Below are 113,597 nucleotides of genomic sequence, written 5' to 3' on the forward strand. Positions count from 1 at the left end.
TACGACATCTATCTCTCGGCCCCGGACGCGGAGTGGGACACCTACCGTCCCGTCTTCGACACGGCCAGGGACGGGTTCGTGACGAGCGCGTCGTAACGCGCGGGCTCACGCCGGGTGTTCGGCGCAGAGGCAGCCGACTCCCTTCTCGATCCAGTCCCGTTCGGCCCACTCGGGATGCCGCTCGATCATGAGTGCCCTGACCTCCTCGACGATCGTCTCCTCGCTCAACGCCGAGTCGCGGCGGGCCCATGTCTCGTCCCGCAGCAGCCGCAGATAGTCACGGACGTCCGCGAGCAACTCCGGCCCGCCGACTGCCCCGTGGCCCGGTACGACGACCCGCGCCCCCTCGCCCGCGAGCCGCTCCATCACCGCGAGCCAGCGCGTACCGGAGACGTCCGTGTCGTACGGCGGGAACCACGGGAAGATGGCGAACTGCCCCGCCTCCACCAGGTCCCCCGTGAACAGCACGCCCGCGTCCGGCACCCGCACCACCTGGTCACCCTTGCTGTGTGCCCGGCCCGTAGCCCTCAACTGCACGACCCGGCCGCCCAGTTCGAGGTCGTACGCCTCGTCGTAGACAAGGTCGGGCTCCGGCAGGACGACACCTTCCAGCTGCCGGGCGACCGGCTCACCGAGACCCCGGAACATGTCGAGATAGCCCGCGCCCTTCACCTTCAGGTCCTCGGCCTGCGCGCGGTTCACGAGGAACGTCGCCTCGCCCGCGAACACCTGCGCCCCGAAGGCGTGTTCAGGGTGGAAGTGGGTCGTCGTGAGGTACAGCCTGCGTCCCCTGGCGTACTCGGTCGCGAACTCCAGCACCTTCTCGGCGTTCCGCGGACCCAGGCCCGTCTCCACGACGAGCACCGCGTCCCGGCCGCCGATGACACCGATGTTGGGCACCAACTGCACCCGCCCGTCGGGCACGACCACCAAGTCGCGGCCCAGTTCCCGGACTTCGGCGATGTGCACGACGGGGTCGTGCGACACCCGGTCGTGCGACACGTGGTCGGTCATGGCGGCTCCTCAGCAGTACGACGGTCTCGTTCGCCCACCACTCCACCGCCGGACCCCCAGGGGTGTCCAAGACCGATCCTGTACGGCCGATACCGCGTCGGTATCATCGCCGGTCATGGAGCTACGCATGCTGCGCTACTTCGTGGCGGTCGCCGAGGAACTCCACTTCGGCCGGGCCGCCGCGCGCCTGCGGATGACTCAGCCGCCGCTGAGCCGGGCGATCAAACAGCTGGAGACCGAGCTCGGCTGTGTCCTGCTGCTCCGCTCGCCCACGGGGGTGGCGCTCACCCCGGCCGGCGTCCTCCTCCACGAGGAGGCGCGCGCCCTGTTGGCGCAGGCCGACCGGGTGCGGGCCCGCGTCACCGAGCTGGCCGGACCGGTCACCCTGACCGTGGGCACCCTCGCCGACAGCGCGGAGCAGTTCGGCACCCGGCTCGCCGCCGCCTACCGGGAGCACCACCCCGCCGCACGCATCCTCATCCGCGAGTCGGACCTGACCGATCCGACCGCGGGACTACGGGCCGGACTCGTCGACGTGGCGCTGACCAGGGCACCCTTCGACGACACCGGCATCACCACCCGCACCCTGCGCTCGGGACGGGTCGGCGTGGTCCTCCGTACGGACGACCCGCTCGCCCACCGTGACGGCCTGCGCCTGGCCGACCTCGCCGAGCGCCGCTGGTTCCGCTTCCCGGACGGCACGGACCCGGTGTGGCACGCGTACTGGACGGGCGCGGCGGCCGGCGGCAGGCGTCGTGACGGGCCGGTCGTACGGACGGCCCGTGAGTGCCTGCAGTCCGTGCTGTGGAGCGGCACCGTGGGGCTGATGCCGCTCGGGCACGCCCTGCCGGAGGGCCTGACGGTGGTGCCGTTGACCGACATGCCGCCCAGCAGGTTCGTCATCGCCTGGCGGGCCGACGACACCACTCCGCTGATCCGGTCCTTCGTGCGGATCGCCGAGACCGTGCATCGCACCACTGATCCGGCTCGCGTGGAATGAGGGCCGGGCGTTCCTCGCAAGTCGACCCGACCCGACCCGATCCCACCGCACAACGGGTCGCTACCGTCCGAACGCCCGCGCGGGTGTTGGGATGGGGGGCGGCAGAAAGGGACGGCCATGGACGGCGACGGGGTTGGCGGGGCAGAGGCGGGCGCGACGGATCGGTTCGCGCTCGCGGAGCGGGCGGTGTCCGCGATCGGGTCGACGCTCGACGAGCGGAGGACGGCGGCGGAGTGCGCGAGGTTCCTGGTCGACGGACTGTGTGACGCCGCCGCCGTGGACCTGTTCGCGCAGGACGAGGCGCGCCCGGCACCGCACGCCATGCTGCACCCGATGGCGGCCGAGGGCCGCAAGGAACTGCTGGACAGCCTGCGGACCGCGCCGCGCGAGGACGTCATGGTCCGCGCCCTGGACGCCGGCCACCCGATCACCACGTCCTTCACCACGAACGACCACGGTGTACTCGCGGCCCTCTCCGTGCCGTTGACCGCCTGGGGCAAGGCCTACGGCGCCCTCCTCGCGATCCGCGCCGGCCGGACGTTCGGCGACGACGAGGCCGCCGCCGTGCACTACGCGGCCCGGCTCACCGCGGCCCATCTGCACCACGCCGTCGAGAACCACCGCCTGCGCACCACCGCCCTGAACCTGCAACAGGTCCTGCTCACCGAACCCAGCCGCCCCCACCCCAACGTCGAGATGGCCACCCGCTACCTGCCCGCGGGCAGCGGCACCCTCGTCGGCGGCGACTGGTTCGAGGCCGTACGACTGCACTACGGCCGCACCCTCCTCGTCATCGGCGACGTCATGGGCCACGGCCTGGACGCGGCCGTCGACATGAACGCGTACCGCTCGATGCTGCGCTACGTCGCCTCCACCGACCTGCCGCCCCACCGCATCCTGCGCCAGATGGACACCGCCATGTCCGAGGAGCACAACCGCCGCCCCGCGACCTGTCTGCTCGCCCTCCTCGACCCGGACCGGGGCACCGCCGCCTTCTCCAGCGCGGGGCATCTGTCGCCCGCCGTCTTCCACCGCGACGGCGCCGGCGAACTGATCCCCGTCCCCGTCGGCCCACCCCTCGGCACGGGCCTCGCCGACTACGAGATGACCACGCTCACCGTCACCCCCGAGGACACCCTCGTCATGTTCACCGACGGCCTGGTCGAGCGCCGCGGCGAGGACATCGACGTCTCCCTCGCCCGCCTGGCCCGCTTGCGACTCCACCCCGGCCAGGGCGTCTCCCGTCTCCTCGACGACATCGTGCTGCGCCTCCACGTCCAGGAGGCGGAGGACGACGTGGCCGCGATCGCCGCCCGGCTGCGCCCCAGAGGCCCCGCGTAGGCGCGACGCGCCCGACCTTTTCGTACGGCTCCGCACTCACCCGACCTTCTCGTGCGGCTCTGTGTACGCGCGCCCGGCGCTGTTCACGGTGAACTTCGCAAACGGGAAAAGAAGTTCGGCATCCGTGTCCGCGGTCGGGTCGGCTCTGTGACCGCCGGCCGTCCTTCAAGGTTTGGCAACACCTCGGCAACGCCCCGATGTCGCCGGTCACGGCTTGGCCAACCCCTTTCCGCACGTTGGCCGCAAATTCACCACACGCCCCTGACACCCCATACCGAATGGGGCGGAGAGTGATCCGAGGTCTGGTCCACGAGATCCCTCGAAGCTCTTCAAGAAGGGGCAATCATGGCCGAGTTGACACGTCGCAGACTCCTGGGTTCCGCCGCGGGCGCGGTGGGCGGCGCCGCGGCACTCTCCCTCCTCCCGCCGAGCGTCCAGAAAGCCGTCGCCGCCGAACCGCCGAAGAACGGCTCGCTGCGCGACATCGAACACGTCGTCATGCTGATGCAGGAGAACCGGTCGTTCGACCACTACTTCGGCACCCTGTCCGGCGTTCGCGGATTCGCCGATCCGCACGCACGCAAACTCGACACCGGGCGCAGCGTCTTCTACCAGCCGGACGCGGTGAACCCGAAGGGCTACCTCCTCCCGTTCCACCTCGACACCCACACCTCCAGCGCGCAGGCCATCCCGTCCACCAGCCACGCCTGGTCGGTCCAGCACCAGGCCTGGAACAACGGCAAGATGGACCAGTGGCTGCCGGCCCACCGCGCTGCCGACGGCGTCAACGGCCCCTACGTGATGGGCTATTACACGCGCGAGGACATCCCGTTCCAGTTCGCGCTCGCCGAGACCTTCACCATCTGCGACAACTACTTCTGTTCGGTGTTCGGGCCCACCTGGCCCAACCGGCTGATGTGGATGACCGGTTCGATCGACCCCGGCGGCACCCAGGGCGGCCCGATCATCAGCAACGTCGCGCCGACGCCCTACCGTTGGACGACGTACGCGGAGCGCCTCCAGAACGCCGGCGTGAGCTGGAAGGTGTACCAGGAGGAGGACGACTACGGCACCAACATGCTGGAGCAGTTCGCGTCGTTCAAGAACGCCCAGCCCGGCTCCGACCTGTACGAGCGGGGCGTACGCCCGCAGCCGCACGGCACGTTCGAGGACGACGCGCGCAACGACCGGCTGCCGACGGTGTCGTGGATCTGCCCCACGAGCTACCAGTCGGAGCACCCGGACTACCTCCCGGCCGCCGGCGCCGACTACGTCGCGTCGAAGATCGAGGCGATCGCGTCCAACCCGAAGGTGTGGCGCAAGACCGCGTTCATCCTCAACTACGACGAGAACGACGGCCTGTTCGACCACGTCGTCCCGCCGACCCCGCCCGCGGGTACGGCGAACGAGTTCATCCAGGGCCTACCGATCGGCGGTGGCTTCCGCGTCCCCGCCATCATCATCTCGCCCTGGACCGTGGGTGGTTGGGTCGCCTCGGAGGCCTTCGACCACACCTCGGCGCTGCAGTTCCTGGAGCGGTTCACCGGCGTCGAGGAACCGAACGTCACCGACTGGCGCCGTGACACCTTCGGCGACTTCACCTCCGCGTTCCGCTTCCGCGACGCCCGCCCGCGCTCGCCCCGGCTGCCCGACGACACGGCGGAGCAGCTGGAGAAGGCGAAGGAGGAAGTGGCGACACTGCCGAAGCCCACCCTGCCGGGCGCGGACCAGAAGTTCCCGCACCAGGAGCGGGGCCGCCGCCCACACGTCTGACCAGCAGCCTCTCGTGGCGAGCGGCCCTGCCGGTGTCATCCGGCCGGGGCCGCCCGCGCGACTGAGACGGTCCGTTCGGCGGAGGTGCGGGCTGTCGCCTACGCGTCTGGCCAAGGCCTCGTGGTGAGTGGTCCTGGCTGGTGTCATGCGGCCGGGGCTGTTTGTGCGGCTGAGACGGTCCGCTCGGCAGGGGTGCGGGCCGTCGCCTACGCGTTTGACCTGGCCCTCGTCGCGGGCGGCCCCGGCCGGTGTCATCCGGCCAGGGCCGCCCGCGCTACCGACAGTGCCTGCTCGGCGTAGCCGCGGCCGAACAACACCACATGCACCAGCAGCGGAAACAGCTGGTGCAGCCCGATGCGGTCGGCCCAGCCGGGGGCGAGCGGCGCGGCCTCCCCGTAGCTGTCCAGTACCTCGGACAGATGCGGGCAGCCGAAGAGGTGCAGCATCGCCAGGTCGGTCTCCCGGTGCCCGCCGTGCGCGGCCGGATCGATCAGCCAGACGTGTCTGTCGGCGTCCCAGAGCACGTTCCCGTTCCACAGGTCGCCGTGCAGGCGCGCGGGCGGCTCGGCGGGACCGGCGAGTTGGGGCAACCGCTCGCAGACCTGCTCCACGACCGTCGCCTCGGCGGGCCGCAGGGAGCCCGCGTCGACCGCGCGCCGCAGATACGGCAACACCCGTTGCTCGGCATACCAGTTGGGCCAGTCCGCGGCGGGCACGTTGCGCATCGGGGCGAGCCCGATGTACGCGTCTGCGGGGCCGCCGGGCGGTGGCGCGCCGAACGCGGGTGCGCCGGAGGCGTGCAGGGCGGCCAGGTCGCGGCCGAACCGGACGGCGGCTCGCGCACTCGGCGGGCCGGTGCGGACGAGATCGGTGACCAGCCAGCGCTCGTCCGACGCCCGCACCGCCGGGACACGGACCGTCCCGGCCTCCGCCAACCAGCGCAACCCCGCCGCCTCGGCCCGCACCGCGCCCGGCGCCTCATCTCCTTTGACCACTACCAACTGCCCACCGCCGAGGGCGACTTCGGTGACCGCCTCGGACAACGGACGTTCACCGGTCACCGCGCACCCGGTGAGCCGCGCCGCGGCGGCACCCGCACGCTCGTCTTCGATCACGGTGTCGGCGTACGGGCGGGAGAGCCGTGGTGCGCGCACGGCGAGGTGCAGAGCCCGGACTCGTGAAGCACCCGGTCGACCGTCCCGTCCAGCGGGCTCGTCGCCGGGATCACCGTCTCGACACCACCGGGCAGCAGGTCCAACGGCTGGTACCACTCCCGGAGTTGCTCCTCGGTGACCTCGTCGGCGATGGGCTTCGTGGCGTGCCGGGCCAGGGTCTCCTCGAACGGCACGTCGAGGTAGTAGCAGTGCGTGCGGCCCGCGTGGTCGGCGAGCAGGCCGGTCAGCATCTCGCCGTAGTGGGGGACGTAGAGGATGCCTTCCAGCACGGTGTGGAAGCCGTGCGCCAGCGCGTGCCGGACGGTCAGGTCGATCAGGCCGATGTTCGCACCGCCGGGGATGTCGCGCTCGCGCAGCACCTCACGCCGGAGGACGTCCTGGCGGACCAGGGCGATACCGCGGCCGTACCGCTCACGCAGGCCGGTGGCCACCGAGCTCTTGCCGGAGGCGCTGTTGCCGCGCAGCACGATCAGGCGGGTGGGGGAGGAGGGCGTTGTCACCGGGGCACCCTATCCACCGCGTGGCACTGAGTGACCGGGTGACCGCAAAGTGCCTCCTGAGGCGCACCCGGTCTGCTTATATCGTGGGAAAATGGTGTGATAGCGGCGATTGGTGGCAGGGCCATGACGGACGCGAAGATCGACTACGCGGCGGTGTTCCAGGGGCTGCCCGGCATGGTGGCCCTGCTGACCCCCGACCTGGTGTACGCGGACGCCAACGAGGAATTCCTGCGCATGTCCGGCCGCACCCGCGAACAGGTCGTCGGCCGCTTCCTCTTCGACGTCTTCCCCGACAACCCGAACGACCCCACCGCCACCGGCATGCGCAACCTGGAGACCTCCCTGCGCCGCGTCCTGTCCACCGGCGAACGCGACACCATGGCCCTCCAGCGCTACGACGTCGAGTCGACGCAGTGCCCCGGCCAGTGGGACCAGCGCTACTGGAGCCCGGTCAACGCCCCCGTACTCGACCCGGACGGCAAGGTCGTCCTCCTTGTCCACCGGGTCGAGGAGGTCACCGAACTGATCCGGGCCCGCGGCGACTCCGGCGGCAGCCGCACCCGCGTCCTGGAGGCCGAGCTGTACACCCGCGCCCGCGAACTGCAGGAGGTCAACGAACGCCTGCGCAGCGCCCACGCCCGCGAACGCGAGGTCGCCCTGGCCCTGCAGGAGGCGATGCTGCCCACCCGCCGCCAGGGCGCGGGGCACCAGATCGCCGTCCGCTACCGGCCGGCGGTCGGCTCCCTGAACGTCTGCGGCGACTGGTACGACGTCGTCGACCTGGTCGGCGGCAACCGTATCGGCGTCTCCGTCGGCGACATCGTCGGCCACGGCCTGGCCGCCGCCGGCGTCATGGGCCAGCTGCGCAGCGCCCTGAGCGCCACCTCCCGGGTCGCGGAGGGCCCCGCCGAGGCCCTCGACGTCCTGGGCCGCTACGCCAACGTGGTCGACGGCGCCGAGTCCGCCACGGTGGTCACGACCTTCGTCGACTTCGACCGCCACACCATCACCTACAGCAGCGCCGGACATCCACCGCCCGCCCTGGTCCACCCCGACGGCCGCGTGGAATTCCTGGACCGGGCCACCGACCCGCCGCTCGACGCCCGCCCCGACCCGATGCCCCGACCGCAGGCCAGCACCACGTTCTCCCGCGGCTCCACCCTGGTCCTCTATACGGACGGCCTGATCGAACGCCGCCGCGAGGACATCGACAAGGGCCTGGCCCGCCTTGCCGACTCCCTGGTCCACCACCGGAACACCGACCCCGAGGCCCTCGCGGACGCCGTCCTCCTCGAACTGCTCCCGCACGGAGGTGCCACCGACGACACGGCCCTGATCATCGTGCGGCTCTGACCCGTCACACCACGATGCAGGTCATGGCCGCCCACAACAAGGGCGAGTGCTCGATACGGCCGTCAGCGCGCCAGCGGTCGAGCTGCTCGCGCTGCCAGCCGCCGAGGCTCCGCACGGGGTCCTCGTCCTCGTGGGCCGTGTCTACGGCGACGATCGCCTCCGACAACGGGCGTATGGACTCGGGCAGTTGGGCCAGCCGGTGGAAAGCGAAGCTGGTCGGCAGGACCCAGCGGGTGGCGGTGACCAGTTCGGCGCCGTTGTGCAGCATCGCCGTCGCCAGGCCGAACGACTCGGCGAACCGCATATCGCCCCCGCTCTCGCAGCCGATGAGGGCGACACGGGGCGGCGCGGGCCAGATCCGCGCGCCCGGTTCGCCGTCAGCGCGCAGGGGGAGTGAGCCCAGCAGCAAGTCCTTGGCGGAGAGCGGCCGGTGGGTGCGGAGCGGCTCGGCCAGGCCGGAGGCGCCCGCGTCGCAGCACAGGTGCAGGGTGCCGTCCTCGCTCTGCCCGCCCTCGACCGGCGCACCGCTCACATGCCCGACGTACATCAGCCTGCGGGCGCCCTTGCGGAGCACACCGCTCAGCCAGTCCCGGTCCAGGTCCGTGCGGCGGAAGGCCTCCGCGGGGGACGCGACGGACGGTACGACGGCGCCCGCGTCGAGACGGTTCCGGACCAGCGACATCAACTCCGGGTCGGAGCCGGGCGGTCCCAGGACCGAGCCGAGCGGGGAGTCGGCGCGGAAGCCGGGGACACGGGGGTCGAGGACGAGAACGACCGGGCCGGTGTCCGTGCCCTGCGGCCTCGGGGCCGTCGGAGTGCGTGGCCGCAACGACGCCGGTGCGGTGGTCACGACGTCCGCCAGGTCGATGAGCCGTACGTCGGTCCCGTCGTCGACGGCGAGCAGCTCCCAGGGGACCTGGGCGACCCAGGGCGAGGGCTGGATCCGTACGAGGGGACGGCCCGCCCGGTCGGCCACCTGGCGTATCTGCGCGGTCAGTTGCTCCGGCCACAGGGCCTCGGCCAGCGTTCGCGCGAGCCGGCGCTCGCTTCCGTGCTCGGCCAGCGCGCCCGAGTCGAACGCCCGCCGCATGCCCTCCGCCCCGTCGCCCGCTCCCGGCAGTGCGTCGGTCAACTCCCTTACCGCCTGGTCGACTTCGGCACATGGCCCCTGACCGGTACCGAATCCCCGGGCCCCGCCCGCCCACGTCCAGGTCATGAAAAGGTCGCCTGCGTCAGCCAGTCGGACCTGGACGACCGGTCGGCTCGTCAGGTCGTCGGTGATCCAGAACGGCACCGCGTCCTCGTGCACGATCCGCCGGTGGTAGCGGAACTCGGCCGCCGCGATGTACTCCTGAAGCGCGACACGGCCCGGGCCCGACTGCGCCGACATCCGCACCTTCGGCGGCGGCCCGACCCGCAGGCCCACCGAGGCGGCGGCCTCCGCCGCGACACCGCCGAGCGTCATCGCGCCCTCGGCGTGCTCGTGGTGCGCGTACGACTTCATGGCCGCACTCGGGAAGACCGACGTGGGGTCTTCGACCGGCTCGGCGGCGGGCGGGGTGCGGTCCAGGGCCAACGAGGCGCCCGCGCAACGGTGTTCCGCCAGTTCGAAGAGCAGGCCCTGGTCCTGTCGGCGCATCGCGAGGCGGAACACCAACTGCATTGCCTCGTCCGCGAGTTCGAGCCACTGGCTGCGGGCGTGCGCGGTCGCGAAGTCGTAGCGCGCAGCCTCCAGGGCCAGCGCGGCGGGCAGGGCGAAGGAGAGCGCGGTGTCGATGGACTCCCGCTCGTGATCACCGTGGTCCGTCCGGTTGAGGTTGTCCTCAAGAGTGCGGGCGAGCATGAGGTCGACCTGCGCGCACCGCTCGTAGATCTCCCGCTCCTGGTACACGTCCCGGGCGCCTTGGGCCAGCCGCTTCATCTCGTCGATGTCGCCCCGGTCATACGCGTGTTGGGCGCCCAGCAGCATGGTGTCGGCGGCGGCGATCGAGGCGCCGAGCCGCTCGAACCGGGACAGGCTCGCCGCCAGCAGCTCCTCCGCGCCGATGGCGTCGCCGCGCCGACCGGCGAGAAAGGCGCGGGCCTGTTCGCAGACCGCGAGGTCGCCGAACCACCGCTGCTGCTCGAAGAACGCGGACGCCTCCGCGAACAGCCGCTCAGCGAGGTCGAGTTCACCCCGGTGCATCGCCGCGTACGCCCGGTGCGCGAGCAGCGTCCGCTGCCCACCGGTGTCGCCGATGGCCCGGAAGTGGTCCTCCGCGCGGGCGAAGTAGTCCTCGGCCGGGTCGAACCGCCCGGTCGAGGAGCAGATCAGCCCGAGGGCGACCAGGAGCCGCGGCACGGTCTCCACCGCGGTCGTCGGCGTGGTCGACAGCAGCGCCGAGGCCTGGTCCTCGGCCGCTCCCCACTCGCCCCGGTCCATCAGCAAGTGCACGCGGTTCAGGCCGAGTTCGGAGGTGCGCAGTCCGTCGGGGTCGTCGAAATCGGCCAGTCCGACCGCCGCTTCGTCGAGACAGGCCAGCGCCTCGTCCAGGCGCCCGGTCCTGCGCAGGAGGTCGGCTCCGGCGATCAGCGTCCGCAGCAGCATCTCCAGCCACAGTTGACGGCCGCGCGGCCCCATCGGTGCCGAGGCGATGTCGTCGAGCAGAGCACGGGACCGCTTGTTGGTGTCCTCCGCCCCGGCCAGATCGGTGGCGGCGAGGTGGACACTCGTCAAGTCCGCCAGCAGATGCGCCCGCAGGAACCGCACGTCGGGGGAGTCCTCGACGGACTCGGCCAGGGTGAGCAATTCCTCGTAGACAGCGACCGCTGCGGCGAGATCGGCGGCCAGGTGAAGGCGCTCGGCCTGGGCGAAGCCGCTGTCGAACGGTTCTCCGTAGAGTCGCGTCACCCCGTGGTCCGTGGTGGGGTTCACCTCGTCGTCCGTTGTGCGGTCCGCTCCGTCGCCCACCGTGTTGTCTTCCTCGTGCGGCATCCGTCAGTAGTCCTCATCGGTGGCTGCGGCGGCGATCTCGGCGAGGAACGGCCCGTAAGTGCCGTCGTGCGGGGGTGAGTTGCGCGCGTCGGGCTGTGCCGCTGCCGCGAGGCGTCGCCGGACCAGTGCGCGGATCGAGTCGCGGTCGGCGCCGCCTTCGGGGCCCGGCCCAGGGTCGAACCCCGGCAGCAGGACACCGAGTTCGATGCGCGGCTGCGTCTCCCCGGCGGGGAGGGACAGGTCAGCCCGGCCGGTCCACATGTCGACCCGCCTGGAGAGGGTCACTCGATTCCGGGGACCGTCGTTCACCCGGACCTCCGCCGCGAGGGGTACAGCGGTGACGGGCGCCGCGATGTGCGCGACGACCTCGACCTCGACCTGCCGCCGGGTGCCGAGTGCGCGGGCGGTCCAGGACACCGCGGTCTCGGAGGCGTCGACGAAGCCGGGCGGGTAACGGCGCCAGTCGTTGGTTCCCGAGCCCCGCGCGATCAACCGGCCGCCCGTGACGAGCGGTTCGCCCGCGGCAAGGGCGTAACCGTCGTGTCGCACGAACAGCGTGACGGGATCGACCGGGGTGCCGTGCGGACGACGGGGCTGGGCCAGAGACGATCGAAGGCGGCCCAGAGCCTCCCCGTCCAGCCCTGCGCTGTCCGCCGCGTCGTCGACCGACCGCAGAACGCTCTCCAGTTGACGTGCCGTGTCCGTCGACGGCGGTGTGGAGTGCCACCACTGGATCAGCGGGTCGAGGGCGGCTTGGTGATCCCCGATCAACTCGGTCACGCAGTCGTCGGGTTGATCGCCGCCATCGTCGAACAACTGCTGGCAGTCGTGTGTGAGTGCGGCCAACTCCAGCCCGAGCACGTCCGGTTGGAGCGAGGGAATCCCGTCCAGGTGCGACGCCGGCCACCACCGCGCCGCCCAGTGCCCGAAGCCGAGCCGGGCGGCGCGGTCCGCGAGAGGGGTCAGGTCCGCAGGCACCCGCACATCGGCCAACTCGCCTGCCGCACAGGCGTGCACGGCACCGGCGACGGGCTCGCCGTAGACCGCCCACAGCCACTGCTGCGCCCGTGTCGCGTCATGTATCTCCGCCACCGGCAGCACCGGGTCCCCGAGGACGGGCCAGGTCAGAACGGCGCCCGCGACGTCGAGAACCGCACGCGTGAAGTCGGGAGCGGCGGCAGGACCGGTGGCAGGATCAGCAGTGGTGGCAGGACCGGCGGAGATGCGGATCGTGCCGTCATCACCGCGCACGACATGGACGTCGACAGAGCCCCGCGCCATCACGCACTCCTCGCCTCGGCCGCCTCGGCCACGGCGGCAGGTGGTGCCGTCGATACCGTCAGCGTCCGCAGCGCGGACCGGACTCGGGCGCGGTGGTCCATCATCACCGAGCGGGCGACCCCGTCGAGGACCGCCCAGGCCGACGCGGCATCCCCGAGCGGCGCGTCGCGGACGTCCCGCCCGTGCAGCCGCACCCACAGCCGCCGCATGTAGGCGGTCCAGGGCGTACGGAGATCCTGGGCGAGGGCGTCCAGTACTCCGCCGTCCGGATCAGGGCGGGGCGAGACGGTCATCCGACGGGCGCGAAGGACCGAAGCCTCCCTGCGCCAACGGCTGTTGACGGCTCGGTGTGCCGCAGTTCGCCCCGACGCGGGCTCCTCGATGCCCAACGGGTCCAGGCCGACCGCGAGTTGCCCGCCGAGCAGGACGGCTACGCGCAGAGTCTCGTCGTACAGACCCAACGGAGCGCAACTGCGGCCGACCTCCCGCCCGACGAGTTCCGGCACCGTGGGCAACTCCTCGCGCCGCGCCGACGACTGGAGCACGACGAAGAGCCGCTCGAAGAGCGTGCGGTCCAGCGGCGCGGGCAGCGTGGCCGTCGAGGCGCCCCGGCCGACCCGCGGCCGAGGCGGCAACTCCCGTTCCGTCAGGCCGAGATGGGCCGGAAGATCGTCCCGCCCCCAGACACCGCTCGCGTGCGCCCACAGGGCCCGGCCGAGCAGCTCACCGTGTCCCGCCTCGACCATGGACATGTACGACGACGAGTTCCGCGGCCCCACCGCCCCACCGCAAGCCTCCAGAACCTCACTCGCCAGCGCGACCGCAGCGGCCGTATCGGCGTTCGGAGTCAGCTGGCGACCGTCCCACGCGACTCCCAACTCCACGTCCAGCCGGGCGTGTTGGGCGGCATCCGCCAGATACCGCTTCAGCGCGTCGACCGTACGACCGCCGTCCGCGTCCGCGATGTCCTCGACGACGGACCTGGCCAACGCGCCCGCGTCGGCGCCGAGTTCGCCATGCTCGGCGGCCAGTTCGAAGCAGCGCTGGAAGTACAGATCCTGGGGGTTGCCCGCCACGACGCCCAGCGCCCGGCGGGTCCGTTTGAGCAGGGTGAACCACCGTGCCGTAGCTGCGAGGCGCCCACCGGACTCCCGTATCAGCGCGTCGAGGCGCGCGGCCGGTTCCGGTGCGAGGAAGTCCGCCGCGAGTTCGGGGTGCAGGGCAGGCCTGACGATCAGCGGCAGGACGATCAGCTTGACCGTGCGGGTCAGCGGGGCGCCGCCGGGGCCGCTCAGCGATTCCAGCCCCGGTCCGAGGGCGCGCCACGCGCCGTCGATGACCATGGCGCGCGGTCGGCGCGCGCCGGTCGGCTGGCTGGGAAGCGGCATGTCAGGAGGGTACGTCGTCCGGGATCGGGCGGGCGAACCTGGGATCGGTAGGCGACCGGGGCCGCCTAGCGTCCACAGGGACAGCGGGAACCACGGGAATCCACCCCGACCAGAAGGAGCAGCCGTCATGGGAATCTTCGGGCGTCGCAAGAGCCGCGAGGAGCGGGCCGCCGAGATCGCGGGCCAGGTGGCCAGCGGCAAGGGCTTCTACGGCCGTACGACTCGCGCGTTCCTCGGCAACGAGGACTTCGCCAGGGTCCAGCAGTCGGTCGGCGCGTACAACTCGGGCCTCGGAGTACAGCAGTTGCTCGCCGCGGGAGCGCCGACCACGACCGCCGTCGTCGTGTCGATCGCCGACACCGGCCAACTGGTCAACCACGACCCGGTAGTCGACCTGGTCGTCCAGCCGACCGGGAGCACCGACCGGATCACCCTCCACACCATCGTCTCCAAGCTGCGGATACCCCGCGCAGGCGACCAGGTCCTGCTGGTGGCCGACCCCGCGCAGCCCGGGAGCTACCTCTACGCCGGGGACGGCGTCGCACCGTGACCCGGACACCGTTCTCCGCAGTGCCGCTGACCGATTCCACGATGCTCTCCTTCGACGGCAGCGTGCTGGAGGTCTTCGGCGAGATCGACGCCGGCCGGTACCACATCTGGGAAGAGCCCCGGCTGGAGTTCCGCCCCGGCCGCAGCCGCATGCTGGTGATCCGCACCCGGCCCAACAGACGACGCCAGAGCGTCTTCTACGACCCGTCCCGCCGCGCCGGCCTGCAAGCCCTGGCGGAGCAACTGGGGCGGAGCGGGCCCGGGGGCTCGGCGTCCTGACATGACCGACGACGGAGTCCGTCCCGAGCAGGTGCGGATGGCGCCGATCGATCAAGTCGGCCCGGGGGATGCCGCGTTCCTGTACGCCATCTCCGCCGTGATGGTCCTGTGCGGCCCGGTCATGCTCGGCCTCGCGGTCTTCACCGGCGCGGACCTCATGGTCATGGGCGCCGTGTTCACGGTGGTCTTCGTTCCCGTGGGCCTGGGGTTCTGGGGCAACACGGCCGTCGGCCGGGAGGAGAGCCGGCGGCTCGACGCTGTCGGGGTCCCGGCGATCGCCGAGATCACCGACCTGACCGACTTCGACTGGGACGGCGAGAGTTCCGGCGTCGAGGTCGGTCTGCGCGTCAGCGGGCCGGAGCTGCGGACTTTCGAGGCGACCTGGAGACGTACGTACCATCCCGGCCTGCGTGTCGGCCGTCGGCTCGCGGCCGTGGTGGACGCGTCGGGCGGGCGGTTCCGTGTCGAGTTGTGAGCGAGTACGGAGAGCCAGTGCATAGAGCGACCGCATGGAGGAGGAGTGACAAATGCGCAGTCATACGGGTGTGTTCGTGGGCAATCTGGTGTTCATCGCGGTCTGCTGCTCGGCGGCCCCGTTCTTCCTCCTCGTCGGGTACTCGGCCTGGAGCGAGTACCCCGGCTGGGACTGGCCGGCGATCATGTTCGCCGTGGGGCTGGTCGGCACGGTCATGATCCCCGTCCTGGCGATCACCGCCACCCGCCAGGAATTTCCCCGGATCACGCGCAGGAACCGGGTGAAGGGCGTGAGCCACCGATGCCCGGACGACACCTTCGTGATGTGGGCGCCCCGGTCCGAACAGGGCTCGGCGCAGGCGCAGTTGGTGCGGGCGGACGTACTGGAGGCGTCACTGGCCCGGTACAACCCCGACGGCGAGTCGACCTTCACGACCCACTACGGCAACTACACGCCCGACGAGTTCACGCCGCTGATCAGGCTCAGGCTGCGGGTGCACCACGCCGAGGGGACCGAAGAGGCCGATGGGACTGCCGGGTTCGAGGTGGAGGGGGAGTGGCGGGTGCCGTCCCTGTGCCTCTCGGCGATCACGGCGGGACGTCTGGTCGTCCTCGTCGGCGCCCCGGCCGCTCCGGGGGCTCAGCGGACGGTCACCCCCCACTGGCCGCGCAGCAACCTGCTCTCCGGCACGAGGACCTACCGGGTGATCGACCTCGAAGGGCGAACGTCCCACGTGACACGGCGAGTTGGCCGCCAGCTCCAGCAGATGCGGATATCCCGGGAGGTCGGAGGTATCGCCATGACCGGTGACACGGTCGACCTCCGGCGCCTGGACCCGCACACGGCCGCACGCTACGCCGCCCTGGCCGACCGGGACCGCGCCGTCCCCGAGGAGGAGGCACCGGTGAGCGAACCGGGTGAGGAGGCGCGCTGGCTCGCCGACCAACTCCCGGGCGAGAAGGCCGCGTTCGGATCGGTCGGCCGACGCTGGTCGCGTCGAGGCGGTGTTCTGGTGCGTGGCCGCTTCCTGGAGATGCGCGCACGGACCACCTTCCAGGACCACGGCCCCGTCCTCGACACGGTCCTGCGCATCCAACCGGCCGACGGCACACCCCCGTTCGACGCCGCCCGGCGACTGACGGTACCGATGGACTACCTCACGATCCTCCACCGCACCAAGGAGGTCGTCCTCACCGTCAGCCCCGACGGCCTCTCGTACGACGTGGACTGGGCCCGCACCAGCCTCCTCGCGGGGATCACCGCGGCCAAGGTCATCACCCCGGACGGCCGTGAACTCCCTCTGAGGGAACGCCCCGACACTGTCTGGGCCCTGATGAACCTGCTGGCCTCCCACGGCCTCTCGAACCCGAGCCCCGTCCTCGATCTGCGCAAGCCCCGGATGAGAGCGGCGGCGGGCATCGTGATGGACGCTTGTGCATGATGTGCGCTGTGGACGGTGAGAACGGACAGCGACAGACCAGGACGGGCCGACCGCCCGCGACCTCGCGGGCCGCACTGGAGCAGGTGGGCTTCGAGCTGTTCGCACGGCAGGGGTTCGACCGGACGACCGTCGATGACATCGCCACCGCGGCAGGCATCGGCCGCCGTACCTTCTTCCGCTACTTCGCCTCCAAGAACGACCTGGTGTGGGGCGACTTCGAGGCCGAACTGGTCAAGCTCGACGGCCTGTTGGCGGCGGCCGACGCGGCCGTCCCGATGATGGACGCGCTGCGTGGCGCGGTCGTCGAGTTCAATCGCTTCGACCCGGCGGCGGTGCCCTGGCACCGGCAGCGCATGGCGCTCATCCTGCGGGTCCCGACGCTGCAGGCCGACTCGACCGTGCGCTACGCCTCGTGGCGGACCCTGGTCACGGAGTTCGCCGCACGGCGCACGGGCAGGGCGTCCTCAGACCTGCTGCCCCGGTTGATCGGTCACACCGTCCTCGCCGCGTGCGTCGCCGCGTACGAACACTGGCTGGCGGACGAACAGGCGGTCCTGGGCGACCTGTTGGACCAGGGCCTGCGCCAGCTCGCGGCCGGCTTCGACGGCCCGGCCCCGCCCCTTCCCTGAACCGGGTCACGGCAGGTCACGTCGCATGGCGTCGGCGACGAGCTCGCCGACGAGGACGGCGGTGGCCGCCGGGCCGCGCAACGGCGGAGTCGGCAGGATCGACGTGTCCGCGACGCGCAGCCCGACGATGCCGTGCACGCGCCCGTAGTGGTCGACGGCCGCCCCCGGATCGCCGGCGGGGCCCATGGGCACCGTGCCGCAGGTGTGGTGCGAGGTGCCGAGGTGCGCCTCGACCCAGCGGTCGAGCATCCGGTCGTCCGCCAGCACCTCCGGTCCCGGCTCCACGAGCCCCCGGGACACCTCCTCGAACGCGTCGGTGGCGGTCAACGCGGCCGTGGCGCGGGCGACTTCGCGCAGGCGGCGGCGGTCCTCGGCGGTCTCCAGATAGCCGTAGTCGATCCTCGGAGGAGTGGCCGCGTCCACGGAACACGTGCGCAGCCGGCCGCTGAGCCGGGGCGACTGGACGGACGCCAGGAACGCGAGCGGTGCGCCGGGCACGGTCACCGTTCCGCCGACCAGGCCCGCCATGGGGACGAGCGACTGGAGGATCTCCAGATCGCCGGGGTGGCCGCCGTCCGACGAGGACAGGTGGAGGCAGCCGCCGAGCCAGGAGTCCACGGGTTCGGGCATCGGCCGCCGCGGCCGCCACTCCAGCACCAGCTGCGGATGGTCGCCGAACCGGGCACCTACGGCAGGGGAGTTCACGGCCACCGGAATGCCCAGGCGCTCCAACTCGTCGCCCGGTCCGATGCCCGACAGATGCAGCAGCTGGGGGGAGCGGAACGCCCCGGCGCACAGCACGACCTCACCGCACTCCAGAGTCGTACGGCACCCGCCACGCTCGACGACCACGCCGGTCGCCCGGCCTCGCTCGACGACGACTCCGGTCACCGAACTGCCGCCCTCCACGGTGAGGTTGGGGCGATCGAGTGCGCCCAGCAGATAGCTGACGCCGGTGTTGACGCGTATCCCGTCCACGGAGTTGGACGGCACCGGCCCGAACCCGGGAGCGCCCTGGGCGTTCTTGTCGGGCTCCTTGGGATACCCCAACTCCCGGGCGGCCGACCGGAATGCCACAGCGGCAGGGTGCCGTTCACCCGCCCGCCGGATCCGCACCGGGCCCCCGCCCCCGTGCACCTCGTCGGCGCCGTGGTCGAGATCGGACTCCAGCGAGCGCAGCAAAGGAAGCACCCCGTCGTACGACCAGGCGGTGCCCCCCACGGCCGACCAGCGCTCGAAGTCCTCGCGCCGAGCCCGCACGAAGTAGCCGCCGTTGACCGTGGTCGACCCACCGAGAATGCGCCCCCGGACGACCGTGTACGGCCGACGCGACGTGAGGCGGACCGCGTACGGCTGGACGGCGGGGTGCCCGGGCCGCGCGCCCGGGACCATGCGCGCGTCCAGCAACTCCCTCGTGAAGGCCGCCTGTTGACGTGGCGCGGGACCTGCCTCCAGCACCAGCACGCTGCGGTCGGAGTCCTCGCTGAGCCGTGCGGCCAGCGGCGCGCCGCTGCCTCCCGCACCGACGACGATGACGTCCGGGCGCCTCAATCGGGCCCCGGAACTGGCGTAGACCGATCGGTCGAAAGAATCATGGCGTCTCCCTCTTCACTTTCGGCACGGGGTGCCATTACTGTCGACCGCGCAGTCGCCCGGATACCCAGCCGGATGCCCAGGGAGAGTCGCATGAACGAGCTCCAGTCCCCACCGACCGTCCCGGCCAACGAGAACCAGGCCGAAGAGCCCGTCACGGAACAGCAGTTGATCGAGGCCGACGACCTCATCGAAGAGATCTCCATCGACGGCATGTGCGGTGTCTACTAGGCCGCCCGCGTGACCGCGCCGGCCCTCGACCGCGCCCTCGGTCTGCACCCCCAGGTCTCGGTGCGGCCGGAACCGTTCGGTGCGCTCCTCTACCACTTCGGGACCCGCAGACTGACGTTCCTCAAGGACCGCCGACTGCTCGCCGTCGTCGAGTCCCTCGCGGACGCCCCCACGGCCCGCGACGCCTGCCTGGCGGCCGGCGTCGAGGAGGCCGAACTGCCGCGCTACGGCAACGCGTTGGCCGCACTCGCCGAGTCGTCGATGCTCGTCGGAAGGACCCCATGACCGCCACAGCCGGCACCACACGGCTGGTCGACCTCTTCGAGTCCGGACTCGACGCGCCGATCTGCCTCACCTGGGAACTGACCTACGCCTGCAACCTGGCCTGCACCCACTGCCTCTCCAGCTCCGGCCGCCGCGACCCGCGCGAGCTGACCACCGCCGAAGCCAAGGCGGTCATCGACGAGTTGGAGGCCATGCAGGTCTTCTACGTCAACATCGGCGGCGGAGAGCCCACCGTCCGCGCCGACTTCTGGGAACTCCTCGACTACGCCACCGCCCATCACATCGGCGTGAAGTTCTCCACCAACGGCGTCCGCATCACGCCCGAGGCGGCTCGCCGACTCGCCGGCAACGACTACGTGGACGTCCAGATCTCCCTCGACGGCGCGACCGCCGACGTCAACGACGCGGTACGCGGCGCCGGTTCGTACGCGACGGCGCTGCGGGCGATGGAGAACCTCGCCGCCGCCGACATGCGGAACTTCAAGCTCTCCGTGGTCTGCACCCGCCACAACATCCCCCAACTGGACGAGTTCAAGGACCTCGCCGACCGCTACGGCGCCCAGCTCCGTCTGACCCGGCTGCGCCCCTCGGGCCGCGGAGCCGACGTCTGGGACGACCTCCACCCGACCGCGGCACAGCAACGCGAGCTGTACGACTGGCTGTTGGCCCACGGTGACAACGTCCTGACCGGAGACTCCTTCTTCCACCTCTCCGCCTACGGCGAATCGCTCCCCGGCCTCAACCTGTGCGGTGCCGGACGTGTCGTCTGCCTGATCGACCCGGTCGGCGACGTCTACGCCTGCCCCTTCGCCATCCACGACGAGTTCCTCGCCGGCACCGTCCGCGCACCCGGCGGCTTCACCGAGGTGTGGCGCGGCTCGGAACTGTTCGCGCGACTGCGCACCCCGCAGCACGGCGGAGCTTGCGCGTCCTGCGCGTTCTACGACACCTGCAAGGGCGGCTGCATGGCCGCCAAGTTCTTCACCGGACTGCCCTTGGACGGCCCCGACCCCGAGTGCGTGCAGGGGTACGGCGAACAGCAGCTCGCCAAGCGCGCCAAGGACGGTGCGGACCTCCCCAAGCCGTCCGCCGACCACTCCAGGCGACGACCTGTGGACCTCGTCCTCACCCGACGCCGGGACCTGGAACAGCCCCCGGTCAGCGAGTGCGCCGAGGACCCCTTGGCCGGACTGCGCCTCGGCCGGCCGTAGCGGAAGAGCTCAGACGAAGGGACGCGGCACATGGGCAGGAACCCCTGGTTCGAGACGGTCGCCGAAGCACAGCGCCGGGCGAGGAAACGCCTGCCGAGCACGGTGTACGGAGCGCTCGTCGCGGGCTCGGAGCGCGGCCGTACGATCGACGCCAATACGGCCGCGTTCGCCGAACTGGGCTTCGCACCCAGGGTTGTTGGCCACCACGCGGAGCGCGACCTGTCCACGACCGTGCTCGGGGTACCCACCTCGCTCCCGGTGCTCATCTCGCCGACAGGTGTGCAGGCCGTGGACCCCGAGGGCGAGGTCGCCGTCGCCCGGGCGGCGGCTAGCAGGGGTGTCGTCATGGGCCTGAGTTCCTTTGCCAGCAAGCCGGTTGAGGAAGTCGCCGCCGCTCAGCCGGACTTCTTCTACCAGCTGTACTGGAGCGGCACGCGGGCGACGATGACGCAGCGCATGGACCGGGCCAGGGCGGCCGGTGCGAAGGCGCTCATCGTCACCCTTGACTGGTCCTTCTCCCACGGCCGGGACTGGGGGAGCCCTGCCATCCCGGACAAGCTCGACCTGAAGACCATGCTGAGGTTCGCGCCCGACGTGCTGCCCCACCCCGGTTGGCTGCTCCGGTTCGCCAAGTCCCGCCGCCTGCCCGACCTTTCGGTCCCCAACCTGCGGCCCCCGGGCGGCGAGGCCCCCACCTTCTTCGGCGCCTACGGCGAGTGGATGCAGACCACACCCCCGACCTGGGAGGACGTGGCGTGGCTGCGCAAGGAGTGGGGAGGGCCCTTCCTGCTCAAGGGAGTCACCCGTGTCGACGACGCCAAGCGGGCCGTCGACGCCGGAGTGTCCGCCCTGTCCGTCTCCAACCACGGCGGCAACAACCTCGACACCACCCCCGCCACCATCCGGGTGCTCCCGGCGATAGCGGACGCGGTCGGCGCGCAGATCGAAGTCCTCCTCGACGGCGGTGTGCGGCGGGGCGGAGACGTGGCCAAGGCCCTCGCGCTGGGTGCCCGCGCCGTCCTGATCGGGCGCGCCTATCTGTGGGGCCTGGCGGCGAACGGACAGGCCGGCGTCGAGAACGTCCTGGACATCCTCCGCAGTGGTCTCGACTCGGCGGTGCTGGGCCTCGGGCACTCCTCCGTCCACGAGTTGACGCCCGACGACCTGGTCGTACCCCCAGGCTTCCCCCTCCTCCTGGGCCGCGACGCCCCGGCTGCCTGAGCACGGTGCGAAACGACCCGGCGACCGAACTCGCCCACACCGCCTGGCCGGACGTTCCGTCCGACGTGCTGGTCCTGCTGCCGATCGGGTCCACCGAACAGCACGGCCGGCACCTGCCGCTCGACACGGACAGTGTCATCGCCGAGGCCGTCGCGCGGCGAGCGGCAACTGCCGTCCCCGGGACGCTGGTTGCACCGCCCCTTCCCTACGGCGCCAGCGGCGAGCACGCGGGCTTCCCCGGAACCGTCTCGATCGGTCACGAAGCGCTGCGCATGGTGCTGGTGGAGGCCGTGCGCTCGCTGGCGCTGTGGGCCGGACGGATCGTCCTGGTCAACGGCCACGGCGGCAACACCGCCACCCTCGACACCGCCGTACGCCTGCTGCGCACCGAAGGCCACGACGTGGCCTGGACCGGCTGCACGGTCCCCAGAGGTGACGCGCACGCCGGGCGTACCGAGACCTCGGTGATGCTCCATCTCACCCCGGATCAGGTGCGGTTGGACGCGGCGGTCGCCGGTGACACCCGGCCGCTGGCCGCACTCCTCCCGGAGCTGATGACCCACGGGGTCCGCGCCGTCTCCCCCTCCGGCGTCCTCGGCGACCCGGCCGGCGCCTCGGCGGCGGAGGGACGCAGGGCGACGGACGCGATGGTGTCGGCCGCGGTCCGCCGGATCACCGCCTGGACCGTGGACGACCGGGGCCGCCTCACCGAGCCCGAACATCCGCCCATGTCAGAGGAGTTGGACCAGCAGGTGATGCGGCCATGACGCTGCCCGTCGGCTTCCTGGTCGAACTCGACCGGCACACCCGGATCGTCGACGGCGGCCGGGCCCTCGTCGGCGGCTTCCCGACCCGGCTGATCCGGCTGACCCCGCGGGCCCAACGGCTCCTCACCGGGCGGACGTTGCCGGTGCGGGACGCGGCGAGCTCGCTTCTCGCGGACCGGCTGCTGGACCTCGGCATGGCCCATCCGGTCGTCGCCTCGCTGCCCCCGCCCGCCGACCCCCGCTACACGGTCGTCGTACCGGTCCGTGACCGGCCACGCCAACTCGCCCGCCTGCTCGGCAGTGTTGGCGGCGACCACCCCGTGATCGTGGTCGACGACGCGTCACGGCACCCGAAGGCCGTCGCCGCTGTCGCAGCGGAACACGGAGCCACGCTGGTCGCCCTCACCAAGAACCTCGGACCGGCCGGCGCCCGCAACGCCGGACTCCGGCTCGTCACGACCCCCTTCGTGGTGTTCGCCGACTCCGACATCGTGCTCGCCCCCGACACCGTGCCCGCCCTCCTCCGGCACTTCGCCGACCCGGCCGTCGCCATGGCCGTACCCCGCATCACCGGGCTGCCCTCGCCCGCTCCGACCTGGGTCGAACGGTACGAGAACGCCCGCTCCTCCCTCGACCTGGGTGCTCATCCGGCCGGAGTACGACCCGGCAGCCCCGTCTCGTGGGCGTCCTCGGCCTGCGTCGTCGCGCGGGTGGACGCCCTGAAGGACGGCTTCGACGAGCGGATGCGGGTCGGCGAGGACGTCGACCTGTGCTGGCGGCTGATCGAACAGGGCAGGCGGCTGCGCTACGAGCCGACCGCCGAGGCGGCACACGAACACCGGGCGCGGCTCGCCGACTGGCTGCTGCGCAAGGCCGTCTACGGCACCGGCGCGCAGCCCCTCGCCGAACGCCACCCGCGGTTCATCGCCCCGGTCGTGTTCGCCCCCTGGAGCGTGGCACTCCTCACCGCGCTGCTCGCCCAGCGCAGGTGGTCGGTGCCCATCGCGGGGGCTGTCCTCGTGGGCGTCACCCTGAGGATCGGCCGGAAAATGGACGGCATCCAGCACCCGCGCCGGCTGGCCGCGCGGCTCACGGCCAACGGGGCGCTGGCCACTCTGGCCCAGACCTCGGCCCTGTTCAACCGCCACTGGTGGCCGCTCACGGTCATGGGCTGCGTGACGTCCCGCCGCGTGCGCAGGGCGGCGGCGGTGGCCGCGCTGGCCGACATCGCCCTTGAGTACCGGCATGACCGGGTCCCTCTCGACCCGGTCCGCTACGGCGTCGCGCGCCGCCTCGACGACCTCGCCTACGGGGCCGGCGTGTGGCTGTCCGCTCTCAAGGGCCGTTCCATCGCTGCCCTGCTGCCCCGTATCACCCGCTGATTCCTCGGTCCCGGTCAGCGGGAAGCGCTCAGCGGGTGGTCGGCGAGGAAATGACACTGGGATCATCCCGCCGCGCGTGTGCGGCACTTGCTCGGTATCGCTCAGCAGGAGGTGTCCGGCGTGACGCATGAAGTGGTCAACCGTGTCGAGGATCTCGGGTCCGAACTGGCCGCACTCGCCGAAGAGAACGAGAATCTGGGCAAGTTGAGCGACCGGACCGTCGAACTGCTCCGCACGGCAGGCGTGATCCGACTCCTGCAGCCCAAGGAGTTCGGCGGCCACAGCGCCCACCCCCGGGACTTCGCGGAAGCGGTGATGGCCGTAGCACGGCACGACGGGGCCGCGGGCTGGGTGTGCGGTGTGGTCGGCGTACACCCGTGGGAACTGGCCCAGTTGGACCCCCGGCTCGCGCACGAGGTGTGGGACGAGAACCCGGACACCTGGATCGCCTCGCCGTACATGCCGAACGGCATCGCCGACCCCGTGGACGGCGGATACGTCCTCAGCGGACGCTGGCCCTTCTCCTCCGGAAGCGACCACTGCGACTGGGACTTCCTCGGCGCGCTCGTCGGCGACGGCAAGGGCAGGCCGGCCGGGCCGATCTCCGTGCTCCATGTCGTACTGCCGCGCTCGGACTACGAGATCATCGACGGCACCTGGGACGTGATCGGCCTGGCGGGCACCGGCAGCAAGGACGTCGTCGTCGACAAGGCGTTCATCCCCGCCTACCGCACCATCAAGCAGGAGGCGGTCCAGGAGGGCAGCGCCGCCGAGGCGGTCGGACTCACCGACACCCTCTACAAGTTGCCCTTCAGTTCCATGTTCCCCCTCGGGATCACCGCCGCGGTCATCGGCATCTGCGAGGGCGCGCTGGCCCTCCATCTGTCCCAGCAGCGCGACCGGGTCGCCGTGACCGGGGTCCAGGTACGCGACGACCCCTATGTGCTGTACGCCGCCGGAGAGGCCGCCGCGGAGATCGCCGCCTCACGGGTCCAACTGATCGACGGCATCAGCCGGTTGTACGACCAGGTCGAGGCCGGAAAACCCGTGTCCATCGAGGATCGGTCGAACGTCCGCCGGAACCAGGTCCGTTGCGCGTGGCGCGCCGTCAACGCCCTGGACGAGATCTTCGTGCGGTCCGGCGGCAACGCGATCCGACGCGACAACCCGATGCAGCGGTTCTGGCGGGACGCACACGTGGGACTCCAGCACATGATCCACGTCCCCGGATCCGCGTACCACGCCAACGCGCTGGCTCAGATGGGACTTGAGCTGCCCGAGGCGATGCGCGTCCTGATCTGACGGCCCGTCAAGAATGAACACGGGAGAACAAGGAGGGACCGTGACGGACGCGGTCGAGGGGCGCTCTTTCCGTGAGGTGCTGGGGCACTTCCCCACGAGCGTGGTCGCCGTCACCACGACGGACGCCGACCGGCAACCCCGGGGAATGATCGTCGGAACCTTCATGTCCGTCTCCCTGGAACCGCCGCTGGTGTCCTTCCTGGTGGACGGTTCCTCCAGCACCCTGCCGACGATCCGGACGGCGGGGCGGTTCTGCGCCAACGCGCTCGCCGGCAATCAGGAACGCCTTTCCCGGCAGATGGCCGGCGGGCCGAATCGCTTCGAGGGCGCCGACTGGCAGGAATCCCCGCTCGGCAATCCCGTCCTGGACGGAATCGTCGCGTGGGTCGACTGCACGGTCGAGAAAATCGTCGGACTCGGCGACCACCAACTCGTCGTCGGCCGCGTCCGCACCCTCCGCGTCGAGTCGATGAAGACCCCACTGCTCTTCTTCCGCGGTGGTTACGGCGACTATCTGTCGAGCACGACGCTGCTGCTGGACAGGCTCGTCGGCTGGTAGCGGAACGAAGTGAGCCGCGCGATCGCGAGATCAAAGGAGATCCGTTGATGCGACAAGACCTGCACTTCAGATTGGAACGCATATCCGCATGGTGCGGATTTGTGCTGTTGCTGGGGTTCGCCGTCGCTTTCTCCGTCGGCCATCTCATCACGCCGATGGACCCGACGACGAATGCACAGGGCGTTGTCGAATTCCTCACCGACCACCAGACCGGGATCCTCGCCTGCGCCGCGATCATGGTCCTCGTGGTCCCGTTCGAGTACCCGTTCGTCGTCGTGACCAGCATGCAGATGCGCCGTATCGAGGGCGGGTGGGGTCTGCTGTCCATGGTCCAGCTCCTCACCGGCGTCGTCGCACCGATCGGCTTCTTCTTCCCGATCGCGATACTCGCCGCGGCGGCCTATCGACCGGAGAGCCACTCGCCCGACGTGCTCTACGCGATGTCGGACATCTACTGGCTGATGCTGGTGGGCAACGCCTGCATATTCGTCCTCCAGGTCTGGTCGATCGGTTACGCGGCACTCGTCGACAACCGTGCCAAGCCGGTTTTCCCCCGCTGGTTCGGCTATCTCAATCTGGTGCTCGGAGTTCTGCTCATCCCGGGTGCCTTCGTCTTCCTCACGAAGACCGGCCCGTTCGCCTGGAACGGACTTCTCGCGAACATGCTTCCCACGGCGGTGTACTTCATCTGGAAGATCGCCACGCCGATCGTGCTGCTGCGCGCCGTGAAATCCGAAGAGGAGGAGGCGGCGGAGGCAGCGGCACCCTCCGAACTGGCGAGCACCTAGCGGCCCGCCGTCAGCGGAGCCCGCGGGAGCCGACGATACGGAACGTGGGATGGCCGGTTGGGTCGAGGAGCCGGCGGCCCATTCAGGCAACTGCCGTGCCGCTTATGGGCATCGGCGTGGTTTCCGCGGTGCGGTAGGACGACAGCCCTGTCGGCGAGCCGTTGACCATCGCCCGGCGCCGCGACAGGTGCCGCTATGGGCAGGACTCCCCGAACTTCACCGCGGAGAACTCCACCGGCTGCCCACTCAGCTTAGTCCCGGCGGGCGGCTTCTCCGAGCACACCTGCCAGTTCGACTCCAGGAGTACGTAACGCCCTTTACCGGAGGCGTCCTTGACCGTGATCGACGTACTGGAGCGGAGCGCGTCGCGGGCGGTGTTCACCGACTTCCCCTTGAAGTCCGGCATGGTTCCGCCGGCCGACGCAGGCGCCGACTGGTCCTTCGCCGGGCAGGTCTCGTCCGACTTCACCGCGCCGAAGTCGAGTCGGGTGTCCGTGGACGTGGTCGTACCGGCCTTCACGTTCTGGGAGCAGACCTTCCAGTCCCGGTCGAGGATCTGGTGGCGGTCACGGCCGAGCGAGTCATGGGACTTGAGGCTGTAGAAACCCTGCTTCTGGGCGGTGTCCTGCGCGGACTGAAGACCCATGCCGACGAAGTCGGGAACGGTCTTGGTCCTGCCGCCGGTGTTGGCGTCGCTGCCCGTGTTGGTGGCGGTGGCGGTCGAACCACCGCCTGCACCAGTGGTGTTGTGGCAGGCGGTGCCGAGACCGCCGATGACGAGAATGCCCGCGGTGACTCCACCCAGGAGCTTCCAGTCACGCTTCCTCTGCGGATGTGATCCGGCGGCCCATGACGGCTGACCTGGTGGCGTAAATACGGAGTTGGACACGGTACGCCCCTGATGTGTGGATGAAGGGACACTGTGTCAGGCACGGAGGCCCGGCCGCACGCTGCGTGACGAACCGTGACCGGTTTCCGGACGGTATTCGGCAACGGCAGACTGGGCGGATGGACGCAGGACTCGCCGCGCTGCTGGGCGCCGCCGTCGGCTCTGTCGCCACTCTCGGTGCCGCGATCGTGAGCGGTCGGACACAGACACGGGCGCAGAATGATCAGTGGCGTCGTCAGCATCGCCGTGATGCCTACGCCAGTTACCTCAGCGCGCTCCATGACCGCGACATCGCCATGGACGCCGTACTCGACACATTGCGTCCGGACGAACCCGAACTGCTCGATGTCGATGAGAAGATACGTCGCTTCATCGCCCTTGCCCGCGAGGTCCATCGCGCCGCCGACGTCGTGATCCTCGAAGGACCGGTCTCCCTGGTGAAAGTCACTGAGCGAGTCGCCGACGCCTCCAGTGGGCTCTCCGAAGTCATGCGGCGGATGGCCGACAACGCTCGCGCCGGGGACGTCACTCGCAAAGCCGAGGACGTGACCCTTGCCGCCGAGCGGGAGCGGATCCTCTACCAGGAAGTCAGGGCCTTCCGGCTCGCGGCCCGCGCTGTCATCGGCAACGCCGCCTGAACCTCGGCTACTTGAGTTGCTGGCCCAGGAAGTCGACGATGTGGCCCATCGTCTCCTGGGTGGACCAGGGCAGGGAGGCCGAGGTGTCGCCGGTGAAGGACAGGTCGCCGTGGCCGGCGCCGGTGAGGACGTAGCGGGTGCTGTCGATGCCCTTGGCGCGCAGTGCCGTGTGGAGGTTCAGGGTTTCGCTGGGTGAGACCAGGTTGTCGGCGCTGCCGTGGAAGATGACGAAGGGCGCGGTCCTGGAGCTGATGTGGGTGGCCGGGTCGGCGGCCGCGACCTCGCTGGTGCGGTTCGCGACCGACTTCTTGGTGCCGGGGCCGTAGACCCACTGGGCGGCGCTGTTGCCCGCCGCGTAGTTGGCCTTCTGGGCCGCCGTGTCGTAGTCGGCCGCGAGCTCGGAGAGGTCCGCCGGGCCGAACTCGTCGACCACGCCCTGCACTTGACTGCTCTGGTCCAGGTTGTCACCGACGTCGAAGGACTTCTCCCCGTTGGTGGCGCCGGTCATCGCCGCCAGGTAGCCGCCCGCGGACTGCCCCCACACGGCGACCTGGTCGGCGTCGATGGAGTACTTGTCCGCGTTGGCGCGGAGGTACCGGATCGCGGACTTCACATCGGCGACGGCGTCCTTGTACGTAGCGCCGTCCTTGGTGGTGCGGTACTGGATGCTGGCCACGACGTAACCTTGGTCGGCCACATAGGTGCGCTGATTCAGGTTGGCGGTGCGGTCCGCCATGACGAAGCCGCCGCCGGTCAGGTAGATGACCAGGGGCTTCTTGCCCGATGTGGACGTGGGCACCTGGATGTCCAGCTTCAGGTCGCTCTTCCTGCCATCGGTGGTCGGCGAGGCGTACGTGATGTCGTGCGTGGTGGTGATCCCGGAGGTGGCACACCGGATCTGCGCACCCTTGGGATCGATCACCGTGCTGGTGCTGGTGTCCGACTTCTTGATGGTCTTGGCCACGGCGATGCCTCCCGCGTTGCCCGACGGCATCCCGGTGGGCGTCCCTGCGGGGGCTCCGGCACCGGCCCCGGTGGTGGTCGCGCCCGTGGGGCAGGCGGCCGTCTTCGCGCTGGGACTGGAGGTACCGCCGGCCGAGCTTGTGCCGCCCGAGGAGCAGGCGACCAGGGCCAGCCCCGCGGCGATGGTGACCGTGACGGCCGCGCCGCCCCTCCACCAGCCTGCCCGCGCCTTCCCTTGAGGCGTTGCCTTCTCTTCGTGCATGTCCATGTCTTCTTCTCCCGCTGACACGAGGTGGTAATCGGAGACCACATCTCCGGTTTGGCTCTGCCACCGTAACATCAAACGGAGATAGCGTCTCCGTTTAGGTTCTGGGGGTGATCACGCCGGGTCGAACCTGATCAAGGGGTGCCCAGCTCGCGCCGGTACGATGAGCTGGACGATTCGGCATCATCCGGAAGGCGTGACGACTGGTATGGCGGAGCTCGCTGAACCCGGCAGACCGCCGCTGCGGCGCGATGCCGAGCTGAACCGCCGCCGCCTGATGACCGCCGCCCGCGAGGTGTTCCGCGACCGGGGCCTGGCCGCGACCCTCGACGACGTCGCCCGCCACGCGGGACTCGGAGTGGGGACGGCCTACCGGCACTTCTCCAACAAGGAGGAGCTGGTCGACGCGGTCTTCGAGGACATGATCGACCAGGTCGAGGCGTCCGCCCGGGAGGCCGCCGCCGATCCCGACCCGTGGCACGGACTGGCGTCCAGCCTGGAGAAGGTGTGCGAACTCCAGGCGCACGACCGGGGGTTGCGCGAGGTCATGCTCGGCACCGGCAAGGCGGCCCAGCGGCACGCTCTCGTCGACCGGCGGATCAAGCCCCTGGTCGATCCGCTGATCGAGCGCGCCAAGGAGCAGGGAGCGCTGCGCCCCGACGTCGAGCCCCTGGATCTCCCGATGATCCAGCTGATGGTGGCCGCGGTCACCGACCAGACCGGAGAGCCCGACCTGTGGCGCCGCTACCTGCGCCTGCTGCTGGACGGCATGCGCACCCAGCCCGACGGGACGGAACTGCTGCCTCCCGTCCCGGAGTTCCGCGGTATCGGAGTGGCCGCGGATCCCGCAGGGGAGAAGCCGCCCCGTCCCTGAGGCCGGTCGGCGCGAACGCGTCCTATGGCGCTAGACCGAGAGCGCGAACCCGCCCGTCACCCGCAACGTCTCACCCGTGATGAACGAAGCCCTCGACGAGAGCAGATACAACAGCGCCTCGACGATGTCCCGTTCCTCGCCCTCCCGTTGGAGGATCTGCTCGCCCAGCACCCGCTGAGCCTCGGCCTCGGACAGTTCGGCCCGGACCGTGTCGGTGAAGATCAGGCCCGGGGCGATCGCGTTGACGCGGATGCCGTCGGCGGCGAACTCGCGCGCGAAGGACACGGTCAGTCCGCGTACGGCGAGTTTGGAGACGCCGTAGATGCTGCGGTTCGCGTAGGCCGCCGACGAGGAGATGTTGACGATGGCGGCACCGGCGCGGCCCTGCATGGCTTTGTGTGCCGCGAGGGAGCAGATGACGACGCCCATCACGTTCACGTCGAGCACGCGCCGTACGTTGGCGAGGCCGAGTTCTGTGAACGGCCGGTTGTAAGCGGCGTGCAGGCCCGCGTTGTTGACCAGGATGTCCAGGCCGCCGTGCCGTTCGGCGACCTCGCCGATGACCGCTTCGACCGCGGCCTCGTCGGCGACGTCACAGGCCACCCCCGTCACGCTGCCGCCCGCGGCGGTGAGTTCGGCGGCGGCCGCCTCCGCCGCGGCTCCGTCGATGTCCGCGAGCACGACGTGCGCACCCCGCGCCGACAGAGCCGCACCGAACGCCTTGCCGAACCCGCGCCCGCCCCCGGTGATGAACGCGACCTTGCCGTGGTGCTCGTCCTGTTCCGGCATTACGGATGCTCCCGTCGTCGTCCTGGTTCCAACCGGCGCCCCGCACCGGTCACTTGGGCCCGAACCGCTGTCCCGCGTCGAGCCGCAGGCACTGGCCGTTCAGCATCGGGTTGTCGACGATGGCGAGCGCGAGCTTCGCGTACTCCTCGGGGCGGCCCAGGCGTTTGGGGAACGCCGCGTCCCTGACCAGGACCGCCCGCGCCTCGTCCGGGATCTTCTCGACGGCGCCCGTGTCGAACAGACTGGGCGCGATGGCCAGGACGCGGATGCCGAGTGAGCCGAGATCGCGTGCCATGGTGAGACACATCCCGGCGATGGCGGCCTTGGCGGCCCCGTAGGCGACCTGGCCGACCTGCCCCTCGAAGGCGGCGATCGACGACGTGTTGATGATGACGCCGCGCTCGCCGTCCGGGTCCTCGGGCTCGTTGCGGCTCATGTGCGCGGCGGCGAGCCGGCTGACGTTGAAGGTCGCGACGGTGTTGAGGTCGAGGACCCGGCGGAAGGTGTCGAGGTCGTGCGGCCCGTTCCTGCCGAGCGTCCGCTTCGCCGTACCGCCGCCCGCAGTCGTGATCGAGACGTGCAGTCCGCCGAGCGATTCGACGGCGGTGGCCAGCGCGCTCTCCGTCGCCTCGAAGTCGGTGACGTCGACCGGCTCGAAACGCCCGCCCAACGCCGCCGCGACCTCGGCACCGGCCGACGCCGGACGATCGAGTACGACGACGTCGGCGCCGCGCGCCGCGAGCAACTCGGCGCTGGCGCGCCCCATTCCGGAAGCACCGCCGAACACCACGGCCTTCTTGCCCTTGATCTCCATCGGTCGATTCCCTTTCGCTCGGCTCAGGCGGACGCGGAAGACCGCTGGAGGAGGGTGCAGAGCCGGTCGCGGTGGACGGCCGTGTCCCCGTGGAGTACCCGGTCGGCCCTGGCCCGGCGCAGGTAGAGGTGGAGGTCGTGCTCCCAGGTGAAACCGATGCCGCCGTGCAACTGCAGTGCCCTGGCGGCGACTTCACCGGTACCGGCCGTGGCGTAGGAGGCGGCGGCACAGGCCGCGCGGGCGGCGTCTTCGGTGCCGGCATCGGCGGCCATCGCCGCGTGGTACGTCGCGGCACGGGTGCCGTGCACGAGCAGTGCCATGTCGGCGCAGGCGTGCTTGACGGCCTGGAAACTTCCGATCGGCCGCCCGAACTGCACCCGGCTCGTGGTGTGTTCCACGGTCAGTTCCAGCATGCGCTCCATCACGCCGAGCGCGTCGGCGCACCGCAGGACGGACGCCTCGTCGAGCAGGGCCTGGATGTCGGCCGGCCCGCCGTCGAGACGGGCGTCGAGCGGAACGCGTACGGCGTCCAGGCGGACCTCGTGGAACGCGCGGGTCGCATCCAGGACGCGCTGACGCCGGACGGTGACACCGCGGGCCGCGCGGTCGACGAGGAAGGATGCCGGTTCGCCCACGTGGCGTGCGGTGACCAGCAGCCAGCGGGCGCCGCCGGCATCCTGCACCACGGTCTTGACGCCGTCCAGGACGGCCTCGTCCCCGTCCGTACGGGCGGTCGCGTGGATCTCGTCGAGGGTCCAGGGTGCGTGCGGTTCGGCGAAGGCCCAGGTGGCCCAGCCGTCTCCGGCGGCGAGCGAGGGCAGCACCTCGCCGCGCAGCCGCTCGGAACCGCCGTAGGCGATCGCCCGGCCGACGAGCGCCGTCGGCAGGAACGGGCCCCGGCCGAGCGCGCGTCCGATCTCCTCGGCGACCAGGGCGAGTTCGACCAGCCCCTGGCCGGACCCGCCGTACTCCTCGGGCAGGGCGAGACCGGGCCAGCCGAGGTCGGAGGTCAGCCGCCAGAGTTCGGGGTCGATGTCCTCGGCGCCGTCCATCGACGCTCGGACGAGGGCGATCGGGGCCCGGTCGGACAGCAGGTCGCGCGAGGCCCCGCGCAGCATGGCCTGCTCCTCGCTGAGCTCGAAGTTCACCAGCCACCACCCGTTCCACGGCAGATCGACGGCAGATCCACGGCACGAAGAAGGTATCCTCTTTTAGGGGATCGGTCGAGATCCTGGGGCGCTTCTGGGCGTTCTTCCGTGCCATGCGGCGAGTTGAGTATCATCAATTACATGACTGATGCCGTTCTGCTCGCCGCCTGCCGCACCGCGATCGGTACCGCCCGGAGGGGAACGCTGCGTGACACCAGCGCCTTCGACCTCGCCACCGTCGTCGTACGCGAGGCGGTGCGACGCTCCGGGGTGCCACTCGACCTGATCGACGACGTCGTCCTCGGCGAGACCCTGGCCGGCGGCGGGGACATCGCCCGCTACGCGGCACTCGAAGCGGGGCTGACCCATGTGCCGGGCCTGGCACACAACCGGCACTGCGCCTCCGGACTGTCGAGCGTGGCGACCGCCGCTGCGGGCGTACGCGCCGGAATGGACCGCGTGGTCGTCGCGGGCGGAACGCAGTCCTCGTCGACCGCGCCGGTGGCCCGGCGCCGGATTCCGGGTACCGACGACTGGCAGGACCCCTGGATGTCGCCCTCGCACGTTCCGACCCGTGAGGCGCCCAACGACGACATGGCCACCCTCGTCGGCTGGAACGCGGCCCGGCTGACCGGCATCTCCCGGCAGGAGATGGACAGTTGGGCGCTGCGCTCGCACCAGCGGGCCGTGCGGGCGATCGACGGAGGACGGTTCGCCGACGAGATCGTCCCGGTCGAGGTCATCGACCGGGATGGGACGAAGTCCGTGTTCGACACCGACGAGCACCCTCGGCGCGACACCAGCATCGAGAAGCTCGCGGCACTGAAGGTGCTGCACCCCGAGATCGACGGCTACTCCATCACGGCGGGCAACTCCAGCGGGGTGAACGACGGTTCGGCCGCGGTCGTCGTCGCCTCCGCCGAGGTCGCCGCCGCGCACGGGCTCGCGCCGCTCGCCACCGTACGGTCGTGGGCTAGCGTCGGCGTCGATCCCGTCGAGACGGGACTGGCCCCGATCGCCGCCATCCGCAAGGCACTTGACCGCGCCGGGCTGCGGATCGAGGACGTCGACCTGTTCGAGGTCAACGAGGCGTTCGCCGCCGTGGCCGTCGCCGCCACCCGCGAACTGGACCTCGACCCGGAGCGGGTCAATCCCTTCGGCAGCGGATGCAGCCTCGGACACCCGATCGCCACCACCGGCGCGCGCATGATCGTCACGCTCGCGCACGAGCTGCGGCGGCGCGGGGGAGGGACGGCGGTCGCGGCCATGTGCGCGGGTGGCGGCATGGGATCGGCGATGGTGCTCACCGCGTGACACACGGGACATGCCTCAGCGCGCCGCCCAGCTCACCGTCTTCGTCTGCAGATACTCGTCGAGCCCGAACTCGCCCCACTCGCGGCCGAGTCCGCTCTGCTTGTAACCCCCGAAGGCGGCCCGGGGGTTCACCCCGGCGCTGCCGCCGTTGATCGTGACACCGCCGGTCCGCAGCCGGGTCGCCATGTCGTACGCGGCCACCGTGTCCGCGCTCCAGACGGCACCGCCCAGTCCGTACGGACTGTCGTTGGCGATGTGCACCGCCTCCTCGTCGGTGCGGAACGGGATGACGACGCCGACCGGTCCGAAGCACTCCGTCCGGGCGACGGTCATCGCGTTGTCCACCGCGGCGAGGAGCGTGGGTTCCAGGAAGTAGCCCTTGTCGAGACCGGCCGGGCGCCTGCCGCCGCAGACGATACGGGCGCCCTCCTCCTCGCCGACCTGGATCAGCTTCTCGACCTTGTCCCGCTGGGCCGCGCTGATCAGCGGACCCATCGTGGTGGCCGGGTCGGCGGGGTCGCCGACCCTGACACCGGCCAGGGCCGCGCTCAACCGGTCGACCAGCTCGTCGTGGACCGACTCGTGCACCAGCGTGCGCGTCAGCAGCGAACAACCCTGCCCCGCATGGGTGGTCATGCCCGCCAGCGCGGAACGGACGGCACCGTCGAGATCGCCGTCGGCGCGGACGATGTTGGCGGACTTGCCGCCGAGTTCCAGGACGACCTTCTTCATGGAGGCGGCGGCCTGGGCGTACACCATGCGGCCCACCGTGTCCGAGCCCGTGAAGCTGACGAGGTCCACCATCGGGTGGGTGGTCAGCTCCCGGCCGGCCTCGACGTCGCCGGTCACGATGTTCAGCACGCCCGCCGGCAGCCCGGCCGCGTCGGCGAAGTCGCCGAGCAGCAGCGAGTCGAGCGGCGTCTGGGGCGCCGCTTTGAGCACGGCGGTGCAGCCCGCGGCGAGCGCGGGGATCACCTTCATCATGCTGAGGAAGAAGGGGAAGTTGTACGCCGAGATCAGCGCGCACACCCCGAACGCCTCGCGCCGCAGCACCCCTTGGGAGATGCCGATGCCCGGCGCGATCGTAGGATCCATCGGACGCTCCCACGCGAAGGCCGGGATCACCCGCTCGGCCATGTCCCGCAGATGCGCCACCGGCACCCGGGTCTGCAGACTCTCCGCCAGCGCCCGCACCGAACCCGCCTCGGCCATGTTGACGGCGACGAGTTCGGGCAGCCGCCGCTCCAACTCCTCTGCCATGCGCAGCAGGACCGCGCCCCGCTCGGCGGGCCTCATCCGCGGCCACGGCCCCTCGTCGAAGGCCCGCCGCGCAGCCTCCACCGCTCGCCGCACATCCGCGAGCGAGGAGTCGGGAACCTCGGTGAGGATCTCCTCCGTCGCCGGATTGCGTACGACGATCCGCGCGTCCGACGTTCCGTCGGTGCGCCGTCCGTCGATGTAGAGCCGGGAAGAGAACGCGTACGTCGTCGTCATGTGTGCCGTCTCCTCATCGCCGTGTCCCAAGGTTGAGTGTACTGAATTAGGAGAGGCGGGTCAGGAGTGCGCGCCTTTTATTGACTCGACCGGTCGGTACAGCTAACTTCACAGATATCTGGGGGTTGGCCTTCTGGCTGCGGACGACGGAGTTCGAAGAGAGGTACCGCCTGTGTTCAAGGAATTTGTGGTGTCCGGCGATTCGCACATCATCGAGCCGGTCGATCTGTTCAAGACCCGCCTGCCCAGGCAGTTGCGTGAGCGTGCGCTGTGGGAGGAGGAGTTCACGCTGGACGAGCCGATCGTGCCGGGTGGGCACACGGAGTTCAAGAAGCTCCACACCATCGGGTTCGACGGCTGGACGATCTCGAAGTACCGCCAGACCGGTGGGGAGACGCCGGACGGTGATCCGGAGCACATCGTCCGGGACATGAACTTCGACGGCGTGGACGCCTCGGTGATGTTCCCGAATCTGTCGCTGTTCGTGCTGTTCACGGACGACCACGAGCTGTCGATGGCGCACGCGCGCGTGTGGAACGACTACCTCGTCGAGCGCTACCTCCCCTACAGGGAGCGGTTGCGGCCCACGGCGGCGATCCCGATCACGGATGTTCCCGCGGCGGTGGCGGAGATCGAGCGGATCGCGCGGCTGGGGCTGGGGGCGATCCTGTTGCCGGAGATCCCGCCGTTGCCGTACTACGCGCGGGAGTACGACCCGGTCTGGGCCGCGGCGCAGGCGCACGGCCTGCCGGTGTTCATCCACGTCGCGACCGGTGGGGTGAAGGTCAAGGAGCAGGTCTCGGGGACGGCGCAGACCGTGCGGGGGCTGATGACGTCCATGAACATGGGCAAGGGCAACCTGACCGACGACATGGTGGCCGGCCGGACGATGGGCTTCGCGGCCGGGGCCGGGGTGGCGGGTCCGCAGGGCATCATCGCCAGCCTGGTCGGCGGCGGGGTGTGTGAGCGTTTCCCGGACCTGCATTTCAACCTGATCGAGTACACGGCCGGCTGGCTGGTCTCCTTCATGGGCTATATGGACAAGGCGTGGAAGACGGGCACGGGTCAGGATCCGGACTGGTGGCTGGGTTTCTGGGACGACAACCACCCGGCGAGTGAACAGCCTTCCATGGGGCGGCTGTTCGCGATCAACGACAAGTGGCCCTACCCGCTGAAGCCCACCGAGTACGTGCGGCGGCAGATCCATGTGCAGTTCGCGGACGACCCCACGGCCGTCAAGGCGCGGCACATCACCGGTCTGTCGACGGTGATGTGGGGCAATGACTATCCGCATGCGGAGGGCACCTTCCGCAGCAGTGCGGAGTGCGTCGCGGAGAACTTCGAGGGCGTCAACGACGAGGACCGTGCGGCCATCCTGGGCGGCACTCTCGCTGACGTCGTGCACTTCGACAAGAGCCGGAAACTTGCCCCGGCCACCGAAAACGCCTGACCAGCGAAACGGCGTTTCAGGGTACTGAAACGCGATGGCAGCGGCGGGTGGCCCGAGGGTGCCGCCCGCCGCTTCTCTCACGGCTCGGGCAGTTCGCCGATCAGGGCGAGGCTCGCGCGGGAGTACGCGGCCCGGCGTCGGTGGCCCACGAGGAAGCTGGGCGGTGCGAAATAGCCAACGTCTCGGGGCAGCGAACCGGCGCGACGGGCGAGCATGTCCTTCGCGTCGGCCGTCGTGCCGCACACGGCGATCCCGGTCAGCATGTCGTCGGTGACGGCGGTGGCCATCGCGTCGGTGTCACCGGCCCGGAACGCCTTGCGCAGCTGTGCCACCGGGCCGTCCCAGCCGTGGTGGGCCACGAACGGGTCGTACGTCTTCACCGTGAGATAGAAGGCGATCATGCGCCGGGCGTCGGCCACGGCGCGTTCGGGGGCGGTGTCGTCGACCGCCGTGATGACCCAGCCGTGCTCCAGCGGCGCCTCGGTGCGGCCCGCGGCGACTGTGCCGCGCTCCACCGACGGGCGTACGACGTCGTTCCACCAGGAGGCGGTGAACAGCCCGTGCCCGATGACGCCGTCGGCGACCTGGCCCGCCGTGGCGGCCATGCGGGTGTTGAACGCGGCGAGCAGGACGGGGATGTCGAGCCGGCCGAGCACGGGGGCGCGGACATCGGCGTCGATCGAGTGGAACTCGCCCGAGTAGTGGACCTTCTCGCCGTTCTCCGCGTGCAGCCAGGCGCGCACGGCGCCGACGGTCTCCGCGATCCGGGCCACGGGCCGGTCGGCCGGCACGTCGAGCCAGTCGCGGTTGATGCGGAACGCGGCGCTGCCCAGACCGAGGAAGAGCCGCCCCGGCGCCTGGGCGTGCAGCTGGCGCAGCGCGGTGGCGTGCGCGTACGGGGTGCGGGCGAAGGCGTAGGCGATGGCGGGCCCCGCCAGGGCGCGCTCGGAGTTCGCGACGATCTCGGCGAGGGTGAGGTAGGCGTCGTGGTCGACGAACTCGCCGGCGCAGAAGGCGCCCGCACCGGCCTCCTCGGCCTCACGTGCCACCTCACGGCCCGGCCAGGGCATGCCAAAGCGCATCGGAGCCAGCCCTCCATGGGACGTCATAATAAAGGATACTGTTTTATGGAGCGTAGGGGAGTGTCAGCGCAGTGTCCACCGCCCGCGGGGCACAGCTGCGCGATCCACCTCCGCCTTCCCGATCGGGTTGCCGATCTGGGTGTACGACAGTCCGGTGCGCAGCGCCTGGGTGCGGGTCGCGTCCAGGGACTCCCAGATCGCGCGGACCGTGCCCTGGATCGCGGCCGGTGGCTTGGCGGCGATGGCGCGCGCGATCTCGTCCGCGCGGTCCCAGAGTTGTTCGCCGGGCAACACCTCGCTGACCAGGCCGATCTGGAGCGCGCGTGCGGCCGACAGACGTTCGTCCAGACCGAGCAGCGCGATGCGCAGGGCCTCGCCGAGCGGGATGCGGCGGGCCAGCCCGATCGGTTCGAGGGCCGCGGTGAGTCCGTAGCTGACGTGCGGATCGAAGAAGGCCGCGTCCTCCGAACAGATCAGGATGTCGGCCTCGTTGAGCCAGTAGAACGCGCCACCGGCGGCCATCCCGTGCACCGCGCAGACCAGGGGTTTCCACACCTGGTTCAGCTTCGGCGACAGGAACTCCCCGGGGTCGGTCTGCGACCACACATTGGGATGCCGGTCGATTCCCTTCCTCACGTCCATGCCGGTGCTGAACGCGCGCTCGCCCGATCCGCGCAACACGACGACGTGCACGTCGTCATCGGCCTTCACCCTGTCCCAGAGCGCGGAGAAGTCGTCCAGCATCTGCTGGTTGAAGCTGTTCATGGCCTGCGGCCGGTTCAGCGTGACCGTGGCGACATGGTCGGTCACCTCGAACAGGACGGTCTTGAGATCCATCCGGCGACTCCGTTCGTCAGCTCGGTAGGTCGGCTCGGTTCGTCATCTCGACGCGATCGAGGTAAGTAGTATACTTTTTTCTGGTCTTCGGGCGCCCGGAACGGAACAAGATCCGCGGAGGAAGCTGCGATGAGGCCACGAGTGGGACAGATGCTCGCCAGTACGGTGGACACGACGGCGGTGATCGTCGTGCGCTGCCCTGACAGCGAGCTGGACGTCACCTGCGGCGGTGCCGCGATGATCGAGGGGACCGCGCCGGGGGCCGTCACCGGCACGGCGGACCCGGACCTGATGGGCGGTTCGCTGCTCGGCAAGCGCTATGCCGACGAGGACCTCGGCCTCGAACTGCTCTGCACGAAACAGGGGCAGGGCACGCTCGCGGTCAACGGCGTGCCCCTGCCTGTGAAGAGCGCCAAGCCGCTCCCGGCCTCGGACTGACAAACGGGAAGACTGAGAAACGGGAAGCGGGAAGTGCGCCGATGAACGTCTCGATGATCCTGGACATGGCCGCCGAGGGCTTCGGCGACCGGGTGGTGATCGGCCGCGCACAGGACGGGCTCACCCCCGTCCGACTGCGCGAACTGGCCGTCGGCGGGGCCCGGTCGGTCCGCGCCGCCGATGCCGACGCGATCGTGTACCTGGCGACGAACGGCCCGGCCTTCGCCGTCGCCCAGTTCGCCGCGGCCCACGCCGGGGTTCCACTGGTCCCGGTCAACTACCGCCTGGGCGAAGAGCAGTTGGACGCTCTCCTGGCGAACCACCGGCGCGCGCTGGCCATCGCGGCTTCCGACCAGGACGTGGCACCGCGCCGGGCCGGACTGACGGTCCGCAGCCCGGCCGAATGGCTCACGGAGGCAGCCGCGAACACCGACGGCGACGTCGAGCCGCGACTGTCCGACGCTCCCGCCGTACTGATCTACACCAGCGGGACCACCTCGGCCCCGAAGGGCGTGGTCCTGCGTCACCACAACCTCGTGTCGTACGTGCTCGGCACGGTGGAGTTCGCCGCGGCGGACCCGGCCGAGGCGGCGCTGATGAGTGTGCCGCCGTACCACATAGCCGCCGTCTCCAATGTGCTGACGAACCTCTACGCTGGCCGGCGCACCCTCACCCTCGACCAGTTCACCCCGGAGGGCTGGCTCGCCCTCGTCCGGGAGCAGCGGATCACCCACGCGATGGTGGTGCCGACCATGCTCGCCCGGCTCATGGACACGGCGGGGCTGGACCGTTCGGTGCCCTCCATGCGGTCGCTGGCCTACGGTGGCGCCAGGATGCCGGTGCGTGTGATCGAGACGGCACTGCGCACCTGGCCGCGCGTGGACTTCGTCAACGCCTATGGCCTGACGGAGACTTCGTCCACCGTCTCGGTGCTGGGCCCGGCCGAACACCGGGCGGCGGTCGCGAGCGACGACCCCGCGGTGCGGGCCCGGCTCGGTTCGGCAGGGCTGCCGGTGCCGGGGATCGAGATCGAAGTCCGCGACGTGACCGGGGAGTTGCTGGGCGCGGGGGAGACCGGGCAGATCTGGGTGCGCGGCGAGCAGGTCTCGGGGGAGTACGCCGGGCAGGGCTCCGCGGTCGACGAGCGGGGCTTCTTCCACACCCGCGACCGGGGCCGCCTCGACGCGGATGGCTACGTCCACATCGAGGGCAGAGCCGACGACACGATCATCCGCGGCGCGGAGAACATCGCGCCCGCCGAGATCGAGGATGTTCTTCTCCGGCACCCGGACGTGCTCGACGCCGTCGTCGTCGGCGTCCCCGACGAGGAGTGGGGCCAGCGCATCGAGGCCGTCGTGGTCCCGCGCGACGGCGCGAAGGCCGACGCGGGGGCGCTGCGCGCGGCCGTACGCGGCACACTGCGCGGTTCGAAGACCCCGGACCGCATTACCTACTGGACCGAACTCCCGCGCACGGTGACCGGCAAGCTGGTGCGCCGCGACATCGTGGCGGCACTGACCGCACCCGGGAACGGGACGAAGGGGCAGCCATGAGCGTCGCCACCAACAGCCCTGCCCTGATACGGGAGTTGACGGACCGTACGGCCGCCGTGGTCGGCGGCTGGATACCCGGCGCCACGGTGGACGGCGTCGAACCGCTCACCGGCGGCACATCGAGCCTGACGTACGTCGCGGCCCTGTCAGGTGTCCCGGCGGGCTACGAACGCGTCGTCCTCAAGGTGGCACCGCCCGGCCTGGCCCCGGTCCGCAACCGGGACGTGCTGCGCCAGGCACGGCTCATGGCGGCCCTGGCCGGACAGCCCGGCGTACGGGTGCCGAAGGTGCTGTTCTGCGACGCGGGCGCGCCCCCGGAGATCCAGCCCTTCGTGGCCATGGAACTGGTGCCGGGGGAGTGCGTCGAGCCGGTGCTGGTGCCGCGCGGCACGCTGCCCCCGGGGGACGTGCGGGGGCGTGCCCTGGACGCGGCGCGCATGCTGGCCGCCCTGCACCGGGTGGATCCGGCGCGTACGGCGCTCGCGGCGGAGCCGGTGGTGACGCTCACCGGGGAGATCGACCGCTGGACGCGGGCGTTCGGCACCGTCTCCGACGACCTGCGCACCGGCCATGAGGTGGTCGCGGAGCGGTTGCACGCGACCGTGCCCGCCGCGATGACGCCGGTGTTCACCCATGGCGACTACCGGCTCGGCAACACGTTGTGCGCGGACAGCTCGGTCACGTCGGTCATCGACTGGGAGATCTGGTCGCGCGGCGACCCCCGGGTCGACATGACCTGGCTGACCTTCTTCACCGACGAGGCCCGCCACCCCGCGTCCCTGTCGGACGAGCCCACCGGCATGCCCGGCGGGGCCGAACTGGTCGACGCCTACGAGGAGTCGCGGGGCGAACCCCTTCGGGACCTGCCCTGGTTCGAGGCACTCACCAAGTACAAGGAGTCGGCCGCGACCGCGCTGTTGATCAAGCGGGGCAGAAAGACCGGGCAGTTGAAGACCATGCACCGGCGGATGCTGCCCGCGCTGCCCGAACTGCTCGACCAGGCGCTGGAGTTGCTCGGCTAGTACAGCCCGCCGTCGACCCGTATCAGCGCCCCCGTCGTGTAGCTGGACGCGTCGCTCGCCAGATACAGCGCGGTACCGACGACCTCCTCCGGCTGCCCGGGACGCCCGATCGCGCTGCGCGTCGTCTGCCGTTTCTCCTCCGCCCAGGCCTTGGAGACGTCCGTGAGGAACGGCCCGGCCGAGATCGTGTTGACCCGTACGGCCGGGCCGTACTCCAGGGCGAAGACCGTGGTGAGGGCGTTGAGGGCGGCCTTGGCTCCGGCGTACGGGCCGAAGCGTGGCTGGGGCATCAGGGCGCCGGAGGAGGAGACGTTGATGATCGAGCCGCCGCCCGCTTCGGCCATCCGCCGCCCGATCAGCGACGCGAGCCGGAACGGTCCCTTGAAGTTGACGCCGATCACCTTGTCGAAGAGCTCCTCGCTCGTGTCGGCGGAGGAAGGGGCGAGCGGCGACATGCCGGCGTTGTTGACGAGGACGTCGACCTTGCCGAACTCCGCGTAGGCCGCGTCGGCGAGCCGGCCGAGGTCGTCCCAGTGGCCGACGTGGGCGGCGACCGGCAGGGCACGCCGGCCCAGGTCGCGGACCTCGGCCGCCGCCGTCTCGCACGCGTCGAGTTTGCGGCTGGCGATGACGACGTCGGCGCCCGCGCCGGCGAAGGCGCGCACCATCGCGAGCCCCAGGCCGCGGCTGCCGCCCGTGACGAGCGCGACCTTTCCGGACAGGTCGAACAGGTCGGCCGGAGCAAGGGACTTGGTGTCGCGCCCGGCGCTCATGCGTCCACCCGGCCGGAGAGGCTCTCGTCGTCGAGGATGTGCGCGTACCGCTTGCGGGCGGCCTCCAGCCTGGGCGGGATGTGCTCGCTGGGGAACAGTCCCTCGGCCGGCCTGCGGTTCTTCAGCAACTGCCTGGCGATCGTGGTGCGGTGGACCTCGGTGGGGCCGTCGGCGAGGGCCAGGTTCGGTGCGGCCATCCACCATTTCGCCAGCGGGAGTTCGTTGGTGGTGCCGAGCGAGCCGTGCAGGTGCAGGGCGCGCTGGATGATGTCGTGCAGCACCTTCGCCGTCTGGACCTTGCACATCGCGATCTGGGTACGGGCGGCGCCGTGCGGCTGGGTGTCGATGATCCAGGCCGTGTGCAGCACCAGCAGCCGGAACTGCTGCAACTCCACCCAGGAGTCCGCGATGAACTGCTGCACGGCCTGCTTCTCGGCGAGAAGAGTGCCCTGAGTACGGCGGGACAGCGCACGCTCGCACATCATGTCGAAGGCGCGGGTGCACTTGCCGACGGTGCGCATCGCGTGGTGCACACGGCCCCCGCCCAGCCGGGCCTGCGCGACCTTGAAGCCCTCGCCGGGGCCGCCGAGCATGGCGTCGAGCGGGACCCGCACCCGGTCGTAGTGGATGTAGGCGTGGATGCCCTCGTCGAGGGAGTCGCGTTCGTCCATCGTGCCGACGTTGCGCTTGATCTCGATGCCGGGTGTCTCGGCCGGGACGACGAACATCGACATCCGGGCGTGCGGCGCGGCCTCCGGGTCGGTGACGGCCATGACGATGAGGAAGGCCGCGTACCGGGCGTTGGAGGAGAACCACTTCTCCCCGTCGATCACCCACTGGTCCCCCTCGCGCCGGGCCCGGCACGCGAACTCCTTCGGATCGGCCCCCGCCTGCGGTTCCGTCATCGAGAAGGTGGAGACGATGTCCCCGTCGAGCAGGGGCTGGAGATAGCGCGCCTTCTGCTCGTCGGTGCCGAACATGGCCAGGATCTCGGCGTTGCCGGTGTCCGGGGCGGCGGTGCCGAAGACCGTCGGGGCCCAGTAGGAGCGGCCGAGGATCTCGTTGAGGTACGCGAGTTTCACCTGGCCGTAGCCCGCGCCGCCGAGTTCGGCGCCGAGATGGCAGGCCCACAGACCCTGCGCACGGACCTGGTTCTGGAGCGGCCTGAGGATCGCGCGCGCCTTCTCGTTGCGCGTGTCGTACGGGTCGCCGCCGTGCGGGAAGAGCAGGTCGAGCGGTTCGACCTCCTCCCGTACGAAGGCCGCCGCCCAGTCCAGTCTGGCCTGGAACTCGGGTTCGATCGAGAAGTCCAGCATCGGCCCTCCGGAAGGTGCGGGTCGGTCGGTGACGGCAAAACAGTATACTTTTTAGCGAGGTTCGGTCCATACTCGGAGCGCGTGACGGCAGATTGAGTATGAGGAGTTGGTCGATGCGCAGGCCGATGGAGGGCGTTCGCGTTCTCGAAGTAGCCCAGTTCACCTTCGTCCCGGCGGCGGGCGCCGTGCTCGCGGACTGGGGCGCCGATGTGATCAAGATCGAGCACGCCGAACGAGGCGACGGACAGAGGGGGTTGGTCCGGGTCCTCGGCTACGACGCCACGAGTAAGGGATCCTCGTTCTTCCCGATCGTGGAGGGACCCAACCGGGGCAAACGCAGCGTCGGCCTCGCCCTGGAGAAACCGTCGGCCCGCAAGGCGTTCGAGGAACTGGTCCGCCGCAGCGACGTGTTCCTCACCAACTTCCTGCCCGAGGCGCGCACGAAACTGCGCATCGACGTCGAGGACATCCGGGCGATCAACCCGGACATCATCTACGTACGCGGCAGCGGCTTCGGCCCGCGAGGCGACGAGGCCACCAAGGGCGGCTACGACAGCACCGCCTTCTGGGCGCGCGGCGGCAGCGCCGCCGGTGTCACACCGGCGGGCGCGGATCGGATGATCCGGATGCCCGCCGGAGCCTACGGCGACTCCATGGGTGGCATGACGATCGCCGGCGGCATCGCCGCCGCCCTCTACTCCCGCGCGACGACCGGCGAACCGTCCGTGGTCGACGTGTCGTTGCTCGGCGTCGGCGCCTGGGCGACCCAGTTCACGGTCAACATGGCGCTGATGAACGGCGGACCGCTGCCGGTGAACATCCAGCCCCGGCACGGCTCGCGCACCAACCCGCTCATCGGGGCGTACCTGACCTCGGACGGACGCTGGATCGAACTGTCGATGCTCCAACCCGGCCGGTACTGGGCCGAGTTCTGCAAACTCGCCGGCCGCGGCGAACTCGCCGCCGACGAACGCTTCGACAGCACCGAGAAGTTGATGGCCAACGCAGCACAGGCGGCCGACATCGTCGCCGACCTCATTGCGTCCCGCCCCTTCGCGGAGTGGGTCCGGATCCTCTCCCGCGGGGAGGGCCAGTGGTCGGCCGTGCAGAACGCCTGGGAGGTCGGCCAGGACCCCTCGCTGCGCGCCAACGGACTCATCGCCCCGGTCGTCGACGCGGACGGCGTGGACCGCGAACTCGTCGCCAGCCCCGTCCAGTTCGACGAAGCCCCGGCCGACATCACGCGGGCACCGCAGTTCGCGGAGCACACCGACGAGGTGCTGCGCTCGCTCGGCCTCTCCGACGAGGAGCTGATCGCGCTGAAGATCGACGGCGCGGCGACATGAGCGCCGTACCCGAAGCGAAGGCCCTACGGAAGGAGCCGTGATGAGCGCGACACTCGAACCCGACGGGACCCACCAGGGCGTCCCGGCGTACCACTTCGACAACCGGCTCGGCGGCCCGGTCCTGAGCCATCAGGAACGCTGGGACGAGATCGCCCGCACCCACTCCGGATTCCGGAGCACCATCGCGCGCGGGTACTGGGTCGTCACCCAAGGCGCCGCCGTGCAGGAGGCGTTGCAGGACTGGCGGACCTTCTCCAACCAGTCCGTGACGGCGCTCGATCCCGACCCCAGGTTCCTGTGGATCCCGGAAATGCTGGACCCGCCCCAACACACCGCGTGGCGGCGCCTGTTGGGCAGCGCCTTCTCGCCCAAGACCGTCGCCGCCCGCGAACCGGAGATCCGGGAGGTCGCCTCCGCTCTGATCGACGGACTGAAGGACAGCGGATCCGCCGACGTCCTCGACGCGTTCGCCCGCTGCTTCCCGACCCTGATCTTCATGCGTCTGATGGGACTGCCCGAGAAGGACCTCCCGCAGTTCCTCGACTGGATCCACGACCTGCTGCACCTGTCCCACGGTGAAGACCCGGACGGCGAGCGGCAGTTGAGCGCGATGAACGCCGTTTCGGACTACTTCGAGCAGCAGATCGCGCTGCGCCGCGAGGCACCCCGCGACGACCTGCTGTCCCGCGCCATGGCCTGGACGATCGACGACGAGCCGATCAGCGACCGGGACATGCACGCGTTCTGCATCCTGCTGTTCCAGGCCGGCTTCGACACGGTCCCGATCTCGATCGGCTGGGCCCTCTACCACTTCGCCACGCACCCGGAACAGCGCGGGGCGATCGTCGAGAACCCCTCCCTGATCCCCACGGCGGTCGAGGAGATCCTCCGCGTCTACTCGTTCGTCGTCCCCGCCCGCAAGGCGACACAGGACGTCGAGATCGGCGGCTGCCCGGTCAGGGCCGGGGAGATGGTGATGCTTCCGCTCGCGGTCAGCAACCGCGACCCCGAACGCTTCGACCGGCCCCTCGAAGTGGATCTGCGGCGCAAGGCGACCAACCACATCGCGTTCGGATCGGGCCCGCACCGCTGCCTGGGCTCCCACCTCGCCCGCCTCGAACTCAACGTGGCCGTCGAGGAATGGCACCGGCGCATCCCCGACTACGGGATCACCCCCGGCCAGGACCTCGAACAGCACGGCAACATGTACGGCATCAAGCAGCTCCGGCTGGAGTGGTGAGCGACGCCATGACCTCACCTCTCCACGCAACAGACCTGTACCACACGGGAATTGTCGTCCCGGACGTCGAGGCGGGGAAGGCCTGGTTCACCCGGATCGCGGGTCACCGCTGGACCGAGACCCAGGCCTACGACCTCACCGTGCGCCTGGCCGACGGCGAGCGCGTGCTCCCGCTGCGCTTCGCGTACTCGCTGGACGCCCCGCACATCGAACTCGTGCAGGAGATCCCGGGCACACCGTGGACGCCGGCCGGACACATCGCCACCCATCACCTCGGCTACTTCTGCGACGACCTGCCGACGACGTCCAAACGGCTGGAGGAGGCCGGCTTCCCGCTGGAGGCCTGCGCGGTGGTCGACGGCTCCATGTCGATCTTCGCCTACCACCTCGACCCGCACGGCGTCCGCATCGAGATCGTCGACCGCACCCGCATGCCGGACTTCGACGTCTACCTGCGCTCCAAGGCACCGACGTGGCAATGACGTTCACCGAGGAGCAGGAAGAACTCCGTACGACACTACGGCGCTTCCTCGCCGACAAGGCTCCGAGCGCGGCCGTACGCCGCGCGATGGACTCCGACGAGGGGCACGATCCAGGGTTGTGGCGGCAGATGGCCGGCCAACTCGGGCTGCACGGACTGGCGTTGCCGGAGGTGTACGGCGGATCCGGCGGCGGCGCCGTCGAGCTGGGGATCGTACTGGAGGAGACCGGACGGGCGCTGCTGCCGTCGCCGTACTTCGCGACCGTCGCTCTCGCCGGACAGGCCCTCGCGGCCTCGAACGACGAGGCGGCGAAGGCACGTTGGCTGCCCGCGATCGCCGACGGCTCGACGACCGCCACGCTGGCCCTCGCGGAGGAGAGCGGCTCGTGGCGGCTGGAGGACATCGAGACGTCCGCCGAGAACGGGACGGTATCGGGCACCAAGATGTTCGTCGTCGACGGCCACACCGCCGGTCTGATCCTCGTAGTGGCCCGTACCGGCACGGGACTTGGGCTCTTCGCCGTCGACGGTGACGCGCCCGGCGTGACCCGGACCCGGCTGGAGACCCTCGACCCGACCCGGCGGCTGGCGCGCGTCGACCTCGACGGCGCGCCCGCGCGGCGGGTCGGCCCGGACGGCGACGCCTCGACGTATCTGCGCACCGTGCTCGACCTCGTGGCCGTGGCGCTCGCTGCGGAACAGCTCGGCGGAGCGCGGGCCTGTCTCGACGCGGCCGTGGCGTACGCGAGGGTCCGCGTGCAGTTCGGGCGCCCCATCGGCTCCTTCCAGGCCGTCAAGCACAAGTGCGCGGACCTGCTCGTCCAGGTCGAGGCCGCCCGGTCGGCGGCCTACCACGCGGCGGCCGTGGCCGCCGAGGGCTCGTCCGAACTGCCGGTGTCCGCGGCGCTCGCCGCGGCCTGCTGCGCGGACGCCTTCACCCACGCGGCCAAGGAGAACATCCAGATCCACGGCGGCATCGGCTACACGTGGGAGCACGACGCACACCTGTATCTGAAGCGCGCCAAGTCGTCGGAGCAGTTGTTCGGAGGGCCGGCCACGCACCGGACCCGGTTGGCCGACCTGGTCGGAATCTGAGACCGACGTCCTGTCGAAAGGCTGATCACGTGGGAATTCGCGACCGCCTGTCCCGCCTGCTGGCGGAAGCGCCCGCGGCTGCCGAGGCGATCGAGTACGACCGGAACTGGTGGACCTGGGGGCAGGTCCAGCGGACCGCGACGGGGCTCCGCGAGGCACTCGACGCGATGGGCCTGCACACCGGCGCCCGCGTCGGGGTCGTCCTGGAGAACCGGCCCGAGCACGTCGCCGCGGTCGCCGCGGTGATCGCCTCCGGGCGCTGCCTGGTCATGCTCAGCCCGCTCCAGCCCGCCTCCCGGCTGGCCGCCGACATCGCCCGCTGCGAGCCACCGGTCGTGGTGTCCGGCGCCGAGGTCCTCGCCCGCGAAGGCGTCCTCGACGCCGTGACCGCGTACGGCGCGGCCCTTGAGCTGGGCACCGACGGGACCCTGCGGCCCGTGGGCGGCACGGCACCCACCGAAACCGCGACCCGCCCGGGGGTCGCCGTGGAGATGCTCACCTCCGGCACCACCGGCCCACCGAAACGCGTCCACCTGCGTATCGGGCAGCTCGACCAGGCGCTCGTCTCCGGCGGCCAGACACCGAAGCCGAGCAGGCTCCTGTCGGAGTCGGCATCGCTCGTGGCCACGCCGCTCGTGCACATCAGCGGCCTGTGGCGGGCCCTGGCCTGCCTCGCCACCGGACGCCGCATGCTCCTGATGCCGAGGTTCGCCGTCGAACCCTGGGTGAGCTCGGTGGAACGCCACCGACTGCGAGCGGCGAGCCTGGTACCGGCCGCGCTGCGCGCCGTACTCGACGCACACGTACCGAAGGAACGCCTCGCCACCCTCCAGGTGGTCACCTCCGGCACGGCACCCTGCCCGCCGGAACTCGCCGACGCCTTCTTCCGCACGTACGGCATCCCCGTCCTGATGACCTACGGCGCGACCGAGTTCGCCGGAGCCGTCGCCGGCTGGACCCTGCCCTTGCACGACCGCTGGTGGCAGGGCAAGGCCGGCAGCGCCGGACGGGCCTTCGCCGGCGTCGAGTTGAGGGTGACCGGCGAGGACGGCACCGAGCTGCCGGCCGGCCGGACCGGACGGCTCGAAGTCCGCACCGAACAGAGCACGCACGGCGGCCGGACCTGGGTGCGGACCAGCGACCTGGCCCGGATCGACGCCGACCGGTTCGTGTGGATCGAGGGCCGTGCCGACGACGCCATCATCCGCGGCGGCTTCAAAGTCCAGCCGGAGACGGTCAAACGCGTCCTGGAGACCCACCCGGCCGTACGCGAGGCGGCAGTTGCCGGACTGCCCGACCCGCGGCTCGGTGAAGTACCGGTCGCGGCCGTCGAGTCGGAGCCGGGGCGACCCGCACCGGACGCGGCCGAACTCACCACCCTGTGCCGCACCCACCTCACCCCGTACGAGGTGCCCGCCCACATCGTCGTCCTCGACGCACTGCCCCGCACCCCGTCCAGCAAGGTGAGCCGCGTCGAACTGCTCGACCTCGTACGGTCCCGGCTCGCCGAGCACAGCGAAGCCTGAGCGTCCCAAGGAGGAACTGCGGTGTCCAGCAAGGAGGTTGAGCGGTGAGTGATACCGAGGAGAAGGCGGCCGAGCGGTTCGGCGTGCTGACGGACGAGGCGGTCGAACGCTCCCGTCGCCGCCTGGGCGTACCCCAGCCGCAGCGCAACCCACCCCACAACTACGAAGTCACCTGGGACGGTTCACGCCACTTCGCCTACGGCTACGGCGACGCGAACCCGCTCTACTGCGATCCCGAGTACGCGGCGAAGACCCGCTGGGGCTCCCTCGTCGCACCGCCGACCTTCCTCTACACGATGGGTGAGGACGCGGCCCCGACCCCGGACCGGGAGACCAAGGCCCTGCTCAAGGGGGACCCCTTCGCGGGGCTCGGCTCCTACCAGGCGGTGATGGAGTTCGAGTGGTGGCGGCCCCTTCAACTGGCCGACCGCTGCCGGGTGTTGCAGACCCAGGTCGGGGTCCAGCTCAAGCAGAGCAGTTTCGGCGGGCGTACCGCACACGTCGTCCGCGACTACCTCTACGCCAACGGGCGCGGCGAGATGCACGCCCTGCGACGCGGCACCTGGATCAACGCCGAACGGCACACGTCGAAGAAGCGGGCCAAGGAAGCGCTCGAACAACAGCCGTACCCGCCCGAGCAATTGGCAGAGATCGACGCCGCGTACGCCGCCGAGACCCGGCGCGGCGCCGAACCCCGTCACTGGGAGGACGTCGAGGTCGGCGAGGAACTGCAACCCCGCGTGAAGGGGCCGCTGACCACCACGGACGTGGTCGTCTGGCACCTCGGCTGGGGCATGCAGCTCACCCCGCCCGGGGCGTTCGGGATCGCCGCGGCCGTACGACGCAAAGCTCCCGGGCTCTACCCGCCCAACCGGCTGGGCGTCCCGGACACCGTCCAACGCCTGCACTGGGAACCCGAACGCGCCCGGGAACTGGGCCTGCCCAACTCCTACGACTACGGCGGCATGCGCGAGACCTGGCTCTGCCATCTCCTCACCGACTGGATCGGCGACGACGGCTGGCTGTGGAAACTCCGCTGCGAACACCGCAAGTTCAACTACCTCGGTGACACCACCTGGGTGCGCGGCACGGTCGTCGGCAAACAGCTGGTGGACGGGCGGGGCGAGGTGCACATCGAGGTGCGCTGCGAGAACCAGCGCGGCGAAGTCACCACACCCGGCAGGGCAGTTGTGCTCCTGCCGACCAGGGAGCGGGCCGTGGAGCTGCCCGTGCCGCCCGCCCCGGACCTGGACGGCATGGTCGCCCACGAACTGGAGCGGTTCGCGGTCAAGTGATCGGTCATCGAGAACGAGCATCAGGAGGCAGGATGTCGGACGAGGTGCTGGTGGAGCGCCGTGGTGCGGTCCAGGTCATCACGATCAACCGTCCCGCGAAGAAGAACGCGCTCGACGCCGGCGTGGCCGCCGGAGTCGCCGCCGCGGTGGACGAGCTGGACGAGACGGACGAGCTGCGGGTCGGTGTGCTCACGGGAGCAGGGGGCACGTTCTCGGCGGGGATGGACCTCAAGGCGTGGCTGCGCGGGGAGAGTCCCGCGATCGAGGGCCGCGGGCTGTGCGGGATCACCGTCACCCCGCCCCGCAAGCCACTGGTCGCCGCGGTCGAGGGCTGGGCACTGGCCGGCGGCTTCGAGCTGCTGCTCGCCTGCGATCTCGTCGTCGCGTCCCGCACGGCGCGGGTCGGGGTACCGGAGGTGACGCGGTCCCTGGTCGCCCGGGCGGGCGCGGCACTGCACCTGCCGCGCCGCATCCCCTACGCGATCGCGTTGGAGCTGCTGCTGACCGGCGAGCCCATCACCGCCGAACGCGCGGCCGAGGTCGGACTGGTCAACCGGCTCACCGACGAGGGCGGCGCGCTCGCCGGCGCGCTGGAACTCGCCACGACCATCGCGGCGAACGGCCCCCTCGCCGTCGCCGCGACCAAGCAGATCGCGCGGTCCGCCACCGAGTGGACGCTGGAGGAGGGCTGGATCCGGCAGGCCGAGATCGCCTCGCCGGTGTTCTCGTCCGAGGACGCGCGGGAAGGGGCCGCGGCATTCGCCGAGAAACGGCCGCCGGTCTGGAAGGGACGCTGACAGCGTCGCAGCCGAACAAGTCTCCTCAACTGAAGCTGTCAGGGAGGGTGTTGTGACCGCAGGACCGCTGTCCGGCTGCCGAGTGGTCGAGTTGGGCGGCATCGGACCGGGCCCGTTCGCGGGCATGCTGCTCGCCGATCTCGGCGCGGAGGTCGTCCGGGTGGACCGGCCCGAGCGGGCGCACGAACCCGACGCGGGCGGCCCCGCGGACGTACTCAACCGTGGGAAGCGTTCGGTCGTACTCGACCTGAAACACCCGGCCGGACCCGCCACCCTGCTCCAACTCGCCGCGCGCGCCGATGTGTTGATCGAGGGCTTCCGCCCGGGCGTCACCGAACGCCTGGGCATCGGACCGCACGAGTGCCTCGCCCGCAACCCCCGGCTGGTCTACGGCCGGATGACCGGCTGGGGCCAGACCGGACCCCTCGCCGCGGCCGCCGGACACGACCTCACCTACATCGCCCTCACCGGCGCACTCGGCGCGATCGGAGACACCGGCGGACCCCCGCAGATACCGCTCAACCTCGTCGGCGACTTCGGGGGCGGCGGCTGCTACCTCGTGATCGGTGTGCTGGCCGCCCTGCACGCCGTAGGGCGCACGGGAGTCGGCCAGGTCGTCGACGCGGCCATCGTCGACGGCACCGCGCATCTCCTCGCGAGCACCTTCGGCAAACTCGGCCGCGGGGTGTGGACCGACGAGCGGGGCGTCAACCAACTCGACGGCGGCTGGCCGTTCTACGCTGTCTACGGGACCAAGGACGGCCGGCATGTGGCGGTCGGCGCCCTGGAGGCCAAGTTCTACCGGTGCCTGATCGACCTGCTGAAGCTCGACGTCGATCCCGGCCTCCAGCACGACCGCTCGACCTGGCCGGAGCTGCGCCGCCGCCTGGCGGAACGCTTCGCGGAGCGCACCCGCGACGAATGGGCGGCCCTGTTCGAGGGCACCGACGCCTGCGTCGCACCCGTCCTCGGGCTCACCGAGGCCGCAGCACACCCCCAACTGGCCGCGCGCGAAAGCCTGTTCACGCGGGCAGGCGTCGTCCAGCCCGCCGCGGCACCCCGTTTCTCGGCGACACCGTCGAGCCCCGGCCCGGCCGCACCACCCGTGGGCGCCGACACCCGCGCGGTGTTCCGGGACTGGGAGATCGCCGGCGTCGACGAACTCGTCGACAGCGGCGCCGCCGTCCAGTTCCCCTACTGAATCTTTCTGATTCCCTCAGCGATCGAGAGGACCCTTCCATGCCCGAGGCCGTCATCGTCGACGCCGTCCGCACGCCCATCGGCAAGCGCAACGGCTCCCTCGCCGCCGTGCACGCGGCGGACCTGTCGGCACACGTGCTCACCGCGCTGGTGGAACGCACCGGCGTGGACCCCGGCACCGTGGACGACGTGATGTGGGGATGCGTGACCCAGATCGGCGACCAGTCGAGCAACATCGCCCGGTTCGCCGCCCTCGCGGCGGGCTGGCCCGAGCAGGTGCCCGGCGTGACCATCAACCGGGCCTGCGGGTCCAGCCAACAGGCCGTCGACTCCGCCGCGCACGCCGTCATGGCCGGGCAGTACGACCTCGTGGTCGCCGGCGGAGTGGAGACCATGACCAGGGTCCCGCTCGGCTCGCACCGGACCACCGGTCAGCCGTACGGACCCGCCGTTCTGGCGCGCTACGACGGGTTCCAGTTCAGCCAGGGCGTCGGTGCCGAGCTGATCTCCGAACGGTGGGGCCTCAGCCGCACCCGGCTTGACGAGTTCGCGTCCGCATCGCACGCCAAGGCCGCCGCGGCGATCGACTCGGGCATCTTCGACGACCACATCGTGCCCATCGAGGTCGACGGCACCAAGTTCACCGTCGACGAGGGCCTGCGGCGCGGCACTTCGGTCGAGACCCTCGCCAAGCTCAAGCCGTCGTTCAAGGACGACGGCGTGATCCATGCCGGGAACGCCTCCCAGATCTCCGACGGCGCCGCCGCGTTGCTCATCACAACTCCCGAACGGGCAAGGGAGTTGGGCCTCAAGCCGATCGCCCGCTACCACTCGGGCGCGGTGAGCGGCGCGGACCCGATCATGATGCTGACCGGCCCGATCCCCGCGACCGAGAAGGTGCTGCGCCGGTCCGGTCTCTCCATCGAGGACATCGGCGCCTTCGAGGTCAACGAGGCGTTCGCCCCCGTGCCGTTGGCGTGGCTGGCCGAGACCGGAGCCGACCCCGAGCGGCTCAACCCGCTGGGCGGGGCGATCGCGGTCGGCCATCCGCTCGGCGGCTCCGGGGCCATCCTGATGACCCGACTGCTCGCCCGGATGCGCCAACGGAACCTGCGCTACGGCCTTCAGACGATGTGCGAGGGCGGCGGCACCGCCAACGCCACGATCATCGAACTGCTTCCGTGACGAGCGTCGGCCGGAGGGATCACCAGGCCACCGGCAACTCGTAGATGCCGTAGGCCTGGGAGTCCTCCTTGAACTTCAACTCCGAGACGTCCACGGCGAGTCGGAGCGTCGGGATCCGGCGGAACAACGTGCTGAAGACGACGTGGAGTTCGATACGGGCCAGCTGCTGTCCCACGCACTGGTGCGGGCCCCAGCCGAAGGCGTGGTGGTGGGACGCGGTGCGGGTGAGGTCGAGCTTCTCGGGGTCGGGGAACGCCTGCGGGTCCCAGTTGGCGGCGGGCAGTGACGCGATGACGCCTTCGCCCGCGCGGATGGTCTCGCCGTCGATCTCGATGTCGTCCAGCACGGCCCGGCGTGCCAGCAGGTGCGGGATGGTGAGGTAGCGCAGCAGTTCCTCTACCGTGCTCGTCACGTACTTCGGATCGTCCGAGTGCTCGCGCAGGCCCGCGAGTTGGTCCGGGTTCTCCAGGAGCAGCGCGGTGCCCAGCGTGATCATGTTGGCGCTGGTGTCGTGCCCGGCGACCAGCAGGATGTGCCCCAGCGGCGCGGCCTCCTCCATGGACAGCTCGCCCGCCTTGATGCGTGCGCCGAGGTCGGAGAGGACGTCCTCGCCGGGGTTGTCCATCTTGGCCTCGATGAGCCCGGCGATGTAGCGGCGCACGGCCGCCGTGCTCTCCGCCGCCCGCTCCGGCGTCTTGAAGCGCGCGTTGGTCACACCCGCGTGCTCCTGGAAGTAGTCGTGGTCCTCGTACGGCACGCCGAGAAGCGCGCAGATCATCAGCGACGGCAGCGGGAGCGACAGCGCCTCGTTCAGCTCGGTCGGGTTCGGACCCGCCAGCATCTTGTCGATGAGACCGTCGGTGATCCGCTGGATCTCCGGGCGGATCTTCTCCATCCGGTGCCGGGTGAACGAACTCGTGAGCATCCGGCGCCAGCGCGTGTGCTCGGCACCGTCGGTGTTGTTGATCGACGGCTGGATATGCGCCGCGTGCGCCTTCATCGCCTCGGTCGTGTGCGGATATCCGGGCGCGCCGATATTCGCGCTGAGTCGAGGATCGGTCAGCAACTGTCGCTGGGCCGCGTGCGTCGTGACGACCCACGGGGTCGTACCGTCCCACGTCTTCGCCCGGACCAGGGCCTTGCCCGTGTCGTGCAGCTTGAGCAGACCCGGCGGCGGCGCGAACGGGCACTCGCCCGATCGGGGCGACGGGTACTCCGGCAGTTCCTCGGAGACGTCGGTTCCGGCCACGCTCTCGGTCATGGTTCTGTCGTCCTCTCGTCGGCCCACACCTGTCGGAACCATACGTCGACCGATCGGTACAATCAATCTGTCGGAGGCCTTCAGAAAACCTTCCGATGGCCGGTACGGAAATGTGAGGGGCATGTATTGACCGGATGGTCTATTTGGAGATGTGGGCTGGTCAGCGCGGCTCTCGTGGCATCCCGAGCCCCCGCTCGGCGACCTGCGTGCGCAGTACCTCGTTCGCCCCGCCGGCGATCGTGTACGCCCGCGAGTACAGATGCGCGTCCTGCCACCAGCCGTCCGCCACGGCGTCCTCGTCGCCCTCGACGAGCAGCCCGTCCGTGCCCTGCAGGCTCAGGCCGAAGTCGACCAGGTCGTGGTTGAGCTCGCTGAAGAAGATCTTGCCGAGGAGGGCGTCGGCGGGCTGTTCCGTGCCGTGCAGCATCCGTGACTGGGCGAGGCCGATCACCGCGGCGTTCACCTGCACCCGCGTGGCCAGTTCGCCGATCGCCTGCCGGGTCGCGGAGTCGTCGAGCGCGGGCCCGCCGTCCACCGTCGTGCGAGCGGCGAGGCGCATCAAGTCGTCGAGCACGGCGACCAGTTCGACTCCGCGTGCGGCCACGCCGGAACGCTCGTGGCCGAGGCTGCTCATGGCCACCCGCCAGCCGTCGTGCACGCGGCCGATCACGTTCGCGGCCGGGATGCGGACCCCGTCCAGGAAGACCTCGTTGAAGTCGGTCGTCCCGGTGATCTCCCGCAACGGCCGGATGTCGACGCCCGGGCTGCGCAGGTCGAGGGCGAACGCCGTGATGCCCTTGTGCTTCGGAGCCTCGCGATCGGTGCGCGCGAGCAGGTAACCCATGTCGGCGTACTGGCCGTTGGTCGTCCACACCTTCTGGCCGTCCACGACGAACACCGCGTCGTCGCCCTCGCCCTCCAGGACCGCTCGCGTCCGGAGCGCCGCCAGGTCGCTGCCCGCCTCGGGCTCGCTGAACAGCTGGCACCACACGTCCTGGCAGGAGCGGATACGAGGCAGGAAACGCGCCCGCTGGTCGTCGGTGCCGAACTCCAGCAGCGCGGCCGAGGCCAGCGAGGCGGCGCCGATCGGCTGCCAGGTGCGGGCCCGGGCGATCTCCTCGGCCACGACCGACGGCTCCAGGGGGTGCGCGTCGGGCCGGCCGCCGTACTCGGCCGGCCAGCCGATCCCGAGGAAGCCCGCCTCGAACAGCTTGGCGGTCCACTCCCGGATCGCCGGCATCAGTTCCGGCTCCGGTGCGCGCACCCCGGCGCGGGTCTTGGTGCCCGGAGCGTGCTCCGCGACGAAGGCGCGCACCTTCCTCCGGAACGCTTCGAGCTCGGGCGTGGACTCCAGGCGCATCGCTGTCGGCTCCCTGTTCTCATGCCGTGCCGCGAAATGAGGTTACTCTAACCGTGTCGTTCACCCGGTTGCTAGGGGCGTACGGTCGAAAAAGTGGCCTCATCTTGGTTCCAGCTGTCCGAACCGCGCGTCTCCGGTCCAGGTGACGAATAGACTGGGGATCCGCAATATCCGCCCCAGAGGAGTTGGCCATGGCGACTGCCGTCGACCGCGAGCCCGCCGACGGCGAGACCGGTGTCCCGGTCGGCAAGCTGGCCGCACAGACCGCCCGCCGTATCGAGGCGACCGTGATCCGCCAGGGCTGGCCGGTGGGCGAGTCCTTGGGGTCCGAGGTGGATCTGCGGGAGCGGCTCGGGGTGAGCCGGGCGGTGCTGCGCGAGGCGGTACGGCTCGTCGAGCACCACCAGGTGGCCCGGATGCGGCGCGGCCCGAACGGTGGCCTGATCGTCTGCGCACCGGACGCCGGACCGGCCACCCGCGCCATGGTGATCTACCTCGAATACGTCGGCACTAGCGTCACGGACCTCCTCCAGGCCCGCCTCCTGCTGGAGCCGATCGCCGCCGGACTGGCCGCCGACCGCATCACCGAAGAGGGAATCGACACCCTCCGGACCACACTCGACGCCGAACTCGACCACTGGGACGAACCCGGCGTCCACTCCCAGGACCCGCTGCACCCCGTGCTCGGCCGGCTGTCCGGGAACCCGGTGCTGCACCTGTTCGTCGACGTGCTCACCCGGCTCACCGCCCGTTACGCGCACACCTCCCGCCGTATCTCCAAGTCCGAGATGCACGCGGCGAAGGACACCTCGCACCGCGCGCACAAAGCCGTCGTCGATGCGGTGATCGCCGACGACGGGGCCCGCGCCCAGACCGAGTTGACCGCGCATCTGGAGTCGGTGGCCGGCTGGATCGAGAAGCACCGGGTGCGACGCGGGCAGCGGATCGCGGGCAACGTGGTCGAGCCCGAACTGGTCGAGGGCCCGCGGGCCAAGCTCGCCGAAGTGGTCGCGGCCAGGATCCACGACGACATCGCCGCGCGCGGCTGGCAGACCGGCATGGTGCTCGGCTCGGAGGCCGATCTGCTCGCCCGCTACTCGATCAGCCGGGCCGTACTACGGGAAGCCGTACGGCTGTTGGAGTACCACTCGGTCGCCCGGATGCGCCGCGGTCCCGGCGGCGGGCTGATCGTCACCGAACCCGAGCCGCAGGCCAGCATCGACACCATGGCGCTGTTCCTGGAGTACCAGGGCGTCACGGCCGACGACCTGCGGATCGTCCGCAACGCCATCGAACTCGGCATCGTCGCCCGGGTCACCGCCAGAGTCGCGGAGGGCGACAAAGAGGTGACCGAACGGCTGGGCAAGGCAGTGCGCTGGAGCACGGAGGGCCCCGCCGACGACCCGCGCAAGGCCGACCTCTTCCACACCGAACTGGCCGCGCTCTCCGACAACCCGGTGCTCGCGCTGTTCCTGTCGATCATCACCGAGCTGTTCCGCCGCCACGCCTCCGGCCACGACCGGCCGCTGCCCGGCGACACGGCGGCGGGCGAAGTGCAGCACGTCCACCAGCGGATCCTCGACGCCATCGTCGAGGGCGACGCCGGGGTGGCCCGGCACCGGATGCGCCGTCACCTGGACGCGCTCATCCCCTGGTGGCACTGATTCCCTGACACTTCTCCGCTGAGCGACCGCCGACGCCCCATGCCGCCTCCGGGCTCATGGGGCGTTCTGCTGCGCCAGGTTGCACCAGGCTGTGTCGGGCGAGGCTAATTAGGTATACTGAATAGGTCGAGCCGAAGGAGATCCGATGCGCCGGACCCTGTTCGAAGAGACCCACGAGGACTTCCGTCTGCTGGTCCGTGACTTCCTCGCCCGCGAGGTGGTCCCGTCGTACGAGGACTGGCGGCGAGCCGGACTCGTCCCCCGTGACCTGTTCACCGCACTGGGCAAGCTCGGCATCATCGGCACGGCCATCCCGGAGGAGTACGGCGGGGGCGGCCAGGACGACTACCGCTACAACGCGGTGATCCAGGAGGAGTGCGCCCGCGCCTGCGTCACCCTCGGCGGCCTGCGCACCCATCTCGACATCGTCGTCCCGTACTTCACGGGCCTGGCCGATGCCGAGCAACGGGCGCGCTGGCTCCCGGGGTTGGCCTCCGGCGAGCTGTACACCGCGATCGCGATGAGCGAGCCCGCCACCGGCTCCGACCTCGCCGGCGTCACCACCCGGGCGGTCCGTGACGGCGACCACTTCCTGCTCAACGGCGCCAAGACCTTCATCACCGGCGGCCACCACGCCGACCTGGTGATCGTGGTCGCCCGCACCGCGGTCGACCCCGGCAACCGGCGCGCCGGTCTCTCCCTCCTCGTAGTGGAGAAGGGGATGCCCGGCTTCACCGTCGGGCGGAAGCTGGAGAAGATCGGCCTGGCCGTCCAGGACACCGTGGAACTCGCCTTCGACGACGTCCGCGTGCCCGCCGCCAACCTCCTCGGCGAGGAGGGCGCCGCCTTCACCCTCCTGGGCCGCAACCTCGCCCAGGAACGCCTGGCCATCGCGGTCGGCGCGGTCGCCCAGGCCCGTACCGCGATCGACCTGACCGTCGCCTACGTCCGTGACCGGAACGTGTTCGGTAAACCGCTGGCCCAGTTCCAGAACACGAAGTTCGAACTCGCCGCCCTGGACGCCGAGTTGACAGCTGCGCAAGCCTTGCTCGACGCGGCGGTCACCGCGCTCGTCGCGGGCGAACTGGACCCCGTGGACGCGGCACGGACCAAGCTGTTCTGCACCGAGACACAGGGGCGCGTCGTCGACCGCTGTCTCCAACTGCACGGCGGCTACGGCTACATCCTCGAATCCCCGATCGCCCGCCTGTACGCCGACGCCCGCGCGACCCGCATCTACGGCGGCACCAGCGAGGTCATGAAACTCATCATCAGCAAGTCCCTGGGCCTTTGAGACCTGGCAGAACTCGCCTTCAAAACCCCGTAGTCCACGAGGAGTTGGGTGTGAACATCGACGGTTCAGCGGCACTCGTCACCGGCGGCGCCTCCGGGCTCGGCCTGGCCACCGCGCGGCGCATCATCGAACGCGGGGGACGTGTCGTCCTCGCCGACATCTCCGAGGAACAGGGCGTCAAAGCGGTCGCCGACCTCGGCGAGGCCGCACGCTTCGTGCGCACCGACGTCACCGACGCGACCGAGGTCACCGCCGCCCTCGACGCCGCCGAGCAACTCGGCACCCTGCGTGCCGTCGTGCACTGCGCCGGACGCGGCGGAGACCGCACCAGGATCATCGACCGCGACCGCAAGCCCGGCGAACTCGACACCTTCGCCGAGGTCATCCGCGTCAACCTGATCGGCACCTACAACGTGCTGCGCCTCGCCGCCGCCCGCCTCGCCGGCAACGAGGTCGTCGACGGCGACCGCGGAGCCGTAGTGCTCACCGCGTCGGTCGCCGCGTTCGACGGCCAGATCGGGCAGACCTCCTACACCGCCGCCAAGGCAGGAGTCCACGGCATCACCCTCGTCGCCGCCCGCGACCTGGCCAGCTGGCAGATCCGGGTGAACACCATCGCCCCCGGCATCATGGACACCCCGATGCTCGGCCGCCTCCGCGCCGACATCCGCGACGGCCTCGCCGCCTCCGTACCGCACCCCAAACGACTCGGCGACCCGGACGACTTCGCCCGCCTCGCCGTGGAGATGCTGGAGAACCCCTACCTCAACGGCCAGACCGTCCGCCTCGACGGCGCCATCCGCATGGCCCCGCGATGACGGTGGACGAATCCGACGAGACCGACGAGCGGTTCCGCGCCCGTCTGCGTGCCTTCCTGACGGAGCAGCACCCCGGCCGCCGCCCCAAGGACCCCGCCGAGCGGGTCGCCTGGCAGAAGAAATGGCTGGCCGCGCTGTACGACGCCGGTTACGCCGGCCCGAGTTGGCCGCGCGCGTACGGCGGCATGGACCTGTCCTTCGCCCGCCAGGTCATCTACCAGGAGGAGTACGCGCGCGCTCGCGTCCCCGGCCCCCTGGGCACCGGACTGGGCATCGCCGCCCCCACCCTCATCAAGTACGGCACGCCCGAGCAGAAGGAGCGCCACCTGCGCCCCATGCTGCGCGGCGACATGGTGTGGGCCCAGGGCTACTCCGAACCGGAGGCGGGATCGGACCTCCCCGCGCTGCGCACGACGGCACGGCGCGAAGGCGCGGAGTACGTCGTCAACGGGCAGAAGGTGTGGAACAGTTCGGCCGACATCGCCGACATCGTCTTCACCCTCGTCCGCACCGGACCGCCCGACTCCCGCCAGGACGGCATCAGTTACCTGCTGATCGACGCCCACGCCCCCGGGGTGACCGTACGGCCGCTGCGTGACCTGACCGGCGACGCGCACTTCTGCGAGATCTTCTTCGACGACGTCCGCGTACCGGTCGCCCACCGCATCGGCGAGGAGAACGGCGGCTGGCCGCTGGTCCGGACGAGCTTGGGGCACGAGCGGGCGGCCGGGGCGATGAACCAAGCCGCCCTGTACCGGCGGGTGTTGGACGAGTTGATCGAACTCGCCCACGAGCGCGGCGCGACGGCCGACCCGATCGTCCGCGACCGGCTCGCGGACTTCGAGATCCGGGTGCGTGTCATGCGGCTCACCGGCATGCGGACCATCGCCGACATCATGGCCAAGGGCGAACCAGGGCCCGCCTCTTCGACGTCACGCCTGTTCATCGTGACCTTCGAGCAGGAGCTGCACGAGTTCGCGGTCGACCTCCTGGGACCGTACGGAATCCTCGGCCGACGTGACCCGCACGCCGTCCAACGCGGGCGCTGGGTATGGGGGTTCCTGCGCACCCGGGCCTCGTCGATCGGCGCGGGCACCGCCGAGATCCAGCGCAACACGATCGCCGAGCAGGTGCTGGGCCTGCCCCGTGACCCGGCGATGCCGACGACCATGGAAAGGGCGCGATGAGAGCCGCACGCTGCACGGAGTACGGGCCGCCCGGCGGCCTCTCGGTCGTCGAACTCGACGACCTCCGGCCCGGCCCGGGCGAGGTACTGGTCCGGGTGCACGCGGCCGCGGTGAACTTCCCGGACGTGCTGATCGTGGCGGACCGCTACCAGGTGCCCGCGCCACTGCCCTTCACGCCGGGCAGTGAATTCGCCGGTGTGGTCGCCGAGTTGGGGCCTGGCGTGTCGGGCCCGCCGGTCGGCTCACCCGTCGCCGGGGCGGTGCTCACAGGCGCCTTCGCCGAACAGGTCGTGGTGCCCGTCGCGGGTCTGCGCCAGGTTCCCGAGGGCCTCGACATGGTGCACGCGGCCGCGTTCCACGTCACGTACGCCACCGCCTACCACTCCCTCGTCACCGTCGGACAGGGCAGCGCGGGGGAGTGGGTGGCGGTGCTCGGTGCGGCGGGCGGGGTCGGTTCGGCCGCGGTCGACATCGCGACGCGGCTCGGTCTGCGGGTGGTCGCCGCCGCGTCGAGCCAGGAGCGGCTGACGGTCGCCCGCAAGCTCGGGGCCGAGGCCGGCGTCGACTACGTCCACGAGGATCTCAAGCTCCGCACAAGGGAGTTGACCGGCGGCGAGGGCGTCCACCTCGTGATCGACCCGGTCGGCGGCGACCACGCGGAGGCCGCCCTGCGCGCGCTGCGGCGGGGCGGCCGGTTCGTCACGGTCGGGTACGCCGACGGGAAGATCCCGCGCATCCCGCTGAACCTGGTGCTGCTCAAGGACCTGGTCGTCCGGGGCTTCGAGATCCGTACGGTCCGCCAGTACGCCCCGGACGCGGTGGCCGCCGCCGACCGTGCCCTCGCCGGGATGGTCCGGGACGGGATGCGCCCGCTCGTCTCCCGCGTCCATCCGCTCGCCGAGGTTGCTACCGCCCTGACCGACGTCGCCGAGCGCAGGACCACCGGCAAGGTGGTCCTGGATCTCACCTCGTAGTAAAAGCAGTCAGAACGTGGGGAGTTGAGGGCGCTTGCGGACGTAGCCGCCGGCGTCCACCCGCATCTGCATGCCGGTGACATAGCGGGACTCGTCGGAGACCAGGAAGAGCACGGTGTCGGCGACGTCCTCCGGCTCGACATAGGGAATGTCCATGCCGGTCGTCGCGGGGAACGACACCAGGGCGTCCTCGCGGGTCGGGTTGTCGAGGTCGGGCCGGAACGAGCGGTACATGATGTCGCTGTTGAGCATGTCCGTGTTGACGTTGGTGGGGTGCACCGCGTTGACCCGGATCTTCCGGGACAGCAGCACCGTCGCCAAGTCGTGGACGAACGCGGCCACTTGGCGCTTCGCGAACGAGTAGCCCAGGCCGCCGGGGCCGTTGGACGGACTGTCGACGGTCGCCGGGGTCAGGGCCGCGATCGATCCGGTCGCCACGATCGAGGCGCCGTCCGGCAGATGCGGCAGGGCGGCTTCTACGGTATGCACGACACCGTTGAAGTCGACGGTCACGGCGTCGATGAAGGCCTGGACGCCCTGCTGGGGACCGAGCGGGGCGATACCGGCCTGCGCGACCACGGCGTCGAGCCGCCCCAACTCGGCCACCCCGTCGGCCACGGCCGCCTTCAGCGCCGCCGGATCGCGCACGTCCGCCTTACGCGCCACGATGCGCCGGCCGAGCTTCTCGACCTGGCGCACGGTTTCGTCCAGGTCGTCCCCAGTGGCCAGCGGATACGCGTTGGTGGCGATGTCCTCGCACAGGTCGACGGCGATGATGTCGGCGCCTTCCGCGGCGAGCCGGAGCGCGTGGGCGCGGCCCTGTCCGCGTGCGGCCCCGGTGATGAAGACGACCTTGTCCTGTACTCGGCCCATCGTGGGTCTCCTTCCGCCGGAGATAAAAGAGTAGCCTGAATGCTGACCGATGGGACTGTTCGTGATCCATGATCGGCGCCGATTCCGCTCACTGTCGGCCGGTTTCCATTCAGTGGGATCCGAACAGGGCACACAATTCGGCCGGTGCTAGAGAGTCCGTGAGATCGAGGGAGCACATCGATGCCATTGCAGCCATGGATGAAGTTGCTGTCGACCGACGACCACCTGATCGAGCCGCCGCGCCTGTGGTCGGACCGGCTGCCGGCGAAGTACCGGGACGCCGGACCGCGGATCGTGGAGCAGGCGCGCGGAGAGGGCCAGGCCCCGGCCGAGGTGTGGAACTACGAGGGCCGCATCTACCCCTACATCGGCCTGAACGCCGTCGCGGGCAAGACACCTGAGGAGTTCGGCCTCGAACCGACCCGCTACGACGAGATGATCCCGGGCTGCTACGACCCGAAGGCACGACTGCGCGACATGGATCTCGACGGCGTGTGGGGCGCGTTGTGCTTCCCGTCGTTCCCGCGCTTCGCCGGCACGATCTTCCTGGACGGCCAGGACCGGCACCTCGCCCTGCTGTGCGTCCAGGCGTGGAACGACTTCGTGCTCGACGAGTGGTGCGCCACCGCCCCCGGCCGGCTCATCCCGCTGGTCATCCTGCCGTTGTGGGACGTCGACGCCTGCGCGGCCGAGATCAGGCGTACGGCGGCCAAGGGTGCCAAGGCGATCTCGTTCCCGGAGAACCCGGTCCCGCTGGGCCTGCCGTCGTTCCACACCGACCACTGGGACCCGGTGTTCACGGCGGCCGAGGAGACCGACATGCCTCTGTGCCTGCACTTCGGTACCTCGGGCGCCGCGCCGAAGACGGCCCCGGAGGCGCCGTTCGCGGTGACCATCGCGCTGTTCGGCTGCAACTCCATGTACGCCACCGCGGACCTGCTGTTCTCCCCGGTCCTCCACAACCACCCGCGGCTGAAGATCGGCCTGTCCGAGGGCGGGATCGGCTGGATGCCCTACCTGCTGGAGCGCAGCGACGGCACCTGGGAGCGACACCGCTTCTACCAGAACGTCAACCAGAGCGTGCGTCCCTCGGAGCTGTTCCACAAGCACTTCCACGGCTGCTTCATCGACGACCGGTTCGGCGTGGAAGTGCGCCACCACATCGGCGTCGACAAGATCACCTGGGAGTGCGACTACCCGCACTCCGACTCCTACTGGCCCAAGAGCCGCGCCTACGCGGCCGAGGTCCTCGCCGACGTACCGGACGACGAGGTGCACAAGATCGTGGAGCTGAACACCCGCCGCCTCTACAACCTGCCCGCATGAGCAGGCGCCCGGAGTCCGAGCGCTCCGACTGGACCGACCTCGACCTGCTGACCCGCGACGAGGCGTACGGCCGCCTCCAGGAGGAGATCGGTCTCACCGTCCGCCGTCTGGCCGAACTCGGCGCGGACGACGAGGCTGAGCGCGCACTCCTCGACACCCGGCTGCGCGCCCTGCGCGAGGCCGCCGAGGACCTGAATGTCGGCTGAGGGAAAGGGAGTTGGCATGGGGCGTGTGGAAGGCAAGGTTGCGCTCGTCACGGGAGCGGCCCGCGGTCAGGGCCGCTCTCATGCCGTGCGGCTGGCGGAGGAGGGAGCCGATGTCGTCGTCACCGACGTGTGCCACGACATCAGCGATGAGCTGCCGTACCCGTTGGCGTCGAAGGAACAGCTGGAAGAGACGGCGGAGTTGGTCAGGGCGACCGGCCGCCGGTGCGTCGCCGTCCAGGCCGACGTCCGCTCGGTGGCCGAGGTGCGGGCCGCGGTCGACGCGGCGCGGGAGGAGTTCGGGCGGCTCGACACGCTCGTGGCGAACGCGGGCGTGATGAGCATCGGCGCCGCCTGGGAACTGTCCGAGGAAGCCTGGGACGTCGTCATGGACGTCAACCTCAAGGGCCCCTGGAACACGGTGCGCGCCGCGATCCCCTGGATGATCGAGGCCGGACAGGGCGGCTCCGTCATCATTACGAGTTCGGCCGCCGGTATCCGCGGCCACGTGCCGTACGCCCACTATGTGGCCAGCAAGCACGGCGTCGTCGGTCTGATGAAGGCGCTGTCCAACGAACTCGCCCCGCACCGCATCCGGGTGAACACCGTGCACCCCACCGGGGTCAGTGACACCGGCATCACCGTTGGTGTCCCGATCGAGGAACTCGCCGCGCGGGAACCGCTGTTCGCGCTGGTCGCGATGAACCCCCTCGCTCCGTACGTCGAGCCGCGCGACGTGTCGAACGCCGTGCTGTTCCTGGCCTCGGACGAGGCGCGGTACGTCACGGGTCTCCAGTTCACCGTCGACGCCGGATCGACGAACAAGCCGTAGAACGAACGGAGTCAAGGTTGACTTCCTCCCCCGCCTAAAGGCGGGGGATTCCAGCGGTCGCCCGCTGGGGTTCCTGTTTCACCGACGACTGCCCCGTCCGGGAGGACTCCCGTTGAGGTCTTACACCGTCTCCACAGGCAGACGCCGCCAGCCCGGCGACCAGGATGTTGCGCGCCGCGTTGATGTCGCGGTCATGCACCGCGCCGCAGGCGCATGTCCACGTGCGGACGTTCAGCGGCATCTTCGCCGCGACCGTGCCGCAGGCCCCGCACAGCTTGCTGCTGGGGAACCAGCGGTCGATCACGACGAGTTCGCGCCCGTACCAAGCGCACTTGTACTCCAGCATGGAGCGCAGGTGAGTCCACGACGCGTCGGAGATGGCGCGTGCGAGCGTGTGGTTCTTCAGCAGGTTGCGGACGGTGAGGTCCTCGATCACGACCGTTTGGTTCTCACGGACGAGACGAGTCGACAGCTTGTGCAGGTGATCGCGGCGCCGGTCGGCGATCCGCGCATGCACGCGGGCGACCCTGCAGCGGGCCTTCTCCCGGTTCGCCGAGCCCTTCGCCTTGCGGGACAGTTCCCGCTGCGCTCGGGCCAGCCGCGCGCGGTCACGGCGCTCGTGCTTAGGGTTGGCGACTTTCTCCCCGGTGGACAGCGTCACGAGGGAGGTGATGCCGGCGTCCAGGCCGACGGCCGCTGTGGTCGCGGCGGCCGGTGCGATGGTGTCCTGGCACAGCAGGGACACGAACCAGCGGCCCGCCGCGTCGCGGGACACCGTCACCGTGGTCGGTTCCGTCCCCTCGGGCAGCGGACGCGACCAACGGATGTCCAAAGGGTCGGCCATCTTCGCCAACGTCAGCTGTTCCTCGCGCCACGTGAAGGCGGAGCGGGTGTACTCGGCCGACGCGCGGGATTTCTTCCTCGACTTGAAGCGCGGATACTTCGCCCGCTGGGCGAAGAAGTTCCCGAACGCCGTCTGCAGGTGGCGCAGCGCCTGCTGGAGCGGAACGGAGGACACCTCCGTCAGGAAGGCGAGCTCCTCGGTCTTCTTCCACTGGGTCAGCGCGGCCGACGACTGCACGTAGGAGACGCGGCGCTGCTCCCCGTACCAGGCCTGGGTGCGTTCCTCCAGCGCCTTGTTGTAGACGAGACGGACACAGCCGAACGTACGCGACAACTCCGCCGCCTGCTCGCCCGTGGGGTAACAGCGGTATTTGAACGCCCGCTTGACCTGCCGCGCCATACCTCACACCGTATCAACCCCCGTGTGAGTGGCGGGTGCCGGCCGGCAGACGGCGCACACCGGTCCGCCCTGACGGCGAACCGGCTTTCCCTGCCCTGCTCCGCAGGAGCTTCGCTTCCTCCCCCGGCCGAAGCCGGGGGTATCCACGAAGGAGAACCACGATGAAGGTCAGGATCGACTCGTCGCTGTGCTCCGGGCACGCGAGGTGCGCGGCGGCGGCGCCGGAGGTCTTCCGGCTCGACGACGACGGCTACGCGGTGCCCTTTGACGGCGAGGTGCCGCCGGAACTCGAACAGGCCGCCAGGGACGGGGAGTCGGCCTGCCCGGAGCGGGCCATCACCGTCGAGCGGTGACACGGAGGAGCCCCACGGCCGTCACCGTGGGGCTCCTCTTGTCGTCTGTGCCCGGGTCAGCCGGCGGGCTGCGGCGGCGGGGTGAAGTGGTGGCCCCAGAACGCGCCGTCGGTGATCTCGTAGACCGGCACCGGCTCCGGCACCTGCAGGCCGTTCCAGCCGAACTCGACGGCGTAGTTCTCCGGGGACCACACGTAGAAGGACACCATGTGGTCGTTGGTGTGCTTGCCCAGCGAGTGCATCATCGGCACGTCGAGCTTCGCGGCCCGGTCCAGGGCGCGGCCCACGTCGTCGAGTGTCTTCCCCTCGACCATGAAGTGCAGCAGCCGCCCGGGGCCCGGCGCCGGGGTGACGCCCAGGGTGTGGTGGCGGGGGTTGCAGCCCATGAACCACGTCGTGCCGCCCGGTGAGCGCATCGTGTTGCGCTCGATGAAGCCGAGGACGTTCACGTAGAAGTCGAAGGTGCCCCGCGCGTCCTCGGCGGAGACGATCGCGTGCCCGAAGCCCATGTCACCGGTCAGGAAGCCCGAGACCAGCGGCGTGTGCACCGGGACGTGGTCGAGGATCGCGCCGTAGAACAGCTCGACCGGGTTGCCGCCCGGGTCGTTGAACTTGACGAAACCGGTGACCCTGCGTTCCGCGGCCTCGTCCTCGGTGCCGGCGGTCACCTTGATGCCGGCCCTCTCGACGTCGGCGACGAGCCTCGCCAACTCCCGTTCGTCGATCACCTCGAAGCCCAGGGCGGTCATCCCGCTCTGTGAACCGGGTGAGACCACGATGCGGGCCGGATAGTCGTCCATCCGGTAGTACAGGGACTCCGGGTCGCCGCCCTCAACAGGCATCAGGCCGAGGAAATCCGCCCCGAACACCTTCCACTTCCCGATGTCACTGGACTCCAGCCGTACATACCCGAGTGAGCGCACACCCATCAGGTTCTCCCATCACCGTCGTCGACTCCTGGCAGCCCGACGCTAATCAGCGCGGCCGACCAGGGGTCGTGCACGTCCCACTGATCGGGAGGAGTGCGGCGCCCGGCCGGGACGCGGTGGCACGGTGACTGTCGCCTGTCATCCCGCGACCGGAGGCCACGCACCGTCATGACACTCACCGCTGAGGACACGCTGCGCGAACTGCGCACCGCCGAGGGCACGTTGCGCTACCACGAGGCGGGCGACGGGCCGCCCCTGCTCCTGTTGCACGGCTCCGGTCCCGGCGTGACCGGCTGGCGCAACTACCGGGGAAACCTCCCCGTGTTCGCGAAGCACTTCCGCTGCCTCGCCCTGGAATTCCCCGGGTTCGGGGTCAGTGACCCCACCGACGAGAACCCCATGATGGCGGCCCCGAAGGCCGTCCTGCGCTTCCTCGACGGCCTCGGCCTCGACCGCGTCGACGTCATCGGGAACTCCATGGGCGGCTTCGTCGCCGCCGGACTCGCCGTCGCCCACAAGGACCTGTTCCGCAGGGTCGTCACCATCGGGGGCGTGGGCCGCAACATCCTCTCGCCGGGCCCCAGCGAAGGCCTCAACCTGCTCGTCGAGTTCGCCGAGAACCCGACCCGCGAGAACCTGGTCCAGTGGCTGCGGTCGATGGTCCACGACCCGGCCCTCCTCACCGAGGAACTCATCGAGGAACGCTGGCGGACCGCCACCGTCCCCGCGACCCTGGAGGCCTCCCGCCGGATCTACGGCAGGCAGGCCATGGCCGCCATGCAGGCCGCGCAGGCACACTCCGACCAGCCGATCTGGGCCGCCCTCCACAAGATCACCGCGCCGACTCTGCTGACCTGGGGCCGCGACGACCGGGTCACACCGCTGGAGAGCGCGCTGATCCCGATGCGTACGATTCCGAAAGCGGAACTGCATGTGCTGCCCGACTGCGGCCACTGGGCCATGATCGAGCAGAAGGAGGCATGGGAGAGCGCGGTCCTGGCCTTCCTGACCCGCCCCGAGGCATCCTGAGCGTCGGCGGGAGCACCGGACGACATGGGGGACGACGTGGCGAGACCCGCTGAGGGACGGCAACCGGCGGCGCCGATGTCGAGCGGCCAGATCGCCCGCCGGGTCCGCATCCTCCGCGCCGCCTCCGAACTCGGCGCCCGCGAGGGGCTCGCCAGTGTGCAGATGCACGACGTGGCCAAGGAGGCCGGCGTCGCCATCGCCACCCTGTACCGCTACTTCCCGTCCAAGCCGTACCTGTTCATGGCGGTCCTGGAGTGGCACATCGAGCAGTACCTCGGCGGCCATGAGAACGGACAGGAGAACGGTCGGGAGAACCTCGCCGTCGCCGCCGGGGGCACGGACGCCGCCGCCGAGGTCGCCGAGCTGCTCATCACGCTCAGCGTGAAGCTGCTGGACAGCCCGCTGCTCGCCTCGGCGGTGGCGCTGTCCTCGTTCACCGAGTACGCGACCGCCGTCCCGGCCCGCATCGACATCGTCGACAGCGCCCTGGGACAGGCCATCCTGCGCCTCCTCGGAGTCCGCGAGGCCTCGGAGACCGACCGCAGCAGGGCGCGGCTGCTCATCTACGGCTGGTGGGGTCTGTTCGTGGCCATGCTCACCGAGGAGATCTCCGCCGAGGAGGCGGAGACCAACATGCGCCTGGCCGCCCGGCTGCTCCTCACGCCGTAGCCACCGCGTAAATGTGAAGCAATTCTTACGTCCCCCCGGCCGCGGGGTCATTTCCCGTATTCCGTAGGTAGCTTGGTTCCCGTCGGCGGCAGCCCGTTCCTCTTGCCGCCGATTCCCAGCGGAATCAAGAACAGGAAGTTTGGCATGCGGAAAATCGGGTTTGTCGGCGTGGCTCTCGTTGCTCTTTCCTTCACGCTCACGGCGTGCGGCGGGTCCGACAACAGCGACTCCACCTCGAAGGCGGCGCCCACCATGTCGGCCTCGAAGGCGGCGATGCAGTCGGCGGACAAGACGGGAATGTTCGCGGGGCTCAACGGCAAGAAGGTGACCGGCGCCGCGAAGGTGAGCGGTTCGGCCGTCACGCTGTCCGGCTTCTCCTCCGACGAGGGCCCGGACCTGCACGTCTACCTCACGAACGGCACGGATGAGGCCGCCGTGTCGGCGGGCAAGCAGCTGGGAGCCGTCAAGTTCGACGGGAAGTCCCAGATGTTCGCGCTCAACGGCGTCGACGCGTCCATGTACAAGGACGTGGTCATCCACTGCGACAAGGCGAAGGCGGTATTCGGCGCCGCGAAACTGTCATGAGGACGTCCCTTTCGCACCCGACTCTGATCGCGGCGGCTCTCGCCGGCGCGGTCAGAGTCACCCTCGGTGTCCTGTGGCTTCATGAGGGGACGCTGAAATACCGGGCGCACTTCGGGGCGGCGGACATCCTGCTGGTGGCGAACAGCGCGAAGTCGAACAGCAGGGTTCCGGGCTACTTCAAGAGTTTCTCGGATGCCACACTCGCGGAATGGCCGCATTTCTTCGGCTTCGCGATGCCCCTTCTGGAGACAGCGCTGGGAGTCGCCCTCGTCATGGGGGTGTTCTCCTTGCCCGCGTCTTTCATGTCGGCTTTCACCTTGCTGACGTATTGGAGCGCGGACCAGCTCATCACCGAGTACCCGATTATGCTCGCCCTTTCGACGGTGGTCATCGCCTGGCCGCTATTGGCTTCACACTTCTCCGCGACGACCCTCGCGGAAAGGGTCGTAGGCCGAAAGCGTCCGGACGTGGTCGTGTTCCGGGAGCCGTTCCGTCGCTGGCTCTGACCCGTCAGTCCGTGCCGCTTGCGATGTCCAGCACCGCCAGGTACGAGAACGCGACACTCGAACCGATGGGAGCCCCCGCGCCCGGGTACACCCGTCCCGTCATCGCGGCGGCCGTGTTCCCGGACGCGTACAGCCCCTCGATGGGCTGTCCGTCCGGGCGCAGCACCCGCGCGTGCTCGTCGATCCGCAGGCCGCCCTTGGTACCGATGTCGGCCGGGAGGATGGTCGCTACGTAGTACGGCGGGGTGTCGAGCGGGGGCAGCAGCGGGTTGGGCCACTCGGTCGTGGCTGGCGGTGCCGGGTAGTTCAGCTCGGGCAGGGCGGGGAAGCCCAGGACGTACTGAGCCATCTGGTCCCAAGGTGTCTCGCCACGATGGAACTTCTCGTCGACCCCGGTCTGCGCGTAGCCGTTGAACTCCTCGATGGTCGCGCGCAGCGCGTCGAGCGGTACGTCGATCAGCTTCGCCAACTCCTCAAGGGAATCAGCCCTCTTGAGCGCCCCGGACTCGAACCACTCGGGGCGGACCGGCTGGTCGTACGGGCCGCCGAAGCTGTCCCGGTCGAGCTGGCGCTGGTCGATGATCCAGTGGGCGGGGATGTGTGAGACCCCCGTGGTCGCGTGCAGGCGGACTATCTCCCGGCCGGCCTGGTCGTAGGGGCGCGTCTCGTTGACGAAGCGTTCACCGGCGGCGTTGACCCATATGCCGCCCCGGGTGCCCGTGTGGAAGAGCGGGAGGCCGTCCGGCCACACGAGACCGGGCGTGAACCAGGCCGCGTCGAGCAGGTCGGTGGCGGCACCGACCGCGATGCCGGCCTGGAGCGCGTCTCCCGTGTTGCCCGGGGCGCCGTGGGTCCACTCGCTGCCGCGCTCCGGAACCGGCTGGTACTTCTCGCGCAGCTCGCGGTTGCGCTCGAAGCCGCCGGCCGCGAGGATCACCCCGCCCGTGGCGCGGAACGTGACCTGTTCGCCGTCGCTCACCGCCTCCACGCCGACGACCCTGCCGTCCTCGACGACGAGGCTCTCCAACGCGGTGTCGAGGCGGAGCGAGCCGTGGCCCGTCTCCAGGAACGCCGCCAGCGTCCTGCCGATCAGCGCACGGCCACCGCTGAGGACCGGACCCTCGTCATGGCCCCACCGCTGGGTGGGCAGACAGGCGCGGACCAGCCGCGCATGTTCTCCGAGTTCGGCGACGGTGACCTGCGGAGGGAAAATGGTGTGCCCCGTCGGGGACGAGCCGGTGACCGACGGATAGTAGTCCGGCATCGGTAGATGCACGAACGACTGGAACCACGGATTCTTCTCCAGCTCGTCGATCAACAACACGCCGGCCCGCAGATAGGCATCCTGGAGCGGCTCGCGTGACGCGTCGTCGACGGTGCTGCGCAGATAGGTCCTCGCGTCCTCGACACTGTCGTCGAGTCCGGCCCGCCGCATGGGCGCGGAACCGGGGTACCACAGACCGGAACCGGAGTAGGCGGTGGTGCCGCCCACGCGGTCCGTCTTCTCGATGACGAGCGTCCGCAGCCCGCGTGACGCTGCCAGATAGGCACCGACCAGACCCCCGCCGGATCCGACCACGATCACGTCGTAGACGTCCTCGTTGCTGGTCATCCTGACCTCCTCAGGTGTGCTGACGCTTCTCGACGGCCGAGCGCGGCTCAACGCCACAACCTCCCGCAATGTGCCGGCGACGGTATCGAGCCGGCTCCACGGCTCCGGCCGGTCATCTCGCTGAGCGAGACCCGTTGTCCACCCCCGGACCGAGTCCCGCTGAGCGGAACGCGCGTGACCGTGATCGGGCACGGATGCCCAGGCTGGAGACCATCACGAGGTGAGGATGCGAATGACAGACCTTTGGGAACCGAGGGCCGTGGCGGACCGTGAGGCGGCGGTGGCCGAGGCGGTCGTACGACTGACGCGCGCGGCCCGTGACCGTCAACCCTGCGCTCCCGTACGGGACTTGCTCGGCGCCACGGACATCAGCCTCGCCTACGCCGTCCAACAACGCATCGTGGCCGACCGGATCGCCGCCGGAGCGCAGGTCGTCGGCCGCAAGATCGGACTGACCTCCGCGTCGGTACAGCGCCAAGTAGGCGTCGACCGGCCCGACTTCGGGGTGCTCCTCGCCGACATGGACGTCAGCGCGCTGCCGGCCGTGCCGAGCGGACGGCTGCTGCAACCCAGGGTCGAGGCCGAGATCGCGTTCGTCCTCGCCGCCGACCTCGACCAGGACGATCTCGACATCGAGGGGGTCCGCTCCGCCGTCGCCCACGCCGTCGCCGCGCTGGAGATCGTGGACAGCCGGGTCGCCGACTGGGACATCGCGATCACCGACACCGTCGCCGACAACGCGTCCAGCGGGTTGTTCGTACTCGGCGGCGAACGGGTCGAGTTGAAGGCGTTCGAACCCCGGGACGTGACCATGCGGCTCTACGCCGACGGGAAGCTCGCGTCCGAGGGCGACGGCACGGCCTGCCTCGGCGACCCCCTCGCCGCACTGCTGTGGCTCGCGCGCACCGCCCGGGAGTTCGGCGACCCGCTCCGGGCCGGCCAGGTCGTGCTCTCCGGAGCCCTGGGCCCGCTCGTCCCCACCCCGCCAGGAACCACCGTACGGGCCGAGATGTCGGGCCTCGGAACGGTGTCCGCGACGTTCTCACCCAAGGACCGAGGATGACGAAGACCAAGGTGGCCGTCATCGGTTCCGGCAACATCGGAACCGACCTGATGATCAAGGTGCTACGGCTGTCCGACACCCTGGAGATGGCCGCGATGGTGGGCATCGACCCGGACTCGGACGGCCTCGCCCGCGCCGCGCGCCTGAAGGTGCCCACCACGCACGAGGGCGTGGACGGCCTGATCCGGATGGACGGCTTCGACGACATCGGGATCCTCTTCGACGCCACGTCCGCGAAGGCGCACGTCGAGAACGCCAAGCGCCTTGCCCCGTACGGCAAACGGCTCGTCGATCTCACTCCCGCCGCCATCGGCCCGTACGTCGTACCGCCGGTGAACCTCGACGAGCACCTCGCCAACGATGTCGACAACCTCAACCTGGTCACCTGCGGCGGGCAGGCCACCATCCCGATCGTGCACGCCGTCAGCCGGATCACACCCGTGCCCTACGCCGAGATCGTCGCGTCGATCGCCTCGAAGTCGGCCGGTCCCGGAACCCGGGCCAACATCGACGAGTTCACCGAGACGACCTCGGCCGCGATCGAGAAGGTGGGCGGTGCCCGGCGGGGCAAGGCGATCATCGTGCTCAACCCGGCCGAGCCGCCGCTGATCATGCGGGACACCGTGTACTGCCTGATCGGTGACGCGGACCAGGAGCAGATCCGGGCCTCGGTCGAGGGCATGGTGGACGCGGTCGCCGAGTACGTGCCCGGCTACCGGCTCAAGCAGCAGGTGCAGTTCACCCCGATCCCGGCCGGTGATCCGGTCCACACCCTCTTCACCGGAGACGCCTCCGAGGTCACCACCAAGGTGTCCGTCTTCCTCGAAGTGGAGGGCGCCGCCCACTACTTGCCCGCCTACGCCGGCAACCTCGACATCATGACCTCGGCCGCCCTGCGGGTCGCCGAGCGCATCGCTCAGCGCTTCTCCACGGAGGTGACCCGGTGACCCCCAGGCTCTATGTCCAGGACGTCACCCTCCGGGACGGCATGCACGCCATCCGGCACCGGATCACACCCGCGAACGTGGCCGCCATCAGCGCGGCCCTGGACCGGGCGGGCGTGGACGCCATCGAGGTCGCCCACGGCGACGGCCTGTCCGGCGGCAGCCTCAACTACGGCCCCGGCAGCAACACCGACTGGGAATGGATCGAGGCCGCGGCCGGCGCCATCCACCGGGCGACGCTCACGTCCCTCCTGCTGCCCGGCATCGGCACCATCGCCGAACTCAAGCAGGCGTACTCCCTCGGCGTCCGCTCGGTCCGCGTCGCCACCCACTGCACCGAGGCCGACGTGGCGGCCCAGCACATCGCCACCGCCCGCGAACTCGGCATGGACGTCTCCGGCTTCCTGATGATGGCCCACATGACCGACCCCGCCGAACTAGCCCGCCAGGCACGGCTGATGGAGTCCTACGGCGCGCACTGCGTGTACGTCACCGACTCCGGCGGCCGGCTGACCATGGACGGCGTACGCGACCGCATCCGTGCCTACCGCGACGTACTCGACCCGGACACCCAGATCGGCATCCACGCGCACGAGAACCTCTCCCTCTCGGTCGCCAACTCGGTGACCGCTGTGGAGGAGGGCGTGACCCGGGTGGACGCGTCCCTGGCAGGACAGGGCGCGGGCGCGGGCAACTGCCCGATCGAGCCGTTCATCGCGGTGGCCAACCTCCTCGGCTGGGAACACTGTTGTGACCTGTTCGCGCTCCAGGACGCCGCCGACGACCTGGTCCGCCCGCTCCAGGACCGTCCGGTGCGCGTCGACCGGGAGACCCTGACCCTCGGCTACGCGGGTGCCTACTCCAGCTTCCTGCGGCACGCGGAGACGGCGGCCGGTCAGTACGGCCTCGACGCGCGCACCATCCTTCAGGAGGTCGGCAGGCGGGGGCTGGTCGGTGGGCAGGAGGACATGATCGTGGACATCGCGCTCGACCTGACCCGCGGCTGTTGATCGCGCTTTTCCGTCAAGCCGCCGCTTCCCGGCCGTGCGCCGGGGGGCGGCGCTTTCGTGCATTGTTTGGACCGGGCGTACCAATAAACTCGTGCACGCCTCTTGGCCCGCGTCCGATGCCGTTGATACGTTGACGCCGGCGCCGAACTAGAATTGATTTCAGTTTGAGCAGAGAGGCATTGACGATGACGTCTGCCCTTCGCCTGGACCCGCGATACGAGGCCGACCGGCATGCGCTGCCGCCGTCGATGATGGAGCGCGTGACGCTGATCATGGACCTCTTCGAGCGGCCCCAGACACACCTCACCCTCGAAGTGGTGTCCCGCCGGACCCACTTGCCGCGCTCGACCACCCACCGGATCCTCGACCAACTGGTGCGCCTGGACTGGCTGCACCACACGGTCGCCGGGTACGCGCTGGGACCGCGGGCGCTCGGTCTCGGCGGGCGGGAGATCGGGCACAGCACGCTGCGCGCGGCGGCAGCGCCCCAACTCCTCGACCTGGCCGTCCGCACGAAAATGGTCGTCCATCTCGCCGTGCTCGACGGCCCGGAGATCTACTACCTCGACAAGGTGGGAGGCCGGGCGGCGGTCGACATCCCCTCCCGGGTCGGCGGACGCGCGGTCGCCCACTGCACCGGGCTCGGGAAGGCCATGCTGGCCTGGCTGAGCCCGGAGGAGATCGACGCCCGCTACCAGAAGGCGATGGAGTGCCGCACCTCGCACAGCATCGGCCGACTCGACCTGCTCCACCGCGAGTTGGGCACCGTACGCCGTCGCAACGGGCTCGCGATCGACCGGGGCGAGTGTTTCCCCGACCTCGGCTGCGTCGGCCTCGCCCTGCGCGGACCCGACGGCCCGGTCGGCGCGATCTCGGTCGTCGGGGACGGCCGTGCGCCGCTGGAACTCGTCGCTCCGCTGGTCGTCAACGCCGTACGGGCCGTGTCCGAGGAGCTGTTCGGGGGCGGGAAGCCGTATCGGCGGGAGGTGGTGGAGGCGGTGACCTCGTAGACGGGCGGGCGGGTCAGGCCGCCGTAGGGTGCGCGGAGAGAAGGTCCGCGAGGTCGACGCGGGTCAGGAAGTCGCGGCGGATGCGGTCGGCCACGACGGAGACCGCCTCGGAGCCGTCGTCGGCCGGGTCGATGTGCACTCGGTACGGGCGTTGCCCGGAGGGGAGCGCGACGATGCGGGCGATCTCGTCCGAGACCAATGAGGCGTCCGCGCCCTCGGGCGCCAACGAGGCGAGTTTCTCGGCGACTTGGCTCATGAGGCCGGTGTATCGCGTCTCGTACTCCGCCTCCACCGCGTCGTCCGCCGGGTGCCCGGAGTGGGCGAAGTGGTTCGTGCCGCTGGTGAACGAACCGGGCACCACGATGGAGGTCTCCACACCCCAACGGGCCAGCTCGGCCGCGTAACTGACGGCCAGGGAGTCCATGGCGGCCTTGGCGGCGAAGTACGGCGCCAGGTACGGCGGGGTGCCGCCCTTGACGCTCGAACTCGACACCCAGATCACCAGCCCCCGGCCGGCCTTGCGCAGATGGGGCAGCGCGGCGCGGTTGACGCGTTGCGTGGAGAGGACGTTGACGTCGTACAACTCGGCGAGTTGTTCGGGCGTGAAGGCCTCGGCCGGTCCGGTGACCATGTGGCCGGCGTTGTGGATCAGGACGTCGATACGGCCGTGTGCGGAGACGACCTGGTCGATCGCCGCGTCGACCGAGGCCTGCGCGTTCACGTCGAGTTCTATGGAGCGCAGGTCGACGCCGTGTTCCTTGGCGTAGGCGGCGGCTGCCTGGACCTGGGGCGCGTTACGGGTGCCGGTCTGGCGCATGCCGGCGTAGACGGTGTTGCCCCGGTGCGCGAGAGTGCGGGCGGTGAGGGCGCCGAAGCCGCTGGACGCGCCGGTGATCACGACGATGTTGTTCATGGGGTTCGCTCCTTGGGTGGGTGGAGGCTCAGGCCAGTCCGCCGTTGGCGAACAGCACCTGGCCGTTGATCCAGCGCGCCGGGCCCGCGAGGAACGCGACCGACTCGGCGATGTCGTCCGGGGCGCCGAGGCGCTCCAACGGGGCGGCCTTGGCGAGGTTCTGGACCGTCGCCTCGTCCTTGCCGTCGAGGAAGAGGGGTGTCGCGGTCGGGCCGGGGGCCACCGTGTTGACGGTGATGTCCTTGCCGCGCAACTCGCGGGCCAGGACCAGGGTCATCGCCTCGACCGCGGCCTTGCTCGCCACGTAGCCGCCGTACGTCGGGAACTTGGTGCGGGTGACGGTGGTGGAGAAGTTGATGATCGCGCCGCCCGCGCGCACCCGGCGGGCCGCCTGCTGGGAGACGACGAACGTGCCGCGGATGTTGGTGCGGTGCATGCGGTCGAGGTCGTCGAGGTTCATGGTCGCGATGGGGGACAGGACCATGATCCCGGCGGTGTTGACGACCACGTCGATGCCGCCGAACTCCGTCTCGACCGCGTCGAACGCGGCGGCCATCTCCTGCTCGTCGGCCACGTCGCCGCCGACCGGGATGGCCCGGCCGCCGGCCGCGGTGATCGCGGCGACCGTCTCGTCGGCGCGGGACTTGTTGCCGGCGTAGTGCACGCCGACTGCGATGCCGTCCTTGGCGAGGCGCTCGGCGACAGCGCGGCCGATGCCGCCGGAGCCGCCGGTGATGAGGGCGACGCGGGTGGTGGTGTCGGTGTCAGTCATGGTGAGGGTCCTTCCGTGGGGTGGGGTGCTGCGGGGAGACGGGGATCTGCGTGAGCCACTGCCCGAGCAGGGCCGACTCCGCGGGGGTGAACGGTTCGGGGGTGAGGTCGTCGAGGGACGAGAGGAGCGTGGTCGCGGCTGCGGCACGGGCGTCCGCGGCCGTGGTGTCCGCCGCGGGGTCCAGCAGGATCGCCTGGTGGATCGCGTCGCGGACCAGCCTCGACAGGCCGGAGTCCGGATACAGCGTGGGGCGGGTGATCAGCGCCAGGGACACCCCGGTGTTGGCCGACATGACCATGCGTGCCGCGATCTCCGGTGCGACACGGAGACGGCCCTGCGCGGCGAGCCGCTCAAGGTCCCCGCGGAGGATGCGCATCGCCTCCTCCGCCGCCGCGGGCACGGAACGGAGCGCCGGGGCGAACATCAGCTTGTAGGCGTTGGGGTGCGCCAGTGCGAACGCGGTGTGGCTGTCCCAGCCGGCCTGGAGGTCCCGCAGCGGGTCATCGGACTTCTCGGCGGCCCGCTTCGTCTCCAGGTACTGGTCCCAGACATGGTCGACCGTCGCCGCAAGCAGCCCGTCCTTGTCGCCGAACAGCCGGTACAGCACGGGCTGCTGGACTCCCGCCGCCTCGCACACCGCGCGCGTCGAGACGTCGCCGCTCGGCGACTGGGCGATCAGCTCCGCCGCCGCCTCGATTATCAGCGATCTCGTGTTCATGTAATCGACGATAACAGGGATCTGTATCGCTGGCAACAGTCTTTTGTTAGCGGTGAAAACATGGCGACGGGAGAGGGGAGGACAAAGGGGCGCCCCCGCCGCATCGACACGCGATGCGACAGAGGCGCCCCTGGTCGCCGTGCAGGCTCAGGACTGCACGGCGAGCTGGAAGGCCTGCGCGGTGGAGCCGTCGCAGGTCCGCTGGGTGAGTTGGACACTGTTCGTCGCCGCCGTGGCGGCGGTGAGGCACTTGCCGCTGTGCCGGGCGACGAAGTGGTAGCGCCCGCTCGTCTCCTTCACGGGCTGCCACTGCTGGTTCGTGCCGCCGGAGTAGGCCCACAGCTGCAACGGCGCGTTGTCCACCGTCGAGCGGTCGGTCACGTCGATAGCCTGCGCCGGGTTGCCGCGCGCGGTGATCTCCATGTACCCGCTGTCGGTGGAGCGGAACTGGTACTGCTGTGCCGTCGTACCGTTGCAGGCGTACTGCTGGATCGCCGTCCCGTTGGCCGTGGCCGCCGAACGGGCGTCCACGCAGGTGCCGTTGCCGCCGTTCTGCACGGAGTACCAGGACGTCTCGGAGATCGGTGTGTCCGTCGGCGGCGTCGAAGTGTCGCCCCCGCCGAGCCACTTGAGCCCGTTCAGCAGGAACTGGTTCTGGGTGGCGCTCGCGAACGTCGACGACAGACGCGTGTTGGTCGTGTAGTTCATCGCGTTGTGGCCGAAGTTCGCGTACAGCATCTTGTACTTCGTGTTGGTCCAGATGATCGGGTAATACCCGCTGTACCAGGACTGGTTGGGATCCGTGCCGACCGGGAAGCTGCTCGGGTCGATCGACGCGAGGATCTTGATGTCCGGGTTCTGCCGCAGATCGTTGGACCAGCTGTACCACTCGCTGACCGACGAGGTGAACGTCGCCGGCAGGGCGGCGGTGGGCGGGATCGAGTGGTCCTCCACCTTCAGGGTCACCGCGGTCGGGCCCCAGGTGTTGGACACGAAGTTCCCCGAGCCGAGGAACGTGTTGTGGTACCAGGACCAGCTCGCCGCGTCCGTCGTGAACGCCGAGACGTGGAAGCCCATGAAGCCGCCGCCACCCCTCATGTACGCCTCGAAACCGGTGCGTTGGGCGGACGTCTGCGGCAAGTCGTCGAGGAACAGCACGACTTGGTAGGCGTTGACCCCGCCGTTGGCGAGCAGGTCCCAGTTGGTGCTGGACGTGTAGGTGTAGCCGTTCGCCGCGGCCTGCTGCGGGAACCAGGCGTTCGCCTCCTTCTCGAAGTCGATGTGCGCCGCGTCGTACGTACCGCTGTAGAGGCCGAGAACCTTGAACGGCGTGGCCGCGGTGCTCGCGTGCGCGGCGGGCGGTGCCACCGCGAAGCCCAGCACCGTCGCCAGGAGGAGCAGGACCCGCAGGGCCGCGCGGGTGGAACCGGATCTGATGGTGTTCATCTGGTGATCGATCCTTTCCGTGCGGTCTACGGGTAGTTGGTCAGGTAGGCGACGTTGGTACTGGAGTTGGACGGTCCGCCGGTGCTGTTGATGATGTGGCTGATCGTGCCGACCCCGCCCAGCGAGACGGTCACCATGTCGTGGAACTTGACCCCGGACACGCTCGGCACCTCGAAGGAGTGGTCGGCGACCACGCTCGAATTGCTGCTGAAGTAGCAGTAGCTGCCAAGTCCCCATGCCTCATGGCTGGTTACGTTGGCGGCGACCTTGTAGGCGGGATAGCCCTTCCCGGTGCCGTTCATCCAGGAGGCCTGGTTCGGCGGGTCGTAGGGCATCTCGTTCTGGAAGAAGTACGTTCTGCCGCCGTTGCCGTTCCAGACGACCTGGGTCTTCTGGAAGTGCTCGACGAAGAGGCCGTACGCCGTCACGTTGGCGCCGTTGACGATCAGCCCGGTGTCGGCGGTGTTGGTGGTCCAGCCGACCGTGCCGGAGTTGCCGTGGTCGGCCCGCCAGATCCAGGTGTGGTCGATGATCGTGTTGGCGCTGTTGATGACAAGGGAGTTGGTGGCCTTGCCGACGGTGGCGCCACCGATGCGGACGAAGACATCGGACAACTGCGTCGGGTCGGACGCGTGGGTGGCGGTCGAGCCGGACGGGCCGATCTGCACCAGGGTCCCGGAGTTGGTTGTGCCCGCGTCGACCAGCAGGCCCGCCAGCTCGATGCCGTCCACGTCGGCGGTGGAGATCGCGGTGATCCCGCCGTCCGGCACGAAGGTGGCCAGGCCCATGCCCAGCACGACCGTGTCGGGGCGCGTGATGTTGAGCGTCTGGTTGAGGTGGTAGACGCCCGGGGTGACCAGCAGGTTCTTGCCGGCCGCGAGCGCGGTGTTCATGTCGGCCGCGGTGGCACCGGGCTTGACGATGTAGAACTGGTCGATCGGCAGGGACTTGCCCGTCGGGGTCTTCCCGCTCCACGTCGTCCCGACGGCGTTGGACTGCAGCCCGGGCACGAACACCTGGTAGGCGCCCGCGCTGTCGACGTAGAGGAAGGGCTTCTCGCGGATCGTAGGGGAGCTGGCGACGTTGGTGTACGTCGGGAAGGACTGGGCGGGTGCGCCCTGGTCGCCGACGAAGACCATGTTCCAGTTGGAGCCGGACCAACTGCCCATCGTGGAGTTGCGGGTGAGGAACTGCTGCTGCGAGCCGGACTGGATCTGGCCGTCGACCTTGGTGTCGGAGATGAAGCCGCCGCTGGACCAACCACCGTCGTCCAGCGCCAGGTTGCCGCGCACGTGCATGCGCCGGTAGGGCGCTGCCTGCGAGACGGCCCAACGGTCCGTGCCGCCCGTGGGGTTGACCGAGAGGTTCTCGGCGTCGCGCCAGAAGTTCTGCGTCGCGTTGCCCTGGAACCAGTCGGCCTCCGCGTGCACCGCGCCGTTGATCGTCACGTCGTCCGGCGAGAAGCCGAGACCGGCGACCTGCGTGTAGAAGCCGACGTTGGCGTTGGCGCTGTACGTGCCGGGCTTGAACAGCAGGGCCTGGCGGGCCGAGCCGAACTGGTTGGTCTCCTGCTGGGAGAAGACCGAGTCCAGCTTGGACTGGATGCTGGACGCCGACATCGACGGGTCGAACACCGTCACGTTGGGACCGAAGTCCGGGGTGCCCGGCGGGTTCGTCGAGACGGTGCCCAGCGTGAAGGACTGCGCGGCGGTGCCGTTGCAGGTGTACTGCGCCAACTGCACGCTGTCGGCGGTGGAAGCGCTCGGTACGTCGAGGCACTTGCCGCTGTTGCGGTTGACGAAGTGGTAGGCGCCGTCCGCCTCCGCGACCGGCAGCCACTGCTGGTTGTTGCCGCCGGAGTACGTCCACAGCTGGATGAGCGCGGAGTCGGCGGTCGAGACGCCGGTGACGTCCCAGGCCTCGGCCGCGTTCAGGTTGCTGTTCACGCGGTAGTAGCCGTCGCTGGTGGCGACCAACTGCCAGTTCTGCGCGGTGCTTCCGTTGCACGTGTACTGCTGGACGGCCGTACCGTCGGCACTCGCGGCCGAGCGGGCGTCGACGCACTTGCCGCTGCCCTTGTTGACCACCGTGGTGTACCCGGTCGGGATCGCGGCGGCGGCCGTGCTCGCCGCGCTCGCCGAGGCCTGCGTCGCGAACTCGATTCCGGTCACGGTGGTCGCCACGAGCGCGACCGCCGTGAGCGCTCTCGGTATGGGGTGGCGGCCGGTCAGTCTCTTCCGTCTGAGCACGGATTCTCCTGTGGTGATGGGGGGTTGGGGAGAAAAGGTCGGAGGGGGCGGCGGTCAGCCGGTGTACTGGGCGAAGATGCTGGTGAACTGCCAGTTGCTCTGGCTCACGCCCGAGCACGTGTCGTCGTTCGGGTAGGCGCCCGGGCAGGGACGGTCACGGTTGGCCGACCAGAACGTCAGCCGCGCGAGGTGGTGCGCCTGCGCGTAGCCGAGGATGGTCTGGAAGTCGGCGGTGGTGACGGTCTCGTTGTTGTCGGTGATGCCGTTCATGGAGGAGATGCCCATGTCCCGGTAGGCCGCGTCGTCGCTGTAGCCGTACGCGTTCTTCAGCGCGGTCTTGAGGCCCTCGGCGGCCCGCTGGGTGAGCGTGCCCATGTTCTGTCCGGCGCCGCCGAAGTCGAACGGCATGATCGTCCACGCGTCCACGGTCAGCCCGGAGGACGCGGCCCGGTTGATGAGGCTCGTGTCGGGACCGCTCTGCCCGGTGCCGATGGTGACGTACACCTTGATGCCCGGGTTGTTGGCCTTGACGGTCTTCAGCGCGTCCACGGTCCGCTGCTGCACGGTCCCGTTGCTGTACGCGTCGGCCTCGATGTCGATGTCGATGGCCTTGAGCGAGTAGGCGCTGATGACCTTCTGGTACGCCGCCGCCAGTTCGCTCGCGCTGGAGCAGGAGCTCTCCAGCTTGTTGCCGCTGTACCCGCCGAAGGACGGGACGACGTCACCCCCGTTGGCCCGCACGGTGTTGATGGTCGACTGGTCGACGCCGCCGGTCAGCGCGCGGCCGCCGTCCCACTGCGGATTGCAGTAGCCGTTGCTCAGCACGAACGCCAGCGTGAACCACTTCACGCCGGTCGCGTTCATGACAGTCGTAGGGCTGGGCGGGTTTCCCCAGCCGTTGTACAGGTACGGAGCCACGGCCATCGGGGCGGTCGTGGGCGGGGTCGTGCCGCCGGCGGCGGGCGCGGTCCACTTCTGGTTGGCGGCGCCGGAGCAGGTCCAGATCTGGGTGCGGGTGCCGTTGGCCGTGGAACTGCCGGTGACGTCCAGGCACTTGTTGGCGGCCGGGTTCACGATGTCGCGCGCGGCGCTGACCGTCCACTGCTGGTTGGCGCTGCCGCCGCAGGTCCACAGCTGGAGCTGGGCGCCGTTGGCGGTCGAATTGCCGGTGATGTCAAGGCACTTGCCGAGGGCTCTGATGGTGCCGTCGGAGCCGACCGTCCACTGCTGGGCGGCCGTTCCGTTGCAGTCGTAGATCTGTACGGCCGTGCCGTCGGCGGAACTCGCGCCGGCGACGTCGAGACACTTGCCGCCGAGGCCGGTGATGGTGCCGGTCGCGGCCGAGGCGGAGGGGGCTGCGAGGGTGCCGACGGCGGTGAGGCCGAGGGAGAGGGCGAGGGCGCAGCGCAGGGCGAGGCGTTGCATGAGGAGGGGGCCTTTCGTCCTGGGTGGGGGGTGGACGCCGCCGGCTTGAGGGGCGGTGAGAGGTGAACACGGGTGTTCACATATGTGAGCGGGGAATGCATTCATGGGAGGTCTGTTGGCTGGTGAACCTAAAGGTCTGCACCAAAGCCGTCAAGAGGTGCGACCGGAGAAGTCCCGCACGTCATGGCTGAGTTGAGAAGTTGTAGGCGAAGGAAAAGAAATCACCAGGACCATTGAGTGGCCGGTTCTCACAGGTCACACTGTGCGGGATTCGTGATGATCGTCAGAGCGCGTGTCGGAGGAACCATGAGCACAGCGGGGACCGCGGAGGTCGCAGTCCGGCACATACTCAGCGACAAGGTCACGGGCGGAATCCTCAAACCGAAGACGCGCACGATCACCTGGACCTCCGCCCACTACACGGTCAAGCGGCCCCCGTCGGGCAAGCACACGGTGGAGCTGACCTGCACCGAGTGCTCGGCGTCCCTGCTGGCCGAGGTCCGCGACCAGGCCACCACCCGCACGCTCGCGGCCGTCATGCGTGTCATCGGGATCGTGTGCGCGGTCGTGTTCTTCGCCGCCCTCGCCTACGCGATCCACGAGGGCGGCAAGACCCTCCCCGAGGGGCAGTCGCTCCCGGTCCTCTTCCCGATCAGCGTCGTCGCCGTCGTCGTCACCTTCGTCGCCGGGCCCACGTTCTACCTGCACGGCCGGAACTACAACGGCGTCAGCATGCTCGACGCCCCCAAGCCGCGCCGCGGGCACCAGATCAGGCCCGTGCGGGCGGGACGGACGCGCGTACGAACTCGCCGATGATCCGGGCGAGTTCGGCAGGCTGGTCCAACGGGAGCAGCGTGTAGCCGTCGGCCACCTCCACCAGCCGTCCCTGCGGCAGGAGTTCGGCCAGCCGGCGCCCGTGCTCGGGCGGCATCACCCGGTCCTCGCTCGCCCACACCACGAGCGCGGGGCGGTCGAACTCCCGCAGTCGCAGGGCGGTTTGCTCCAGCAGACGGCGCCCGTCCGCCGCCGCGGCGCGCAGCACGCGTACGGCGTCACGGCGGATCTCCGGCTGCCGCCGGACGGGCTCCGTCCAGCGCGCGGTGACCGCGTCCCCGCGCTTCGTCAGCCACCCGAACGCGAACGGCAGACGGCGCAGCGCCCGCACGCGCATCTGCCGCATGAACTGCCCGAACAGCCACGGCGAGAGACGCCCCGCGAGCACGAGCGTGCGGCCCGTCAGGCCCGGCGGGAAGTTGTCGAACGCCTCGCAGGAGACGAGCACCGCCCGCCCCACGCGCGCGGCCCCCTCCGCCATCAGCAGCTGCACCAGCGCCCCGCCCGTGTCGTTCCCGACGAGCGTGACGTCCCGCAGATCCAGCCGGTCGAGGAGTTCCGTGACGAGCCGGGCGACCCCGGGCAGCGACAGATCGGCGTCCGCCCGCATCGGGTGGCGGTGCGCGCCGAGCGGGAGGGTCGGGGCCACGCACCGGTGCGTGGCGGACAGTTGGGCGATCGGACCGGCCCACAGCGATGCGTCCATCAACAGGCCGTGCAGCAGCACCAGGACGGGACCGTCACCGCCGGTGTCCTCGTACGCGACGGGCCCGGCCGAGAGCTCGATCAGGTGCCGCGTGGTGGTCCCAGCCGGTTCGGTCCTGTTCATGAGCGCCTCCCGTGAGTGTCTGCACTCAAGAGGGCGGCGAGGGGCCGAAGTGTGACACCCGTACGGGAGTTCGCGCCGAGTGGGACAATCGGCGGCATGGATCGGGGGATCCTGGAGCGTGAGCTCGAACTGGCACGACTGGCTTCGGCCGCACGTGAGGCGGCGGACGGGGCCGGTTCTGTTGCGCTCGTCCTCGGCGAGGCGGGCATCGGCAAGTCGAGCCTGGTGAAGGCCATGCCGGACCGGCTCCCGCACAGCACACGCATCCTCCTGGGCCAGTGCGACGACCTCGCCACCCGCCGCCCCCTCGGCCCGTTCCGCGACCTCGTCGGCAGCGTCGGCACCGAACTCGCCCGGGCCGTCCTGGAGGGCGGCGACCGCCACCGCGTCTACGAAGCCCTGCAAGGGGAGTTGGCCGGTGTACCGCATCCGGCGGTGCTCGTCGTGGAGGACGTCCACTGGGCCGACGAGGCCTCGCTGGACGCCCTGCGCTTCCTGGTCCGGCGGATGCATCGGCTGCCCGCCGTACTCGTCCTCACCTACCGGGACGACGAGTTGAGCCGCGAGCATCCGCTGCGGCACCTCCTCGGCGAGGTCTCCCGCACGGACCGCGTGCACCGGCTGCCGCTGGCCCGCCTCTCCAAGTCGGCGGTGCACACGCTCAGTTCGGCCAGCAGGCTGGACCCCGCGCAGGTCTATGAGGTGACATCGGGCAACCCCTTCTTCGTCGCCGAGGTCCTCGCGGCCGGCGGCACCGGGGGAGTGCCCCCGACCGTCGTCGACGCGGTGCTGGCCCGGCTGCGCGGGCTGGACGGCCGGACCGTGGACGCGCTGGAGCAACTCGCCGTGGTGCCCTCGGCCGTCGAACGGCCGCTCGTCGACACGCTGTTGGCCGACGGCGTCGCCGGGTTGGCCGCGGCCGAGCAGCGCGGACTGCTCGCGGTGACTCCCGAACGGGTCGCGTTCCGGCACGAGTTGATCCGCCGAGCCGTCGTCGACTCCCTGCCCGCGGCCCGCCGCATCGACCTCAACCGCGAGGTCCTCACCGCGCTGGTGGCCCGTCCCGGCTCCGACCGGGCCCGCATCGTCCATCACGCCGCGCAGGCCGGCGATCAGGACGCCATCGCCCGCTACGGCCCCGACGCGGCCCGGGACGCCACAGCAGCGGGCGCCCACCGCGAGGCCGCCGCCCAGCTACGGCTCGTGCTGCGGCAACGGCACCGCTACACCCCCGCCGAACTCGCCGACCTGCTCGAACGCTACGCCGTGGAGTGCTACACCCTCGCCGACTCCGTCGAGGCCGTCGCCGCCCAACGGGAAGCCGTGGCGCTCCGCCGCTCCCTCGGCGACACCCTCGCCCTCGGCGGCGACCTGCGCTGGCTGTCCCGTATCCACTGGTGGGCGGGCCATGCCGAGGAGGCGCGGGACGCGGCGCGGGAGGCCATCGCCGTCCTCGAACACGCCGGTGACGACCGGCTGTTGGCGCTCGCGCTCAGCAACACCGCCCAGCTGCGGATGCTGTCCGACCGGTACGCCGAGGCCATCGCGCACGGCGAGCGCGCCATCGCCCTGGCCCGGCGCGCGGACGACGCGGCGATCCTGGCCCACGCCCTGAACAACGTCGGCTCCGCCCGCTGGCGCAGCGGGGACCAGGACGGGCGACGGCAGTTGGAGGAGAGCCTCGCCGTGGCGCTGGCCGCCGGCGAGGTCGAACACGCCTGCCGGTCGTACGCCAACATCATCTGGTCCCTGCTCGACAACCTCCAGTACAGCGAGGCCGACCGCTTTCTGCCTCCGGCCATGGAACTCGCCGACCGCGCCGAGCACTTGGGGTTCTTCAACTATCTGCACGTCGAGAAGGCCATGCGCCGACTCGCCGCGGCGGACTGGGACGACGCCGAGCGGCACGCCGAGTACGGGATGCACGAGTTCGTGCCCGCCCGCTGTCCCGCGCTGACCGTGCTGGCCCGCGTGCGCGTCCGGTGCGGCAGGCCGGGCGCGGACGAACTCCTCACCCAGGCCTGGGAGATCGCCGTTCGGGCCGGGGAGCTGCAGCGCATGGCCCCGGTGGCGGCCGCACGGGCGGAGGCGGCCTGGCTGCGTGGCGACCACAGGGCGGCGGCCGAGGCGGTGCGGGCGGTCCACGAGCAGGCGTGCCGGCTCGGCCACGGGCCGTACCGGGCCGAACTCGGTTACTGGCTCCGGAAGGTCGGGTACCCGGTGGCCGCCGAGGACAGCGACCACCCGTACGCGTTGCTGGCGGCCGGTGAGTGGAAGCGGGCAGCGGATCTGTGGCAACAGGCGGGCTGCCCCTACGAACACGCCGCCGCGCTCGCGGAGAGCCCCGACCCGGCCGACAAGCTCACCGCGCTCGCCGAACTCGACGCGCTCGGCGCCGAACCCCTCGCCCGCCTCGTCCGCACCGAACTGCGCGACCTCGGCGTCCGCCGCATCCCACGCGGCCCGCACGCGGCGACCCGGGGCAACCCGGGCGGACTCACGGAACGCCAACTCCAGGTCGTACGACTGCTGGTGGACGGCCTGACCAACCCGGAGATCGCCGACCGGCTCGTGGTGTCCGTCCGTACCGTCGACAACCACGTGCGGGCCGTACTGGAGAAGCTCGACGCACCCACCAGGAGGCAGGCCGCGGCCCGCGCCACGGAACTCGGACTGCTGCCGTACGGCGAAACGTAGGTACCCGGCGCCGCCGAGCTGGGTGACGCGCACGGATGACCGTGCGGTTCCGGGCGAAATAGAACAAGGAGGTCATCCAGAGCACCACGAAACGGGGGACCCGCATGTCCAGCACACCCGCACAGACCGCTCGACGTGAACTGACGGACTTCGCCGGGGAGTTGATCGGCCCGGACGACGCCGGCTATCCGCAGGCCCGCGCCGTCTACAACGCGATGACCGACAAACGGCCTGCCCTCATCGCCCGTTGCGCCGACGCGGACGCCGTGGCCCGCGTGATCGGCTTCGCCCGCGCCCACGAACTGCCCCTCGCGGTACGGGGCGGCGGGCACCACGGGGCCGGACTCGGCACCGTCGACGGGGGAGTGGTCGCCGACCTGTCGCTCCTGAAGGACATCCAGGTGGACCCCGAGGCGCGCACGGTACGGGTCGGCGGGGGTTGCGTGTGGGGCGAGGTGGACCGGGCCACCAACGCGCACGGGCTCGCCACCCCGAGCGGGATCATCTCCACCACCGGCGTCGGCGGTCTCGCCACCGGCGGCGGGCTCGGCCATCTGACCCGCAAGTGCGGGCTGACCATCGACAACCTGCTGGAGGCCGACCTCGTGCTGGCCGACGGCAGCCGGGTGCGGGCGAGTTCGGACGAGAACAGCGACCTGTTCTGGGCGGTCCGGGGCGGTGGCGGCAACTTCGGGGTCGTCACCTCGTTCCTGTTCCGGCTGCACGAGGTGAGCACGGTCGTCGCCGGCCCCACCTTCTGGCCGGTCGAGATCAGCGCCGAAGTCCTCACCGCCTACCGGGACTTCCTGCCGAACGCGCCCCGCGAGCTGAACGCGTTCTTCCTGCACGGCAGCGTCCCGCCCGCCCCGCCGTTCCCCGAGGAGATACAGCTGCGCAAGACGGCCGGGGTCGTGTGGTGCTACACCGGCGGCGACACCGAGGCCGCCGCACGCGCGATGGCGCCCCTGCTCGACGCGCTGCCCACACCCCTCCTGCACGCGGCCGGACCGATGCAACACCCGGACATGCAGGGCATGTTCGACGGGCTCTACCCGCCCGGCGACCAGTGGTACTGGCGCGCCGACTTCGTCAACGACATCCCCGATGACGCCGTGGAACTCCACGCCAAGTTCGGGGCGGAGGTGCCCACCCCGCAGTCGACGATGCACCTCTACCCGATCGACGGCGCGGCCCACGACGTCGGCAACGACGAGACCCCGTGGGCGTACCGCGACGCACGCTGGGCGTCCGTCTTCGCCGGTGTCGACCGGGACCCCGCCAACGCGGGCGTCATCAAGAGGTGGGCCATCGACTACCAGGAGGCCCTGCACCCGTACTCGGCGGGCGGCGCCTACGTGAACATGATGATGGACGAGGGACAGGAACGCGTCCGGGCCAGCTACCGCGGCAACTACGACCGCCTGGCCCGTATCAAGGCCGACCGTGACCCGGACAACGTCTTCCGCCTCAACCAGAACATCCACCCGGCCCCGAAACCGCGCTACGAGACCCGCCCGTAAACCCAGTTCCGAGGCCGGGCCGGCATCACGCGTTCGGGTCGAACGAGATGCCGGACGGCTCGGCGATGGACAGCGCGTAGTTGAAGTCGCTGTCCCTGATCTTCAGCGTGGCCGAACCGAAGTCCGCGGCCAGGAGCTTGTCCTTGAGGCCGGCCGGGTAGCCGTTCCAGCCCACCAGACGCGGGTAGAACCAGTTGCCGGTGGCGTTCTCCGCGGGCTCGTCGTTGGTGTTGGCGAAGCGGAAGTCGTGCGAGCCGATGCCGTCCTTGTGGTAGACGATCTTGGGGTGCGTGCCGTCGAAGCGCACCCCGGAGGCCGCGGACACCTGGTAGGCGGAGTGCTGCGACACCGACACGTACTGGACCGTGTTGTCCTTGATCCACACCACGACGTGCTCCCAGTCGTGGGTGTGACCGATGGCCGCCGGGCCCAGGGTGACCTGGTCCTTCTCGAAGTAGCTGGCGTACATCACGGCGCACCAGTCGTTGTTGCACTTGGTCCGCGAGTACGTGTTGGCGTTGTTCAGCTGGGCCATGTCGTGGCAGTGCCCGTTGACGTCGCCGCCGAGCTTCAGCCCGGGGTTGATGGTGCCGTCGAGGCCGATGGCGGCCGTGGCGTAGCAGCCGTCGCCGTCGTAGTCGTAGGCCGGGGAGAAGGTCTGCTCCTGGCCGTCCGCGTTCTGCGGGAGCAACGTGAGGACGTTGGCCTGGGCGGCCGTCGCCTGACCGACCACGAGGGCCAGCGCACCGAGGACGGTGACGACGGCGGAGCGGCGAAGGCGCCGGTTGCGGGGCTTCGCGGCTCTTGCGGGGTTTGTGGTGGGGGGTGTCGAATGAGGCACGCCAACTCCAGGTTCTTGGCTGTGGGGGGCGCTACTGGCTGCGCCAGGTCCAGACCTTCGCAGGCCGGTGTGTGCACGTCAACACCCTTGCGATGTACGGGTTTTGGCAGACCGCTGAACTTTCCTACCTGTGCTTTTCCTGTGTTTCCGCGGCTCTCGACGCGACCATGGCTCTCGGCGAACAGGTGCGCTAATTTGAGGTCCACGGCACAGGTGAACGGTCACCCGTGGTGAGTGCGGGAGGTTCTGGTTGACCCCGGCGCAACTACGGGCCTTCGCGGCGACCGTCCGCCTCGGTTCCGTGAAGGCCGCGGCGGCCGATCTCGCTGTCACCGAGTCCGCCGTCTCCATCCACATCGCGCATCTGCGCAGGGAACTCGGCGACAAACTCTTCGCCCGCACGGCCAGCGGGCTCGCGTTCACCCCCGGCGGGCTGCGGCTGGCCAGCCGCGCCGCCGAGATGCTGGGGCTGCAGGACCGGACGATCCTCGAAGTGAAACAGGCCGGCTCCGGCCGACGACTGCTGCGCGTCGCCGCGTCGAGCCTGTTCGCCGAACATGCCGCCCCGGGCCTGATCGAGCTGTTCGCGGGGCGCGCCGACGACCTCGACGTCGAACTGAGCGTGCACGGCCCGCAGAAGTTCGCCTCCCTGCTGCTGACCCGCGCCGTGGACGTGGCCATCGGGCCCCGCCCCGCCACCCTCGACGACGCCACGACCTGCACGCACTTCCTCAACTACCAGGTGATCGCCGTCGTAGGACCGGACCATCCGCTCGCGGCCGCGGCGAGTGCCGGTGCGGCCGAACTGCGCGGCCAGACCTGGCTGTTGGGTCCCTCGGCGGTCGGGCGGACGGGCATGGTGCCGTCGGTGCTGCGTCGCCTCGGCATCCCCGAACACAACCAGCGGATCTTCCAGAGCCATGCCGCCTCCGTCGACGAGGCCAAGCGGGGCAAGGGGGTGGCCCTGGCCGTCGCCTTCGCGGTGACCAAGGACCTCGCCGAGGGCGACCTCCGCCAACTGGCGGGCCCCCAGCTCCCGGCCCGCGGCTCCTGGAACCTGCTCACCCTGCCCGACCGCGAAGCGCCGCCCGCTGCCGCGGAGTTGCGGCGGTTTGTCACCACGCCGCGGGCCACGCAGGCGATGTTGCGTGGGGCGGGGGTTACGGCGGGGCGATTTCGGCCGGCGATTCATGTGACCTTGTGGAGTTGAGGGTTCCGCGGGATCGCCGGTTCCGTTTCTGCGGGCCGGTGGGGGCTGGTCGCGCAGTTCCCCGCGCCCCTTCAGGGCGCCTCACCGCATCGGAATTTCCCGCCCCCGTCGCCTTCCGAGCCGCGCCACCTCCCCCGGCACCCGCAGCAGCGCGCCGAAGCTGTCGGCAGGGAGAAGCAGGTCGACGTACGGCAGGGCCGCCGCCATCGTCGTCGTGCGCGGTGCGAAACCGGGGGCGGCGGCACGGGGGTTGAGCCAGATCACCGTGTGGGCGCGTCGGCGTAGCCGGGCCATGACGGTGGCGAGCCGGTGCGGTGGATCGCCGTCCCAGCCGTCCGAGGCGATCAGCACGACCGCGCCACGCAGGGTGCCGCCGTGGTGCGAGGCCAGGAGCGTGCTCAGGCAGTGGGCGATGCGGGTGCCGCCGAACCGGTCGGCGACCCGTTCCGTCGCCTCGTCGAACGCCTCCTGGGCCGAGTGGTGCGCGAGCACCGTGGTGAGCCGCGTCAGGGAGGTGGCGAACGCGAAGACCTCGGCGTGCGTCGTCAACGTGAGGGCCCGCATCAGATGCAGACAGGCCACCGCCTGCGCCTGCATCGACCGGCTCACGTCGCACAGCACCACGACCCGGCGCGGCCGGTCCACCGGACCGGCCTTGACCAGCCGTACCGGTTCCCAACCGGTCCGCCGGGCCCGGGCCACGGTCTCCCGGATCGCCACCCGGTGGCCGCTCGCCCGCACGGCGTAGCGCCGGGTGCGGCGTACGGGCCACTCCCGCAGCCGTGCCTCCAGCAGGCGGCCGAGCAACTCGGCCTGCCCCGCGTCCAGTTCACCGAACGGCGTGTCCACCGCGGCCGCCAGCTCGCTGGGCAGGCGCTCCGGCATCGTCAGGGCACGCTCCGCACGGTGTTCGGCGCCGTCGACGGCGGGCGGCAAGGTCACCCACGGCAGACCGGAACCGCCGGCCGCGGCACCGGGGTGAGCGCCGGCACCGGCCCTGTCCCGGCCGCCGGCCCCCGCACCGTGTCCGTCGCGGCGCGCGTTCGGGTCGAGGGCGAGTACGGACTGCCCGAAGACCGCGTCGAAGACGTCGTCGAAGCGGGCCAGGTCGGGACGGTCGCGTACGAGGGTGACGCGAGCCGTCCAGTACAACGACGTGCGCGTCCTGGGCGGGGCGGCCGCGAGCGCGTCCACGAAGTCCCGGGTGCCGGTCAGACCCACCGACACGCCGTGTTCCCTGAGCCGCGCGGCCAGCGCGGTCGCGAACGCGGCCCGGTCGACGGCGGGCAGCAGCGGACCGCTCGGTGTCATCGGACCAGGAGATAGATCACCACGGCGATGACGACGACCGCGCCGACGGCCGGGAGCAGCCGCTTGTACACGGACGCGCCGGCCACCTGCATCAGGTCCAGCGGCACGCTCGGCGTCGGCTGCGGTACGGGTGTCACCGGCGCTGCCGCCGGGACTGCTTCCGGTTCCGCCTCCGGTTCGGCCTCGGCTTCCCGCGTCGCCAGCAACTGCGTCTCCACGTTCGCCACGAACTGCGCGAACAGCTTCTCCGAGATCTCCTTGATCATGCCGCTGCCGAACTGGGCCAGTCTGCCGCTGATGTTGAGGTCCGTGCTGACCGTCACGACCGTGCCGGCGCCCTCGCCGCGCAGCCGCGCGTCGACCGTCGCCGACGCGTTGCCGCCCCCGCGCATGTCCTTGCCGGCCGCGCTGATCACGGCGTGGTGGGCGCTCTCGTCCCGTTCCACGAAGCGCGCCGTACCCGCGAACTGGCTGACCATCGGCCCGACTTTGACCCTGACCTTGCCCCGGTGGATGTCGCCGTCGACGCCGGTCAGTTCGGCCCCGGGCATGCACGGGGCGAGGGCCTCCAGATCGGTGAGCGCCTGCCACGCCCGCTCGACCGGCACACCGACGCTGAACTCGTTGTCGATCTTCATGGTGTCCTCGCTTCTTCGGGATAGCCGAGTGCGTCGAGGGCGCCGACGACGGCGGTGCGGTCGTCGGGGCTCTTGGCGACCGTGCTGAGCGTGCGGACGATGTCGTCGCGGGCCAGTCGTGCGACCCGCAGTGCCGCCAGGGCGGAGACCCAGTCGATGGCCTCCGCCATGCCGGGCGCCTTGTCGAGGTCCAACTCGCGCACCCGGCCGATGAATTCGGTCGTGGAGGCGATCAGCGGTTCGTTCGCGGCCGGTACCGTACGGCGCAGGATCTCCGCCGTGCGTTCGGGCGTGGGGAAGTCGATCCAGTGGTACAGGCAGCGCCTGCGCAGCGCGTCGTGGAGTTCCCGGCTGCGGTTGGAGGTCAGCACCACGACGGGCGGGCGTACGGCGGTGAAGGTGCCCAACTCCGGGATGCTGATGGCGGATTCGCCCAGGAACTCGAAGAGCAGCGCCTCGAACTCGTCGTCGGCCCGGTCGATCTCGTCGATCAACAGCACGGGCGGCAGCGGGCCTTGATGACGTACGGCCCGCAGCAGGGGTCGGTCGAGCAGGAAGTCCTCGGTGAACAGGTCGGCGTCGGACAGCTCCCGTCCGTGCGCCTCGGTGAGCCGGACGGCGAGCAGTTGGCGCTGGTAGTTCCACTCGTAGAGCGCCTCGCCCGCTGTCAGCCCCTCGTAGCACTGGAGCCGGATCAGCGGAGTCTCCAGCGCCTTGGCGAGCGCCTTCGCGGCACTGGTCTTGCCCACGCCGGGCTCGCCCTCCAGCAGCAGCGGCCGGTCGAGCAGCGTAGCCAGGAGAAGGGCGGTCGCCGTGCCGTCGTCGACGAGGTGGCCGACCTCGTCGAGCCGCCGCCGTACGTCGTCGGCGTCCGCGAACAGTCCGCTCACCCGGTGGCCCGCCCACCCGCGGACCAGCGGCCTTGGCAGCCTGTCCCGCAGAACCAGAACTCGCCCTCCCCGGTGGTGAGATGGGGTGTGTCGGGGCCTACGGTCACGGTCATGCCGCACACCGGGTCCACGGCCTGGGAAGGGCGCTCGGGCACGGGGGCCTTCGCCGCATGGACGACTCGCACCACGTCCGCCAGGATCGACAGCGCGATCTCGGCCGGCGTACGGGCGCCGATGTCCAGCCCGGCCGGAGCCTGGACGCGGGCCCGTTCCGACTCGGTCAGGCCGAGTTCGTCGAGGAGGGCGGCGGCACGGCGGTGGCTGGCGACCAGCGCGATGTGACCGACGCCCGCGTCTAGGGCGGCGCGCAGGGACTCCGCGTCGCCGCGGCCCTGCCCGGCCACGATCACCGCCGACGGGTGGGCGGTGGGCGGGTGTTCGGGCAGGGAGCGGGCCGTGGCGTAGCCGAGCAGGCCGGCGAACGCGACGCAGGCCTCCGCGACGGGTGTGGTCCCGACGACCTCGATCAACGGCGGTGGCAGGATCGGCTCCAGGAAGATCTCCAACGCACCTCCGGACAGGCAGGGGTTGACCACGACCCGCGCCCCCGGCGTCTCGGGGAACTCGGCGTCCCCCTGCGGCAGGACGCGCAGCAGCAGGGGACCGCCGTCGTGCAGGGCGCCGAGCGCGGCCGTACGCACGGAACCCTCGGCGCACTGGCCGCCGACGAAGCCGTCGATGGTGCCGTCGCCGTGCACGATGGCCTCGTCGCCGGGGTGCGCCGAGGCGGGTGCCTGGGCGCGCACCACGCGCGCGTGGACGAACGGCACGCGCCGCTCGGTGAGTTCGAGGGCCCGCGCACTCAACTTGCCGGTCATCACAGCCACCTTCAGATCGGCGGAGTCGGTCGGCCCTGCATCGCCTCCCACACCCGCGAGGGCGTGAGCGGCATGTCCGCGTGCCGGATGCCGTACGGCTTGAGCGCGTCGACCACCGCGTTGACGATGGCGGGCGGCGAGCCGACCGTCGCGGACTCGCCGACACCCTTGGCGCCGATGGGGTGGTGCGGGGAGGGCGTGACGGTGAACCCGGTCTCCCAGTCGGGGACTTCGAGCGCGGTCGGGATCAGATAGTCCATCAGCGAGCCGCTGAGGCAGTTGCCGTCCTCGTCGAAGGAGATCATCTCCATCAGCGCCATGCCGACGCCGTCGGTGAGCCCGCCGTGCACCTGCCCCTCGATGATCATCGGGTTGATACGGGTGCCGCAGTCGTCGACCGCGACGAAGCGGCGGACGGTCACCTTGGCCGTACCCGGGTCGATGTCGACGACGCAGATATAGGCGCCGTGCGGATAGGTGAGGTTCTCCGGGTTGTAGCAGATCTGCGCCTCCAGACCACCCTCCACACCCTCGGGCAGATCGCCCGCGCCGTGCGCCCGCATCGCGATGGCCTGGATCGTGACCGAGGCCTCGGGGTCGCCCGCGACGTGGAAGGAGCCCTTCTCCCACTCCAGGTCCGCGACCGACACCTCCAGCATCGACGAGGCGATCAGGCGGGCCTTGTCCCGCACCTTGCGGGCGACCAGCGCCGCGGCGGCGCCCGAGACGGGCGTGGAGCGGCTGCCGTAGGTGCCGAGGCCGAAGGGTGTCTGGTCGGTGTCGCCGTGCACCACGTCGATGTCCTGCGGCGGGATGCCGAGTTCCTCGGCGACGATCTGCGCGAACGTCGTCTCGTGCCCCTGCCCCTGCGACTGCACCGACAGCCGGACGACCGCCTTCCCGGTCGGGTGCACCCGCAGTTCGCAGCCGTCGGCCATGCCGAGGCCGAGGATGTCCATGTCCTTGCGGGGGCCCGCGCCGACCGCTTCGGTGAAGAACGAGACGCCGATGCCCATGAGTTCACCGCGGGCCCGCTTCTCGGCCTGCTCGACGCGCAGGGCGTCGTAGCCGGCGAGTTCCTTGGCGAGTTCCATGGTGGGCGCGTAGTTGCCGGAGTCGTAGACCCAGCCCGTCTTGGTGCGGAAGGGGAACTGTTCGGGCCGGATGAAGTTCTTCATCCTCAACTCGACCGGGTCCATGGCGAGTTCGTAGGCGAGGCAGTCGACGATCCGCTCGATCAGGTACACGGCCTCGGTGATGCGGAACGAGCAGGCGTACGCGACCCCGCCGGGTGCCTTGTTGGTGTAGACGGCGGTCATCTTGCAGTGGGCGGCCTCGATGTCGTAACTGCCGGTGAAGACACCGAAGAAGCCGGCCGGGTACTTCACGGGTGCGGCCGTGCCGTTGAACGCGCCGTGGTCGGCGAGGACTTGGGTGCGGACGGCGAGGATCCTGCCGTCGCGGGTGGCCGCGATCTCGCCGCGCATCACGTAGTCGCGGGCGAAGCCGGTGCTGATGAGGTTCTCCGCGCGGTCCTCCATCCACTTCACCGGCTTGCCGATGAGGAGTGAGGCGACGATCGCGCACACGTAACCGGGGTAGATCGGCACCTTGTTGCCGAAGCCGCCGCCGAGGTCGGGGGAGACGACCCGGATCTTGTGTTCCGGCAGCCCGGCGACGATCGCGTAGAGGGTGCGGTGGGCGTGTGGGGCCTGGGTGGTGGACCACAGGGTGAGCCTGCCGTCGACCTGGTCGTAGTCCGCGACCGCGCCGCACGTCTCCATCGGGGCCGGGTGCACGCGCGGGTAGACGATGTCCTCGGTGACCACGACGTCCGCGCGGGCGAAGACGGCCTCGGTCTCGGCCTCGTCGCCGGTCTCCCAGTCGAAGCAGTGGTTGTCGGCCTTGCCCTCCAGGTCGTCGCGGATGACGGGCGCGTCGGGGGAGAGGGCGGTACGGACGTCGATCACCGGGTCCAGCGGCTCGTACTCGACGTCGATCAACTCCAGCGCGTCCCGGGCCGCGTAGCGGTCCTCGGCCACGACGAAGGCGACCTCCTGGCCCTGGAAGCGGACCTTGTCGGTGGCGAGGACCGCCTGCACGTCGTTCGAGAGGGTCGGCATCCACGCCAGGCCCTTCTCGGCGAGCATGGCGCCGGTGACGACCAGACGGACCTTCGGGTGGGCCTCGGCGAGCGTGGTGTCGACGGAGAGGACGCGGGCGTGCGCGAACGGCGAGCGCAGGATGGCCAGGTGAAGCATGCCGGGCAGGTCCAGGTCGTCGACGTAGCGGCCCTTGCCGCGGACGAACCGCGGGTCCTCCTTGCGCAGCATGCGGCCGTGGCCGCAGGGCTTCTTGTCGTTGTCGACGAAGGCGGTGCGGTGGCCGTTCTCGGAGACGGCGGTCATGACGTGCTCCCCGAAGCCGAAGTGGCCTGCGTTTCCAGGGAAGTTCGGGTCCCGGCCTCCTCGGCCGCCGCCCACCGGACGGAGCGGACGATGGTGGCATAGCCGGTGCAGCGGCAGATCTGCCCCGAGATCGCCTCCCGGATCTCCGTGTCGGAGGGGTCGGGGTTGCGGTCCAGCAGCGCACGCGCCGTCATCATCATGCCGGGTGTGCAGAAGCCGCACTGCAGACCGTGGCACTCGACGAACCCGCGCTGTACCGGGTCGAGTTCACCGTTCTGTTCGAGTCCCTCGACCGTGCGCACCTCGTGTCCGCCCGCCATCGCGGCAAGGACCGTGCAGGACTTGACCGGTTCGCCGTCCAACCACACCACGCACGTACCGCAGTTGCTGGTGTCGCACCCCCAGTGGGTGCCGGTCAACCGGAGGTGGTCGCGCAGGAAGTGGACGAGCAGCAGCCGCCCCTCGATCTCCCGGGTGACCTCTTCGCCGTTGACGACCATGCTGACCTGCACGATCACACCTCCTGTCCGTCGACGCGGGCCACGGCCCGGCGCAGCACCCGCAGGGTCAACTCCCGTGCCAGATGCCGCTTGTACTCGGCGCTGCCGCGCCGGTCGGTCACCGGCGAGCAGGCCTCGGCCGCGATGTCCCCGGCCTGTCCGAACAGTTCCTCCGTCGGGCGCCGGCCGCGCAGGGCGCCGGCGATGCCGGGGATACCCGCTGTGTTCGGTCCCACGGCGGCGAGTCCCACCCGGGCGTCGGCGACGAGTCCGTCGCCGTCCAGCCACACCGCGGCACCGGCGGACACCACCGCCCAGTCACCGGCGCGTCGTTCGACCTTCTCGTAGGCGCTGGACCCGTTCGGGCGGACCGGGAAGCGGACCTCGGTGAGGATCTCCGCGTCGCCCACGGCGGTCTCGTACGGTCCCCGGTGGAAGTCCTCCATGGGCACCACCCGTTCGCCGTCCCTGCCCTGGATCACGCAACTGGCGTCGAGAGTGGTGCAGACCGCGGAGAGGTCCTCGGACGGGTCGGCCTGGCACAGGGAGCCGCCCAGCGTGCCCCGGTTGCGCACCACGGGGTCGGCGATGACGCGTTCGGCGTCACGGAACACCGGGAAGGCGGCGGCGAGTTCGTCCGACTCCAGCAGCTCGCGGTGGCGGGTCATCGCGCCGATGCGGATCAGTCCGGGTTCGACGCGGACGTAACCCAGTTCGTCGTGCAGGTCGTTGATGTCGATCAGGTACTCGAAGTTGGCCAGCCGCAACTTCATCATCGGGATCAGACTGTGCCCGCCGGCCACCAGTCGTGCCGTGTCGCCCAGGCGGTCGAGCAGCGCGACCGCCTCGCCGACGCTGCCGACCCGCTGGTACTCGAACGGAGCGGGAACCTGCATACCGCAATCCCCCTGTCCTGCACGGCCCTTGGCCGGTCGGCCGGGCGCCGCGTCCGGGCCCATTGGGCGCCCGGCGGACAGGGGTGTCAACGGCTGGTTAACCGTTCACTTAAGTTGCTCGTCCTGGGGAGCCGGGGAAGCGGGCAGGTCGTCCAGGAAATCCGCCGAGGGCACGAAGAAGAAACTTCCGGTGACTGCCGTCGAGAAGTCCAGGATGCGGTCGTGGGACGCGGAGTCGGTGCCCAGGAACATGTTGCGCAGCATCTGCTCGGTGACCGACGGCGTGCGGGCGTACCCGATGAAGTAGGTGCCGAACTCGCCCTGGCCCGCGCTGCCGAACGGCATGTTGTCGCGCAGGATCTTCCGTTCGGTGCCGTCCGGGCCGGTGATGACGTTCAGCGCGATGTGCGAGTCGGCCGGCTTGACGTCGTCGTCCATCTCCATGTTGGTCAACTTGCTGCGCCCGATGGCCCGTTCCTGCTGCTCCACCGGCAGCGCGTTCCAGGCCGCCATGTCGTGGACGTACTTCTGCACGATCACATAGCTGCCGCCCGCGAACTCCGGGTCCTCGCCGCCGACCACCACCGCCTGGCGGGCCGCCTGCCCCACGGGGTTCTCCGTGCCGTCGACGAAGCCCAGCAGATCGCGCACGTCGAAGTACTGGAACCCGGACACCTCGTCGGCCACGGAGACGGCACCGCTGAGCCGGCCCATGATCTCGGCGGCCAACTCGAAGCACAGGTCTGCCCGTACGGCCTTGATGTGGAAGAGCAGGTCGCCGGGGGTGGACACGGCCGTGTGGCGGTCGCCGACGAGTTCACGGAACGGATGCAGCTCGGCGGGACGCGGGCCGCCGAACAGCCGGTCCCACACCTCCGACCCGATGCCGGTCACACAGCTGAGCCGCCCGTCCGGCGCGCGGAACCCGATGGACCGGATCAACCCGCCCAGGTCGTCGAGGAGTTGGCGTGTCGTCTCCTCGCCGCCCGGTTCCACGGTGACGACGAGGAAGGTCGCGCTGGGGGTCAGGGTCTCCAGGACCGCCTGCGTGGTCGGGACGATTCCGTCGCCGGTGATGCCGTCCGTGCGCTCGACCGAGCCGTCAGCTGTCGTCATGTACTCCACGCCTCCGCGGTGAACTGGGAGCTGCCGGCCACCACGGCCGACAGCTTCGGTCAGCCGAGTTTCCCAGTACGCGCGTCCTGCCACAGGTCGACGCCGCCGTCGACGGCGTACGAGTCGATCTCGGCCAGCTCCTCGGCGCTGAAGGCGAGGTTGTCCAGCGCGGCCACGTTCTGTTCGAGCTGCTCCGTGCGGGACGCGCCGATGACGAGCGAGGTGACCCGCTCGTCGCGCAGCGCCCACGCGAGCGCCATCTGCGCCAGGGTCTGCCCGCGCCGCTCCGCGATGTCGTTGAGCGCGCGCAGCCGGCGCACCATGTCCTCGGTCAGCCAGCCCGCGTCGAACGACGTGCCCTGCGCGGCCCGCGAACCCTCCGGGATCCCGTCCAGGTACCGCCCGGTCAGCAGCCCCTGCGACAGCGCGGTGAACCCGATGACCCCGAAGCCCTCGTCCTTCGCGGCGTCGAGCAGCCCGTCGTTCTCGATCCACCGGTTGAGCATGTTGTACGACGGCTGGTGGATGAGGAGCGGCGTGCCCAGCTCGCGGAGGATGGCGGCGGCCGCACGGGAGCGCTCCGCGTCGTAGGACGAGATGCCGACGTAGAGCGCCTTGCCCTGGCGGACGGCGGTGTCCAGCGCGCCCATGGTCTCTTCGAGCGGGGTGCCGGCGTCGAGGCGGTGGGAGTAGAAGATGTCCACGTAGTCGAGGCCCGTGCGCTTCAGCGACTGGTCGAGCGAGGCGAGGACGTACTTGCGGGAGCCGCCGCCCTGACCGTAGGGACCGGGCCACATGTCCCAGCCGGCCTTCGTGGAGACGACCAGCTCGTCCCGGTACGGCGCGAGGTCCTGCTTCAGCAGCCGGCCGAAGTTGGCCTCGGCGGCGCCGTAGGGCGGGCCGTAGTTGTTCGCCAGGTCGTGGTGGGTGATGCCGAGGTCGAAGGCGCGCAGCGCGATCTCGCGCTGCGTCTCGAACGGCCGGTCGTCGCCGAAGTTGTGCCAGTAGCCCAGCGACAGCAGGGGCAGGTCGAGCCCCGAGCGGCCGGTGCGGCGGTAGCGCATGGTGCCGTTGTAACGCTCAGGATCTGCGACGTGGGTCATCGGGGGGTCTCCGCGAGGTGCATGAGGGGGTGGTGTTGTCGGGGTGATCGACATGTCCACTGTGCCCCCGCGCGATTCCCGCGTCCAACCGTTCCTCGCCATGGGATTCAGCGATGGCGTCGTTGAATCCGGTGCCTCGGAGGAGTTGAGGCGGGACCCGGACCGGGAGGCCCGTGAGATCGGGGCGCGGGGGCGACGCGCTTCGGAGTGTGACGGAGGGATCACTTCCGGATTGCATTCCGCAAGGTGATCTTGGGCAGTGATGCGGGCGTTTGTGGTTGCCTGCCCATGAGGAGATCAGTTGAGCGCCCCCGCCACCTCATCCGCCGACGCCCCCGCTCCCACCCCCGCCCCGACCGCTCCCGGCGGCCTGCCGCTGATCGGACACGGCCACCGGCTGGCCCGCGACCCGCTGCCGTTCATCACCTCGCTGCGCGAGCACGGCAGCGTCGTCCGCATACGCATCGGCCCCACCCCCGCCTACGTGGTCACCGACCCGGCCCTGACCCGGCGGGTCCTGGTGACCGACGCCGCGGACTTCACCAAGGGCGGGAAGATCATCGACGCGCTGCGGGTCTTCTTCGGCGACGGGCTGGCCACCGTCGCCGACGGGGACACGCATCTGCGCAACCGGCGCCTGATGCAGCCGATGTTCAACAAGGCGCACATCGCCGAACGCGGCGACGCCATGATCGACCGGGTACGGGGGCTCGTCGCCGCCTGGCCCGCGGAACAGCCCCGCGACGTGTACGCGGACATGAACGCGATCACCCTGGCCGCGTTCCTGGTGGCCCTCTTCGGCACCGATTTGCCCGGGCAACTCGCGGGCGAGTTCACCGCCCTCATGCCGGCCATCATGGAAGGAACGATTCGGCAGACCATCCTCCCGGCCTGGGTGACCCGCCTGCCGCTGCCCATGAACCGCGCCCACGCCGAGCGGGTCGCCCGGCTGCGCGCCCTGATCGACCAGGCCATCGACCACCACGGCACCGCTGACGCGGCGCCCGCCGGGGCGACGGGCTGCCCGCACGCGGGCGCCGCCCGGGACGAGGAGAGGTCCGGCCTCTTCGACACCCTGCTCGCGGCGGAGGACTCGCTGGGCCGTCAGCAGCTCCAGGACGAGGCCATCACCCTGCTGACCGGGGCGATCGAGACCACCGGCACCACGCTGGCCTGGACGCTGTACGAGATCACCCGGAACCCCGGCATCGAGCGACGGCTCCGCGAGGAACTGGAGTCGGTCTGCGGCGACCGGCCTCTGCGCCACGAGGACCTCGATCAACTCCTGTACTCCCGCCGGGTTTTGCAGGAGGCCATCCGAAAATACGGGCCCGCCTGGATGGTCACCAGAACCGCCGCCCGTGACGTCGACCTGGGCGGCCACCGCATCCCCCGGGGCGCCGACGTGATCTGGAGCCCCTATCTGCACCAGCACGACCCGGACCACTTCCCCGACCCCGACACCTTCGACCCGGACCGCTGGACACCCGAGCGCGCCCCGGCCACACGCGGCTCCTTCCTCGCCTTCGGCGACGGCCGCCGCAAGTGCATCGGCGAGAACTTCGCCTGGGCCGAACTCCAGATCATCCTCGCGACCGTCCTGCGGACCTGGCCCCGCTTCGACCTCACCTCACGCCCGCCACGCGCCCAGGCCGTCGTCACCGTCAAGCCCGACACGATGACCATGGCGTTCCTGCCGTCGACCGCCCCGGGGTAGTCACGCCGGGGACCGGGGTGCCCGCGACCTTCCGGGGCGCGGGCACCCGCGTCGGCTTCCGGCCGTACGGTGCGGGCGGATCGCTCAGCGGACCGCGGACGTTTGGCGGCCCCTTGCTCGTCCTTAGGGCCGTCGCCATGAGCGTTCATCGCGACACGGAGACGGACACGGACACGGACGAGGGCCCGCTGCGGATCGGCGTGCGCGTGCCGCCCTGCGACCGGGCGGACCGGGTGGCCCGGACCGTACGCCGGGCCGAGGAGCTCGGCTTCGACCAAGTGTGGTTCCCCGACGCGCAGTTGCTGTGGCGGGACGTGTTCACCACGCTCACCGCGGCCGCCTTCGCCACCGAGCGGATCGGCCTCGGCACCGCCGTCACCAACCTCGCCACCCGGCACCCGTCCGTCATCGCGTCGGCCACCCGCAGCGTCGCCGAACTCGCGCCGGGCAGGTTCACCTTCGGGCTCGGCGTGGGCAACAGCTCCGTCGCACCCATCGGCCTGCGGCAGACCGGCTCGGCCCAACTGCGCGATGGGCTCGGCATGTTGCGGGCCCTGCTGGACGGGCGCGAGGGGGACTTCGAGGGCAAGGTCCGCTCCCGGCTACGCGACCCGCATCCCTCCGTGCCGCTGCATCTGGCGGCGAGCGGGCCGCGCAACCTGCGCCTCGCCGGTGAGATCGCCGACGGCGCCCTCCCGCACCCAGGCGGTGTCTCGCGGCGCACTTTGGCCGCCGCCACCGCCTGGGTGCGGGAGGGCGCCGAGGCGGCCGAGCGACCGCGGAGCGGGGAGGCGATCGGCAAGGTGGTGCTGGAGCCGGGCTGACGGGCCTTACGTGTCCAATGGCCTCAACTGCCTTTGGCGTCACGGCCTTTGACCGCGACTTCGGTGAACCAGATGGCGGCATCGGGCGTCTCTCCCTTCGCCACTGCCGCCACAGCAATCACCGACGACGCGGCTCGTGCCGCCGAAGGAGAGTTCACCGTGATCGACCGTGACCAAGAGCGGTCCGACGACCGGCCCCACCCCGAGTCCCCCTGGTGGTGGGGACTCGGGCCGATCGGAGCCGTCGGTCTCGTCGTCCTCGGGATCGCCGCGGTCGTCTGGTCCTTCCTCCACCTGCCCGGCACCGCGGAGAACCAGGCGACCGACTACTACCGGGCGAGCAGGATCGTCGCCATCGGCCTGGTCGTGGCGGGCACCGCCCTCCTGGGCCGCATCCGCACCCGCGGATCCGACAAGAAGGCGACGCGGGAACACGAAGCGGCCTGACGGCGGGCGACCCACCCGATTCTGGTTCTCACCCCAGGACGACCACCGCCAGCCCCCGGCAGCACGCCACCTCACCGGAACCGCAACGCTCGATCAGATCCAAGGTGATCTCACCGCCAACTGCCTCTACAGAGCGCACGGTTCCGCCACGCCACCTCCCGTACCTGACCGCCGACGCCCGCGAATCCCGCCGCACGGTGAAACAGACAGCCGTGCGGTTGAGCCATGACCACCGGCCCCGTCAGCCCCTCCGGCCGGGCGAACTCGGTGTCGTAGTGGATGAGATGGGCGTTGCGGGTGAGCTGGTGGTCCGTGACGCCGACGGGTTGTTCCGGTTCGTCGACCGGACCAAGGAAGTGATCCAGTGGCGGGGCGAGAACGTGTCCTCGCAGGAGGTGGAGTCCGTCGTCCACTCGCACCCGGCGGTCGCCGACGCTGCCGCCTTCCCGGTGCCCCGGTGCATCGACACCGTGCGTGAGCTCCCGCTCACCGAGACCGGGAAGGTTCGCAAGGGCGTACTGCGCGAACGTGGGGTGACCGCCACCACGTGGGACCGCTCCACGCCGTCCACCCCGGCACGACATCTAACTTGAACTGTTTGTTTTCTTGAATCACTCGTGTTTATGGCTGTAGGTTGAGCGGCATGACCGCATCCCAGCCACCGACCACCGCCGAGGAGCTGCGCGGTGCCGGCCTGCGGGTGACGGCAGCCCGCGTCGCGCTGTTGGAGACCGTCCGGCACGGCGACCACCTCGATGTCGAGGCGGTCGCGTCCGGGGTCCGTGACCGCGTAGGACACATATCGCTCCAGGCCGTGTACGACGCCCTCCACGCGCTGACCTCGGCCGGACTCATACGCCGTATCGAACCGGCAGGCAGTCCCGCCCGCTTCGAAGGACGCGTCGGCGACAACCACCACCACCTCATGTGCAGGTCGTGCGGTGTCGTCGCCGATGTCGACTGCGCGGTCGGCGAGGCACCCTGCCTGACCGCCGCCGACGACCAAGGCTTCTCGATCGACGAGGCCGAGGTCATCTACTGGGGTCTGTGCCCCGCCTGTACCGCAGTCCCCAGTTCCTGAGCCACGTGTTCCACCCCGTTTTGGAAGGATTCCCATGTCTGAGAACCACGACGCAATCGTCACGGACGCGAAGTCGGAGGATGCCGGGGGCTGCCCCGTCGCGCACGGGCGCGCCGCGCACCCGACCCAGGGCGGTGGCAACCGTCAGTGGTGGCCGGAGCGGCTCAACCTGAAGATCCTCGCCAAGGACCCGGTCGTCGCGAACCCGCTCGGCGCGGACTTCGACTACGCCGAGGCGTTCGGGGCCCTCGACCTCGCGGCCGTCAAACAGGACATCGCCGAGGTACTGACCACCTCGCAGGACTGGTGGCCGGCGGACTTCGGCAACTACGGCCCGCTGATGATCCGCATGGCCTGGCACAGCGCCGGCACCTACCGCATCAGCGACGGCCGCGGCGGTGGCGGCCGCGGTCAGCAGCGCTTCGCCCCGCTGAACAGCTGGCCGGACAACGGCAACCTCGACAAGGCCCGCCGTCTGCTGTGGCCGGTCAAGAAGAAGTACGGCCAGTCCATCTCCTGGGCCGACCTCCTGATCCTCACGGGCAACGTGGCGCTGGAGACGATGGGCTTCGAGACCTTCGGCTTCGCCGGCGGCCGCGCCGACGTCTGGGAGGCCGACGAGGACGTGTACTGGGGTCCCGAGACCACCTGGCTCGACGACCAGCGCTACACCGGCGACCGCGAGCTGGAGAACCCGCTCGGCGCCGTCCAGATGGGCCTCATCTACGTCAACCCCGAGGGCCCGAACGGCAACCCGGACCCGCTGGCTGCGGCCCGCGACATCCGCGAGACCTTCCGCCGGATGGCGATGAACGACGAGGAGACCGTCGCCCTCATCGCCGGTGGCCACACCTTCGGCAAGACCCACGGCGCGGGCCCGGCCGAGTCGGTCGGCGACGACCCCGAGGCCGCCCCGCTGGAGGCGCAGGGCCTGGGCTGGAAGTCCACCTACAACACCGGCAAGGGCGGCGACGCGATCACCTCCGGCCTTGAGGTGACCTGGACCACCAAGCCCACCCAGTGGAGCAACGACTTCTTCGACATCCTCTTCGGCTACGAGTGGGAGCTGACCCAGAGCCCCGCCGGCGCCAACCAGTGGGTGGCCAAGGACGCCGAGGCGATCATCCCGGACGCCCACAGCGACGCCAAGAAGCTCCCCACGATGCTCACCACCGACCTCTCGCTGCGCTTCGACCCGATCTACGGCGAGATCTCGAAGCGCTTCCACGAGAACCCGGCCCAGTTCGCGGACGCCTTCTCCCGCGCCTGGTTCAAGCTGACCCACCGCGACCTGGGCCCGAAGTCCCTGTATCTCGGCCCGGAGGTCCCGTCCGAGACCCTGCTGTGGCAGGACCCGCTGCCGCAGGCCGAGGGCGAGACCATCGACGCCGCCGACGTCACGGCCCTCAAGGCGAAGATCCTCGCCTCGGACCTGACCGTCTCGCAGCTCGTGTCCGCCGCGTGGGCGTCCGCGTCCACCTTCCGTGGCAGCGACAAGCGCGGCGGTGCCAACGGCGCCCGTATCCGCCTGGAGCCGCAGCGCGGCTGGGAGGCCAACGACCCCGACCAGCTCGCTTCTGTGCTGCGGGTCCTCGAAGGCATCCAGCAGGAGTTCAACTCCGGCGCCAAGAAGGTCTCCCTGGCCGACCTGATCGTCCTCGGCGGCGCCGCCGCGGTCGAGAAGGCCGCCAAGGACGGCGGCGTCGACGTGGAGGTCCCCTTCACGCCGGGCCGTGTCGACGCGACCGAGGAGCACACGGACGTCGAGTCGTTCGCCGCGCTGGAGCCGACCGTCGACGGCTTCCGCAACTACCTCGGCAAGGGCAACCGCCTTCCCGCCGAGTACCTGCTGCTCGACCGCGCGAACCTGCTCACGCTGAGCGCCCCCGAGCTGACCGTCCTCGTCGGCGGCCTGCGTGTCCTGGGCGCCAATCAGGGCCAGTCCACGCACGGTGTCCTCACCGACAAGGTCGGCACGCTGACCAACGACTTCTTCGTGAACCTGCTCGACCTGGGCACCACGTGGTCGTCGACCTCCTCGGACCAGCAGACCTTCGAGGGCCGCGACGCCTCCGGCGCGGTCAAGTGGACCGGCACGCGTGCCGACCTGGTCTTCGGCTCGAACTCCGAGCTGCGCGCGCTCGCCGAGGTCTACGCGAGCGACGACGCGAAGGCGAAGTTCGTGACGGACTTCGTCGACGCGTGGGTCAAGGTCTCCAACCTGGACCGGTTCGACCTCGTCTGAGACCGAGTAGTTCCACAGCACCGCACCACTGACGTCCGGGTCGGCCCTCACGGGTCGGCCCGGACGTTTCTCACCTTCTGAACTCGCGGCACAGGCGTGCACGTTCGTCACATAAGCTCCTCCGCATGAACGAGGGGGAGCCCGACAGACGGGTCGTAGACGGCCGCTTCGAGCTGGAGTCCCGGCTCGGCGGCGGTGGCATGGGCACGGTGTGGCGCGCCCAGGACTTGCTGCTGCACCGATACGTCGCGGTCAAGGAGGTCCGGCCGCCGGACATCGACCTCGCCGAGTACGACCCCGCCGCGGCGGAGATGCTGCGCCAGCGGGTCCTGCGCGAGGCACGCGCCCTGGCCAGGGTCGAGCACCCCAACGTGGTGACGATCCATCACATCGTCGACGAGGGCGTGGGCACCTACCCGTGGCTCGTCATGGAACTAGTCCAAGGCGGCTCGCTCGCCGACCGGTTGGCCCGCGGACCCATGGTCCCCGCCGAGGCCGCCCACCTCGGCATCGGCGTGCTCGACGCCCTGAACGCGGCACACGCGGCGGGCGTCCAGCACCGCGACGTGAAACCCGCCAACGTCCTGCTGCGCACCGACGGCCGCCCCGTCCTCACCGACTTCGGCATCGCCGCCATCCGCGACGCCACCGCCCTCACCGCAACCGGCTCGATCATCGGCACCCCCGACTACATGGCCCCGGAACGGGTCTCCGGCCAGAGCGGCGGCCCCGCCGCCGACCTGTGGTCGCTCGCGATGATGCTCTACGTCGCCGTCGAGGGCCACCACCCGCTCCAGCGCGGTACGACCCTGGCCACGCTGGCCGCCGTACTCCAGGAGGACGTGCCGCCACCGGTGCGGGCGGGATCGCTGACGCCGGTGCTGTCCTGTGTCCTGGTCCGCGATCCCGAGGCACGGCCGGACGCCGGGACGGTCGGCCGGATGCTGGCCGCCGCCGCACAGCAGCCCGAGGACCGCCGCCCGGAAACCACCTCGTACCGGCTCGCACCTCCGGTGCCTCCGTCGCTGCCGCCGACCGGCGGTATGCAGGCGACGGGCAGTCGGCGACGTCCGGCGAAGCGGAACCGGGGCGTCGCGGTCGCCTCCAGCGTCGTAGGCGTACTGCTCATCGGCACGCTCGCCTGGAAGGCGCTGCCGGGCGGGAACGACAAGGACGACACGAGTACGTCCCCGGGTGCCACCGGTCAGACGCAGCAGCAGAGCACCACGCCCACCGTCTCGGCGAGTCAGAGCAGTGCCGCCGTGAAGACGCAGGACATGCTCACTCCGTCGGGCATCCGGACCGCGATCAAGGCGTTCGAGGAGAAGACGGGCAGTGACAGGTTTTCCGACTTCTCCGTCTACCCGGGATATGTCATCGCGGATGTGATGGTGAAGGGCAGCAACACCAGGTACGCCAGCTACACCTACCGCTCTGGTACCGGTTTCGACGAGGCGTTCGACAACAAGGGCACGGTGACAGACGGAGATCAGCCGGTGAAGCTGGACGACTTCAAGTGGGACGCCGTGCCTGGGTTGCTCGCCAGCGCGGAGAAGTCGCTGAAGATCAAGAATCCGACATCCCGTTACCTATTGGTCGCGGTACCGAGCAGTGACTTCGACTCCCCTGCAAGCATGTCGGTCTACCTGAGCAATGACTACGGGGAGGGCGGTTATGTGAAGGCGACCCCTCAGGGCAAGGTGACGAGAGTGGTGCCGAGCTGAGGGTAGGTTCGCCCCGTGCCCACCTTGTTGATCGTCCATCACACCCCCTCGCCCAACTGCCAGGCGATGTTCGAGGCCGTCGTCGCCGGCGCCACGACACCGGAGATCGAGGACGTGCGGGTCGTACGGCGGGCCGCCCTGGCCGCGACCGTGTCGGACGTGTTGGAAGCCGACGGATATCTCCTGGGCACGCCCGCGAACCTCGGTTACATGTCCGGCGCGCTCAAGCACTTCTTCGACCAGATCTACTACCCGTGCCTGGACGAGACCCGGGGCCGGCCCTTCGGCTACTACGTGCACGGTGGGAACGACGTGACGGGTGCCGTGCGCGGCATCGAGTCGATCACGACCGGGCTGGGCTGGCGGCGGGTCGCGGATGCGGTGACGTTGACCGGCGAGCCGGACAGGACCGGTGTCGAGGCGTGCTGGGAGCTGGGGGCTACGGTCGCCGCCGGCCTGGAGGCCTGAGCGGGCGGCTACCACCCGTTCGGCGGCCGAAGAGTGTCGTGACCCCCCGGCGCACCCTCAGCGTGGAGGGACATGCCCCTCCGAATGACAGGAGTTCTTCATGAGGAAGCGTCTGACGGCCGTGGTGGGTCTGGCGGGTGCGGCGTTGCTGCTGTGTGCCGGTACGGCGAGCGCGGACCCGGAGCCTGTCGGTACCGCCAGCGACAGCCCGGGCGTGCTCTCCGGAAACGTCATCCAGGTGCCGGTCGACCTGGACCTCAACCTGTGCGGCAACTCGATCAACGTCATCGGTCTGCTGAACCCCGCGCTGGGCAACCACTGCGAGTCCGCGGACTGACGAGCCGTACCGTGAACGAGCCGTGGGCCCCGCGCCCGCGGCTCGTTCCGCGTTTCGAGAGATGTGTCGGGGGACGGGTCAGGGGACCTCGGGCAGCCGGTGCAGGGGAGTGCCGTGGGCCCAGCGCCGTAGGCGTGAGCCGTCGATGAGCTGGACGCCGCCCTGCCGACGCGCCCACTGCACGTCACGTCGGCTGAAGGTGCCCCGGTGGACGACGAGACGGAGATGCGGTCCGGAGCCGACCGAGCGTGGCGATCGCGTCGGGGTCTCCTCGCCGGGCAGCGGCTCGGCGACCGGCCGGAAGGCCACCTCCAGACGGCGGCCGAGCCGGTCGCGCGCACGGACACGCTGCTGGCCCTGCTCGTCGGGCCGGGCCAGCGCCCGCCAGCCGTCCCGGCGCAGCATCCGGGACACGGCCAGGGCGAGCCCCTCCACATCGAGGTCGGAGATCTCCTCGGGCGTGTAGTAGCCCAGCCGGCGACGGGCCAGCGGCCGGTTGTGCCGGACCACGGCCGCCGCGATCACGGCGAGCAGCGCCAGGCCGCCGGCGAGCGCGCCGGCGCCGAGGGTGCGGTACGCCACGGCGAGCCCGGCCACGATCCCGCACACGACGACGGCTACCACGACGAGGGCGGGCAGCACCTCGCGCAGTCCGGGGCCGTAGCGTCCCTGGGCGCGCAGCGCACGGATCGCCTCGCGCCTTCGCGAGCGCCACGACTCGCGCTTCTCGTGCCTCCGCAGCCTCTGCGGCAACAGAGCCAACTCCCCCCACCCCCAAGCGCGTTGACGCCTGCGGAAGGGATACCCGCCGGACGTGGTCCACGTGCGCGGGGACGGGAACCGGCCACCAAACCGGCCGAACTGTTTCGGCGGGAGCCGTGACCGTTCGGGCAGCGAACTCGTCCCGCCAGACCTCTGGCCCCAGGTACCTACCGCCCGGTATACAAGGCCAGTTGAACGAGAGACGACCGTAGCGGGCCCGTCCCGTCGCACCGTCTCGTACCTGGGGAGGAACCTCATGAAGCGTGAGACGCATCCGGTCATGACGGCGAACCATCGCGGCAGGGCCGTGGCGGTCGCCGCGGCGGTCAGCGGCTGCGCCCTCGTCGTCGCGTCCGCGGCACCGGCGGCCGCGCACAACTCGGGCCACGGGCACGGCCGTTCAACCCAGTACGTGGCGCTCGGCGACTCCTACACCTCGGGCCCGTACATACCGACCCAGGTGGACGCCAACTGCGCCCGCTCCGACCACAATTACCCCTCCGTGGTGACGGCGGACCAAAGAGGGACCGTCCTCAAGGACGTGAGCTGCAGCGGTGCGACGACCGCGGAGATGTGGAAGGCGCAGGGCACCAACCCGCCCCAACTGGACGCCGTACAGCGGAACACGGACCTGGTGACCGTGCAGATCGGCGGCAACGACATCGGGTTCAGCACCATCATCGGCACCTGCGCCAAGCTCAGCGCCACGGACCTGACGGGCAACCCGTGCCAGCGCTACTACAACACCTCAGGCGTCGACCAGTTGGCGCTGGCCGTCCTCAACACCGCGCCGAAGGTCACCAAGGTCCTGCGTGCGGTGCACAAGCAGGCACCGCACGCGCGTGTGCTCGTCGTCGGCTACCCGGACCTCCTGCCCGACGACGGCAGCGGCTGCTACCCCTCGGTGCCGTTCGCCGCCAAGGACTTCCCCTATCTGCGGGACACCGGCAAGCGCCTCAACCTGATGCTCCGTCTGGTGGCCGCGCTCAACGGCGCGGAGTACGTGGACACTTACGGCCCGACCGTCGGCCACGACATGTGCAAGGCGCCCGCCGACCGCTGGATAGAGCCGCTGCAGCCCGCCTCCCCGGCGGCTCCGGCGCACCCCAACGCGAAGGGCGAGGCGGCCATGGCGGGCGCGGTGCTGAAGCAGCTGGACCGGCGCCACCGGTACTGACGGACAGCGGCGGCCGGGGTTTTCCACAGGCGGAGGGGGTGTACTCGCTAAACGCGCCCCTGACGAGGAAAGATGGGGCCGTACGCGAAGTCGGTCGATACGGAGGAGCGGGCCACCATGCCACACGAGCGAGCGGGCGAACAGGCCCGCGCAGAGGATCTCGTCGACGTAGCCCGTCTGGTCACCGCGTACTACGCGCTGCACCCGGACCCCACCGAGCCGGGGCAGCGCGTCGCGTTCGGCACCTCCGGGCACCGGGGCTCGTCCCTGGCGACCGCGTTCAACGAGGACCACATCGCGGCCACCAGCCAGGCCATCTGCGAGTACCGCGCCGACCAGGGCACCGACGGGCCCCTCTTCATCGGGGCCGACACCCACGCGCTGTCCGAGCCCGCGAAGGTCACCGCCCTGGAGGTGTTCGCCGCCAACGAGGTCACGGTCCTCATCGACAGCGCGGACGGCTACACGCCCACCCCGGCGGTGTCCCACGCGATCCTCGCCCACAACCGCGGCCGCACCTCGGGCCTCGCGGACGGCGTCG

The 113,597-nt window shown here is 70.4% G+C and carries 108 protein-coding genes (2 of these 108 cut by a window edge); 67 read left to right on the plus strand and 41 right to left on the minus strand.

What is annotated here, in order from left to right; genetic code table 11:
- Positions 1-96, plus strand: the 3' end of a protein-coding gene (locus tag OG496_RS51005; RefSeq protein ID WP_405975846.1) for a protein kinase domain-containing protein. 1,428 nt of this gene lie to the left of the window's left edge; the window shows 96 of its 1,524 coding nt (coding positions 1,429-1,524); its start codon lies off the left edge, out of view; its stop codon occupies positions 94-96.
- Positions 97-105: 9 nt separating this feature from the next.
- Here OG496_RS51005 and OG496_RS51010 read toward each other — a convergent pair whose 3' ends face one another.
- Entirely contained in the window at positions 106-1,014 is a 909-nt protein-coding gene (locus tag OG496_RS51010) for an MBL fold metallo-hydrolase (protein ID WP_405975847.1), read from the minus strand.
- A gap of 115 nt (positions 1,015-1,129) precedes the next feature.
- On the opposite strand from OG496_RS51010, the gene OG496_RS51015 reads away from it, so the two are divergent.
- The 3 genes from OG496_RS51015 to OG496_RS51025 all read left to right on the plus strand — a co-directional run bounded on the left by OG496_RS51015 (position 1,130) and on the right by OG496_RS51025 (position 5,128).
- Entirely contained in the window at positions 1,130-2,014 is an 885-nt protein-coding gene (locus OG496_RS51015) for a LysR family transcriptional regulator (RefSeq protein ID WP_405975848.1), read from the plus strand.
- A gap of 117 nt (positions 2,015-2,131) precedes the next feature.
- On the plus strand, positions 2,132-3,355 hold the full coding sequence (locus OG496_RS51020) for a PP2C family protein-serine/threonine phosphatase (protein WP_405975849.1): 1,224 nt from the start codon (positions 2,132-2,134) through the stop codon (positions 3,353-3,355).
- Between the two features lie 345 nt (positions 3,356-3,700).
- Positions 3,701-5,128, plus strand: a complete 1,428-nt coding sequence (locus tag OG496_RS51025; protein ID WP_328675626.1) for an alkaline phosphatase family protein — start codon at positions 3,701-3,703, stop codon at positions 5,126-5,128.
- Positions 5,129-5,379: 251 nt separating this feature from the next.
- On the opposite strand, the gene OG496_RS51030 is transcribed toward OG496_RS51025, so the two are convergent.
- Positions 5,380-6,243, minus strand: a complete 864-nt coding sequence (locus tag OG496_RS51030; RefSeq protein ID WP_405975850.1) for a fructosamine kinase family protein — start codon at positions 6,241-6,243, stop codon at positions 5,380-5,382.
- The gene (locus OG496_RS51035) at positions 6,240-6,803 is read right to left on the minus strand and encodes an AAA family ATPase (protein WP_405975851.1); all 564 of its coding nucleotides are present in this window, start codon (positions 6,801-6,803) and stop codon (positions 6,240-6,242) included. Before OG496_RS51035 ends, OG496_RS51030 begins: the two co-directional genes overlap by 4 nt.
- A gap of 123 nt (positions 6,804-6,926) precedes the next feature.
- Between OG496_RS51035 and OG496_RS51040 the strand changes: the two genes are divergently transcribed.
- Positions 6,927-8,156: a PP2C family protein-serine/threonine phosphatase gene (locus OG496_RS51040; protein ID WP_405975852.1), complete on the plus strand. Its 1,230-nt coding sequence runs from the start codon at positions 6,927-6,929 to the stop codon at positions 8,154-8,156.
- Positions 8,157-8,160: 4 nt separating this feature from the next.
- Here the strand turns inward: OG496_RS51040 and OG496_RS51045 are convergent, their stop codons facing one another.
- Genes OG496_RS51045 through OG496_RS51055 form a run of 3 tightly spaced genes read right to left on the minus strand, consistent with a single transcriptional unit; the run spans position 8,161 to position 13,799 of the window.
- Positions 8,161-11,130, minus strand: coding sequence for a CHAT domain-containing protein (locus OG496_RS51045; protein ID WP_405975853.1), 2,970 nt, complete (start codon positions 11,128-11,130; stop codon positions 8,161-8,163).
- 3 nt (positions 11,131-11,133) lie between these two features.
- Positions 11,134-12,411 carry a hypothetical protein gene (locus OG496_RS51050; protein WP_405975854.1) on the minus strand — a complete coding sequence of 426 codons (1,278 nt, stop codon included), beginning with the start codon at positions 12,409-12,411 and terminating at the stop codon, positions 11,134-11,136.
- Positions 12,411-13,799: a hypothetical protein gene (locus tag OG496_RS51055; RefSeq protein WP_405975855.1), complete on the minus strand. Its 1,389-nt coding sequence runs from the start codon at positions 13,797-13,799 to the stop codon at positions 12,411-12,413. Before OG496_RS51055 ends, OG496_RS51050 begins: the two co-directional genes overlap by 1 nt.
- A 127-nt stretch (positions 13,800-13,926) precedes the next feature.
- On the opposite strand from OG496_RS51055, the gene OG496_RS51060 reads away from it, so the two are divergent.
- From OG496_RS51060 to mftR, 5 genes are read left to right on the plus strand one after another with little or no spacing between them, the layout of a single operon-like run.
- Positions 13,927-14,349 (plus strand): hypothetical protein, encoded by a 423-nt coding sequence (locus OG496_RS51060; protein ID WP_366496493.1) that lies wholly within the window; start codon positions 13,927-13,929, stop codon positions 14,347-14,349.
- A complete protein-coding gene (locus OG496_RS51065; RefSeq protein WP_405975856.1) occupies positions 14,346-14,627 on the plus strand; it encodes a hypothetical protein in 282 nt (93 codons plus the stop codon). Before OG496_RS51060 ends, OG496_RS51065 begins: the two co-directional genes overlap by 4 nt.
- A 1-nt stretch (position 14,628) precedes the next feature.
- The gene (locus tag OG496_RS51070) at positions 14,629-15,102 is read left to right on the plus strand and encodes a hypothetical protein (protein ID WP_405975857.1); all 474 of its coding nucleotides are present in this window, start codon (positions 14,629-14,631) and stop codon (positions 15,100-15,102) included.
- Between the two features lie 52 nt (positions 15,103-15,154).
- Positions 15,155-16,543: a hypothetical protein gene (locus OG496_RS51075; protein WP_405975858.1), complete on the plus strand. Its 1,389-nt coding sequence runs from the start codon at positions 15,155-15,157 to the stop codon at positions 16,541-16,543.
- A gap of 8 nt (positions 16,544-16,551) precedes the next feature.
- Complete coding sequence (mftR, locus tag OG496_RS51080) at positions 16,552-17,172, plus strand: mycofactocin system transcriptional regulator (RefSeq protein ID WP_405975859.1); 621 nt, start codon at positions 16,552-16,554, stop codon at positions 17,170-17,172.
- Between the two features lie 6 nt (positions 17,173-17,178).
- Here mftR and mftG read toward each other — a convergent pair whose 3' ends face one another.
- Positions 17,179-18,723, minus strand: a complete 1,545-nt coding sequence (mftG, locus tag OG496_RS51085; RefSeq protein WP_405975860.1) for a mycofactocin system GMC family oxidoreductase MftG — start codon at positions 18,721-18,723, stop codon at positions 17,179-17,181.
- Positions 18,724-18,858: 135 nt separating this feature from the next.
- Here mftG and mftA point away from each other — a divergent pair, with 135 nt between their 5' ends.
- The 9 genes from mftA (at position 18,859) to OG496_RS51130 (ending at position 26,511) form a co-directional block, all read left to right on the plus strand.
- Positions 18,859-18,996 carry a mycofactocin precursor MftA gene (gene mftA / locus OG496_RS51090; protein ID WP_365302456.1) on the plus strand — a complete coding sequence of 46 codons (138 nt, stop codon included), beginning with the start codon at positions 18,859-18,861 and terminating at the stop codon, positions 18,994-18,996.
- Between the two features lie 9 nt (positions 18,997-19,005).
- Entirely contained in the window at positions 19,006-19,281 is a 276-nt protein-coding gene (gene mftB / locus OG496_RS51095) for a mycofactocin biosynthesis chaperone MftB (protein ID WP_405975861.1), read from the plus strand.
- Positions 19,278-20,492, plus strand: a complete 1,215-nt coding sequence (gene mftC / locus OG496_RS51100) for a mycofactocin radical SAM maturase (RefSeq protein ID WP_405975862.1) — start codon at positions 19,278-19,280, stop codon at positions 20,490-20,492. Before mftB ends, mftC begins: the two co-directional genes overlap by 4 nt.
- A gap of 30 nt (positions 20,493-20,522) precedes the next feature.
- Complete coding sequence (gene mftD / locus OG496_RS51105; protein WP_405975863.1) at positions 20,523-21,713, plus strand: pre-mycofactocin synthase MftD; 1,191 nt, start codon at positions 20,523-20,525, stop codon at positions 21,711-21,713.
- 5 nt (positions 21,714-21,718) lie between these two features.
- Positions 21,719-22,480: a mycofactocin biosynthesis peptidyl-dipeptidase MftE gene (mftE, locus tag OG496_RS51110; RefSeq protein WP_405975864.1), complete on the plus strand. Its 762-nt coding sequence runs from the start codon at positions 21,719-21,721 to the stop codon at positions 22,478-22,480.
- Positions 22,477-23,862 carry a mycofactocin biosynthesis glycosyltransferase MftF gene (gene mftF / locus OG496_RS51115; RefSeq protein WP_405975865.1) on the plus strand — a complete coding sequence of 462 codons (1,386 nt, stop codon included), beginning with the start codon at positions 22,477-22,479 and terminating at the stop codon, positions 23,860-23,862. The genes mftE and mftF overlap by 4 nt, the downstream gene beginning before the upstream one ends.
- Positions 23,863-23,982: 120 nt before the next feature.
- Positions 23,983-25,164, plus strand: coding sequence for a hydroxylase (locus OG496_RS51120; RefSeq protein WP_405975866.1), 1,182 nt, complete (start codon positions 23,983-23,985; stop codon positions 25,162-25,164).
- A gap of 40 nt (positions 25,165-25,204) precedes the next feature.
- Positions 25,205-25,723: a flavin reductase family protein gene (locus OG496_RS51125; RefSeq protein ID WP_405975867.1), complete on the plus strand. Its 519-nt coding sequence runs from the start codon at positions 25,205-25,207 to the stop codon at positions 25,721-25,723.
- A gap of 101 nt (positions 25,724-25,824) precedes the next feature.
- Positions 25,825-26,511 (plus strand): hypothetical protein, encoded by a 687-nt coding sequence (locus OG496_RS51130; protein WP_405975868.1) that lies wholly within the window; start codon positions 25,825-25,827, stop codon positions 26,509-26,511.
- 193 nt (positions 26,512-26,704) lie between these two features.
- On the opposite strand, the gene OG496_RS51135 is transcribed toward OG496_RS51130, so the two are convergent.
- Positions 26,705-27,400 carry a hypothetical protein gene (locus tag OG496_RS51135; RefSeq protein ID WP_405975869.1) on the minus strand — a complete coding sequence of 232 codons (696 nt, stop codon included), beginning with the start codon at positions 27,398-27,400 and terminating at the stop codon, positions 26,705-26,707.
- 119 nt (positions 27,401-27,519) lie between these two features.
- On the opposite strand from OG496_RS51135, the gene OG496_RS51140 reads away from it, so the two are divergent.
- Positions 27,520-28,038, plus strand: a complete 519-nt coding sequence (locus tag OG496_RS51140; protein ID WP_405975870.1) for a proline dehydrogenase — start codon at positions 27,520-27,522, stop codon at positions 28,036-28,038.
- Between the two features lie 7 nt (positions 28,039-28,045).
- On the opposite strand, the gene OG496_RS51145 is transcribed toward OG496_RS51140, so the two are convergent.
- Complete coding sequence (locus OG496_RS51145) at positions 28,046-29,269, minus strand: prolyl oligopeptidase family serine peptidase (RefSeq protein WP_405975871.1); 1,224 nt, start codon at positions 29,267-29,269, stop codon at positions 28,046-28,048.
- 205 nt (positions 29,270-29,474) lie between these two features.
- Between OG496_RS51145 and OG496_RS51150 the strand changes: the two genes are divergently transcribed.
- The gene (locus OG496_RS51150; RefSeq protein WP_405975872.1) at positions 29,475-30,140 is read left to right on the plus strand and encodes a TetR/AcrR family transcriptional regulator; all 666 of its coding nucleotides are present in this window, start codon (positions 29,475-29,477) and stop codon (positions 30,138-30,140) included.
- A 30-nt stretch (positions 30,141-30,170) separates the two neighbouring features.
- Here the strand turns inward: OG496_RS51150 and OG496_RS51155 are convergent, their stop codons facing one another.
- Genes OG496_RS51155 through OG496_RS51165 form a run of 3 tightly spaced genes read right to left on the minus strand, consistent with a single transcriptional unit; the run spans position 30,171 to position 32,891 of the window.
- Positions 30,171-30,929, minus strand: coding sequence for an SDR family NAD(P)-dependent oxidoreductase (locus OG496_RS51155; protein ID WP_405975873.1), 759 nt, complete (start codon positions 30,927-30,929; stop codon positions 30,171-30,173).
- A gap of 49 nt (positions 30,930-30,978) precedes the next feature.
- A complete protein-coding gene (locus OG496_RS51160) occupies positions 30,979-31,743 on the minus strand; it encodes an SDR family NAD(P)-dependent oxidoreductase (RefSeq protein WP_405975874.1) in 765 nt (254 codons plus the stop codon).
- Positions 31,744-31,766: 23 nt separating this feature from the next.
- Positions 31,767-32,891, minus strand: coding sequence for an acyl-CoA dehydrogenase family protein (locus tag OG496_RS51165; protein ID WP_405975875.1), 1,125 nt, complete (start codon positions 32,889-32,891; stop codon positions 31,767-31,769).
- Positions 32,892-33,032: 141 nt separating this feature from the next.
- On the opposite strand from OG496_RS51165, the gene OG496_RS51170 reads away from it, so the two are divergent.
- Entirely contained in the window at positions 33,033-34,205 is a 1,173-nt protein-coding gene (locus tag OG496_RS51170) for a thiolase family protein (RefSeq protein WP_405975876.1), read from the plus strand.
- A 15-nt stretch (positions 34,206-34,220) separates the two neighbouring features.
- Here the strand turns inward: OG496_RS51170 and OG496_RS51175 are convergent, their stop codons facing one another.
- Positions 34,221-35,699, minus strand: coding sequence for an aldehyde dehydrogenase family protein (locus OG496_RS51175; protein WP_405975877.1), 1,479 nt, complete (start codon positions 35,697-35,699; stop codon positions 34,221-34,223).
- 190 nt (positions 35,700-35,889) lie between these two features.
- On the opposite strand from OG496_RS51175, the gene OG496_RS51180 reads away from it, so the two are divergent.
- Entirely contained in the window at positions 35,890-37,149 is a 1,260-nt protein-coding gene (locus OG496_RS51180; RefSeq protein WP_405975878.1) for an amidohydrolase family protein, read from the plus strand.
- Between the two features lie 77 nt (positions 37,150-37,226).
- On the opposite strand, the gene OG496_RS51185 is transcribed toward OG496_RS51180, so the two are convergent.
- On the minus strand, positions 37,227-38,231 hold the full coding sequence (locus OG496_RS51185) for an LLM class flavin-dependent oxidoreductase (RefSeq protein ID WP_405975879.1): 1,005 nt from the start codon (positions 38,229-38,231) through the stop codon (positions 37,227-37,229).
- A gap of 63 nt (positions 38,232-38,294) precedes the next feature.
- Complete coding sequence (locus OG496_RS51190; RefSeq protein WP_405975880.1) at positions 38,295-39,068, minus strand: enoyl-CoA hydratase/isomerase family protein; 774 nt, start codon at positions 39,066-39,068, stop codon at positions 38,295-38,297.
- Positions 39,069-39,197: 129 nt separating this feature from the next.
- On the opposite strand from OG496_RS51190, the gene OG496_RS51195 reads away from it, so the two are divergent.
- Genes OG496_RS51195 through OG496_RS51205 form a run of 3 tightly spaced genes read left to right on the plus strand, consistent with a single transcriptional unit; the run spans position 39,198 to position 42,081 of the window.
- Positions 39,198-39,506 carry a hypothetical protein gene (locus OG496_RS51195; protein WP_366496467.1) on the plus strand — a complete coding sequence of 103 codons (309 nt, stop codon included), beginning with the start codon at positions 39,198-39,200 and terminating at the stop codon, positions 39,504-39,506.
- Between the two features lie 41 nt (positions 39,507-39,547).
- On the plus strand, positions 39,548-41,059 hold the full coding sequence (locus OG496_RS51200; RefSeq protein ID WP_405975881.1) for a class I adenylate-forming enzyme family protein: 1,512 nt from the start codon (positions 39,548-39,550) through the stop codon (positions 41,057-41,059).
- Complete coding sequence (locus OG496_RS51205) at positions 41,056-42,081, plus strand: phosphotransferase family protein (protein ID WP_405975882.1); 1,026 nt, start codon at positions 41,056-41,058, stop codon at positions 42,079-42,081. Before OG496_RS51200 ends, OG496_RS51205 begins: the two co-directional genes overlap by 4 nt.
- Here the strand turns inward: OG496_RS51205 and OG496_RS51210 are convergent.
- Together OG496_RS51210 and OG496_RS51215 are read right to left on the minus strand one after the other, a co-directional pair.
- A complete protein-coding gene (locus OG496_RS51210) occupies positions 42,078-42,854 on the minus strand; it encodes an SDR family NAD(P)-dependent oxidoreductase (RefSeq protein WP_405975883.1) in 777 nt (258 codons plus the stop codon). The genes OG496_RS51205 and OG496_RS51210 overlap by 4 nt on opposite strands.
- The gene (locus OG496_RS51215; RefSeq protein ID WP_405975884.1) at positions 42,851-44,170 is read right to left on the minus strand and encodes an acyl-CoA dehydrogenase family protein; all 1,320 of its coding nucleotides are present in this window, start codon (positions 44,168-44,170) and stop codon (positions 42,851-42,853) included. Before OG496_RS51215 ends, OG496_RS51210 begins: the two co-directional genes overlap by 4 nt.
- A gap of 113 nt (positions 44,171-44,283) precedes the next feature.
- Between OG496_RS51215 and OG496_RS51220 the strand changes: the two genes are divergently transcribed.
- Genes OG496_RS51220 through OG496_RS51260 form a run of 9 tightly spaced genes read left to right on the plus strand, consistent with a single transcriptional unit; the run spans position 44,284 to position 54,335 of the window.
- Complete coding sequence (locus OG496_RS51220; RefSeq protein WP_405975885.1) at positions 44,284-45,516, plus strand: CaiB/BaiF CoA transferase family protein; 1,233 nt, start codon at positions 44,284-44,286, stop codon at positions 45,514-45,516.
- 40 nt (positions 45,517-45,556) lie between these two features.
- On the plus strand, positions 45,557-46,756 hold the full coding sequence (locus OG496_RS51225; RefSeq protein ID WP_405975886.1) for a cytochrome P450: 1,200 nt from the start codon (positions 45,557-45,559) through the stop codon (positions 46,754-46,756).
- An 8-nt stretch (positions 46,757-46,764) separates the two neighbouring features.
- Complete coding sequence (locus OG496_RS51230; RefSeq protein WP_405975887.1) at positions 46,765-47,238, plus strand: VOC family protein; 474 nt, start codon at positions 46,765-46,767, stop codon at positions 47,236-47,238.
- The gene (locus tag OG496_RS51235) at positions 47,235-48,332 is read left to right on the plus strand and encodes an acyl-CoA dehydrogenase family protein (protein ID WP_405975888.1); all 1,098 of its coding nucleotides are present in this window, start codon (positions 47,235-47,237) and stop codon (positions 48,330-48,332) included. Before OG496_RS51230 ends, OG496_RS51235 begins: the two co-directional genes overlap by 4 nt.
- A 29-nt stretch (positions 48,333-48,361) precedes the next feature.
- Positions 48,362-49,858: a class I adenylate-forming enzyme family protein gene (locus OG496_RS51240; protein WP_405975889.1), complete on the plus strand. Its 1,497-nt coding sequence runs from the start codon at positions 48,362-48,364 to the stop codon at positions 49,856-49,858.
- Between the two features lie 44 nt (positions 49,859-49,902).
- Positions 49,903-51,153: a MaoC family dehydratase N-terminal domain-containing protein gene (locus tag OG496_RS51245; RefSeq protein ID WP_405975890.1), complete on the plus strand. Its 1,251-nt coding sequence runs from the start codon at positions 49,903-49,905 to the stop codon at positions 51,151-51,153.
- A gap of 32 nt (positions 51,154-51,185) precedes the next feature.
- Positions 51,186-51,950: a crotonase/enoyl-CoA hydratase family protein gene (locus OG496_RS51250; RefSeq protein ID WP_405975891.1), complete on the plus strand. Its 765-nt coding sequence runs from the start codon at positions 51,186-51,188 to the stop codon at positions 51,948-51,950.
- 52 nt (positions 51,951-52,002) lie between these two features.
- A complete protein-coding gene (locus OG496_RS51255) occupies positions 52,003-53,151 on the plus strand; it encodes a CaiB/BaiF CoA transferase family protein (protein ID WP_405975892.1) in 1,149 nt (382 codons plus the stop codon).
- 38 nt (positions 53,152-53,189) lie between these two features.
- Positions 53,190-54,335 (plus strand): acetyl-CoA C-acyltransferase, encoded by a 1,146-nt coding sequence (locus OG496_RS51260; protein ID WP_366496454.1) that lies wholly within the window; start codon positions 53,190-53,192, stop codon positions 54,333-54,335.
- A 19-nt stretch (positions 54,336-54,354) separates the two neighbouring features.
- Here OG496_RS51260 and OG496_RS51265 read toward each other — a convergent pair whose 3' ends face one another.
- Both OG496_RS51265 and OG496_RS51270 read right to left on the minus strand, forming a co-directional pair.
- Positions 54,355-55,596 (minus strand): cytochrome P450, encoded by a 1,242-nt coding sequence (locus tag OG496_RS51265; protein WP_405975893.1) that lies wholly within the window; start codon positions 55,594-55,596, stop codon positions 54,355-54,357.
- A gap of 160 nt (positions 55,597-55,756) precedes the next feature.
- Positions 55,757-56,956, minus strand: coding sequence for an acyl-CoA dehydrogenase family protein (locus tag OG496_RS51270; protein ID WP_405975894.1), 1,200 nt, complete (start codon positions 56,954-56,956; stop codon positions 55,757-55,759).
- A 191-nt stretch (positions 56,957-57,147) separates the two neighbouring features.
- Here OG496_RS51270 and OG496_RS51275 point away from each other — a divergent pair, with 191 nt between their 5' ends.
- From OG496_RS51275 to OG496_RS51295, 5 genes are all read left to right on the plus strand, one after another.
- Complete coding sequence (locus tag OG496_RS51275) at positions 57,148-58,620, plus strand: FadR/GntR family transcriptional regulator (protein WP_405975895.1); 1,473 nt, start codon at positions 57,148-57,150, stop codon at positions 58,618-58,620.
- Between the two features lie 145 nt (positions 58,621-58,765).
- Positions 58,766-59,914, plus strand: coding sequence for an acyl-CoA dehydrogenase family protein (locus OG496_RS51280; RefSeq protein WP_405975896.1), 1,149 nt, complete (start codon positions 58,766-58,768; stop codon positions 59,912-59,914).
- Between the two features lie 50 nt (positions 59,915-59,964).
- Positions 59,965-60,732, plus strand: a complete 768-nt coding sequence (locus tag OG496_RS51285; protein WP_405975897.1) for an SDR family NAD(P)-dependent oxidoreductase — start codon at positions 59,965-59,967, stop codon at positions 60,730-60,732.
- Positions 60,729-61,919: an acyl-CoA dehydrogenase family protein gene (locus OG496_RS51290; RefSeq protein ID WP_405975898.1), complete on the plus strand. Its 1,191-nt coding sequence runs from the start codon at positions 60,729-60,731 to the stop codon at positions 61,917-61,919. The genes OG496_RS51285 and OG496_RS51290 overlap by 4 nt, the downstream gene beginning before the upstream one ends.
- Complete coding sequence (locus OG496_RS51295; RefSeq protein ID WP_405975899.1) at positions 61,916-62,893, plus strand: NADPH:quinone oxidoreductase family protein; 978 nt, start codon at positions 61,916-61,918, stop codon at positions 62,891-62,893. Before OG496_RS51290 ends, OG496_RS51295 begins: the two co-directional genes overlap by 4 nt.
- A 9-nt stretch (positions 62,894-62,902) precedes the next feature.
- Here OG496_RS51295 and OG496_RS51300 read toward each other — a convergent pair whose 3' ends face one another.
- Complete coding sequence (locus OG496_RS51300) at positions 62,903-63,766, minus strand: mycofactocin-coupled SDR family oxidoreductase (protein WP_405975900.1); 864 nt, start codon at positions 63,764-63,766, stop codon at positions 62,903-62,905.
- A gap of 180 nt (positions 63,767-63,946) precedes the next feature.
- Between OG496_RS51300 and OG496_RS51305 the strand changes: the two genes are divergently transcribed.
- The 3 genes from OG496_RS51305 to OG496_RS51315 are packed head-to-tail and all read left to right on the plus strand — an operon-like array spanning position 63,947 to position 66,127.
- On the plus strand, positions 63,947-65,092 hold the full coding sequence (locus OG496_RS51305; RefSeq protein ID WP_366496445.1) for an amidohydrolase family protein: 1,146 nt from the start codon (positions 63,947-63,949) through the stop codon (positions 65,090-65,092).
- The gene (locus OG496_RS51310) at positions 65,089-65,298 is read left to right on the plus strand and encodes a hypothetical protein (RefSeq protein WP_405975901.1); all 210 of its coding nucleotides are present in this window, start codon (positions 65,089-65,091) and stop codon (positions 65,296-65,298) included. The genes OG496_RS51305 and OG496_RS51310 overlap by 4 nt, the downstream gene beginning before the upstream one ends.
- 16 nt (positions 65,299-65,314) lie before the next feature.
- Positions 65,315-66,127, plus strand: coding sequence for a mycofactocin-coupled SDR family oxidoreductase (locus OG496_RS51315; RefSeq protein ID WP_405975902.1), 813 nt, complete (start codon positions 65,315-65,317; stop codon positions 66,125-66,127).
- Positions 66,128-66,161: 34 nt separating this feature from the next.
- On the opposite strand, the gene OG496_RS51320 is transcribed toward OG496_RS51315, so the two are convergent.
- Positions 66,162-67,370, minus strand: a complete 1,209-nt coding sequence (locus OG496_RS51320) for an RNA-guided endonuclease InsQ/TnpB family protein (protein ID WP_405975903.1) — start codon at positions 67,368-67,370, stop codon at positions 66,162-66,164.
- A gap of 161 nt (positions 67,371-67,531) precedes the next feature.
- Between OG496_RS51320 and OG496_RS51325 the strand changes: the two genes are divergently transcribed.
- Entirely contained in the window at positions 67,532-67,723 is a 192-nt protein-coding gene (locus OG496_RS51325; protein ID WP_366496442.1) for a ferredoxin, read from the plus strand.
- 56 nt (positions 67,724-67,779) lie between these two features.
- On the opposite strand, the gene OG496_RS51330 is transcribed toward OG496_RS51325, so the two are convergent.
- Positions 67,780-68,652, minus strand: a complete 873-nt coding sequence (locus OG496_RS51330; RefSeq protein ID WP_405975904.1) for a VOC family protein — start codon at positions 68,650-68,652, stop codon at positions 67,780-67,782.
- A 168-nt stretch (positions 68,653-68,820) separates the two neighbouring features.
- Between OG496_RS51330 and OG496_RS51335 the strand changes: the two genes are divergently transcribed.
- The 4 genes from OG496_RS51335 to OG496_RS51350 all read left to right on the plus strand — a co-directional run bounded on the left by OG496_RS51335 (position 68,821) and on the right by OG496_RS51350 (position 71,441).
- Positions 68,821-69,681, plus strand: a complete 861-nt coding sequence (locus OG496_RS51335; protein WP_405975905.1) for an alpha/beta fold hydrolase — start codon at positions 68,821-68,823, stop codon at positions 69,679-69,681.
- 36 nt (positions 69,682-69,717) lie between these two features.
- On the plus strand, positions 69,718-70,350 hold the full coding sequence (locus tag OG496_RS51340; protein ID WP_405975906.1) for a TetR family transcriptional regulator: 633 nt from the start codon (positions 69,718-69,720) through the stop codon (positions 70,348-70,350).
- A 144-nt stretch (positions 70,351-70,494) separates the two neighbouring features.
- On the plus strand, positions 70,495-70,935 hold the full coding sequence (locus tag OG496_RS51345) for a DM13 domain-containing protein (protein ID WP_405975907.1): 441 nt from the start codon (positions 70,495-70,497) through the stop codon (positions 70,933-70,935).
- On the plus strand, positions 70,932-71,441 hold the full coding sequence (locus tag OG496_RS51350) for a hypothetical protein (protein WP_405975908.1): 510 nt from the start codon (positions 70,932-70,934) through the stop codon (positions 71,439-71,441). The genes OG496_RS51345 and OG496_RS51350 overlap by 4 nt, the downstream gene beginning before the upstream one ends.
- A gap of 4 nt (positions 71,442-71,445) precedes the next feature.
- On the opposite strand, the gene OG496_RS51355 is transcribed toward OG496_RS51350, so the two are convergent.
- Positions 71,446-73,053 (minus strand): FAD-dependent oxidoreductase, encoded by a 1,608-nt coding sequence (locus OG496_RS51355; RefSeq protein WP_405975909.1) that lies wholly within the window; start codon positions 73,051-73,053, stop codon positions 71,446-71,448.
- Positions 73,054-73,285: 232 nt separating this feature from the next.
- Here OG496_RS51355 and OG496_RS51360 point away from each other — a divergent pair, with 232 nt between their 5' ends.
- From OG496_RS51360 to OG496_RS51375, 4 genes are all read left to right on the plus strand, one after another.
- On the plus strand, positions 73,286-74,116 hold the full coding sequence (locus OG496_RS51360; RefSeq protein ID WP_405975910.1) for a 2-keto-4-pentenoate hydratase: 831 nt from the start codon (positions 73,286-73,288) through the stop codon (positions 74,114-74,116).
- Positions 74,113-75,063, plus strand: a complete 951-nt coding sequence (locus tag OG496_RS51365; RefSeq protein WP_405975911.1) for an acetaldehyde dehydrogenase (acetylating) — start codon at positions 74,113-74,115, stop codon at positions 75,061-75,063. Before OG496_RS51360 ends, OG496_RS51365 begins: the two co-directional genes overlap by 4 nt.
- Complete coding sequence (gene dmpG, locus OG496_RS51370) at positions 75,060-76,070, plus strand: 4-hydroxy-2-oxovalerate aldolase (RefSeq protein WP_405975912.1); 1,011 nt, start codon at positions 75,060-75,062, stop codon at positions 76,068-76,070. Before OG496_RS51365 ends, dmpG begins: the two co-directional genes overlap by 4 nt.
- A gap of 248 nt (positions 76,071-76,318) precedes the next feature.
- The gene (locus OG496_RS51375) at positions 76,319-77,080 is read left to right on the plus strand and encodes an IclR family transcriptional regulator (protein ID WP_405976867.1); all 762 of its coding nucleotides are present in this window, start codon (positions 76,319-76,321) and stop codon (positions 77,078-77,080) included.
- A 13-nt stretch (positions 77,081-77,093) separates the two neighbouring features.
- Here OG496_RS51375 and OG496_RS51380 read toward each other — a convergent pair whose 3' ends face one another.
- The 6 genes from OG496_RS51380 to OG496_RS51405 form a co-directional block, all read right to left on the minus strand.
- Entirely contained in the window at positions 77,094-77,993 is a 900-nt protein-coding gene (locus OG496_RS51380; protein ID WP_405975913.1) for an SDR family oxidoreductase, read from the minus strand.
- Positions 77,994-78,021: 28 nt separating this feature from the next.
- Positions 78,022-78,765 (minus strand): SDR family oxidoreductase, encoded by a 744-nt coding sequence (locus tag OG496_RS51385; protein WP_366496432.1) that lies wholly within the window; start codon positions 78,763-78,765, stop codon positions 78,022-78,024.
- A complete protein-coding gene (locus tag OG496_RS51390; RefSeq protein WP_405975914.1) occupies positions 78,758-79,483 on the minus strand; it encodes a TetR/AcrR family transcriptional regulator in 726 nt (241 codons plus the stop codon). Before OG496_RS51390 ends, OG496_RS51385 begins: the two co-directional genes overlap by 8 nt.
- A gap of 147 nt (positions 79,484-79,630) precedes the next feature.
- Positions 79,631-80,929 carry a ThuA domain-containing protein gene (locus tag OG496_RS51395; RefSeq protein WP_405975915.1) on the minus strand — a complete coding sequence of 433 codons (1,299 nt, stop codon included), beginning with the start codon at positions 80,927-80,929 and terminating at the stop codon, positions 79,631-79,633.
- A 26-nt stretch (positions 80,930-80,955) separates the two neighbouring features.
- Positions 80,956-83,178 (minus strand): RICIN domain-containing protein, encoded by a 2,223-nt coding sequence (locus OG496_RS51400; protein ID WP_405975916.1) that lies wholly within the window; start codon positions 83,176-83,178, stop codon positions 80,956-80,958.
- Positions 83,179-83,232: 54 nt separating this feature from the next.
- Positions 83,233-84,603, minus strand: a complete 1,371-nt coding sequence (locus OG496_RS51405) for a ricin-type beta-trefoil lectin domain protein (RefSeq protein ID WP_405975917.1) — start codon at positions 84,601-84,603, stop codon at positions 83,233-83,235.
- A 306-nt stretch (positions 84,604-84,909) separates the two neighbouring features.
- On the opposite strand from OG496_RS51405, the gene OG496_RS51410 reads away from it, so the two are divergent.
- Positions 84,910-85,419 (plus strand): hypothetical protein, encoded by a 510-nt coding sequence (locus tag OG496_RS51410; RefSeq protein WP_405975918.1) that lies wholly within the window; start codon positions 84,910-84,912, stop codon positions 85,417-85,419.
- Here the strand turns inward: OG496_RS51410 and OG496_RS51415 are convergent.
- On the minus strand, positions 85,373-86,266 hold the full coding sequence (locus tag OG496_RS51415) for an alpha/beta fold hydrolase (protein WP_405975919.1): 894 nt from the start codon (positions 86,264-86,266) through the stop codon (positions 85,373-85,375). The two genes, OG496_RS51410 and OG496_RS51415, sit on opposite strands and share 47 nt — an antisense overlap.
- A 96-nt stretch (positions 86,267-86,362) precedes the next feature.
- Between OG496_RS51415 and OG496_RS51420 the strand changes: the two genes are divergently transcribed.
- Both OG496_RS51420 and OG496_RS51425 read left to right on the plus strand, forming a co-directional pair.
- Positions 86,363-88,963, plus strand: a complete 2,601-nt coding sequence (locus OG496_RS51420) for an ATP-binding protein (RefSeq protein WP_405975920.1) — start codon at positions 86,363-86,365, stop codon at positions 88,961-88,963.
- 104 nt (positions 88,964-89,067) lie between these two features.
- Positions 89,068-90,483, plus strand: coding sequence for an FAD-binding oxidoreductase (locus OG496_RS51425; RefSeq protein ID WP_405975921.1), 1,416 nt, complete (start codon positions 89,068-89,070; stop codon positions 90,481-90,483).
- A 25-nt stretch (positions 90,484-90,508) separates the two neighbouring features.
- On the opposite strand, the gene OG496_RS51430 is transcribed toward OG496_RS51425, so the two are convergent.
- Complete coding sequence (locus OG496_RS51430) at positions 90,509-91,216, minus strand: NPP1 family protein (RefSeq protein WP_327406960.1); 708 nt, start codon at positions 91,214-91,216, stop codon at positions 90,509-90,511.
- Between the two features lie 358 nt (positions 91,217-91,574).
- Here OG496_RS51430 and OG496_RS51435 point away from each other — a divergent pair, with 358 nt between their 5' ends.
- Positions 91,575-92,534: a LysR family transcriptional regulator gene (locus tag OG496_RS51435; protein WP_366496423.1), complete on the plus strand. Its 960-nt coding sequence runs from the start codon at positions 91,575-91,577 to the stop codon at positions 92,532-92,534.
- Between the two features lie 81 nt (positions 92,535-92,615).
- Here the strand turns inward: OG496_RS51435 and OG496_RS51440 are convergent, their stop codons facing one another.
- From OG496_RS51440 to mgrA, 9 genes are all read right to left on the minus strand, one after another.
- Complete coding sequence (locus OG496_RS51440; protein WP_405975922.1) at positions 92,616-93,845, minus strand: vWA domain-containing protein; 1,230 nt, start codon at positions 93,843-93,845, stop codon at positions 92,616-92,618.
- Complete coding sequence (locus tag OG496_RS51445; RefSeq protein WP_405975923.1) at positions 93,842-94,483, minus strand: SRPBCC family protein; 642 nt, start codon at positions 94,481-94,483, stop codon at positions 93,842-93,844. The genes OG496_RS51440 and OG496_RS51445 overlap by 4 nt, the downstream gene beginning before the upstream one ends.
- A complete protein-coding gene (locus tag OG496_RS51450; protein ID WP_405975924.1) occupies positions 94,480-95,373 on the minus strand; it encodes an AAA family ATPase in 894 nt (297 codons plus the stop codon). Before OG496_RS51450 ends, OG496_RS51445 begins: the two co-directional genes overlap by 4 nt.
- Positions 95,370-96,251: an XdhC family protein gene (locus OG496_RS51455; protein ID WP_405975925.1), complete on the minus strand. Its 882-nt coding sequence runs from the start codon at positions 96,249-96,251 to the stop codon at positions 95,370-95,372. The genes OG496_RS51450 and OG496_RS51455 overlap by 4 nt, the downstream gene beginning before the upstream one ends.
- Positions 96,252-96,262: 11 nt before the next feature.
- Positions 96,263-98,659, minus strand: a complete 2,397-nt coding sequence (locus tag OG496_RS51460) for an aerobic carbon-monoxide dehydrogenase large subunit (RefSeq protein ID WP_399390800.1) — start codon at positions 98,657-98,659, stop codon at positions 96,263-96,265.
- Positions 98,656-99,171, minus strand: a complete 516-nt coding sequence (locus OG496_RS51465) for a (2Fe-2S)-binding protein (protein ID WP_366496417.1) — start codon at positions 99,169-99,171, stop codon at positions 98,656-98,658. Before OG496_RS51465 ends, OG496_RS51460 begins: the two co-directional genes overlap by 4 nt.
- Before the next feature lie 2 nt (positions 99,172-99,173).
- The gene (locus OG496_RS51470) at positions 99,174-100,055 is read right to left on the minus strand and encodes an FAD binding domain-containing protein (protein WP_405975926.1); all 882 of its coding nucleotides are present in this window, start codon (positions 100,053-100,055) and stop codon (positions 99,174-99,176) included.
- Positions 100,056-100,160: 105 nt separating this feature from the next.
- The gene (locus OG496_RS51475) at positions 100,161-101,171 is read right to left on the minus strand and encodes a Dyp-type peroxidase (protein ID WP_405975927.1); all 1,011 of its coding nucleotides are present in this window, start codon (positions 101,169-101,171) and stop codon (positions 100,161-100,163) included.
- A 59-nt stretch (positions 101,172-101,230) separates the two neighbouring features.
- Positions 101,231-102,274, minus strand: coding sequence for an L-glyceraldehyde 3-phosphate reductase (gene mgrA, locus OG496_RS51480; protein ID WP_405975928.1), 1,044 nt, complete (start codon positions 102,272-102,274; stop codon positions 101,231-101,233).
- Between the two features lie 301 nt (positions 102,275-102,575).
- On the opposite strand from mgrA, the gene OG496_RS51485 reads away from it, so the two are divergent.
- The 9 genes from OG496_RS51485 (at position 102,576) to OG496_RS51525 (ending at position 111,117) form a co-directional block, all read left to right on the plus strand.
- A complete protein-coding gene (locus tag OG496_RS51485; RefSeq protein ID WP_405975929.1) occupies positions 102,576-103,991 on the plus strand; it encodes a cytochrome P450 in 1,416 nt (471 codons plus the stop codon).
- 137 nt (positions 103,992-104,128) lie between these two features.
- Complete coding sequence (locus tag OG496_RS51490; RefSeq protein ID WP_405975930.1) at positions 104,129-104,815, plus strand: LLM class flavin-dependent oxidoreductase; 687 nt, start codon at positions 104,129-104,131, stop codon at positions 104,813-104,815.
- 72 nt (positions 104,816-104,887) lie between these two features.
- On the plus strand, positions 104,888-105,262 hold the full coding sequence (locus tag OG496_RS51495) for a hypothetical protein (protein WP_405975931.1): 375 nt from the start codon (positions 104,888-104,890) through the stop codon (positions 105,260-105,262).
- A gap of 284 nt (positions 105,263-105,546) precedes the next feature.
- Positions 105,547-105,855, plus strand: coding sequence for a hypothetical protein (locus tag OG496_RS51500; RefSeq protein WP_405975932.1), 309 nt, complete (start codon positions 105,547-105,549; stop codon positions 105,853-105,855).
- 50 nt (positions 105,856-105,905) lie between these two features.
- Complete coding sequence (locus OG496_RS51505; protein WP_033280496.1) at positions 105,906-106,343, plus strand: Fur family transcriptional regulator; 438 nt, start codon at positions 105,906-105,908, stop codon at positions 106,341-106,343.
- A gap of 34 nt (positions 106,344-106,377) precedes the next feature.
- Positions 106,378-108,588: a catalase/peroxidase HPI gene (gene katG, locus OG496_RS51510; RefSeq protein WP_405975933.1), complete on the plus strand. Its 2,211-nt coding sequence runs from the start codon at positions 106,378-106,380 to the stop codon at positions 108,586-108,588.
- Positions 108,589-108,713: 125 nt separating this feature from the next.
- Positions 108,714-110,312 carry a serine/threonine-protein kinase gene (locus OG496_RS51515; RefSeq protein WP_405975934.1) on the plus strand — a complete coding sequence of 533 codons (1,599 nt, stop codon included), beginning with the start codon at positions 108,714-108,716 and terminating at the stop codon, positions 110,310-110,312.
- A gap of 15 nt (positions 110,313-110,327) precedes the next feature.
- Positions 110,328-110,780 (plus strand): NAD(P)H-dependent oxidoreductase, encoded by a 453-nt coding sequence (locus tag OG496_RS51520; protein ID WP_366496406.1) that lies wholly within the window; start codon positions 110,328-110,330, stop codon positions 110,778-110,780.
- A 100-nt stretch (positions 110,781-110,880) separates the two neighbouring features.
- Positions 110,881-111,117, plus strand: a complete 237-nt coding sequence (locus OG496_RS51525; protein WP_366496405.1) for a chaplin — start codon at positions 110,881-110,883, stop codon at positions 111,115-111,117.
- A 78-nt stretch (positions 111,118-111,195) separates the two neighbouring features.
- On the opposite strand, the gene OG496_RS51530 is transcribed toward OG496_RS51525, so the two are convergent.
- On the minus strand, positions 111,196-111,870 hold the full coding sequence (locus OG496_RS51530) for a hypothetical protein (RefSeq protein WP_405975935.1): 675 nt from the start codon (positions 111,868-111,870) through the stop codon (positions 111,196-111,198).
- A 265-nt stretch (positions 111,871-112,135) separates the two neighbouring features.
- On the opposite strand from OG496_RS51530, the gene OG496_RS51535 reads away from it, so the two are divergent.
- On the plus strand, positions 112,136-113,056 hold the full coding sequence (locus OG496_RS51535; protein WP_405975936.1) for an SGNH/GDSL hydrolase family protein: 921 nt from the start codon (positions 112,136-112,138) through the stop codon (positions 113,054-113,056).
- 117 nt (positions 113,057-113,173) lie between these two features.
- Positions 113,174-113,597: the 5' portion of a phosphoglucomutase (alpha-D-glucose-1,6-bisphosphate-dependent) gene (pgm, locus tag OG496_RS51540; protein ID WP_405975937.1), read on the plus strand. It continues 1,217 nt past the right edge of the window; the window shows 424 of its 1,641 coding nt (coding positions 1-424); it begins with the start codon at positions 113,174-113,176; its stop codon lies off the right edge, out of view.

The organism is Streptomyces sp. NBC_00988, assembly GCF_045162645.1.
Lineage (GTDB): Bacteria > Actinomycetota > Actinomycetes > Streptomycetales > Streptomycetaceae > Streptomyces.

Bases quoted from the DNA above. Each gene is read 5' to 3' on its own strand.
- OG496_RS51200 (WP_405975881.1), top strand. From the start codon at position 39,548: ATGAACGTCTCGATGATCCTGGACATGGCCGCCGAGGGCTTCGGCGAC.
- OG496_RS51155 (WP_405975873.1), bottom strand. From the start codon at position 30,929: ATGCCGGAACAGGACGAGCACCACGGCAAGGTCGCGTTCATCACCGGG.
- OG496_RS51395 (WP_405975915.1), bottom strand. From the start codon at position 80,929: ATGAACACCATCAGATCCGGTTCCACCCGCGCGGCCCTGCGGGTCCTG.
- OG496_RS51300 (WP_405975900.1), bottom strand. From the start codon at position 63,766: ATGGGCCGAGTACAGGACAAGGTCGTCTTCATCACCGGGGCCGCACGC.
- OG496_RS51260 (WP_366496454.1), top strand. From the start codon at position 53,190: ATGCCCGAGGCCGTCATCGTCGACGCCGTCCGCACGCCCATCGGCAAG.
- OG496_RS51160 (WP_405975874.1), bottom strand. From the start codon at position 31,743: ATGGAGATCAAGGGCAAGAAGGCCGTGGTGTTCGGCGGTGCTTCCGGA.
- OG496_RS51505 (WP_033280496.1), top strand. From the start codon at position 105,906: ATGACCGCATCCCAGCCACCGACCACCGCCGAGGAGCTGCGCGGTGCC.
- OG496_RS51025 (WP_328675626.1), top strand. From the start codon at position 3,701: ATGGCCGAGTTGACACGTCGCAGACTCCTGGGTTCCGCCGCGGGCGCG.
- OG496_RS51325 (WP_366496442.1), top strand. From the start codon at position 67,532: ATGAAGGTCAGGATCGACTCGTCGCTGTGCTCCGGGCACGCGAGGTGC.
- OG496_RS51470 (WP_405975926.1), bottom strand. From the start codon at position 100,055: ATGCAGGTTCCCGCTCCGTTCGAGTACCAGCGGGTCGGCAGCGTCGGC.
- OG496_RS51150 (WP_405975872.1), top strand. From the start codon at position 29,475: ATGGCGGAGCTCGCTGAACCCGGCAGACCGCCGCTGCGGCGCGATGCC.
- OG496_RS51380 (WP_405975913.1), bottom strand. From the start codon at position 77,993: ATGAACAACATCGTCGTGATCACCGGCGCGTCCAGCGGCTTCGGCGCC.
- OG496_RS51040 (WP_405975852.1), top strand. From the start codon at position 6,927: ATGACGGACGCGAAGATCGACTACGCGGCGGTGTTCCAGGGGCTGCCC.
- OG496_RS51410 (WP_405975918.1), top strand. From the start codon at position 84,910: ATGAGCACAGCGGGGACCGCGGAGGTCGCAGTCCGGCACATACTCAGC.
- OG496_RS51145 (WP_405975871.1), bottom strand. From the start codon at position 29,269: ATGGACATGCACGAAGAGAAGGCAACGCCTCAAGGGAAGGCGCGGGCA.
- OG496_RS51420 (WP_405975920.1), top strand. From the start codon at position 86,363: ATGGATCGGGGGATCCTGGAGCGTGAGCTCGAACTGGCACGACTGGCT.
- OG496_RS51250 (WP_405975891.1), top strand. From the start codon at position 51,186: ATGTCGGACGAGGTGCTGGTGGAGCGCCGTGGTGCGGTCCAGGTCATC.
- OG496_RS51460 (WP_399390800.1), bottom strand. From the start codon at position 98,659: ATGACCGCCGTCTCCGAGAACGGCCACCGCACCGCCTTCGTCGACAAC.
- OG496_RS51140 (WP_405975870.1), top strand. From the start codon at position 27,520: ATGGACGCAGGACTCGCCGCGCTGCTGGGCGCCGCCGTCGGCTCTGTC.
- OG496_RS51475 (WP_405975927.1), bottom strand. From the start codon at position 101,171: ATGACGACAGCTGACGGCTCGGTCGAGCGCACGGACGGCATCACCGGC.
- OG496_RS51195 (WP_366496467.1), top strand. From the start codon at position 39,198: ATGAGGCCACGAGTGGGACAGATGCTCGCCAGTACGGTGGACACGACG.
- OG496_RS51210 (WP_405975883.1), bottom strand. From the start codon at position 42,854: ATGAGCGCCGGGCGCGACACCAAGTCCCTTGCTCCGGCCGACCTGTTC.
- OG496_RS51050 (WP_405975854.1), bottom strand. From the start codon at position 12,411: ATGGCGCGGGGCTCTGTCGACGTCCATGTCGTGCGCGGTGATGACGGC.
- OG496_RS51515 (WP_405975934.1), top strand. From the start codon at position 108,714: ATGAACGAGGGGGAGCCCGACAGACGGGTCGTAGACGGCCGCTTCGAG.
- OG496_RS51445 (WP_405975923.1), bottom strand. From the start codon at position 94,483: ATGAAGATCGACAACGAGTTCAGCGTCGGTGTGCCGGTCGAGCGGGCG.
- katG (WP_405975933.1), top strand. From the start codon at position 106,378: ATGTCTGAGAACCACGACGCAATCGTCACGGACGCGAAGTCGGAGGAT.
- OG496_RS51490 (WP_405975930.1), top strand. From the start codon at position 104,129: ATGAGCGTTCATCGCGACACGGAGACGGACACGGACACGGACGAGGGC.
- OG496_RS51415 (WP_405975919.1), bottom strand. From the start codon at position 86,266: ATGAACAGGACCGAACCGGCTGGGACCACCACGCGGCACCTGATCGAG.
- OG496_RS51280 (WP_405975896.1), top strand. From the start codon at position 58,766: ATGCGCCGGACCCTGTTCGAAGAGACCCACGAGGACTTCCGTCTGCTG.
- OG496_RS51010 (WP_405975847.1), bottom strand. From the start codon at position 1,014: ATGACCGACCACGTGTCGCACGACCGGGTGTCGCACGACCCCGTCGTG.
- OG496_RS51020 (WP_405975849.1), top strand. From the start codon at position 2,132: ATGGACGGCGACGGGGTTGGCGGGGCAGAGGCGGGCGCGACGGATCGG.
- OG496_RS51525 (WP_366496405.1), top strand. From the start codon at position 110,881: ATGAGGAAGCGTCTGACGGCCGTGGTGGGTCTGGCGGGTGCGGCGTTG.
- OG496_RS51270 (WP_405975894.1), bottom strand. From the start codon at position 56,956: ATGCGCCTGGAGTCCACGCCCGAGCTCGAAGCGTTCCGGAGGAAGGTG.
- OG496_RS51055 (WP_405975855.1), bottom strand. From the start codon at position 13,799: ATGCCGCTTCCCAGCCAGCCGACCGGCGCGCGCCGACCGCGCGCCATG.
- mftF (WP_405975865.1), top strand. From the start codon at position 22,477: ATGACGCTGCCCGTCGGCTTCCTGGTCGAACTCGACCGGCACACCCGG.
- OG496_RS51290 (WP_405975898.1), top strand. From the start codon at position 60,729: ATGACGGTGGACGAATCCGACGAGACCGACGAGCGGTTCCGCGCCCGT.
- OG496_RS51385 (WP_366496432.1), bottom strand. From the start codon at position 78,765: ATGACTGACACCGACACCACCACCCGCGTCGCCCTCATCACCGGCGGC.
- mftA (WP_365302456.1), top strand. From the start codon at position 18,859: ATGAACGAGCTCCAGTCCCCACCGACCGTCCCGGCCAACGAGAACCAG.
- OG496_RS51355 (WP_405975909.1), bottom strand. From the start codon at position 73,053: ATGACCAGCAACGAGGACGTCTACGACGTGATCGTGGTCGGATCCGGC.
- OG496_RS51230 (WP_405975887.1), top strand. From the start codon at position 46,765: ATGACCTCACCTCTCCACGCAACAGACCTGTACCACACGGGAATTGTC.
- OG496_RS51320 (WP_405975903.1), bottom strand. From the start codon at position 67,370: ATGGCGCGGCAGGTCAAGCGGGCGTTCAAATACCGCTGTTACCCCACG.
- OG496_RS51350 (WP_405975908.1), top strand. From the start codon at position 70,932: ATGAGGACGTCCCTTTCGCACCCGACTCTGATCGCGGCGGCTCTCGCC.
- OG496_RS51315 (WP_405975902.1), top strand. From the start codon at position 65,315: ATGGGGCGTGTGGAAGGCAAGGTTGCGCTCGTCACGGGAGCGGCCCGC.
- OG496_RS51310 (WP_405975901.1), top strand. From the start codon at position 65,089: ATGAGCAGGCGCCCGGAGTCCGAGCGCTCCGACTGGACCGACCTCGAC.
- OG496_RS51015 (WP_405975848.1), top strand. From the start codon at position 1,130: ATGGAGCTACGCATGCTGCGCTACTTCGTGGCGGTCGCCGAGGAACTC.
- OG496_RS51455 (WP_405975925.1), bottom strand. From the start codon at position 96,251: ATGACCGGCAAGTTGAGTGCGCGGGCCCTCGAACTCACCGAGCGGCGC.
- OG496_RS51045 (WP_405975853.1), bottom strand. From the start codon at position 11,130: ATGCCGCACGAGGAAGACAACACGGTGGGCGACGGAGCGGACCGCACA.
- OG496_RS51335 (WP_405975905.1), top strand. From the start codon at position 68,821: ATGACACTCACCGCTGAGGACACGCTGCGCGAACTGCGCACCGCCGAG.
- OG496_RS51215 (WP_405975884.1), bottom strand. From the start codon at position 44,170: ATGCTGGACTTCTCGATCGAACCCGAGTTCCAGGCCAGACTGGACTGG.
- OG496_RS51360 (WP_405975910.1), top strand. From the start codon at position 73,286: ATGACAGACCTTTGGGAACCGAGGGCCGTGGCGGACCGTGAGGCGGCG.
- OG496_RS51345 (WP_405975907.1), top strand. From the start codon at position 70,495: ATGCGGAAAATCGGGTTTGTCGGCGTGGCTCTCGTTGCTCTTTCCTTC.
- OG496_RS51365 (WP_405975911.1), top strand. From the start codon at position 74,113: ATGACGAAGACCAAGGTGGCCGTCATCGGTTCCGGCAACATCGGAACC.
- OG496_RS51170 (WP_405975876.1), top strand. From the start codon at position 33,033: ATGACTGATGCCGTTCTGCTCGCCGCCTGCCGCACCGCGATCGGTACC.
- OG496_RS51440 (WP_405975922.1), bottom strand. From the start codon at position 93,845: ATGACACCGAGCGGTCCGCTGCTGCCCGCCGTCGACCGGGCCGCGTTC.
- OG496_RS51305 (WP_366496445.1), top strand. From the start codon at position 63,947: ATGCCATTGCAGCCATGGATGAAGTTGCTGTCGACCGACGACCACCTG.
- OG496_RS51175 (WP_405975877.1), bottom strand. From the start codon at position 35,699: ATGACGACGACGTACGCGTTCTCTTCCCGGCTCTACATCGACGGACGG.
- OG496_RS51060 (WP_366496493.1), top strand. From the start codon at position 13,927: ATGGGAATCTTCGGGCGTCGCAAGAGCCGCGAGGAGCGGGCCGCCGAG.
- OG496_RS51275 (WP_405975895.1), top strand. From the start codon at position 57,148: ATGGCGACTGCCGTCGACCGCGAGCCCGCCGACGGCGAGACCGGTGTC.
- OG496_RS51500 (WP_405975932.1), top strand. From the start codon at position 105,547: ATGGGCGTTGCGGGTGAGCTGGTGGTCCGTGACGCCGACGGGTTGTTC.
- OG496_RS51070 (WP_405975857.1), top strand. From the start codon at position 14,629: ATGACCGACGACGGAGTCCGTCCCGAGCAGGTGCGGATGGCGCCGATC.
- OG496_RS51225 (WP_405975886.1), top strand. From the start codon at position 45,557: ATGAGCGCGACACTCGAACCCGACGGGACCCACCAGGGCGTCCCGGCG.
- OG496_RS51375 (WP_405976867.1), top strand. From the start codon at position 76,319: ATGATGGAGCGCGTGACGCTGATCATGGACCTCTTCGAGCGGCCCCAG.
- OG496_RS51075 (WP_405975858.1), top strand. From the start codon at position 15,155: ATGCGCAGTCATACGGGTGTGTTCGTGGGCAATCTGGTGTTCATCGCG.
- mftC (WP_405975862.1), top strand. From the start codon at position 19,278: ATGACCGCCACAGCCGGCACCACACGGCTGGTCGACCTCTTCGAGTCC.
- OG496_RS51185 (WP_405975879.1), bottom strand. From the start codon at position 38,231: ATGCGCTTTGGCATGCCCTGGCCGGGCCGTGAGGTGGCACGTGAGGCC.
- OG496_RS51495 (WP_405975931.1), top strand. From the start codon at position 104,888: ATGGCGGCATCGGGCGTCTCTCCCTTCGCCACTGCCGCCACAGCAATC.
- OG496_RS51295 (WP_405975899.1), top strand. From the start codon at position 61,916: ATGAGAGCCGCACGCTGCACGGAGTACGGGCCGCCCGGCGGCCTCTCG.
- OG496_RS51220 (WP_405975885.1), top strand. From the start codon at position 44,284: ATGCGCAGGCCGATGGAGGGCGTTCGCGTTCTCGAAGTAGCCCAGTTC.
- OG496_RS51265 (WP_405975893.1), bottom strand. From the start codon at position 55,596: ATGACCGAGAGCGTGGCCGGAACCGACGTCTCCGAGGAACTGCCGGAG.
- OG496_RS51235 (WP_405975888.1), top strand. From the start codon at position 47,235: ATGACGTTCACCGAGGAGCAGGAAGAACTCCGTACGACACTACGGCGC.
- OG496_RS51205 (WP_405975882.1), top strand. From the start codon at position 41,056: ATGAGCGTCGCCACCAACAGCCCTGCCCTGATACGGGAGTTGACGGAC.
- OG496_RS51330 (WP_405975904.1), bottom strand. From the start codon at position 68,652: ATGGGTGTGCGCTCACTCGGGTATGTACGGCTGGAGTCCAGTGACATC.
- mftD (WP_405975863.1), top strand. From the start codon at position 20,523: ATGGGCAGGAACCCCTGGTTCGAGACGGTCGCCGAAGCACAGCGCCGG.
- mgrA (WP_405975928.1), bottom strand. From the start codon at position 102,274: ATGACCCACGTCGCAGATCCTGAGCGTTACAACGGCACCATGCGCTAC.
- OG496_RS51535 (WP_405975936.1), top strand. From the start codon at position 112,136: ATGAAGCGTGAGACGCATCCGGTCATGACGGCGAACCATCGCGGCAGG.
- OG496_RS51405 (WP_405975917.1), bottom strand. From the start codon at position 84,603: ATGCAACGCCTCGCCCTGCGCTGCGCCCTCGCCCTCTCCCTCGGCCTC.
- OG496_RS51190 (WP_405975880.1), bottom strand. From the start codon at position 39,068: ATGGATCTCAAGACCGTCCTGTTCGAGGTGACCGACCATGTCGCCACG.
- OG496_RS51425 (WP_405975921.1), top strand. From the start codon at position 89,068: ATGTCCAGCACACCCGCACAGACCGCTCGACGTGAACTGACGGACTTC.
- OG496_RS51390 (WP_405975914.1), bottom strand. From the start codon at position 79,483: ATGAACACGAGATCGCTGATAATCGAGGCGGCGGCGGAGCTGATCGCC.